Annotated in this window: 133 protein-coding genes, 3 tRNA genes and 1 pseudogene; 92 read left to right on the forward strand and 45 right to left on the reverse strand. The window is 46.5% G+C overall.

All coding sequences use genetic code 11. The features are described 5' to 3' along the window. Positions 1-344: 344 nt before the first annotated feature. The 6 genes from AAC855_RS15375 to AAC855_RS15400 form a co-directional block, all read right to left on the reverse strand. Positions 345-1,094: a glycosyltransferase family 25 protein gene (locus AAC855_RS15375; protein WP_340610758.1), complete on the reverse strand. Its 750-nt coding sequence runs from the start codon at positions 1,092-1,094 to the stop codon at positions 345-347. Positions 1,095-1,552: 458 nt separating this feature from the next. Next, positions 1,553-2,155 (reverse strand): phage baseplate protein, encoded by a 603-nt coding sequence (locus AAC855_RS15380; RefSeq protein WP_340610759.1) that lies wholly within the window; start codon positions 2,153-2,155, stop codon positions 1,553-1,555. A gap of 684 nt (positions 2,156-2,839) precedes the next feature. Then, positions 2,840-3,841, reverse strand: coding sequence for a phage integrase (locus AAC855_RS15385; protein ID WP_340610760.1), 1,002 nt, complete (start codon positions 3,839-3,841; stop codon positions 2,840-2,842). 2 nt (positions 3,842-3,843) lie between these two features. Continuing rightward, positions 3,844-4,209: a DUF2511 domain-containing protein gene (locus AAC855_RS15390; protein WP_340610761.1), complete on the reverse strand. Its 366-nt coding sequence runs from the start codon at positions 4,207-4,209 to the stop codon at positions 3,844-3,846. Between the two features lie 92 nt (positions 4,210-4,301). Continuing rightward, positions 4,302-4,655: a helix-turn-helix domain-containing protein gene (locus AAC855_RS15395; protein WP_340610762.1), complete on the reverse strand. Its 354-nt coding sequence runs from the start codon at positions 4,653-4,655 to the stop codon at positions 4,302-4,304. A gap of 230 nt (positions 4,656-4,885) precedes the next feature. Beyond that, positions 4,886-5,233, reverse strand: coding sequence for a helix-turn-helix domain-containing protein (locus AAC855_RS15400; RefSeq protein ID WP_340610763.1), 348 nt, complete (start codon positions 5,231-5,233; stop codon positions 4,886-4,888). A 276-nt stretch (positions 5,234-5,509) separates the two neighbouring features. Between AAC855_RS15400 and AAC855_RS15405 the strand changes: the two genes are divergently transcribed. From AAC855_RS15405 to AAC855_RS15455, 11 genes are all read left to right on the forward strand, one after another. After that, positions 5,510-5,731: a DNA-binding protein gene (locus tag AAC855_RS15405; protein WP_258087364.1), complete on the forward strand. Its 222-nt coding sequence runs from the start codon at positions 5,510-5,512 to the stop codon at positions 5,729-5,731. Between the two features lie 26 nt (positions 5,732-5,757). Further along, positions 5,758-5,994, forward strand: a complete 237-nt coding sequence (locus tag AAC855_RS15410) for a hypothetical protein (RefSeq protein WP_340610764.1) — start codon at positions 5,758-5,760, stop codon at positions 5,992-5,994. 143 nt (positions 5,995-6,137) lie between these two features. Then, positions 6,138-6,482, forward strand: a complete 345-nt coding sequence (locus tag AAC855_RS15415; protein WP_099124854.1) for a DUF5347 family protein — start codon at positions 6,138-6,140, stop codon at positions 6,480-6,482. 75 nt (positions 6,483-6,557) lie between these two features. Further along, positions 6,558-6,800 carry a DUF2732 family protein gene (locus AAC855_RS15420; RefSeq protein WP_340610765.1) on the forward strand — a complete coding sequence of 81 codons (243 nt, stop codon included), beginning with the start codon at positions 6,558-6,560 and terminating at the stop codon, positions 6,798-6,800. Beyond that, positions 6,793-7,014, forward strand: coding sequence for a TraR/DksA family transcriptional regulator (locus tag AAC855_RS15425; protein WP_099124852.1), 222 nt, complete (start codon positions 6,793-6,795; stop codon positions 7,012-7,014). The genes AAC855_RS15420 and AAC855_RS15425 overlap by 8 nt, the downstream gene beginning before the upstream one ends. A gap of 1 nt (position 7,015) precedes the next feature. Further along, positions 7,016-7,849 (forward strand): DNA adenine methylase, encoded by an 834-nt coding sequence (locus AAC855_RS15430; RefSeq protein ID WP_340610766.1) that lies wholly within the window; start codon positions 7,016-7,018, stop codon positions 7,847-7,849. Beyond that, positions 7,849-8,181 carry a DUF5405 family protein gene (locus AAC855_RS15435; RefSeq protein WP_340610767.1) on the forward strand — a complete coding sequence of 111 codons (333 nt, stop codon included), beginning with the start codon at positions 7,849-7,851 and terminating at the stop codon, positions 8,179-8,181. Before AAC855_RS15430 ends, AAC855_RS15435 begins: the two co-directional genes overlap by 1 nt. Then, positions 8,175-10,562 (forward strand): replication endonuclease, encoded by a 2,388-nt coding sequence (locus AAC855_RS15440; protein WP_340610768.1) that lies wholly within the window; start codon positions 8,175-8,177, stop codon positions 10,560-10,562. Before AAC855_RS15435 ends, AAC855_RS15440 begins: the two co-directional genes overlap by 7 nt. Further along, positions 10,559-10,816, forward strand: a complete 258-nt coding sequence (locus AAC855_RS15445; protein WP_340610770.1) for a DUF5405 family protein — start codon at positions 10,559-10,561, stop codon at positions 10,814-10,816. Before AAC855_RS15440 ends, AAC855_RS15445 begins: the two co-directional genes overlap by 4 nt. Positions 10,817-11,037: 221 nt before the next feature. Then, positions 11,038-11,502: a hypothetical protein gene (locus tag AAC855_RS15450; protein WP_340610771.1), complete on the forward strand. Its 465-nt coding sequence runs from the start codon at positions 11,038-11,040 to the stop codon at positions 11,500-11,502. A gap of 18 nt (positions 11,503-11,520) precedes the next feature. Continuing rightward, positions 11,521-11,853: a hypothetical protein gene (locus AAC855_RS15455; protein WP_340610773.1), complete on the forward strand. Its 333-nt coding sequence runs from the start codon at positions 11,521-11,523 to the stop codon at positions 11,851-11,853. A gap of 90 nt (positions 11,854-11,943) precedes the next feature. Here the strand turns inward: AAC855_RS15455 and AAC855_RS15460 are convergent, their stop codons facing one another. Beyond that, complete coding sequence (locus tag AAC855_RS15460) at positions 11,944-12,297, reverse strand: hypothetical protein (RefSeq protein ID WP_340610774.1); 354 nt, start codon at positions 12,295-12,297, stop codon at positions 11,944-11,946. A gap of 507 nt (positions 12,298-12,804) precedes the next feature. Between AAC855_RS15460 and AAC855_RS15465 the strand changes: the two genes are divergently transcribed. Next, positions 12,805-13,242, forward strand: coding sequence for a DUF1240 domain-containing protein (locus AAC855_RS15465; protein ID WP_340610775.1), 438 nt, complete (start codon positions 12,805-12,807; stop codon positions 13,240-13,242). A 56-nt stretch (positions 13,243-13,298) separates the two neighbouring features. On the opposite strand, the gene AAC855_RS15470 is transcribed toward AAC855_RS15465, so the two are convergent. Genes AAC855_RS15470 through AAC855_RS15480 form a run of 3 tightly spaced genes read right to left on the reverse strand, consistent with a single transcriptional unit; the run spans position 13,299 to position 16,217 of the window. Next, positions 13,299-14,324 (reverse strand): phage portal protein, encoded by a 1,026-nt coding sequence (locus tag AAC855_RS15470; protein WP_340610776.1) that lies wholly within the window; start codon positions 14,322-14,324, stop codon positions 13,299-13,301. Then, a complete protein-coding gene (locus AAC855_RS15475) occupies positions 14,324-16,093 on the reverse strand; it encodes a terminase ATPase subunit family protein (RefSeq protein WP_340610777.1) in 1,770 nt (589 codons plus the stop codon). Before AAC855_RS15475 ends, AAC855_RS15470 begins: the two co-directional genes overlap by 1 nt. Then, positions 16,065-16,217, reverse strand: coding sequence for a hypothetical protein (locus AAC855_RS15480; protein WP_340610778.1), 153 nt, complete (start codon positions 16,215-16,217; stop codon positions 16,065-16,067). The genes AAC855_RS15475 and AAC855_RS15480 overlap by 29 nt, the downstream gene beginning before the upstream one ends. Before the next feature lie 17 nt (positions 16,218-16,234). Here AAC855_RS15480 and AAC855_RS15485 point away from each other — a divergent pair, with 17 nt between their 5' ends. The 17 genes from AAC855_RS15485 (at position 16,235) to AAC855_RS15565 (ending at position 26,823) form a co-directional block, all read left to right on the forward strand. Further along, complete coding sequence (locus tag AAC855_RS15485) at positions 16,235-17,059, forward strand: GPO family capsid scaffolding protein (RefSeq protein ID WP_340610779.1); 825 nt, start codon at positions 16,235-16,237, stop codon at positions 17,057-17,059. Between the two features lie 10 nt (positions 17,060-17,069). Then, the gene (locus tag AAC855_RS15490; protein WP_340610781.1) at positions 17,070-18,146 is read left to right on the forward strand and encodes a phage major capsid protein, P2 family; all 1,077 of its coding nucleotides are present in this window, start codon (positions 17,070-17,072) and stop codon (positions 18,144-18,146) included. After that, entirely contained in the window at positions 18,146-18,808 is a 663-nt protein-coding gene (gene gpM, locus AAC855_RS15495; protein WP_340610782.1) for a phage terminase small subunit, read from the forward strand. Before AAC855_RS15490 ends, gpM begins: the two co-directional genes overlap by 1 nt. A gap of 84 nt (positions 18,809-18,892) precedes the next feature. Then, on the forward strand, positions 18,893-19,357 hold the full coding sequence (locus tag AAC855_RS15500; protein WP_340610784.1) for a head completion/stabilization protein: 465 nt from the start codon (positions 18,893-18,895) through the stop codon (positions 19,355-19,357). Next, a complete protein-coding gene (locus tag AAC855_RS15505) occupies positions 19,357-19,560 on the forward strand; it encodes a tail protein X (RefSeq protein WP_340610786.1) in 204 nt (67 codons plus the stop codon). Before AAC855_RS15500 ends, AAC855_RS15505 begins: the two co-directional genes overlap by 1 nt. 19 nt (positions 19,561-19,579) lie before the next feature. After that, positions 19,580-19,903: a phage holin, lambda family gene (locus AAC855_RS15510; protein WP_340610788.1), complete on the forward strand. Its 324-nt coding sequence runs from the start codon at positions 19,580-19,582 to the stop codon at positions 19,901-19,903. Beyond that, positions 19,896-20,291, forward strand: coding sequence for a structural protein (locus tag AAC855_RS15515; RefSeq protein WP_340610789.1), 396 nt, complete (start codon positions 19,896-19,898; stop codon positions 20,289-20,291). Before AAC855_RS15510 ends, AAC855_RS15515 begins: the two co-directional genes overlap by 8 nt. Then, the gene (locus tag AAC855_RS15520) at positions 20,288-20,749 is read left to right on the forward strand and encodes a lysis protein (RefSeq protein ID WP_340610790.1); all 462 of its coding nucleotides are present in this window, start codon (positions 20,288-20,290) and stop codon (positions 20,747-20,749) included. The genes AAC855_RS15515 and AAC855_RS15520 overlap by 4 nt, the downstream gene beginning before the upstream one ends. A 55-nt stretch (positions 20,750-20,804) precedes the next feature. Continuing rightward, entirely contained in the window at positions 20,805-21,116 is a 312-nt protein-coding gene (locus tag AAC855_RS15525) for a cupin domain-containing protein (protein WP_340610791.1), read from the forward strand. Between the two features lie 24 nt (positions 21,117-21,140). Further along, the gene (locus AAC855_RS15530) at positions 21,141-21,557 is read left to right on the forward strand and encodes a phage tail protein (RefSeq protein ID WP_340610792.1); all 417 of its coding nucleotides are present in this window, start codon (positions 21,141-21,143) and stop codon (positions 21,555-21,557) included. 5 nt (positions 21,558-21,562) lie between these two features. Continuing rightward, on the forward strand, positions 21,563-22,195 hold the full coding sequence (locus AAC855_RS15535; protein ID WP_340610794.1) for a phage virion morphogenesis protein: 633 nt from the start codon (positions 21,563-21,565) through the stop codon (positions 22,193-22,195). Between the two features lie 189 nt (positions 22,196-22,384). Then, complete coding sequence (locus tag AAC855_RS15540; protein WP_340610796.1) at positions 22,385-23,035, forward strand: phage baseplate assembly protein V; 651 nt, start codon at positions 22,385-22,387, stop codon at positions 23,033-23,035. Next, complete coding sequence (locus AAC855_RS15545) at positions 23,035-23,376, forward strand: GPW/gp25 family protein (RefSeq protein ID WP_340610797.1); 342 nt, start codon at positions 23,035-23,037, stop codon at positions 23,374-23,376. Before AAC855_RS15540 ends, AAC855_RS15545 begins: the two co-directional genes overlap by 1 nt. A gap of 4 nt (positions 23,377-23,380) precedes the next feature. Continuing rightward, a complete protein-coding gene (locus AAC855_RS15550; protein ID WP_340610798.1) occupies positions 23,381-24,289 on the forward strand; it encodes a baseplate assembly protein in 909 nt (302 codons plus the stop codon). Next, a complete protein-coding gene (locus tag AAC855_RS15555) occupies positions 24,282-24,890 on the forward strand; it encodes a phage tail protein I (RefSeq protein WP_340610800.1) in 609 nt (202 codons plus the stop codon). The genes AAC855_RS15550 and AAC855_RS15555 overlap by 8 nt, the downstream gene beginning before the upstream one ends. Beyond that, positions 24,887-26,392 (forward strand): phage tail protein, encoded by a 1,506-nt coding sequence (locus tag AAC855_RS15560; RefSeq protein ID WP_340610802.1) that lies wholly within the window; start codon positions 24,887-24,889, stop codon positions 26,390-26,392. Before AAC855_RS15555 ends, AAC855_RS15560 begins: the two co-directional genes overlap by 4 nt. 8 nt (positions 26,393-26,400) lie before the next feature. Further along, a complete protein-coding gene (locus tag AAC855_RS15565) occupies positions 26,401-26,823 on the forward strand; it encodes a tail fiber assembly protein (protein WP_340610804.1) in 423 nt (140 codons plus the stop codon). 25 nt (positions 26,824-26,848) lie between these two features. On the opposite strand, the gene AAC855_RS15570 is transcribed toward AAC855_RS15565, so the two are convergent. Continuing rightward, positions 26,849-27,316 (reverse strand): acyltransferase, encoded by a 468-nt coding sequence (locus tag AAC855_RS15570; RefSeq protein ID WP_340610913.1) that lies wholly within the window; start codon positions 27,314-27,316, stop codon positions 26,849-26,851. Positions 27,317-27,651: 335 nt separating this feature from the next. Here AAC855_RS15570 and AAC855_RS15575 point away from each other — a divergent pair, with 335 nt between their 5' ends. The 8 genes from AAC855_RS15575 (at position 27,652) to AAC855_RS15610 (ending at position 34,568) form a co-directional block, all read left to right on the forward strand. Further along, a complete protein-coding gene (locus AAC855_RS15575; RefSeq protein ID WP_340610806.1) occupies positions 27,652-28,824 on the forward strand; it encodes a phage tail sheath protein in 1,173 nt (390 codons plus the stop codon). A 10-nt stretch (positions 28,825-28,834) separates the two neighbouring features. Further along, positions 28,835-29,350, forward strand: coding sequence for a phage major tail tube protein (locus AAC855_RS15580; protein WP_099124822.1), 516 nt, complete (start codon positions 28,835-28,837; stop codon positions 29,348-29,350). Between the two features lie 26 nt (positions 29,351-29,376). Continuing rightward, on the forward strand, positions 29,377-29,694 hold the full coding sequence (locus tag AAC855_RS15585; RefSeq protein WP_340610808.1) for a phage tail assembly protein: 318 nt from the start codon (positions 29,377-29,379) through the stop codon (positions 29,692-29,694). 14 nt (positions 29,695-29,708) lie between these two features. Continuing rightward, positions 29,709-29,825 (forward strand): GpE family phage tail protein, encoded by a 117-nt coding sequence (locus AAC855_RS15590; RefSeq protein ID WP_083600290.1) that lies wholly within the window; start codon positions 29,709-29,711, stop codon positions 29,823-29,825. Further along, the gene (locus tag AAC855_RS15595) at positions 29,818-32,709 is read left to right on the forward strand and encodes a phage tail tape measure protein (RefSeq protein WP_340610810.1); all 2,892 of its coding nucleotides are present in this window, start codon (positions 29,818-29,820) and stop codon (positions 32,707-32,709) included. The genes AAC855_RS15590 and AAC855_RS15595 overlap by 8 nt, the downstream gene beginning before the upstream one ends. Before the next feature lie 2 nt (positions 32,710-32,711). Continuing rightward, positions 32,712-33,176 carry a phage tail protein gene (locus AAC855_RS15600; protein WP_340610812.1) on the forward strand — a complete coding sequence of 155 codons (465 nt, stop codon included), beginning with the start codon at positions 32,712-32,714 and terminating at the stop codon, positions 33,174-33,176. Next, complete coding sequence (locus AAC855_RS15605; RefSeq protein WP_340610814.1) at positions 33,176-34,276, forward strand: phage late control D family protein; 1,101 nt, start codon at positions 33,176-33,178, stop codon at positions 34,274-34,276. The genes AAC855_RS15600 and AAC855_RS15605 overlap by 1 nt, the downstream gene beginning before the upstream one ends. A 64-nt stretch (positions 34,277-34,340) precedes the next feature. Then, on the forward strand, positions 34,341-34,568 hold the full coding sequence (locus AAC855_RS15610; RefSeq protein WP_099124817.1) for an ogr/Delta-like zinc finger family protein: 228 nt from the start codon (positions 34,341-34,343) through the stop codon (positions 34,566-34,568). 589 nt (positions 34,569-35,157) lie between these two features. On the opposite strand, the gene AAC855_RS15615 is transcribed toward AAC855_RS15610, so the two are convergent. From AAC855_RS15615 to AAC855_RS15655, 9 genes are all read right to left on the reverse strand, one after another. After that, entirely contained in the window at positions 35,158-36,180 is a 1,023-nt protein-coding gene (locus AAC855_RS15615) for a tyrosine-type recombinase/integrase (RefSeq protein WP_340610815.1), read from the reverse strand. Positions 36,181-36,182: 2 nt separating this feature from the next. Next, positions 36,183-36,440: a DUF4224 domain-containing protein gene (locus AAC855_RS15620; protein ID WP_340610816.1), complete on the reverse strand. Its 258-nt coding sequence runs from the start codon at positions 36,438-36,440 to the stop codon at positions 36,183-36,185. A 232-nt stretch (positions 36,441-36,672) separates the two neighbouring features. Continuing rightward, a complete protein-coding gene (locus tag AAC855_RS15625) occupies positions 36,673-36,864 on the reverse strand; it encodes a hypothetical protein (RefSeq protein WP_099109798.1) in 192 nt (63 codons plus the stop codon). A 54-nt stretch (positions 36,865-36,918) separates the two neighbouring features. Continuing rightward, positions 36,919-37,098: a hypothetical protein gene (locus AAC855_RS15630; protein WP_099123607.1), complete on the reverse strand. Its 180-nt coding sequence runs from the start codon at positions 37,096-37,098 to the stop codon at positions 36,919-36,921. Between the two features lie 43 nt (positions 37,099-37,141). Next, complete coding sequence (locus AAC855_RS15635) at positions 37,142-37,636, reverse strand: siphovirus Gp157 family protein (protein ID WP_340610817.1); 495 nt, start codon at positions 37,634-37,636, stop codon at positions 37,142-37,144. Beyond that, on the reverse strand, positions 37,633-39,732 hold the full coding sequence (locus AAC855_RS15640; protein ID WP_340610818.1) for a hypothetical protein: 2,100 nt from the start codon (positions 39,730-39,732) through the stop codon (positions 37,633-37,635). Before AAC855_RS15640 ends, AAC855_RS15635 begins: the two co-directional genes overlap by 4 nt. A gap of 15 nt (positions 39,733-39,747) precedes the next feature. Then, a complete protein-coding gene (locus AAC855_RS15645) occupies positions 39,748-39,999 on the reverse strand; it encodes a hypothetical protein (RefSeq protein ID WP_241537927.1) in 252 nt (83 codons plus the stop codon). Positions 40,000-40,009: 10 nt separating this feature from the next. Further along, complete coding sequence (locus tag AAC855_RS15650) at positions 40,010-40,342, reverse strand: hypothetical protein (protein ID WP_340610819.1); 333 nt, start codon at positions 40,340-40,342, stop codon at positions 40,010-40,012. An 856-nt stretch (positions 40,343-41,198) separates the two neighbouring features. After that, positions 41,199-41,570 carry a hypothetical protein gene (locus AAC855_RS15655; RefSeq protein ID WP_099123636.1) on the reverse strand — a complete coding sequence of 124 codons (372 nt, stop codon included), beginning with the start codon at positions 41,568-41,570 and terminating at the stop codon, positions 41,199-41,201. A 142-nt stretch (positions 41,571-41,712) separates the two neighbouring features. Here AAC855_RS15655 and AAC855_RS15660 point away from each other — a divergent pair, with 142 nt between their 5' ends. The 25 genes from AAC855_RS15660 to AAC855_RS15780 all read left to right on the forward strand — a co-directional run bounded on the left by AAC855_RS15660 (position 41,713) and on the right by AAC855_RS15780 (position 54,738). Continuing rightward, on the forward strand, positions 41,713-41,958 hold the full coding sequence (locus AAC855_RS15660; RefSeq protein WP_099133682.1) for a transcriptional regulator: 246 nt from the start codon (positions 41,713-41,715) through the stop codon (positions 41,956-41,958). Positions 41,959-42,000: 42 nt separating this feature from the next. Then, complete coding sequence (locus AAC855_RS15665; RefSeq protein WP_241538342.1) at positions 42,001-42,462, forward strand: toxin YdaT family protein; 462 nt, start codon at positions 42,001-42,003, stop codon at positions 42,460-42,462. Positions 42,463-42,477: 15 nt separating this feature from the next. Further along, positions 42,478-42,648 (forward strand): hypothetical protein, encoded by a 171-nt coding sequence (locus AAC855_RS15670; protein WP_340610821.1) that lies wholly within the window; start codon positions 42,478-42,480, stop codon positions 42,646-42,648. 9 nt (positions 42,649-42,657) lie between these two features. Beyond that, positions 42,658-43,701: a conserved phage C-terminal domain-containing protein gene (locus tag AAC855_RS15675; RefSeq protein WP_340610822.1), complete on the forward strand. Its 1,044-nt coding sequence runs from the start codon at positions 42,658-42,660 to the stop codon at positions 43,699-43,701. A gap of 66 nt (positions 43,702-43,767) precedes the next feature. Next, the gene (locus tag AAC855_RS15680) at positions 43,768-44,205 is read left to right on the forward strand and encodes a hypothetical protein (RefSeq protein ID WP_340610824.1); all 438 of its coding nucleotides are present in this window, start codon (positions 43,768-43,770) and stop codon (positions 44,203-44,205) included. Continuing rightward, positions 44,202-44,459, forward strand: coding sequence for a hypothetical protein (locus tag AAC855_RS15685; RefSeq protein WP_340610826.1), 258 nt, complete (start codon positions 44,202-44,204; stop codon positions 44,457-44,459). Before AAC855_RS15680 ends, AAC855_RS15685 begins: the two co-directional genes overlap by 4 nt. After that, positions 44,453-45,220, forward strand: coding sequence for a phage antirepressor KilAC domain-containing protein (locus AAC855_RS15690; RefSeq protein WP_340610828.1), 768 nt, complete (start codon positions 44,453-44,455; stop codon positions 45,218-45,220). Before AAC855_RS15685 ends, AAC855_RS15690 begins: the two co-directional genes overlap by 7 nt. A gap of 14 nt (positions 45,221-45,234) precedes the next feature. After that, the gene (locus AAC855_RS15695) at positions 45,235-45,414 is read left to right on the forward strand and encodes a hypothetical protein (protein WP_099109810.1); all 180 of its coding nucleotides are present in this window, start codon (positions 45,235-45,237) and stop codon (positions 45,412-45,414) included. 2 nt (positions 45,415-45,416) lie between these two features. Further along, the gene (locus tag AAC855_RS15700) at positions 45,417-45,653 is read left to right on the forward strand and encodes a hypothetical protein (protein WP_340610830.1); all 237 of its coding nucleotides are present in this window, start codon (positions 45,417-45,419) and stop codon (positions 45,651-45,653) included. After that, positions 45,646-45,984: a hypothetical protein gene (locus tag AAC855_RS15705; protein ID WP_340610832.1), complete on the forward strand. Its 339-nt coding sequence runs from the start codon at positions 45,646-45,648 to the stop codon at positions 45,982-45,984. Before AAC855_RS15700 ends, AAC855_RS15705 begins: the two co-directional genes overlap by 8 nt. Positions 45,985-46,070: 86 nt before the next feature. Continuing rightward, a complete protein-coding gene (locus tag AAC855_RS15710) occupies positions 46,071-46,679 on the forward strand; it encodes a hypothetical protein (protein WP_340610833.1) in 609 nt (202 codons plus the stop codon). Between the two features lie 100 nt (positions 46,680-46,779). Further along, on the forward strand, positions 46,780-47,373 hold the full coding sequence (locus AAC855_RS15715) for a DUF1367 family protein (protein WP_340610834.1): 594 nt from the start codon (positions 46,780-46,782) through the stop codon (positions 47,371-47,373). A gap of 16 nt (positions 47,374-47,389) precedes the next feature. After that, complete coding sequence (locus tag AAC855_RS15720) at positions 47,390-47,689, forward strand: Ref family recombination enhancement nuclease (protein ID WP_340610836.1); 300 nt, start codon at positions 47,390-47,392, stop codon at positions 47,687-47,689. Continuing rightward, positions 47,677-48,192 carry an antiterminator Q family protein gene (locus AAC855_RS15725; RefSeq protein WP_340610838.1) on the forward strand — a complete coding sequence of 172 codons (516 nt, stop codon included), beginning with the start codon at positions 47,677-47,679 and terminating at the stop codon, positions 48,190-48,192. The genes AAC855_RS15720 and AAC855_RS15725 overlap by 13 nt, the downstream gene beginning before the upstream one ends. A 181-nt stretch (positions 48,193-48,373) precedes the next feature. Further along, the gene (locus AAC855_RS15730) at positions 48,374-48,574 is read left to right on the forward strand and encodes a hypothetical protein (protein WP_099109817.1); all 201 of its coding nucleotides are present in this window, start codon (positions 48,374-48,376) and stop codon (positions 48,572-48,574) included. A gap of 93 nt (positions 48,575-48,667) precedes the next feature. Next, entirely contained in the window at positions 48,668-49,729 is a 1,062-nt protein-coding gene (locus tag AAC855_RS15735; protein WP_193756916.1) for a DNA-methyltransferase, read from the forward strand. A 188-nt stretch (positions 49,730-49,917) separates the two neighbouring features. After that, complete coding sequence (locus tag AAC855_RS15740) at positions 49,918-50,688, forward strand: Thoeris anti-defense Tad2 family protein (RefSeq protein WP_099109819.1); 771 nt, start codon at positions 49,918-49,920, stop codon at positions 50,686-50,688. Between the two features lie 218 nt (positions 50,689-50,906). Beyond that, positions 50,907-51,239 carry a phage holin, lambda family gene (locus tag AAC855_RS15745; RefSeq protein ID WP_193756922.1) on the forward strand — a complete coding sequence of 111 codons (333 nt, stop codon included), beginning with the start codon at positions 50,907-50,909 and terminating at the stop codon, positions 51,237-51,239. Continuing rightward, a complete protein-coding gene (locus AAC855_RS15750; protein WP_340610839.1) occupies positions 51,223-51,657 on the forward strand; it encodes a lysozyme in 435 nt (144 codons plus the stop codon). The genes AAC855_RS15745 and AAC855_RS15750 overlap by 17 nt, the downstream gene beginning before the upstream one ends. Beyond that, positions 51,654-52,103, forward strand: coding sequence for a lysis protein (locus AAC855_RS15755; RefSeq protein ID WP_340610840.1), 450 nt, complete (start codon positions 51,654-51,656; stop codon positions 52,101-52,103). The genes AAC855_RS15750 and AAC855_RS15755 overlap by 4 nt, the downstream gene beginning before the upstream one ends. Positions 52,104-52,144: 41 nt before the next feature. After that, the gene (locus AAC855_RS15760; protein WP_340610841.1) at positions 52,145-52,432 is read left to right on the forward strand and encodes a hypothetical protein; all 288 of its coding nucleotides are present in this window, start codon (positions 52,145-52,147) and stop codon (positions 52,430-52,432) included. A 152-nt stretch (positions 52,433-52,584) separates the two neighbouring features. Further along, on the forward strand, positions 52,585-53,217 hold the full coding sequence (locus tag AAC855_RS15765; RefSeq protein WP_340610842.1) for a terminase small subunit: 633 nt from the start codon (positions 52,585-52,587) through the stop codon (positions 53,215-53,217). A gap of 274 nt (positions 53,218-53,491) precedes the next feature. Next, a complete protein-coding gene (locus tag AAC855_RS15770; RefSeq protein ID WP_340610843.1) occupies positions 53,492-53,689 on the forward strand; it encodes a hypothetical protein in 198 nt (65 codons plus the stop codon). Positions 53,690-53,908: 219 nt separating this feature from the next. After that, positions 53,909-54,193, forward strand: coding sequence for a DUF2158 domain-containing protein (locus AAC855_RS15775; RefSeq protein WP_340610844.1), 285 nt, complete (start codon positions 53,909-53,911; stop codon positions 54,191-54,193). A gap of 218 nt (positions 54,194-54,411) precedes the next feature. After that, a complete protein-coding gene (locus AAC855_RS15780) occupies positions 54,412-54,738 on the forward strand; it encodes a hypothetical protein (protein ID WP_340610846.1) in 327 nt (108 codons plus the stop codon). 402 nt (positions 54,739-55,140) lie between these two features. Here AAC855_RS15780 and AAC855_RS15785 read toward each other — a convergent pair whose 3' ends face one another. The 11 genes from AAC855_RS15785 to AAC855_RS15835 form a co-directional block, all read right to left on the reverse strand. After that, positions 55,141-55,320, reverse strand: coding sequence for a hypothetical protein (locus tag AAC855_RS15785; protein ID WP_340610847.1), 180 nt, complete (start codon positions 55,318-55,320; stop codon positions 55,141-55,143). Between the two features lie 66 nt (positions 55,321-55,386). Beyond that, entirely contained in the window at positions 55,387-55,599 is a 213-nt protein-coding gene (locus AAC855_RS15790) for a hypothetical protein (RefSeq protein ID WP_340610848.1), read from the reverse strand. Positions 55,600-55,669: 70 nt separating this feature from the next. Then, positions 55,670-55,918 carry a hypothetical protein gene (locus tag AAC855_RS15795; RefSeq protein ID WP_340610850.1) on the reverse strand — a complete coding sequence of 83 codons (249 nt, stop codon included), beginning with the start codon at positions 55,916-55,918 and terminating at the stop codon, positions 55,670-55,672. Positions 55,919-56,123: 205 nt separating this feature from the next. Beyond that, complete coding sequence (locus AAC855_RS15800; protein ID WP_340610853.1) at positions 56,124-57,347, reverse strand: type II secretion system protein GspD; 1,224 nt, start codon at positions 57,345-57,347, stop codon at positions 56,124-56,126. Continuing rightward, the gene (locus tag AAC855_RS15805; protein WP_340610855.1) at positions 57,344-58,414 is read right to left on the reverse strand and encodes a zonular occludens toxin family protein; all 1,071 of its coding nucleotides are present in this window, start codon (positions 58,412-58,414) and stop codon (positions 57,344-57,346) included. The genes AAC855_RS15800 and AAC855_RS15805 overlap by 4 nt, the downstream gene beginning before the upstream one ends. 5 nt (positions 58,415-58,419) lie before the next feature. Continuing rightward, positions 58,420-58,707: a DUF2523 family protein gene (locus tag AAC855_RS15810; RefSeq protein WP_340610857.1), complete on the reverse strand. Its 288-nt coding sequence runs from the start codon at positions 58,705-58,707 to the stop codon at positions 58,420-58,422. An 11-nt stretch (positions 58,708-58,718) separates the two neighbouring features. Next, positions 58,719-60,449: a hypothetical protein gene (locus tag AAC855_RS15815; protein WP_340610859.1), complete on the reverse strand. Its 1,731-nt coding sequence runs from the start codon at positions 60,447-60,449 to the stop codon at positions 58,719-58,721. A 157-nt stretch (positions 60,450-60,606) separates the two neighbouring features. Beyond that, on the reverse strand, positions 60,607-60,846 hold the full coding sequence (locus AAC855_RS15820; RefSeq protein WP_340610861.1) for a hypothetical protein: 240 nt from the start codon (positions 60,844-60,846) through the stop codon (positions 60,607-60,609). A gap of 237 nt (positions 60,847-61,083) precedes the next feature. Then, entirely contained in the window at positions 61,084-61,284 is a 201-nt protein-coding gene (locus tag AAC855_RS15825; protein ID WP_340610863.1) for a hypothetical protein, read from the reverse strand. A 220-nt stretch (positions 61,285-61,504) separates the two neighbouring features. Continuing rightward, complete coding sequence (locus AAC855_RS15830; RefSeq protein ID WP_340610864.1) at positions 61,505-61,930, reverse strand: hypothetical protein; 426 nt, start codon at positions 61,928-61,930, stop codon at positions 61,505-61,507. 241 nt (positions 61,931-62,171) lie between these two features. Continuing rightward, positions 62,172-64,262, reverse strand: a complete 2,091-nt coding sequence (locus AAC855_RS15835) for a replication endonuclease (protein ID WP_340610866.1) — start codon at positions 64,260-64,262, stop codon at positions 62,172-62,174. A gap of 333 nt (positions 64,263-64,595) precedes the next feature. Here AAC855_RS15835 and terL point away from each other — a divergent pair, with 333 nt between their 5' ends. From terL to AAC855_RS15960, 25 genes are all read left to right on the forward strand, one after another. Next, positions 64,596-65,996 (forward strand): phage terminase large subunit, encoded by a 1,401-nt coding sequence (gene terL, locus AAC855_RS15840; protein WP_340610868.1) that lies wholly within the window; start codon positions 64,596-64,598, stop codon positions 65,994-65,996. A gap of 5 nt (positions 65,997-66,001) precedes the next feature. Continuing rightward, positions 66,002-67,489 (forward strand): phage portal protein, encoded by a 1,488-nt coding sequence (locus AAC855_RS15845; RefSeq protein ID WP_340610870.1) that lies wholly within the window; start codon positions 66,002-66,004, stop codon positions 67,487-67,489. Positions 67,490-67,526: 37 nt separating this feature from the next. Next, entirely contained in the window at positions 67,527-68,240 is a 714-nt protein-coding gene (locus AAC855_RS15850) for a phage head morphogenesis protein (protein WP_340610915.1), read from the forward strand. Between the two features lies 1 nt (position 68,241). Continuing rightward, positions 68,242-69,513 (forward strand): DUF2213 domain-containing protein, encoded by a 1,272-nt coding sequence (locus AAC855_RS15855; protein WP_340610872.1) that lies wholly within the window; start codon positions 68,242-68,244, stop codon positions 69,511-69,513. Continuing rightward, positions 69,513-70,007: a structural cement protein Gp24 gene (locus AAC855_RS15860; protein WP_099123428.1), complete on the forward strand. Its 495-nt coding sequence runs from the start codon at positions 69,513-69,515 to the stop codon at positions 70,005-70,007. Before AAC855_RS15855 ends, AAC855_RS15860 begins: the two co-directional genes overlap by 1 nt. Continuing rightward, positions 70,007-71,074, forward strand: coding sequence for a major capsid family protein (locus AAC855_RS15865; RefSeq protein WP_340610873.1), 1,068 nt, complete (start codon positions 70,007-70,009; stop codon positions 71,072-71,074). The genes AAC855_RS15860 and AAC855_RS15865 overlap by 1 nt, the downstream gene beginning before the upstream one ends. 54 nt (positions 71,075-71,128) lie before the next feature. After that, the gene (locus AAC855_RS15870; RefSeq protein WP_228864984.1) at positions 71,129-71,479 is read left to right on the forward strand and encodes a hypothetical protein; all 351 of its coding nucleotides are present in this window, start codon (positions 71,129-71,131) and stop codon (positions 71,477-71,479) included. Beyond that, the gene (locus AAC855_RS15875) at positions 71,479-71,916 is read left to right on the forward strand and encodes a DUF4054 domain-containing protein (protein ID WP_340610874.1); all 438 of its coding nucleotides are present in this window, start codon (positions 71,479-71,481) and stop codon (positions 71,914-71,916) included. The genes AAC855_RS15870 and AAC855_RS15875 overlap by 1 nt, the downstream gene beginning before the upstream one ends. Then, entirely contained in the window at positions 71,907-72,374 is a 468-nt protein-coding gene (locus AAC855_RS15880; protein WP_340610876.1) for a hypothetical protein, read from the forward strand. Before AAC855_RS15875 ends, AAC855_RS15880 begins: the two co-directional genes overlap by 10 nt. Before the next feature lie 2 nt (positions 72,375-72,376). Beyond that, entirely contained in the window at positions 72,377-72,745 is a 369-nt protein-coding gene (locus AAC855_RS15885) for a phage collar protein (protein WP_340610877.1), read from the forward strand. Then, positions 72,735-73,247 (forward strand): phage gateway protein, encoded by a 513-nt coding sequence (locus AAC855_RS15890; protein WP_340610878.1) that lies wholly within the window; start codon positions 72,735-72,737, stop codon positions 73,245-73,247. The genes AAC855_RS15885 and AAC855_RS15890 overlap by 11 nt, the downstream gene beginning before the upstream one ends. A gap of 9 nt (positions 73,248-73,256) precedes the next feature. Further along, positions 73,257-74,744, forward strand: coding sequence for a DUF3383 domain-containing protein (locus AAC855_RS15895; protein ID WP_340610879.1), 1,488 nt, complete (start codon positions 73,257-73,259; stop codon positions 74,742-74,744). A gap of 24 nt (positions 74,745-74,768) precedes the next feature. Next, a complete protein-coding gene (locus AAC855_RS15900; protein ID WP_099109835.1) occupies positions 74,769-75,221 on the forward strand; it encodes a phage tail fiber protein in 453 nt (150 codons plus the stop codon). A gap of 54 nt (positions 75,222-75,275) precedes the next feature. After that, complete coding sequence (locus tag AAC855_RS15905) at positions 75,276-75,734, forward strand: hypothetical protein (RefSeq protein ID WP_340610880.1); 459 nt, start codon at positions 75,276-75,278, stop codon at positions 75,732-75,734. A gap of 86 nt (positions 75,735-75,820) precedes the next feature. Further along, positions 75,821-77,953 (forward strand): hypothetical protein, encoded by a 2,133-nt coding sequence (locus AAC855_RS15910; protein ID WP_340610881.1) that lies wholly within the window; start codon positions 75,821-75,823, stop codon positions 77,951-77,953. Then, a complete protein-coding gene (locus AAC855_RS15915) occupies positions 77,950-78,480 on the forward strand; it encodes a phage baseplate protein (protein ID WP_340610882.1) in 531 nt (176 codons plus the stop codon). Before AAC855_RS15910 ends, AAC855_RS15915 begins: the two co-directional genes overlap by 4 nt. A gap of 11 nt (positions 78,481-78,491) precedes the next feature. Next, a complete protein-coding gene (locus tag AAC855_RS15920; protein ID WP_340610883.1) occupies positions 78,492-78,812 on the forward strand; it encodes a phage baseplate plug family protein in 321 nt (106 codons plus the stop codon). Next, positions 78,778-79,593, forward strand: coding sequence for a baseplate hub protein (locus tag AAC855_RS15925; RefSeq protein ID WP_340610916.1), 816 nt, complete (start codon positions 78,778-78,780; stop codon positions 79,591-79,593). Before AAC855_RS15920 ends, AAC855_RS15925 begins: the two co-directional genes overlap by 35 nt. A 2-nt stretch (positions 79,594-79,595) precedes the next feature. Beyond that, positions 79,596-80,288: a Gp138 family membrane-puncturing spike protein gene (locus AAC855_RS15930; RefSeq protein WP_340610884.1), complete on the forward strand. Its 693-nt coding sequence runs from the start codon at positions 79,596-79,598 to the stop codon at positions 80,286-80,288. Then, positions 80,285-80,629, forward strand: coding sequence for a contractile injection system sheath initiator (locus tag AAC855_RS15935; RefSeq protein ID WP_340610885.1), 345 nt, complete (start codon positions 80,285-80,287; stop codon positions 80,627-80,629). Before AAC855_RS15930 ends, AAC855_RS15935 begins: the two co-directional genes overlap by 4 nt. Then, positions 80,622-81,809 (forward strand): baseplate J/gp47 family protein, encoded by a 1,188-nt coding sequence (locus AAC855_RS15940; protein WP_340610886.1) that lies wholly within the window; start codon positions 80,622-80,624, stop codon positions 81,807-81,809. Before AAC855_RS15935 ends, AAC855_RS15940 begins: the two co-directional genes overlap by 8 nt. Continuing rightward, a complete protein-coding gene (locus tag AAC855_RS15945; protein ID WP_340610887.1) occupies positions 81,806-82,459 on the forward strand; it encodes a DUF2612 domain-containing protein in 654 nt (217 codons plus the stop codon). The genes AAC855_RS15940 and AAC855_RS15945 overlap by 4 nt, the downstream gene beginning before the upstream one ends. Positions 82,460-82,463: 4 nt before the next feature. After that, positions 82,464-83,642: a hypothetical protein gene (locus AAC855_RS15950; protein ID WP_340610889.1), complete on the forward strand. Its 1,179-nt coding sequence runs from the start codon at positions 82,464-82,466 to the stop codon at positions 83,640-83,642. Between the two features lie 464 nt (positions 83,643-84,106). Beyond that, positions 84,107-84,283, forward strand: a complete 177-nt coding sequence (locus AAC855_RS15955) for a hypothetical protein (RefSeq protein ID WP_340610891.1) — start codon at positions 84,107-84,109, stop codon at positions 84,281-84,283. A gap of 4 nt (positions 84,284-84,287) precedes the next feature. Then, entirely contained in the window at positions 84,288-85,334 is a 1,047-nt protein-coding gene (locus tag AAC855_RS15960; protein WP_340610892.1) for a hypothetical protein, read from the forward strand. 45 nt (positions 85,335-85,379) lie between these two features. On the opposite strand, the gene AAC855_RS15965 is transcribed toward AAC855_RS15960, so the two are convergent. From AAC855_RS15965 to AAC855_RS16025, 13 genes are all read right to left on the reverse strand, one after another. Then, positions 85,380-86,129, reverse strand: a complete 750-nt coding sequence (locus tag AAC855_RS15965; protein ID WP_340610893.1) for a glycosyltransferase family 25 protein — start codon at positions 86,127-86,129, stop codon at positions 85,380-85,382. Positions 86,130-86,140: 11 nt separating this feature from the next. Next, positions 86,141-86,932 carry a glycosyltransferase family 32 protein gene (locus AAC855_RS15970; RefSeq protein ID WP_099109847.1) on the reverse strand — a complete coding sequence of 264 codons (792 nt, stop codon included), beginning with the start codon at positions 86,930-86,932 and terminating at the stop codon, positions 86,141-86,143. A gap of 77 nt (positions 86,933-87,009) precedes the next feature. Further along, the gene (locus AAC855_RS15975) at positions 87,010-87,255 is read right to left on the reverse strand and encodes a hypothetical protein (RefSeq protein WP_340610895.1); all 246 of its coding nucleotides are present in this window, start codon (positions 87,253-87,255) and stop codon (positions 87,010-87,012) included. A gap of 280 nt (positions 87,256-87,535) precedes the next feature. Next, positions 87,536-87,622, reverse strand: a tRNA-Leu gene (locus tag AAC855_RS15980). 6 nt (positions 87,623-87,628) lie between these two features. Next, positions 87,629-87,702, reverse strand: a tRNA-Cys gene (locus AAC855_RS15985). A 3-nt stretch (positions 87,703-87,705) separates the two neighbouring features. Then, positions 87,706-87,781: transfer RNA gene (locus tag AAC855_RS15990), tRNA-Gly, on the reverse strand. Positions 87,782-87,923: 142 nt separating this feature from the next. After that, complete coding sequence (pgsA, locus tag AAC855_RS15995) at positions 87,924-88,472, reverse strand: CDP-diacylglycerol--glycerol-3-phosphate 3-phosphatidyltransferase (RefSeq protein WP_340610897.1); 549 nt, start codon at positions 88,470-88,472, stop codon at positions 87,924-87,926. Between the two features lie 56 nt (positions 88,473-88,528). Beyond that, positions 88,529-90,361, reverse strand: coding sequence for an excinuclease ABC subunit UvrC (gene uvrC / locus AAC855_RS16000; RefSeq protein ID WP_340610899.1), 1,833 nt, complete (start codon positions 90,359-90,361; stop codon positions 88,529-88,531). Between the two features lie 45 nt (positions 90,362-90,406). Continuing rightward, a complete protein-coding gene (gene uvrY / locus AAC855_RS16005; RefSeq protein WP_340610901.1) occupies positions 90,407-91,048 on the reverse strand; it encodes a UvrY/SirA/GacA family response regulator transcription factor in 642 nt (213 codons plus the stop codon). A gap of 325 nt (positions 91,049-91,373) precedes the next feature. Continuing rightward, the gene (locus tag AAC855_RS16010) at positions 91,374-91,775 is read right to left on the reverse strand and encodes a GFA family protein (RefSeq protein WP_340610902.1); all 402 of its coding nucleotides are present in this window, start codon (positions 91,773-91,775) and stop codon (positions 91,374-91,376) included. A gap of 236 nt (positions 91,776-92,011) precedes the next feature. Next, positions 92,012-92,386, reverse strand: coding sequence for a hypothetical protein (locus AAC855_RS16015; RefSeq protein WP_340610904.1), 375 nt, complete (start codon positions 92,384-92,386; stop codon positions 92,012-92,014). Positions 92,387-92,496: 110 nt separating this feature from the next. Next, entirely contained in the window at positions 92,497-93,282 is a 786-nt protein-coding gene (locus tag AAC855_RS16020) for a thioesterase II family protein (RefSeq protein ID WP_340610907.1), read from the reverse strand. Positions 93,283-93,467: 185 nt separating this feature from the next. Continuing rightward, on the reverse strand, positions 93,468-94,085 hold the full coding sequence (locus AAC855_RS16025) for a histidine phosphatase family protein (protein WP_340610908.1): 618 nt from the start codon (positions 94,083-94,085) through the stop codon (positions 93,468-93,470). 442 nt (positions 94,086-94,527) lie between these two features. Between AAC855_RS16025 and adiA the strand changes: the two genes are divergently transcribed. From adiA to AAC855_RS16050, 5 genes are all read left to right on the forward strand, one after another. Beyond that, complete coding sequence (gene adiA, locus AAC855_RS16030; protein WP_340610909.1) at positions 94,528-96,810, forward strand: arginine decarboxylase; 2,283 nt, start codon at positions 94,528-94,530, stop codon at positions 96,808-96,810. 3 nt (positions 96,811-96,813) lie between these two features. Next, complete coding sequence (adiC, locus tag AAC855_RS16035; RefSeq protein ID WP_340610910.1) at positions 96,814-98,142, forward strand: arginine/agmatine antiporter; 1,329 nt, start codon at positions 96,814-96,816, stop codon at positions 98,140-98,142. Positions 98,143-98,414: 272 nt separating this feature from the next. Further along, entirely contained in the window at positions 98,415-98,843 is a 429-nt protein-coding gene (locus tag AAC855_RS16040; protein WP_099111438.1) for a universal stress protein, read from the forward strand. A 172-nt stretch (positions 98,844-99,015) separates the two neighbouring features. Further along, positions 99,016-99,453 carry a universal stress protein gene (locus AAC855_RS16045; protein WP_099111437.1) on the forward strand — a complete coding sequence of 146 codons (438 nt, stop codon included), beginning with the start codon at positions 99,016-99,018 and terminating at the stop codon, positions 99,451-99,453. Positions 99,454-99,567: 114 nt separating this feature from the next. Further along, on the forward strand, positions 99,568-99,957 hold the full coding sequence (locus AAC855_RS16050; RefSeq protein WP_340610912.1) for a nuclear transport factor 2 family protein: 390 nt from the start codon (positions 99,568-99,570) through the stop codon (positions 99,955-99,957). An 18-nt stretch (positions 99,958-99,975) separates the two neighbouring features. Here AAC855_RS16050 and AAC855_RS16055 read toward each other — a convergent pair. Then, positions 99,976-100,421: pseudogene (locus AAC855_RS16055) on the reverse strand (IS630 family transposase); the annotation flags it as partial.

Consider the following 100,421-nt stretch of genomic DNA (forward strand, 5'->3'; position numbering starts at 1 on the left):
GCATGAGAGTTACCTCTTAGTTTCTTTGATTTAAGATTCAGCACCTTTAATCAAAGCGGGTAACTCTCTTCTTTTCAAATCGAAGTGTCAGATCTCATCTGAACTAATACAATTTATTTAGAGGTAATGGTTCTGGCTGGTTTGCTCCAGCTGTCATTCTTCCAGTTGGTGGATGGCAATATGAAGTTTCTTGGTATGCTGGTGGCTACCCACAATTTCATATCTTTACATTAGCTGGAGATGGACGAAGTGCGACTTGTCAAGATTCATCATGGAAGATGGGGGAAATTTGGGTAGTAGATTAATATACAGGATAGAAAGCCCATTGGGCTTTCTATATAGTGTCAAGATAACTCTTTTATCTTATAGATAATCTTCTTAAGAAATAGATCTTTCAATCTATAAAATTGATATTTTGGCTCTTGTTTTTTTAACTTATGCCGATATGACTGTCTTTCTTCTCTTAAGGAAAGCATTTCTTTTTCAATTAATGAGTAAAATTTATTTTGATCAGATGTATCTATAATGTGTGGGACAATACAATATACATTTATGAAATTTCTAAATATAAATATTCCCCACATATCAGCTTCATATTTTATAGGCTTCAGTTTGTCCAATAACTCTTTTGCTGCAGTTTTATTTATCAAGTATCCATGTGTTCCACTGGCTTCATAGACTTTATATACATTAAATAAACGTGTTTTTATTTTTTTATTTTCAATGTATTTTTCTACTTTACTAAGTAAATATACATTGGGCTTTTTAATGTTATCTATTTTTTCTATATCTGAGGTTATACGGTGTATGTTGTTAGATAATACAGCGTCATCTTCCAAAATTAGTGCATGAGAGATATTTTCTGAGATAATTTTTTCATATATAAATAAATGACTTAGAGCGCAACCAATTTCGCCTTTAGTTAATTTACATTCAGGATAGTCATATACTAATTGGACTATTTCATTATCTGATAGTTGAGCACCGTATACAGCATCAACGAATTCAATATTTAAGTTGAAGGCATCTGCTTGTTGTTGTATGGCTAATCTGTGCTCTGAGTTACTCTTAAGATTAATGACGAATATTTTCATAGGGGCACCAATTATATTTTTCACTATCAACACATGTTTTTGTTTTTTGTGTTTTAAGTATTTTTATCTTCACGTAGTTTAGGATTCATTAGTGCTTTCTTAATCTGAATAGGAGAGATAGAACATTAATATTAAGAAATATTAATTCATTATTTTGAAAATGAAAGGGAGAACAGGGGTAATTAGGCAGATATAAGGTGAAATTTTCTAATTTGTGAACTGTTACGCATAAATAATATTTGTTTTTTTTTTGATTTTTTGTCATCTAGCATTGCGGAGCTAATCTAAGTTTAGCTATATCAAAAGCGTCTGATATTAACTGTTCTAAATAGCTGCAGTAAGACATGTGTTAACTCAGAGTTTGAAAAAGTTGTTGATATCGAATGTGATGAAGGGCATTAAAGAAATGCCCCCATGAAGCTCCTTGGATAAAGTACTTAGCTAACACAAGTGTACTTTTACTCTATCCTGTACCATCCCATCAACATAATATAGTTATTGGTAATGTCGATAGCTCCACCTTTGCCTGTGCTTGATGTTGTACCTGATACCGTGTGACTATGACTGCCAATGTACATTGTATGCTGGTGTTCGCCTTCAGTACTGGTGCAAAATTTATAATTGTCCCAGTCTGAATTACCAGAGCCGTAATTATTATTCGTACTATCATAAGCACCATAACGAGCGTTTGCTGATTCTCCCCAGCCGCTATCATGAAAATGCTCACCATCACTACTTGTTGTTTTTGTTCCATGATCAAATGAATCAGTTGTAGCAGACAGAGAGTGATCATGGGGAGGAAGCTGTGTATCGGTTAGTATGATGGTATCTTTTCCTCCAGTTGATAAAATATTTTTACCCAGCCTGATAGTTTTATTTTCACCTATATATTTCCAGACAGTGCCAGGGAATAGGAGGTTCGGATCCTTACTTTGAGCAAACAGCATAACAATTCCAACTGGATATAATATATCAATGGTTACAGCATGCTTTGCTCGTTCTAGAGCCAACTCATCGTTAGTTAACGTTTTTATTTTGTGTTTTTTATCTTGAATGCTCATATTGGTTCCTCATGTATTAACAGCATCGATTGTTAATGCAACCAAAGAAATATATTTAAATTAGCGTTGTCAATATGAGGCGGTAAGAGATTTCTCCGCCGGTGAACATTAATAAAATTGGTTCATCAAAACTGGAGAGTATTTTTTATAGATTTGGTTACTTGTATGTTTGTGCGTCTAAGGATGTCATAGAATGACTGGAGGAACATTAATAAAATCTATATCTCTATCATTGATGCAATATGCAACATTTCATATAACTCAGTATTTAACAAGAAATAACTAAAGCATCAGTATGGATGTTATATGTCTGGATTTTACTGTTTGTCTAACAGCTAGTTTTTCCAATTTTTTGTTGTTCAACAAGAGAGAGGTAGAAAAGTGCTGCTGCCAATTTTGCTGCCATTATATTAGGAATGGATATTAGGATAATATTAGGAATGTGATTTGTATCAAATAAAAAAGCCACCTTGCGGTGGCCTTTTTTATTCCCGAACTCACTGTTTTATCAGTGGTTTTTAATTTGGTGCCAGGGCGGGACTTGAACCCGCACAGCCTTACAGCCGAGGGATTTTAAAGACTAGTCCACCTTTTTTAAAAACAATAAGTTAAGTAAAATCAAAATGTTAACCTTAACAAATGTCACTATTTATTACTATATATTTGGCACTGCTGCCATTGATTTTACTCTTCAAGTTGATCGTAAGGATTGAGTGTTAAAGCGAGGTCTAAATGGTCTGGTGCGAAGTGTGCATAACGCATAGTCATGTTAATTGTGCTATGCCCTAATATGCGCTGTAGAACCAAAATATTGCCACCATTCATCATAAAATGACTGGCAAATGTATGTCGCAGAACGTGAGTTGACTGCCCATCAGGTAAATCAATACCGGCTCTTTTAACCGCAGTCTCGAATGTGTCGTAACAGTTACTAAATAATCGCCCGCGCTTTTTCGGAAGACGGTCATATAAACGCTGGGATATCGGGATAGTTCTGTTTTTATTCCCTTTGGTTTTAGTATAGGTAACTTTATACTTCATCACGTGGGATTGAGTCAGATTTTGTGCTTCACTCCAGCGTGCTCCTGTAGCAAGACATAAACGGACAACATGGCCGAGATCTTTGTTGGATGAATTATCACACTCAACTAATAACCGCTTGATATCATCTTCATAAAGAAATGCGAGTTCCTGTTCGGTTTCTCTGAATTGCCGAATACCAACCAGAGGATTCTCTCCTTTCCATTCATCTAAACGGATTAATTCTGCAAAGACAGCATGAAGATATGACTGTTCTCTATTCACAGTAGACTGGCTGGGCGACTTTCGTCCTTTGGCATTCCATTTACAGTTTAATCGTTCTTCACGATAAATAGCAAACATATTTTTATCGAAATCGGTAACGAGAGGGTTATTCAAACGTTCGCACACAGCCTCTAATTTTGCTTTTCGGCCCTCACCATCTTTCAGGGTCTTTCCGTGTAGTTCATACCAACGGTTAACCAAATCACCTAATTTCTGTATTCCATAAGTATCAATATTAAGAGTTTGCTTTTGCATTAGCTGCCGTTCGAATGCCATCGCCTCACCTTTTGTTGTGAATTGGCGTCTGACACGACGGCCATTACGGCCGTCAGGGAAACATTGGCATTGCCACTTACCGTTAGGAAGTTTACTAACTGCCATAATTAACCTTTATCACATAGCGTTAGAGCTTCATTTGTAAATGGGCTGAGGCTTACTTTTGCACCGGTGTATGGATTATCTTTCCAGAAAGAAGAACCGTTAATATTTTGTGCTTCTTTTTTGCCATTGGTTTTTAATGTATTAGCTAATCCCGTTAATCCATATACGGTATTATCCGAGAGATCTTCGACAAAAGCGCCGCCTTTATAACACTGCAATTCAGCTTTATCTGCATTAAAAGCCCACTTATCGCCATATGATTCTTGACTGATTTCAAGGCTATTATAAGGTTTTGTTGGTTCAGATTGCTCTGAATCACAGGCTGTAAGAAATAGTGCGCTAGATAAAATCAGTAAAAAATTTTTCATTTCAATTACTCTCTAATTATTTTCAGCTACAAAATAAATATAATTAAAAGGTTAAATTCTCACGGCTCTAAATATAAATAATAGAAATTATATTAATTAGAACCGTGACTATTTACTACGCTTCTATTAATGATTGAGTATGTAAACGTATCGCTAACCGTCGATATCTTTAAGCGGTGCGCCTCATTCATGGCGCGATAGTTTTCTATTATTTCTTGTTCCTCTGTTGATATATTTATAGGATGAAGCCTGTTCCCTGTAATGATGTAAAGTGTATCAACGCCGTGTTTTGTTAATGCCTGTAAATACAACCCACCGATAGGAATTTCATCGCGTTCATAGCAGATTTGCTGAATAAGCGAATATCCGACTAAACTTGCAAACTCATCTTGGCTTAACCCTAAACGTGCACGTTCCTCTGCGATTCTGCTTCCTGTAGTACTCATCAAAAAGTATCTCCTGTGTTGATTTGATTAAATTACGTTCAATAATATTTAAAAAAAACAAATAGTTATGAATTGGCAATTTAGCATTACGACACAGGTGAAACATATTCATAGGTCACAATTTCAATGTGTTATTATTTTTGTTTGATATTTTAATTACAGTGAGTTGTGTCATAAGTTAGGATTTATAAAGCAATGAACAAAATGCACTCCATCTGTACTAATATTCGTCAGCCATTTTTTATGCGTTTATCTGATGCTGATTGCGCAAAAACAGATCCCACAGCTTGCATGTTTAAGCGTGATTCCTCGCTCATGGCGCGATAGTGTTCAATTAGTGCTTGTTCTTCAGTGGATATTGTTACTTGAGGTTTAGGTGTTCTATTTCCTGTCAGAATATAAAGAATGTCACATCCATGTTCTGCTAATTTTTGTAAGTATGCTCCACCCGGAATTTTTTCATCTCTTTCATAGCTTGCTTGTGCACCGCGTGAGTGGCCTGCCAAGTTAGCAAAATCAGTTTGATTTAATCCTAAGCGGCTGCGTTCCTCTTTTAACCTGAAACCTATTGTTGACATTATTTCTATTCTCTTTGTTGACTTGAAAACTATAGTGATCAATAATGAATTAAACGTTACTTAGTGGATCACAATATATCACCATGACACTCAATAAGCATATTAGACGGTCACGATTACCGCGAGGAATCGCCTCAAAAAATCCTATCGTTATGCGGTTATCAGTCGATGAGCGTGAAGAGTTGGAGGCTATTGCAAAAAAAGACAGCCGTTCTGTATCCAGTATGGCTCGTATCATTTATCTCAGTGCTGTACAGAACTTCCGGTGAGGTGTGTATGAGTACAATCAACAATGTAAACAACATTTCTATCACCGTTAACGTTGAGTCGGCATACGTTTCATTAAAAAAGTACTCAGAAATTACAGAGATCCCTTTCAGCACCTGCCGTGCAATGGTTGCAGATGGCCGCATTATCATCAGGCCAAAGAAAAGGGGCAAAGAGATGGTCGAAGTCAATATGATCGCTATGTTGAAAGATGCAATTAATAATAGCTAATAAATTATCCAATAGAGGTAATAAGCATGCGAAATATTATGCCAACACTAGAGGAATTAAATAAAGGCAGAGTCAAATTTGGTGCATTCTTAGTGCGTCCATTACCGAAGAACGCGGTTCGTGAATATATGCGTTATCAGGTTGAAGACGGCGAACATTGTCACGGCCAATTTGATTCACGTAATGAAGCATTACGGTATTGTTATCAACGGTACAGGATAAAAATCCATGAACGAATTAAAGAGGGTGCAGCACAAATATAAAGTCAGCGGTAAAGACTTTTCTAATAGTAAAGTCACAAACGTGAGTTATAAAAAAGAAAACCCATTGATGATGACATTAGTTTCAATCGGGTTAGCGACAACCCTATTAACCCCGTTATTATCCATATTGTAAAGGTGATGCTATGGCTAATACAGAATCTCATCGCGCAGTGGTATTAACACTGGATGAGCGTATTGACGGTATGTGTCAGGTTGCCAAAACAAGGGCCTCTGTGTTTAGTGGTTCCGTATCGGCAAGTGATAAAGCGATTGCCGAATTTATTAAAAATATGCGTGACCGTACTAATAATAGAAAGCGCAATAATAAAAAATTATTGCATGTGCTTTTTCATTTGGCCGGATTACCTAAATCCCGTTATGACGCACAATATGAGGATTTCACTCTTGATGAAAGACATTCATTAATTGAAGCCTTTATGCAATATAAAGCGGTGGCAGCCATTATGCCGGAGTCATTCGCGATTTAATTAAAACAACCAACATATTTTTTATTGGCGTTAATCGTCAGGGCTTTTTATTGCCTGAAATAAGGAAAAATAAAAATGGAAAATAATCCTATCGCTATATATGCCACAAAGCATTCTGGCCCCGAATTTATCGAGCAATTAATTAAAGACGTGCGCAAGGCAGAAAGACAGCATTGTGCTGATTTATATGCCGTCCGTTTAGTGAAGCTGTCTGCCCGTGTGTTGGATGAAAGGATGGGGCCTTCTGACAGTGCCGCGCTGCTGCAAAGCGAATCGGAAAATATCGAGCGTCAGGCGCAGGATTGGAACCATGTCTAGGCAACTCGACCGTGCCTGTGAGCACGCCGCTGACATGTTGGAACGCCGCATTGCTGCTCACGTTAACCGCCCAGTCGGGGTTTCAGCTTTTCATTGTGAAGAATGCGAACAGCCTATTCCAGAACAGCGCCGCAAGGTAATTCTCGGTGTAACCCGCTGTGCGCCTTGTCAGGAAGTGTTCGAACTGAACCAGAAACATTATCGGAGTGTGTGAGATGGCCAATAAAACTATTCTGAAATGGGCAGGCTCTAAAGTCCGCATTATGGATAAGTTGCTGCCTCATCTGCCTGCCGGCCAGCGATTGGTTGAACCGTTCGCCGGTTCCTGTGCCGTGATGATGAACACGGATTACCCCGCGTATTTGGTGGCAGATGCGAATGCCGATTTGATTAACTTATACAAAGAAATTAATGCTGTTCCTGTCGGCGCATTTCTTTGTGAGGCGGAAAGTTATTTCGAAAATTGGTTTGAGTGTAATAACAATGAAGATGAGTATTACCAAAGCAGAGAAGTCTTCAATGCGCGTGATCTTGAAATCAGTTACGTTGCTAAAGCGTGTTTGTTTCTCTACTTAAACCGCCACGGCTATAACGGATTATGCCGCTATAACACCAAAGGTGAATTTAATGTTCCTTATGGGAAATATAAAAAGGTTTATTTCCCCGAAGCTGAAATCAAAGCGTTTCATCATAAATCATTGGGGCGAGCGAGTTTTGATTGTCAGGATTGGCAGCAAACACTCTTACACGTCAAAGATGGTGATGTCGTTTATTGCGATCCACCGTATCTGACCAAAGGTAAGGCCTTTACCCAATACCATAAGGTGAATTTCACGCCTGCTGATCATGAGCTGCTGGCCGTGATTTTACACACACTGCATAACGATGAGGGTGTGCCTGTCACCGTTTCTAATTCAATTGAAGCCAAAGAACTGTATGCCGATCTCGGCTTCACCATCCATGAAATCGACGCCCCGCGCACGATTGCCGCTAATGGCAACCGTCAGCCGGCGAAAGAGATTATTGCTGTGTTAGCAGGGAGGCAATAATGACAACAGACAATGCACCGATTGTTCTTGATCCTAAAAACGGCGTTTATATCACCGGCACCCGTTTTGCCGTTGTTGCTCATGAGAAACATCCGGGCAAACTGGCGTTGTTGCAATTCAATACGTATGACGGCATTTACTCGCTGGTCGACTGGCATGACAGTGACGTGTCACTGGTCGCTGCATTGGTGAGCCTGCATGTGTCCTATATCCGCCACAAAATGCGCTCGGTGACAGAATATCTGGCCGCGGTTGAAACCATCGCCAAACGTTGTCAGACGGCACTGAATTTGCTGAACCCGGAAACTTACGGCGGTGTGACGGCATGTTAAGGCGTCCGATTGATTTCAGTGTCCAACCCGAAGCTGAACCCGCCAATGGGCAGTATGCCTATTGGTGGAACGCGCCTCGCCATCAGGCGGTGGCCGGTATTGAAAGATCGCTTACCCGTGAAAGACGCCTTCAGGGGCAAGCGATTTTGGCGGATATCGAATCCCTGCCGCGCATTCTGCGTTATCCCTATCAGAAACGTTATGAAAAGATACTGAAAGAACAGGGCCTGCTGAAAGCTCAGGATTTTCTGTATTTCGATTTTCATAAAAAACTCTGGCCGCGCCTTGTGGCCGTGACTCGTCGTTTTGAGCGGGATACCCCAGCCACATTAGTGACAACGGCTCACCTTTATACCGAGAGCAGTCAGTTTCATTGTCTGCCCGATATCAGCCAGTTTAATCACTTGCCCGATCTCCATAACAAACCGCTAAAAAAACTGGCGACTCAAATTGCGGCCGGGTTCTTTACGCTGTTTGAGCAGTATTGCGATCAGTGCATTGCTGAGGCGAACGGCGATAAAGAAGCTATTTATCAGATGCGCAACCTATCTCCGATTTATGGTGAGCTGGCGAGATTATCGCGCGGGCTGCATGTCACACCGGCGCATTATGGCCGCTACCTGAAAGGTACCTTGCAACAGCGTGATGTGATTGCGGCGGTATCCCGTCTGGTGAATGACGATTTCTGGTATCGCCGGCTCAAGGCGCACCGTACCCGCTGGCGGGAGGCGTTGCTGATTGCCGCAATGGCAGTCAATAAAAACCGTTCCCCGTATGCCAGCCGTCAGGCCATTCAGGAAGTGAAGTCTCAGCGTCTGGCCAATATGCAGTACCTTGAGTCAATGGACATTGAAGATGTGGCCACCGGCGAGCGCTTTGATCTGGTTGAGAAGGTAATGCAAAGCATTTCTAACCCGGAAATTCGCCGTATGGAACTGATGGCGCAGATTGCCGGGATTGAACGGGTTGCCTCGGCGCGCGGGGATATTGGGATGTTTATCACCATCACGACGCCGTCAAAGTATCACCCGACCCGCCAGATGGGGGCAGACAAGGTGGCGGTGCTGAACAGCAGCTGGGCGAATGAAGCCTATACCCCGAAAGATGGCCAGCGTTATCTGGTGAAGGTCTGGGCGAAAATCCGCACGGCGTTTAAGGATGCAGGGCTGAATGTTTATGGTGTCCGGGTGGTCGAACCGCATCATGATGGCACGCCGCACTGGCATTTGTTGCTGTTTACTGATAAGGCCAGCCGGGCGTCAGCGGTGGAGATCATGCGTAAAAAAGCCTTGCAGGAAGATGGTGACGAACGGGGTGCGCAGAAGTACCGCTTCGAATGCCGGCATATGAATAAAGGTGGCGCAGTCGGTTATATCGCTAAATACATTGCTAAAAATATCGACGGTTACGCGCTGGATGGTCTGACCGATGATGAAACCGGCAAGCCGTTAAAAGATGCGGCCGCCGCTGTGACAGCGTGGGCCTCTACATGGCGTATTCCGCAGTTTCAGTTCTATAACCTGCCCTCCAAAGGGGCGTACCGTGAATGCCGTCGCCTGCGCAGTCTCTGCATTACTGACCAGTTGGGTGACGTGGCCGAAAAGGTCCGGGCGGCGGCCGATCAGGGTGACTTTGAAAACTACATTTTGTCACAGGGTGGCCCTTGTACCCCGCGTGATCAGCAGACTATCCGCGTTGCCCGTGAAGTCAGCGACAAACTTAATCCCTATGACGAGGCGGTTTCTAACGTAGTCGGGATTTATGCGCAGCTCAACCCTGCCGCCGGCGTGTTGAAAACACGCGAGCGGGAATACCGGATTGTCAAAAAGCACGACAGCCAAGCCCCGGCATCCGTTGTGGCCGGTGAGGGTCTTAATCTTTTAAAAAGCGCCATCGGCGCGCCTCGGAGTCCTGTCAATAACTGTGGATCAGGGGATTGGCAGGCATGGGAGGACAGCCCAGCGTTACCCGCAGACTTAAGCGGTAAGGCGTTATCCGATGTTCTCCAATGGGGACGGGCGATGGAAACTAACTCCGCTGAGAATGGCGCACAGCGCGAGGAAATCGGCGTTTCGGGGCCTCGGGTTATTTCCCGCATCACGTTAACGCCAAAAGAAGAGGCGATGTTGCCGGAGGTCAGGCGGTTGACTGGGTTAATGGGGTTCGAAATCAGTAATCAGTCAATGGAAACGATGTTTATCAAGGGTATGAGTATCAGCTTTGAGGGTCAGCGTCTGCGAGTGCGTGACGGCACTGTGCAGTTGATGGATTTACCGGAGGAGCAGGAACGGAAACAACGCGAGTTTGAGGCGCGTAAACAGGTGCGCCGCGAGGCATTACAGGCGCGGATTATGCATATTGGGGAAATGAGGAAACTATGAGAATTGATTTAGGTAAATATGTCGTTACATCGAATAGTAGAGCATACACGCTGAATAAAAAGCGGGTAGCAAAGACTGGGAAAAATGCCGGTAAAGAGTCTTTAACCCCATTCGGGTATTACGCAAAACTGAATGAATTAATCCGAGATCTGATAAGAATGGAAGTTGATAGCAATGATATAAAAACATTGCAGCAACTTAGCCAGCGAATTGAGGAAATTGCAACTGATTTTGCTGCGAGGGTAACTGAATGATCACCTTAAAGTTAACCCTCGAAATAGTTAACAACATTAACCGTAAATTTGTTTCAGATTTATTCGTCTGGCAGAAACGCTGGAAAGCCAATCAACATCACCGTAATCGCTTTTTGCATAAATACAGATAGATAGGCGCTGATCATTATTTCGTACTGGAAGCGTTAAGCGATGCCTGTCGGACCGGGCGGAATAAGTTTTTTCTGTCTAATAAGGAATTCTTGCCGTTTTTTGTTTGTTATCTTGCGCAGTATTTCCCAAAGCAACAAGCCTATTTAACCGAAAATGCCGAAGATATTCATGGGATAAGGCTGAGTAATGGCGCTGAAATCCGCTTTGTGCATGAAAACAGCTATGTTGCTACCCTAAGTGGCGATGTCTATGTGGCAGAGTGGGCTTTCTCGGATAATCCCATTCGATTGGTGCAATTAGCGTTGAGTCTATCCATGCATGATAAGTGGCATAGAACGTTTTATTTCTCCCGATGTTCAGGGGATAACGGCGAGAAGGCTTATAAAAAGTTCTTTACTGGAAATCGTATCGGGAGTGGATTGGCTTTTTTCGATACGGTGACGTTATTTGATGATGTTGAATGTCGCTTAGATGAGGAACGGATTCGTAACATGTGGTCACCGCAGGCATTTGAAGAGCTGTATTTGTGCCGCTTGCCTCATCCACGCTGGTAATTAGGGAGAATAAACACCATGGCGAAATCCCCCGCAGAACGTAAGGCCGCCCAACGTCAACGCCAGCAGGAAGCTGACGTCACTAAAATAGAATTGCTGGTTGATAATCAAGAGCTGGACATGCTGAAACGCAATTGTGCGCTGAGACGGCCAGGACGCGATCCCTATGACGTAGTTGAATATCTCACGCTGCTTATCCGCAAGGATGATGCGGAATTACGTCAAACAATGGAAACACTGGCAGCACAGCAATGTGAAAAATGTGGTGATGCACTTCCGGTGACAGAATGCTGCTTGTCAGGTGATTCTGCCTGTTGGGCTACGTTGGGCTGGCATGAAGTAAAATTGTGAGAGTGTGACATGTCACGACACTGCTATTTTCTCCGTTTTTGATGGACGGAAAGCAAGTTAGCATGAGTAATACTATTCACATTGAAAAAATTATGTCCAAAAGCGCCGAACACTTTCAACGGCGGCGCTTATGTTATCGTAATGCGGATTTGTGCTGCTCATTACCTGAAACAGAGGGTTCCATACACCGGGGTGACCGGGGCGACCTGCATAATTAGAATATAGTATTCTTTCATTATTGGTGCCGGGGGCGGTACAGTAGTGTAAATCAAATAGTTGACTGTCTATAAAGTGAAGTCTTAATCGTGGGTATCTATTGCCAGTCGTGTTCGGAATGTAAGTGATTTCCTGAGAGTTAACAGGATTCCAATATCTATTATGTTCACTCATTTCGAGTTCCATAAATGCATTGGAAAATTCATTTCCACTTCCTGCTCTAAGCATAATATCACCTTAAGCATTACGGATAATTATGAATAAATGTAGTTCAAGCTAACCCAAAAAACGTAATAGATTTTACTTTCAGATGTAATAGATTTTACTTGCATAAAACGGCCTATTCTCTGCACCAATCCGCAAAACCAAACAAGGATCATATGCCCCGCCAAGCACCAGCACTGGCGCGCTTCAAACGATCCCGTGCAGGTGCATAAAAAGCACTGAATTTAGTGAGCAGGCGCGGCGGGGTCACGACTGCGCGCGGCGGTGTTTATTGGCTATGCCAACCGTCAAAAATCAACATGACGAAACGCGAGAACGTAGAAACGTATTCAGCCTGACTCAAAATGACAGACGTGTGTTTTTGTGGCGATAGCCGGTTTAAATCTCAAACGAGCATGTTGTGATGATATTTAGCCCATTGTCAGTATTGATAATAAAGCCATGTTTTGAAATCCTGATAACTATCAGAATAACCAGTACTACACATTGCGTGCAGAGGGAATGAGAGTCATGACAATAAAAAAAAGGGTTGGAACTATTCTAGGATTATTAGCCGTTTTAGTGATGCTGGTTTTTGGGGTTTTTGTTGTGGGCAGTGACCTGATCGCGCTGTTTAAGATGGAAGACCGGGTGCAATCCTCTTGGGGCATGTTCTTTGTTGTTTTTTCCTCGCCGTTCTTTCTGTATGTTATTCTTTTCGTAATCTATTTATGGATGAATTACAAGCCAGAAGAGTTAGTAAAATCCAGAAAAAAGAAAAAATCGATAACACTCAATGAGCAAATTATGGGCTTTTTTCTCGCCATTGCGGTATTCGGATTTGTCGGGAGTATTCCGCTGTCGTGGTATATCCATTTCAGGTTGCTGGATATCGGGTATGTGGTCTGCGAGAGTAAGTCAGCGAAAGGGCCAACCCGGTATGCGAAAGAGAAGAGACTCTGTCACTGAGTCTATCAAGCTGAGACTGAGTGACAGTTTTATCATGAGGCCATGCGATGAAGGAATTAGTTGTCGCCGCCCAGCGAGTAAGGCGCAAAGCGGATCACTTCTTCCCCGAGCCAGTCATTGAGCTGCTTCATTTTACTTTGCAATGGCAGCAGTTCATTGCGCACAAACACTTTGGCGGCTTTCTCCACATCGCCAAAACCACCGGTATTCTGTGGGATAATGCCCATCATCGGGGGCGGAACGCGGTGCGCCGCCAGAATATCATCGCGGCTGGCGTTCTTGATATTCAGAAACTCATCTTTGGCCGCGGCTTCGGATAACGGAATGGTCTGAATGCCGTCTTTCTTGCCCCCTGGCGCATACAGAAACAGGTTGCGGAAGTTGCCCGGCCCTTTGCTGTTTTTCAGCGCATCACGGATATTGTTCACATCCGAAATATTTTGGGACGCATCGCTGATATACAGGATATAACCGGCATGGCTGCCGTTCTGGTAATACTTGCGCCGAAACAGGGTGGCCGATTCATTCAGTAACGCCGAGGGCAGCGCCGCCAGATATTCCGGCAAGCCGTACAGTTCCTGATTAATGTCCGGTTCGATCAGGTGAAACACCTGTCCGGTCGGAAACGGGTACGGCTGGCTGTGGTAACCGTATTTCACAAACCAGTAAGTGTCCAAATCTTCCCCGCGTCGGGTGAATTTGGCCGGGCAGTGTTTCAGGCTCAGTGGCTGGCCAAGAAGGTTTTTTCTGAGCTCCAGATAGGCATTACCGAACAGCAGAAAATCCAGCGCCCACGAATCGAAAGTCTGGCGGTCCAGCAAACGATGGGGCATAAAAGTGTTGTACAGAATATTGCGTTTGACATACACCGCGCTGCTGTGATGCGGGGCCGAGCGGAACGAGACGGCCAGCCCGTGGAAACTGATCGGCGGCTCATACCAGCTGTCGACCAGCACACATTCGAGATAGTCGTATATCTCGCGCCTGTCCAGCACCGGCACCGGGTCACCAAAGGTGAAGGCTTCCATCGGGGCAGCAGGCGCGGCCGGTCTGGCCGGGCGGTTTCTGTTTTTACGGGACATCAGTAGACCTCAACGATATTTTTATGGTGGGGCACGTCACCGGTGATCGGTTCGTTAAACAGCGCGTGCATGGTGGCCCACGCCAAATCAGCGTGGCTGGCTTCTTCACTGCGGCTGGCCTCGTAAGTCGGGCGGTTGCCGCTGGCGGTGGTGGCCCGGCGAATGGCCATAAAACTCTGGGCAATGTCGGTGTGCCCGGCGTCAAACTCCAGCCGACGGTGGTTGATAATGTCCCACGCTTTCAGCACTAAGGCATTTTTCACCGAGGGGTTATAGACAAACTCGCGGGCTGACGGGAAGAACGCTTTGACGTTCTGGTAGACCCCGTGGCCGATGCCGGTCGAGTCAATACCGATATATTCCACGTTGTAGCGTTCAGTCAGGGCGCGAATGGCGTCTGCTTGAGCACGGAAGTCCATCCCACGCCACTGGTGCCGCTCCAGAATACGGAACTTACCGCCAACCACCTGCGGCGGGGCAATGACGACACAACCGGCACTGTCGCCGTTCTCGCCCCCTTTGGCCGGGTCGTAACCGATCCAGACCGGATAGTAACCATAGGGGCGCAGCATCAGGGGTTGTACATCGTCCCAGACTTCCCAGCTGTCCACCATGCAGCCCTGCATCAGTTGCAGTGAGAAGATGGATTCAATATCGTCCATAAACTCACACATCAGCAGGTTCTGGTATTCATCCGGGCTGTATTCCAGCCGCAGCTGCTCGATATCAAACAGGGTACAACCGCCGGCGACCGCATCTTCCACGGTGACAATCTGCCGCCACTGGCCATCGGCGCACAGCAGGCCATTGACGAGCGCATCATGGCTGATATCCACTTCAATGCGGTCCGCTTTGGCCCGTCCGCGGTTATACAGTTTGCCCGACCAGTACGGGTAAGCGCTGTGGGTCAGGCTGGACGGGGTGGAAAAGTAGGTCTGGCGCCACTGTTTGTGCATGGCCATGCCGGAGGCGACCTTGCGCAGCTCCTGAAAGCGTGGGATCCAGAAATATTCATCCAGATAGAGATTACCGTGATAACTCTGGGCCGTGCGGGCATTGGTGCCGAGAAAATAGAGCATCGCCCCGTTGCTTAAAGTAATGGGGTCACCTTTCAGTTCGACGTCCACTTCCCGCGCCATCTCCAGAATGTAGCTTTTAAACACATGGGCCTGGGCTTTACTGGCCGAGAGGAAAATCTGGTTACGCCCGGTGGTCAGCGCATCCATCAGCGCCTCACGGGCAAAAAAGTACGTGGCCCCAATCTGGCGGGATTTCAGCAAATTGCGGATACGGTGTTGTTGACCGGCCTGATACCAGACTTGCTGATAACCAAACATCGTGTCAGAGAACAGTTGTGCCAGTTTTTCGATCTGCTCGTCACTGAAAACGTTCTTTTCCGGTGGCCGGCGCTCGCCCTTATTGCGATTGGCAATGTTCGGGTTCAGGTCGGCTTCATTGCCGCCATGGCTGTACTTGTTGATGCGGGCCTGCCGCTCCAGCTGGCGGTATAACAGGTCGATTTCCTTAAAATCCTTGCCCTCTTTCTGTTGTTTGGCAATCAGCTGGCACAACCGCGCTTCCAGCGCCAGTTCAACCCGCTCAAAGGGCGTCACCTCATCCCATTTGTCGCGGCGTTTCCAGCTGTGGATCGTGGTCGCGTTCTCATTGAGCATGTCCGCAATGCGCGCGATGCGATACCCGCTAAAATACAGGTGCATGGCCTGCTTGCGCGGGTCAACGTTATTCACTATCGGTGTCGGTGTTTTCATGCCGCCAGACTACCGCCCCGACGGCCATTTCTCCGCGCGGGCCGGTTGTGCCAGTCCCAACACAAGCCCCATTGATTGTTTCCCCGGCGTAACGACACAAACTAATAGCCCATGACCCACCCATTAACCCCGGGGCGAAGAATGTCCAAGAAATCCAAACCGTTTCGTATCTGTGTGGAAGGTGCGACCACCGACGGGCGCAAAATCCAGCGTGAGTGGCTGAACCAGATTGCAGCCAATTATCATCCGTCCACTTACGGTGCCCGTATCAATATGGAGCACTACAACTACTCTTGGAGTCCGCGCTATGGCGATGTGGAATCCGTCTACACCGAAGAAATCAAAGAGGGCGCGTTAGCCGGTAAGCTGGGGCTGTACGGTATTCTGACGCCGACAGACGAACTGATTGAAATGAACCGCAAGCGCCAGAAAGTCTACACCTCAGCCGAAATCAATCTGGATTTTGCTGATTCCGGCGGTGCGTATCTGGTGGGCCTCGCGGTGACCGACAGTCCGGCCAGTCTCGGCACGGAAATGTTGCAGTTCAGTGCCAGTGCGGCCGCGAACCCGCTGAATGCCCGCAAACAACACCCTGACAATCTGTTCACCGCCGCGGAAGAGACGGTGCTGGAGTTTGTGGAAGCCACGCCCGAGAGTGATAAACCGACCTTGCTTTCCCGCATTCAGGACTTCTTCCAGAAAAAATCGCAATCCGATGAGGCCCGTTTCACCGATATTTGTCAGTCGGTTGAGTTGTGTGCCAAAGAGCTACAGGCCACGGCGGAAACTGTCCGGACGCTGTCAAAACAGGCCGATGAGTTTGATGCGTTCAGACAAAAACAGGCCACGCTGGAAAACCAGCTGAATGACCTAACCACCCGATTGAGCCAGCAGGATAACCAGCCGCAGCAGCGCCCGGTGTCGCTGGGCAACACCGGCACCGCCGAACACCAGACTAACTGCTAACGGAGCACCCATGAAGAACCAGACCCGCCATCAATTTAATGCCTACCTGACCCGACTGGGGGAAATTTACGGCGTGGAAGCCAGTGCCTTCAGCGGCAAGGTGGAAGTGCAGCCCTCGGTGGCGCAGACACTGGAAGACGAGATCCAGCAAAGTGCCGACTTTCTGCAAAAAGTGAACGTCGTGCCGGTCAGCGAGCAATCCGGGCAGGCGATTGGCTTAGGCATCGGCTCTACCATTGCCGGCACGACCGATACGGACGACAAAGACCGCGAAACCACTGATCCGACCCGCCTGACGACCGTTGAGTACCGATGTGAACAGACCAACTTCGACACCAGCCTGACTTACGTTAAGCTCGATTTGTGGGCGAAATTCAAGGATTTTCAGCTGCGTATCCGTAACGCCATTATCCGCCGTCAGGCCCTTGATCGCATTATGATTGGCTGGAACGGCATCAAACGCGCGAAAACCTCCAACCGTACCCAGTACAAAATGCTGGAAGATGTGAACGTCGGCTGGCTGCAAAAAATCCGTCAGGATGCACCGACCCATGTGTTGAGCAGCATTGCCGACAGCGAAGGCAAACCGGTGTCTGACGTTATTCGTGTCGGGGCCGGCGGTGATTTCCTTAACCTTGACGCGCTGGTGATGGATACGGTCAACAACGCCATTGATGCCGAATATCAGGACGACACCGAACTGGTGGTGATTTGTGGCCGCGAACTGCTGGCAGACAAATATTTCCCGCTGGTCAATCAGTCCCAGCCGAACAGCGAGAAAATGGCCGCCGATGTGATTATCAGCCAGAAACGGATCGGTAACCTGCCGGCGGTACGTGTGCCGTACTTCCCGCCGAAAGCCCTGTTGATTTCCCGTCTGGATAACCTGTCCATCTATTATCAGGAAGGCACCCGCCGCCGCTCGGTACTGGATAACCCGAAACGGGATCGCATCGAAAACTACGAATCGGTCAATGAGGCCTACGTGGTGGAGGATTATCGCGGGGTGGCCCTGATTGAAAATATCGAGATGCTGCCGGCGAAAAATCTGACGCAACCCGCCATGCCGGCCACTGAGGAACAATAATGGCCAGCCCGTGGCAGTGTCACCGGATACGTTTACAGGCCGAATCTACCGCCGGTTTACACGGTGAGGCCCTGCAAAATAACAGCGGCTATAACCAGATGCTGCTGATGCTGGGCCAGCACCGCAAACAGCTGAAAGGCATTCAGTCGATGGAAGGCAAAGCCCGTTTAAAGCAGAAGCTGTTGCCCCATTATGCGCCGTGGGTGACCGGTGTCCTTGCCACCGGGCAGGGCGCGCAGGACGATGTGCTGATGTACGCGATGCTCTGGCGCATTGATGCCGGTGAGTATGACGGCGCACTGGATATTGCCGAGTATGCCCTGCGCCACCGGCTGGCGATGCCACAAGGCCACAGCCGCACCGCAGGCTGTGCCATCGCGGAAGAAATCGCCGACGCGGCCCAGCGCAGCTACAACGCCAAATCGCCGTTGCCACTGGGCACACTGGAACGGGCGGTCAGTCTGACCGATGAACAGGATATGCCCGATGAAGTGAAAGCCGAGCTGTACAAATGGCTAGGCTACAACCAGCGGGATAATGACTTGCCGCAGCCGGCTTACTGTTCACTGAGCCGGGCACTGGAACTGAATAACCGGGTGGGCGTGAAAAAGGATCTGGAACAACTCGCCAGAGTGATCCGCCAACGCCACGCCCGCCCTTAACGAACGTGCCAACACGCCGGGGCGGCACGGGGTGGCGACAGTCTCAATACCCCGTCCACCGCCCGCCTATTACAAGGTAACCGTATGGATTTTATTGCACCGCAACCCGCGCAGGATGCGGATATCACCCTCAGCAGCGATCCGTTTTATCCCGCCGTCAGTCTGGGCCGTTACCGTGATGAGATGCGCAATGACGGCACCGTCACCACCCCCCGCTTAAAACAGGCGATGGCTAACGCTATTGTGGAAGCCAACCGCGAGCTGCACCGCTGGCACCTGATCAATATCCAGCAGGGCTATGCCACCTTATCCGAGGTGCCGGCATCAAGGGTGAATGGCGAAAGCGAGCTGATTTATCTCTATCACCGGGCCGTATTCTGTCTGACCAAAGCCAACCTGACCGAACGTTACCGGGATATCGACACCACCGCGAGCGGGACGAAAAAAGCGGACACACTGGACAGTACCATTGATGATTTATGGCGGGATGCCCAGTGGGCACTGCGCCGGATACAAGGGCAGGATCATGCCATCGTGGAGCTGATTTAATGCGGGTCTGGGCACAACAATATGACACGGTGGATGCGCTGTGCTGGCGTCATTACGGCCGGACACAGGGCGTCACCGAACAGGTACTGGAAGCCAATCCCGGTCTGGCGGATTTGGGCGCTATCCTGCCGCACGGCACCGAGGTGACATTGCCGGATATCGCGCCGGCACCGGTTACACCTACCCTGCAATTATGGGATTAAATCATGATGAGAAGACAGCATGGACAAACAACCTGATCTCTGGGCCGAGGTCTTAAACGGCTTACAGCAGGCGTGGCCGCAAATCTCCGGCTCGCTGTTAGCGGTGCTGATTTGCTATGGCCGGCTGATTTATGACGGCGTGGAGCGTAAAAATCGCTGGGTCGAACCGTTACTGTGCGGGGCGTTCTCATGGGGCATTGCCAGCGGGCTGGAAGTGTTCGGCATTCCCGGCTCTGTCTCACCGGCACTGGGGGGCGCTATCGGCTTTATCGGCGTTGAAAAACTGCGCGAGTTTGCGATCCGCGCCATTAACAAACGACTGGGAGACAAACCGCATGAGTAGAGGTATTCGCAACCATAATCCGGGCAATATCCGCCACGGGGATAACTGGCAGGGCCTGAGTGATCTCCAGACCGACAGCGCCTTTTGCCAGTTTACTGCGCCGGAATGGGGCATTCGGGCGATGCTGAAAATTCTGCGTAACTATGAGCGTAAATACGGCCTGAACAGTCTCCGCCAAATCATTACCCGCTGGGCACCGCCCCATGAGAACCACACGGAAAGCTATATTGCCTACGTGTGTAATGCGGTCGGGGTCGCCAGCCATGCGGTGATTGATGTCGATAACGCCGTGACCATGCGCCGGCTGGTGAAAGCCATCATTCAGATGGAGAACGGCCAGCAGCCTTACCCTGACTCACTGATTGACCGGGCGTTTAATCTGCTATGACATGGCGACTGAAAGCCGGTCTGATGCTGTTCGCACTGGCGTTAATGGGTTCGATGGCCTTTTCCGTCTGGTCGGTGTCGGCCGAAAACGGCCGGCTCACCCGTGAAAATACCGCCTTAACCACCTCCCTGTCAGAACAGGTGGCCATCAATACCCGACAGCAAACGCGCCTTAAGCAACTGGCTGAACAGGATGCCCGACACCTACAGGAACTGACCGATGCAAAGACTGAAATTGACCGGCTGCACACTGCTTCTCTGGCTCATCCTGAGCGGGTGTACATCAAGGCCCAGTGTCCTGCCCCTGAAACCGTTGCCACCGCCGGCATGGCTGATGCAACCCGCGCCCGACCTACAGACACCGCTGTCCGAAATTATTGGCTACTCCGGGAACGCATCGCCACCACTGAGCAAATGATCGCCGGGTTACAGGATTATATTCAGACCCAGTGTCAATAAATCCGGCGCTGTAGTATGTTAACGGCCTGTAAATAACTGTAGAGATATTAATCAGATGGAACATATCAAAAGCAAAACATTTAAAGCCGACCGGGCGTGGGGTTCACGACTTATCACTAATCTGGATGGCGTCACCGTCAAACTGCACTGGACGGATCAGCCGTACAAATGGCATATCAATGACGGGGAAGAAGTCTTCGCGGTCATGGATGGCACGGTGGAGATGCACTACAAAGAGCACGGGCAGATTAAAATAGCCCGACTGGAAACCGGCGATCTGTTTTATGCCACCGTCGGCACAGAGCATGTCGCCCATCCGGTGGGCGAGGCCCGAATTCTGGTCATCGAACGGGAAGGCAGTGTTTAGCCCGACATAACTGACAGGTGAACCATGAATAAACCGCATTTATTACGCACCGAACTGACCGGTAAAATCCCTTACCTGCGTGATAACCCCGAATATCTTCACCTGTTTGTGGAAGACGGTGCGGTGCTGGCCACCTTAGCACCGTCGCTGTCGTATGAATACGAATACACCCTGAATCTGATTATCGAAGCCTATCCGGGCGACCAGAATATTTTAATGGCGGTGGTCGGCCATTGGCTGCGTGAACATCAGCCGGATATCTTTGCCAACCCCGACAACCGCCGCAGCGGCTTTACCTTTGATGTCAATATCCTCAATGACCAGACCGCCGATATCAGTATTGATCTGAAACTCACCGAGCGGGTACAGGTCAGCACCGAGGACGGCATCAGCACCGTGACTGCTATCCCGGAGCCGGCCAACCCCTTTGCGCAGTGGTGATAAAGATGGATGATGACTTACAGCCATTGGACAGTGTCCTGACCGCTTTGCTCACCCAGCTTTCCCCGCCCAGCCGCAAACAACTGGCCCGCGACATTGCCCGTGACCTGCGTAAAAGCCAGATGCAACGCATCCGTGCCCAGCGTAACCCCGATGGCAGCCGCTATAGCCAGCGCAAGGCGCAGATCCTGACGGTGCAGAAAGGCATGAAGTTTGTCTGGCGCGGGGAAACCCGCAGCCTAAAAAACTGGCAGTACCGCAAGGGCAAAAACGGGAAAGTGATCACCGGCTATGATACTGAGCGCAAAGGACTGCGCACCTTCTACCGCAACGATATTCAGCAGATGCTGGAAAAGAAAACCGACCGCCTCCAGACGCGCAAGGGCAGCAAAAAGACCCGCATGTTTAAGAAACTGGCGACCGCCCGTTATCTGCGTCTGTCAGCCAGTGATAAAGAAACGGTGATTTTCTTTGCCCCGAAAGTGGCCAACGTTGCCCGGGTGCATCAGTTTGGCCTGAAAGAGCGTCAACGCGGCAAGCAGATTGAGGTGAAATACCCGGAGCGCCGTTTGTTAGGCCTGACTCCACAGGATATTGCCCATATCGAAGCACAAATCCTCAAACATCTTACCTTTTGATATCCCCTATGCATTTCAAGTGACATCGCGGCGGCAAGGGAATTCATCCCCGGGAGCATAGCGAACTATGTGACCGGGGTGAGTGAGCGCAGCCAACAAAGAGGTCGCTTGAAAGGCGACGGGGATGTGTCAGGGCTGGTACAAGCCCCTTGCCGTGCAGGTGCATGGATTTAGTGCCATGTTGTCGGCATGAACACACAATATTCTCATTCCCAAACCACGGAACTGTTGCGCCGGCTGCGCAACCTGATCCGCACCGGCACTGTGACACAGGTCGATACGGCCCGCGGTCTGTGCCGGGTCGAAACCGGCCACCTTGAAACTGATTGGCTGAACTGGCTCACCACCCGCGCCGGGCGTGCCCGTACATGGTGGGCACCCAGTGTCGGGGAGCAGGTGATTTTGCTGGCCATCGGTGGTGACCTCACCACGGCGTTTGTCTTACCCGCTATCTTTTCCGATACGTGTCCGGCCCCGTCGGCGTCTGCTGATGCGGTACACATCGCTTTTCCTGACGGGGCGGTGATGGAGTATGAACCGAACAGCAGCGCCTTAACCGTCAGCGGGATCAAAACTGCGACGGTCACCGCCTCGGTCTCCGTGCAGGTGACCGCCCCGCAAATTACCTGTACCGCTAGCGAACAGATCACATTAGCCACGCCGGTCGTCATGTGTACAAACCATCTCACCACCGGCAGTCTGGCGATCCGTCAGGGCGGGACAATGCACGGGAATATCATCCATACCGACGGCCAGTTCAGTTCTAACGGAGTGGTTGTCGATACGCATCACCATGTTGGCGTGCGTTCCGGTGATGGCACCTCCGGTGGGCCGGTCTGATGTTGTATTTAGGCATGAACCGCCAGACCGGGGCAGCCATGACCGAGATTGATCACTTGCGCCAGTCGGTCAGCGATATTCTGTTAACCCCCATCGGCAGCCGATTGACCCGCCGTCCGTATGGTTCGCTGCTGTCGGCGTTAATCGACGCCCCGCAGAATCCCGCGTTACGCCTGCAACTGATGGCGGCCTGTTATACCGCTATCCAGCAATGGGAGCCGCGCATTGTCCTGACCGCCATCAGTGTGACCTCCGGCCATGCCGGGCAGGCCACAGTAGAAATTAACGGTTATTTTCAGCCGACCCACGACCCCGTCACATTTTCCGTGCCCGTGAGGTGACCTGATGCCCACCATTGATTTAAGCCTGCTCCCCCCGCCCGATGTGGTGGAACCGCTCGATTTTGAAACCCTGCTGGCTGAACGCAAAGCCGCGTTAATTGCCTTATATCCTCCCGACCAGCGCGAGGCCCTGACCCGCACACTGGCGCTGGAATCCGAACCACTCACCAAGCTGTTACAGGAAAATGCCTATCGGGAGCTGTTGCTGCGCCAGCGCATCAATGAAGCGGCTCGCGCGGCGATGGTGGCGTTTGCCAGAGGGGCGGATTTAGACCAACTGGGGGCCAATAACAATGTCAGCCGACTGGTCTTACAGCCTGCCGATAACGCCGCCGTGCCGCCCATACCAGCCGTACTGGAAGCGGACGCCGATTTTCGCGTACGTATCCCGCAGGCCTTTGAGGGCTTAAGCGTCGCCGGGCCGGTGGCATCGTATGAATACCATGCCCGCAGTGCCGATGGTCGTGTTGCCGATGCGTCGGTGATTAGCCCATCACCAGCCTGTGTGACGGTCAGTATTCTTTCGCGTGACGGGAACGGCGCAGCCAATAGCGAACTGATTGATATCGTCACCCATGCATTGAATGATGAGGACGTCCGTCCGGTGGCCGACCGTCTGACAGTGCAGTCGGCCAAAATTGTCAACTATGCCATTGACGCCGTGCTGTACCTCTATCCAACGCCGGAATATGAGCCGATATTGCAGGATGCGCGGGTACGGCTGGCGCGCTATACCGCTGAACAGCACCGCATTGGCCGGGACATTGTCCGCAGTGCCATCTTTGCCGCCCTCCATGTGCCCGGTGTGCAGCGGGTGGAGTTGAAAGCACCGGCCAAAGATATGATTTTAGACAAGACGCAGGCCAGTTATTGCACCTCCGCTCATATCACGCTCGGGGGTTCGGATGAATAACCGTCTGTTACCGGTCGGTTCGTCTCCGCTGGAAGTGGCGGCCGCCGAAGCGCTCAGCAGTCTGGCCGCTGTTCCCGTGCCGATACGGGATGTATGGCAGCCGGATCGCTGTCCGGTCAGGTTATTACCTTATTTAGCATGGGCATGGTCGGTGGACCGCTGGGATATGGACTGGCCGGAGCACGTCAAACGGGAGTCGATTAAAGCGGCAATGTTTGTGCATAAACATAAAGGTACGATTGGGGCGATCCGTCGGGTAGTGGAACCTTTCGGCTATCTCATTCGCGTCATTGAATGGTGGCAGAACCATGATGCGCCCGGCACCTTTCGCCTCGATATCGGGGTGATGGATACCGGTATCACCGAAGCCACCTATCACGAGCTGGAACGCCTTATTTTTGATGCCAAACCCGCCTCGCGTCACCTGATTGGGATGTCCATTCAACTGGAAACCGGCGGTACCGCTTATTGTGCTGCTGCCTGCTATGACGGCGATGTGCTGACGGTTTACCCCTATCTGGCAGAGAGTCTCACGGTCACCGGGGCGGATGTTGTCGGAGCCGGGATACATATTATTGATACCATGAGGATTGGAGTATGAGTAAATATTTTGCCCTGTTAACCCGATTAGGGGCAGACCGGCTGGCGAACGCCGCCGCACTGGGCACCAAAATTGAAATCACCCACATGGCGGTGGGAGATGGAGGCGGCAGTTTGCCAACACCAGACACTAATCAGCAAAAGCTGATTAACGAAAAACGCCGGGCAGCCATCAATGTGCTGAGCGTTGACCCGAAGAATACGAACCAGATTATTGCCGAGCAGGTGATACCCGAACACGAGGGCGGTTGGTGGATACGGGAAATCGGCTTGTTTGATAAAGACGGCGTGCTGATGGCGGTCGGCAACTGTGCCGAGACCTACAAACCGCAGTTACAGGAAGGTTCCGGCAGAACGCAGACCATCCGCATGGTGCTGATTGTCAGCCACACGAATGCCGTGACGCTGAAAATTGACCCGTCGGTGGTGCTGGCGACGCGGGAGTATGCGGATGCGTCTATTGTTCAGGCGATTCGTGAACATGCGCAGAGCCGCCGGCATCCTGATGCGACACTGACAGAGAAAGGGTTTGTTATCCTGAGCAATGCTGTTGATAGCCAGAGTGAGACACAGGCCGCCACCCCCAGAGCCGTTAAAGTAGTGTATGACTTAGCCAGTTCGGCGAATAATAATGCCAATGGCCGTGTCCCGGCTAACCGTCAAATTAATGGCAGGCCATTATCCGCCGATATCACACTCAGTGCGGCCGATGTTAACGCTTATACCAAAACGGAAACGGATTCCCGTGTAAACGATACTTATTCACTGGCCAAGGTGGCGAATCAAAATGCGGCCAACGCCAATCGCAACGCCAATAATCGTCTTGAAAAAGCGAAGAATGGGGCAGATATTCAGGACAAGCAAGCGTTTGTGGAAAACCTCGGTTTAGCGAATGTGAAGTGGTTGGCAGAGAATGCCTATCCCATAAAAGGGGGCGCTATCTATGGGAATATTGACGCAGCGGGGTATATCTCGGGAGAGGGCATTTTTGAATCAGGCAGTATCCGGGTTTACAGCCCGAATAATAAACCCAAACCGGATGAGATTGGCGCGTATCCCCAAACGGGAGGTGTGCTCCACGGGAATGTGGACGCGACGGGATTTTTGCGGTCGGGTGAGGGCCAGAACATTGTGTCATCACAGGATGTGTGGGCGCATCGATACGTGCTGGAGAAAGGGCAACGGGTTTATAGTCCGAATAACCCCCCGACCGAGGCATTATTAGAGGAAAATGGCTGGTTTCGGGATAACACCCACGGGATGGTTATTCAATGGGGCCGGGGGAAATATTCCGATGGTCAACGGGTTGATTTTCCCCGGCCATTTACCCGGTTTGTGTGCGCGGTGACGATAAGCTCTGACCCTGCAGAAACCGCGAATGCGGAGATAGCACAGGCCTATCCCCAAGATAAAACCGCGTTTGTCGTCGCGTGTGGGGTATACCGTAATGATGGTTTTCATCGGTCGGAACTGAACTGTACTTGGATAGCAATCGGATATTGAGGGGAAACATGTACGTTTACAGTGCAAAAAACAATGCCTTTTACCCGCTGGACTGGCAGCTCTGGTATCTTGAGGCGGGGACGTGGCCGGCGGATGGGATAGAAGTCAACGAGGCGGTTTATGCCGAATTTGCGGCCAATGGCCCGCCGGAGGGGAAATGCCGCATCGCAGGAAAGCAGGGATTGCCGGTATGGGCGGATATCCCGCCCCTGACCACGGAAGAATTACAATCCCGGGCTGAACAGGAAAAACGTTATCGTCTGTCACAGGCTGCCAACGCGATTGCCCCACTGCAATACGCCGTTGACCTTCAGATGGCAACAAAGGTGGAGCAGGCATCCCTGTTGGCATGGAAAAAATATTGTGTGTTGCTCAACCGGGTAGATTGTTTCGCTGCATCCGATATCCACTGGCCTGAACAGCCCACGTAAAAACAGGGGCGATGGCCCCTGTGGGTTAATCTTCTTTCTTGGCCCATCCAACAATTTGAGCAGGATTCCCTGTCACAATGGCATAATCAGGAATATCTTTTGTCACTACCGCCCCCGCCCCCACGATACAATATTGACCCAGTGTCAGGCCGGGGAGAATAGTGGCGTTGGCTCCAAGGGAGGCCCCTTTTTTAATGTGTGTTTTTAGGAACCGGTCAGGGTATTTTTTAGAACGAGGATATTTATCATTAGTGAAAGCGACACAGGGACCAATAAATACGTCATTTTCGATCGTGATACCATCCCAGAGGAAGCTCCCTGATTTTATGGTCACCCTGTCGCCAACGATGACATCGTTCTCAATCAGGGTATGCGCACAGATATTGCAGTCTTTACCGATTCGGGCATGGGGGAAAATCACACTGAACTGCCAAATTCGAGACCCTTGACCTATATTCAAGGATTGCACATCACTCAGCGGGTGAATATTCAATGTATTCATCTTATCCTCGGACTGTTGTTATTAAGGGGGAATTTTTTAACCGAATGAATGTTATCTTGTTTATAAATTAATACAGGATGATAGGGATTAATTATTTTTATTTCAGTTCAATAGAATTGTATGGTGGTGTACAGAGTGTGGATGACAGGCAAGTATTAATAAGGGAAATAGTCACTTTCATCCTCGGCCCTCAATATCTTTGCCAAAGCCATCGCGTTTTTTCATTCGAAACGGATTTGTACCAGCCCCCACACAGCCCTCATTACGGGCATTTTATTGTCACACCGACCACCATAGCGCTATCCCTTTTACCGGAGCAGATGGCTATGGCCCAGGACTATCACCACGGCGTGCGGGTGCAGGAAATCAACGAAGGCACCCGCACCATTACTACCGTCAGTACCGCGATTATCGGCTTGGTCGCCACCGCCGACGATGCTGACCCTAATACTTTTCCCTTAAATACCCCGGTCTTGCTGACCGATGTGTTGACCGCCAGTGGCAAGGCGGGGGAAACCGGCACACTGGCCCATGCGCTGAGAGCGATTGCCGAACAGGCCAAACCCGTGACCGTCGTTGTGCGCGTGGCGCAGGGCAAAACCGAAGCCGAGACCACCACGAATATCATTGGCGGTGTGACGGCTGAGGGCAAAAAAACCGGCATGCAGGCCCTGTTGGCCGCACAAAGTCAGCTCGGGGTGAAGCCGCGCATTCTGGCCGTACCCGGCCACGATACCCTGCCGGTGGCGCAGAAACTGGCCGGCATTGCCCAGCAACTGCGCGCGATGGCGTATGTCAGCGCATATGGCTGTAAAACGATTTCACAGGTGATGGACTACCGCAAAAACTTTGGCCAGCGTGAACTGATGCTGATATGGCCGGATTTCTTAAGCTGGGATACGGTTGCTAAGCGTACCGCCACGGCGTATGCCACCGCCCGTGCGGTGGGTCTGCGCGCCAAGATTGACGAAGAGAGCGGCTGGCATAAAACCCTGTCCAACGTTGGTGTGAATGGCGTCACCGGCCTGTCCGCTGACGTGTTCTGGGATTTGCAGGATGTGGCCACCGATGCCAATCTGCTGAACCAGAACGACGTTACCACGCTTATTCGCAAAGACGGCTTTCGCTTCTGGGGGTCGCGTACCTGTTCGGACGATAAACTGTTCCAGTTTGAAAGTTACACCCGCACCGCACAAATACTGGCCGATACGATGGCCGAGGCGCATATGTGGGCGATTGATAAACCGCTCACCCCCTCACTGGTGCGTGACATTATCGAAGGCATCAATGCCAAGCTGCGCGAGCTGAAAGCCAACGGTTACCTGATTGACGGCCAATGCTGGTATGACGCCACCGTCAACGACAAGGACACCCTGAAAGCGGGCAAGCTCTATCTCGATTATGACTATACGCCGGTGCCGCCGCTGGAAAACCTGCTGCTGCGCCAGCGCATCACCGACCAGTATCTGATGAATTTCGCCAACAGCGTCAACAGCTAAGGGACAACACATGGCATTCCCACGCAAACTGAAATATTTAAACCTGTTTAACGACGGGAACAACTATCAGGGCATGGTGGAAGAACTGACCCTGCCGAAACTGAGCCGCAAGCTCGAAGCCTATCGCGGCGGCGGCATGAACGGGGCGGCCCATGTCGACCTCGGCTTGGATGATGGCGCACTGGATGCGGAATTTACGCTCGGCGGGGTGGAAGCCCAGCTCTACAAACAATGGGGCATTGCCAAAGCCGACGGCGTCATGCTGCGCTTTAACGGCTCCTTTCAGCGTGACGACACCGGGGAGGTAATCGCCGTCGAAGTGGTCATGCGCGGGCGCTTCTCGGAGTTTGACCCCGGCAACTACAAACAGGGCGACAACACCCAGACCAAAGTCAGCGCCAAAAATACCTATTTTAAACTGACGATGGACGGCGACGTCCTGATTGAAATCGACACCATTAATATGGTGGAAATCGTCGGCGGCGTCGACCGTCTGGAAGCCCACCGCCGGGCGATTGGCCTGTAACCCCTCACCCCTAAGGAACCTGAATCATGACTGAACAAACGACTTTACCGCAGACTGAACAAGCCACCGTCACGCTGGAAGAGCCGATTGCCCGTGGTGCGACCACCATCACTGATATTATTATCCGCAAACCGACCAGCGGTGCCCTGCGCGGCGTGCGTTTGCAGGCCCTGATGGAAATGGACGTCGATTCCATGATGCTGGTGTTGCCCCGCGTGACTACGCCGGCCCTGACCAAAAATGATCTGCTGCTGATGGCGCCGGGCGACCTGATTAACCTCAGTGTCGAGGTGGTCAATTTTTTGTTGCCGAAGTCGGTGAAGTCCGATTTCCAGACAGCTTAACCCCGGACGAACTGGTGGCGGATATCGCCACCGTCTTTCACTGGTCGCCCGCCGTGACCGCCGACATGTCCCTGCCGGAATTATTGGAGTGGCGTTACCGGGCCATCAAACGGAGTGGTGCCGATGAGTGATCGCAACCTGCGCCTGCAAGTGGTGTTAAATGCCGTGGACAAACTGACCCGGCCTTTTAAAAGTGCGCAGGAAACCAACAAGCGGCTGGCGGAGACCATCAAACAATCACGCCAGCAACTGCGCGAGTTAAACCAGCAGGCCGGCAAGATTGACGGTTTTCGCAAGACTAAACGTCAGCTGGCCGACGCTGAACAGGCTTATCAGCGTGCCACTGACCGGGTAACGGCGTTAAGTCGCGCCTTCAATGCCACGGCCAACCCGACCCAAACCCAGATCCGGCAACTCCAGCAGGCTAAAAATGCTGCCCGTCAGTTCAAAGACAAAACCCAGTCCTTAAGTCAGTCCCTGCAACGCCAGCGTGATGCCCTGCGCGAGAGTGGTATCTCGACTCACCGGCTCGGGGAGGCCCAGCGGCGTATTAACGGGGATATCAGCCGTACCACCGGCGCACTCGAACGACAGCAGCAGCAACTGGAACGGCTGCGCCAGCAGGAACAACGCATGGCGGCGGCCAAATCCCGCTACCAGAAAATGAAGGACGTGCGTAATCAGGTGGCGACGACAGGTGCAGCCGCCACCGCCGCTGGCGTGGGGACACTCTATAGCGCCAAGCGTGTGATGATGCCGGGCTATGATTTTGAAGTCGGTATGTCGAAAGTACAGGCACTCACCCGCCTTGATAATAATTCACCGGAACTCAAGAAACTGCGCGAGCAGGCACGGGAATTAGGAAAATCGACCCAGTTCACCGCCAATCAGGTGGCACAGGGGCAAAGTTTTTATGCGATGGCCGGTTTTAATCCCGATCAAATCCGTAAAGCCATGCCCGGTACGTTGTCCATGTCACTGGCAGGCGATACTGATCTAGCTACTACAGCGGATATTGGCTCGAATATTTTGACCGGTTTTAAACTGAAATCCGATGATATGGGCCGCGTCAGTGATGTGCTGGTCGGGGCGTTTACCCGGTCGAATACCAACCTGACGATGCTGGGTGAAACCATGAAGTATGTGGCACCCGTTGCCGCTGGTCTGGGTGTGGATATTGAAACGGCCGCTGCGGCAACAGGGAAACTCGGGGATGCCGGGATTCAGGGCAGTATGGCGGGCACAGCCTTAAGATCTATTCTAGGGCGATTGGCCGAACCGCCAACCGCTGCCGCCAAAGCACTGAAAAAATTAAGCATTCAAACCAAAGATGCGAAGGGTAACCTGCGCGCTTTACCGGATATTCTGACTGAGCTGAATGCTAAAACCGCCAAAATGGGGAATGCCGAACGGGCGGGTATCTTTAAGGCCATTGCCGGAGAAGAAGCTTTTTCGGCTTTATCCGTTCTGGCCGATCAGGCGGGTTCAGGGGAGTTGCAAAAACTCACCAAAGAACTGAAGAACGCACAAGGTGAAGCGAAGAAAGTCGCCGATACTATGACAAACAATCTGGACGGCGACCTGAAAGCATTGTCGTCTGCATGGGAAGATCTCGGCATCCAAATCTTTGGCGGCGTGGATAGCCCATTGCGTGGAATTACCAAACGCATTACCCGTATTATCAGCAAAACAGGGGAATGGATGAAAGCCAACCCTGAGCTGACCAAAACCTTAACGATGGTGGGGATTGGGTTAGGCGTGATATTAACCTTATTTGGCGCGATCACTCTGGCTTTGGCAGCCTTGTTGGGGCCACTGGTGATGGTGAGATTTGGCCTGAGCGTGTTGGGTATCAAAGGTGCCGGCTCTATGGGACGGCTGCGCAAGGGCGCTTCCCAGCTGGGTAAGGGATTGATCTGGATGAGTCAGAAGGGAATGACCGGTATTAAATTGCTGGGTAAAGGGATGCAGTGGATGGGTAAGCGGGGGCTGGCTGGGGCTAAATTGCTGGGCAAAGGCATGTTGTGGATGGGTAAGATGAGTCTGGCCGGATTAAAATTATTGGGTCGTGGTCTTCTCTTTCTGGGCAAGGGGATCATGTGGCTGGGCCGTCTGATGCTGATGAATCCCATCTTACTGGTTATCAGTCTGATTGCGCTGGGCGCTTATCTTATCTGGAAAAACTGGGACAAGCTGGGGCCGTGGTTTAAACAACTCTGGGATAATATCTCTGAGTATGTTTCCACCGCATGGCAGAACATCAAGCAAAAGATCAGCGGCAAGTGGGAAGAAATCAAGCAGGACACCCGGAATAAATGGGAAGGCATCAAAAAGACGATTTCCGACAAATGGAATGAAATTGTTGAAGACACCAAGAAACTGCCGGAAAAATTTAAGCAGTTCGGTACGGAAATTATCGAAAAACTCATCAACGGCATCAAAGAGAAATGGAAGGCCCTGAAACAGAGCATTGCCAATCTGGGAACCGAGCTTAAAGACGCCATCACCCCGGATTTTATGAAAACGCAGACGACCAAACCGGACGTGAAACAAGCGCTGGATGCCTATCACAACACCAACAATGCCAACCCGATGGCCGGGTTCTTCGGAGCCTTTGATCGGGGCGGTGCTATCCCAGCCGGCAAATTCGGGCTGGTCGGTGAGCATGGCCCGGAACTGATTAACGGCCCGGTGCGCGTCACCAGCCGTCGACAGACGGCGGCACTGGCCAGTATGGCTGCGGCGGCCCTGTCAATGGGCGTTTCTACCGTCAGTGCCCAACCCGCACCGCTGCATCCTTACAGCCTGCCCGTGGCGCAATACCAAAATGCCGGGGTGACGGTTAACCATTCAACCCAGCACAGTGATCGCCCGGCCTATGAAATTCATATTCACCCCACACCGGCACAATCGGCGCAGGATATCGCACAGGCGGTCGCCCGTGAACTGGATCGCCGCGAACAACAGCGACGTGCCCGCGCCCGCAGTGCCTTTGCTGACAGAGAGGAATTTTAATCATGATGGCCGCCCTCGGTTTATTTGTCTTTATGCTGAAAACCACCCCTTACCAGAGCCTGCAACACCAGCAATCATGGCGTTACGGCTTTAACAGCCGGGTCGGTGCCCGTCCGGCCTTTCAGTTTATGGGACCCAACAATGACACCATCACCTTATCCGGCAGCCTGTATCCAGAAATCAGCGGAGGCCGCCTGTCGTTACTGGCCCTGCAACTGATGGCTGACAGCGGTAAAGCATGGTCGTTTCTGGACGGACACGGCATGATTTACGGCATGTTTATTATTGAAAGTATTGACCAGACCAAAAGCGAATTCTTTGTTGATGGCGCGGCCAGAAAGATTGACTTTACGGTCACCCTGCGCCGCGTGGATGAGAACTTAGGTGAGATGTTCGGGGATCTGCGCAGCCAATTGTCTGACCTGAAAACCAGTGCCACCAATCAACTGAGTGGAATGATCCCCTGATGGCTTTACCAAAAATTGACTGGATAACGGGCGATACTCACACACCGGTCTATATCCTCAGCGCCGGCGATGACAATATCAACGCCCGCATTCAAAAGCGCTTAATGTCCCTGACCCTGACCGATAATCGCGGCTTTGAGGCTGACCAGCTCGATATTGAACTGGACGACAGCGACGGCCAGCTGGTATTACCCCGTCGGGGAACCACGCTGTCATTGCATCTGGGCTGGCAGGGAGAAGTCCCTGTCCATAAGGGCCAGTTTATTGTTGATGAAATCGAATACAGCGGTGCGCCGGATAAAATCACCGTGCGTGCCCGCAGTGCCGATTTTCGGGCGAGCCTCAATCTCAGCCGGGAATTCTCTTACCATCAGAAAACCCTCAGTGACATTGTGCGCACCATCGCCATGCGTAATCACCTGAAAGCGGAAATTGATAACCAACTGGCCGGCATTACGTTAAACCACATTGACCAGACTAACGAATCTGACGGCAGCTTCTTAACCCGGCTGGCCACACAGGAAGGGGCGATTGCCACGGTCAAGAACGGCTACCTGTTGTTTATGCAACAAGGGAACAACACCACCGTCAGTGGCCGCCCATTGCCGACGGTGATCATCACCCGTCAGTCCGGTGATGGGTATCGGTTTTCACTGGCTGACCGCAGCGCCTATACCGGCGTCTCGGCCAGCTGGCTGAATACCCGTGAACCGAAGCAAAAAACCCCGGTAACGGTCAAGCGCCGGAAACGCAAAGCCACGCCGCAGAAAAAGGAAGAAAAACAGGGAGATTATCTGGTCGGCAGTGAAGGTAATGTGTTCATCATGAAACACACCTACGCCAACAAGGCCAATGCTGAGCGGGCCGCCAAAGCCGAGTGGGAAAAAATTCAGCGCGGTGTCGCCTCGTTCTCTATCCAGCTGGCCAAGGGTAGGCCGGAACTGTTACCGGAAATGAAAGTCCGGGTCAGCGGCTTTAAACCGCAAATCGACGGCACCGACTGGACGCTGGTCACCGTCACGCATACTTTAAATGACAGAGGGTTAACTTCGGCCTTAGAGTTGGAAGTGAAAATATCGGATGCTGACATGGGCGTCTGATTTGTTATAATCGCGCCATCGCCTAACACAGCTGGCGCTTTCCTGATTTTGAGGTACTCACATTATGATGAGATGCCCCCTTTGCGGCCATGTGGCCCACACACGCAGCAGTTTTGAACACACCACCGAAACCAAAGAACGTTATAACCAGTGCCAGAATATCAATTGCGGTGCCACGTTCGTCAGTCATGAAACGTTTGTCCGTTGGGTAGCTAAGCCCACTTTAGTTGAGTTTGCTCCACCACACCCTGAAAAGGGGCAGCAGACGGTCATGTGCTTTGATAGCCCTTAAAATCATTAGCCTCTGTTAGCAAGGGGCTATATTTTTATCTTCCTGCCACTGACAAAGAAAATTTTTTTTGCGTCGCCACTTCATCGCCATTTTGTCGCCACTTTTCATTTTTACGGTTTAATCTTTGTGCTGAACAATAATTATTCATAAAAGATGTTTTTTTATTCACTGAAAATATTTTAAAAAAATAGAAAAGTCAGGCTGTAGAAGGGGATAAGAAGCGGGGTAAATGATATTGGATAAATAACCAGTGGTGCCGAGGTGCTGCCAATCTGCTGCCAATTCTGAATTTTCGTGCACTAAAAACCAGAGAAAAAAGCCACCTTGCGGTGGCCTTTTTTATTCCCGAACTCACTGTTTTATCAGTGGTTTTTAATTTGGTGCCCAGGGCGGGACTTGAACCCGCACAGCCTTACAGCCGAGGGATTTTAAAATCGTTGTTTTTTTATTTAAAATCAATTGATTACAAGTTTTTCACCTAATATGGGCTATTATTTTCACCCTTTTAAATCAGCTTGTTAGGCGATCATTTTGTTGAATATTAGGAATAAAAAAGCCCTGATTTGGCACAAGATACTTTAAGTAACTTCTACATATTCTTCTGCCCTCCCACAACCGGAACAACTTCAATTTTTCGATCATACCGTGCAGTTTGGGTTATGTTTTTGTGGCCCGATATTACTTGTTTCTCTGCCAGCGTACCTTCCAAATCAGAAATACCTTTCGCCTTTAAATCATGAAAAGTGAAGTTAAAATCTAAATTAGGGAATTCATCTTTTGCCATTTGTCTAGCCTTTCTCCAGCGACTGTTAAAACCGTCACGGGTATATTTATGACCATTGGTCTGACAAATCACATAAATACTGACAACACCGGGTTCGGTAATTAATGTGTCACTCATTTTGATGATATTTTCTAAGCGTTTTGTCCAGGCTTTAATTTGTTGTTTTCCGGTTTTCCCCTGACGAATAAATATACCTTTTTCCATTAGTTGAGAACGGGTTAATGTCAGAACGTCCGCTTGCCGGGCACAGCATAAATAGGCTAACTCCATTGCGACTTTAACCACCGTCGGTGATACCGAATAAAGTGCTGCATATTCTGCATCGGTAATATACCGTTCTCGCGCTTTTTCTTTGTATTGCTTCACACCTTTACAGGGATTACTTTTCACGATCCCACGCTCATAACCCCATTTATAGACACGGGAAAAGAACGTTTTTTCTCGGTTTGCCTGCGTTCTGCTGCTTAAGCCACGTTTATCCATGTATTTCCTGATATGCTCAGGTTTGACATTATCTGGTGACATTTTTCCAAAGACTGGAGTCAGCTTGTTGGCATATTTCCGGTAGTCTTTTTTGGTATCAAGGGCCAGATCCTTAAAATCAGCAGAGGCCAGAAATTGTTTGATTAAGTTAGACACTGAATTTTCCTCTCGTGACATGTCACAAAGAATTTTTTCGTACTCAGCCCAGATAATTGAAAGGGGAGCATCCAGTGGGCAGAGAGAGATAGAGCCCCCTCTTGCCGGATGAAATTCATATTTGGTTTTTCCCCGATAAACACGCTTGGGTAAACGTTTATCGGCGGCATTTTTTCTTGTTCTGGCCACAATCACATGTTCTCGAAATCAGGTTCTTCGACAGCATGGGAACGGCGTACAACAGCTATCGGGTTATTAAAATGCGTCCAGGTTGTTCTGGGTTTACCATCTTGGCGCGTAATAAAGAAAATGCCATGTTTAGCGAGGGATTGGCATTGCTTGGAGGGGTGTTCATATCCCGTCAATTCTTCCATTTCTTTATCGGTGATAATGTCACTATTTATGGAACCCTCTTTTTTCTCGATGGTAATGTCGCGATTTATTTTCATGGTCTTGGTCTTGTCTCATCATCGATATAATAATCCGATCAGCGGTGTCGCAGGCGCGTATAATATCCGCCTGATCACAGGGCGTATTTTTGACACTGGCGGCTAATCGTCCCAGTTTGATATCGAAGTCAGTTAATAGTTGTTGTCCCGGTTGCCAGAGTTGCATGATGGTGCTCCATTTGGTGGATGTACCATCATGCTAGTGATTACGTGGCTGAATTTCTGATTATGCTTAATCAGGTTTACGGGTGAGGAATGAACTATCGACCTCCGCCTTTTGACTGTTGTTAGCCTGCTCGATTTTTACTTCGGGCGGGAAGTCGTAGAAGATGGCACAGCGGCGGTCAGCAATGATCTGGCCGCTTGTACCATCGGGCAGAGTGATCGTGACTGGCTGGTAACGTTTATGTTGATGTTTAAGCATGGGTCTGGCCTCTTTTACTTTATTGGTCTGGGTATTTTTATGATGTACACACTCTCAATGCACTTGACCGTGACGAGAGCCAGAGTTGAGTTGGCTCATTAAAGCGTTTTTCAATTGCTCCAATGTGGCTTTTTCCTTTGGCTCAAGATAGTCAGTTCTGATTGACGACCAAGTCACTTCGCACTGGTTAATTTCTTCGTTATAAAAAATGCTGATTTCAATTTTTGCTGCCATGATGTATTCCTCCATGCCCGGATCACCGGGCATAAACTGATTGTTAACGAACCTGCAAACTTCTTTCCCCAATTTCGATATGCGCACCCGGTATAGTGTCGCCGCGTTCAATTGCCTCTTTGATGGCTTTTTTATCCGGGGCAGTAATGGTCTGAACATCCACTAATTCATCAGGCAATAACATTTCGTTATCGATAATGACTCTGGCAACGCCCTGACGCGCACTAAAGGTGTTTTTCGTGGTTTTCAGGCTGTTCAGGTCTGCTTTTAGTAAGCAATCCAGCACATATTTTTTCAGGTGTTTGATTTGACCTTCAAAGGACTTTTTGCGCTCAACCAGTCGCTTGGCTTCATCGTCCAGTGTTCTGGCCTGTCCTTCAAGGTTACGAACATGGATCATGACCGCATCCAGTTTGTCACTCAAAGCACCTTCTAACCCTTCGAGCGTATCGGCGATAGCTTCCGGTGAAAATTCACCGGTGGTGATCAGTTTTTGCAGTTGGTCATAATCGGCGGCTAATGCAATTGCGGTGGTCATGGGTTTGCCTCTTCAAGTTTGGTTACGCACTCTTTTTCGATTTCAGTTAAACGACGTAATCGACCTGACAGATAACGTTCATACTCTTTGTCGCCTGTCGATTTTGCGTTATTCAGATGTACTGTAATTTCGCGGGTCAGCGTGGATGCAATCCCTCGCAGCTCATTCTTGGTCACTGCCGATTTCATGGTTTCGGTATTACGTGCAAATTTCTCGTCCAGCTCTTTACGTAAGCGGGTGAGATCTTCGGCTTTGTCACTGGCCGCTTTGATGCCAAATTCAATTTTGTTTTCCGCCAGATATTCAGGGTTATCGTACATTCCCATAAAGACATCGGCACTGAATCCCAGCATAGATAAGGCTTTTTTAATGGCATCTGTCAGGGATTTTTTAAGTACTTCGCCATCCGTTTTGATGCCGTTTTTAGATTTATAGCGGTAAGGTGTTGCACCGTAACTTTCGATCTCACCACGGGTGCCGTCCCCAAGCGGATACCACAATAAGATCTTGAGAGAGTGGTTTTGTTCAAATATTAAAGTGCCATCACCATCACGTAGTAAACGAAAACCCGTTTGCTTGTTATTGGCGTCATAAACAGGTTCAGTCATTGGAGCACCGTCCAGCATTTTGTCTTCCAGAACCTGATATCCCCAACTACCACCTGCTGGGCCAAATTGTTCAGTGGCACGCATAAACATATAATTGCTGTTGATGCTGGTGCCGCTATATCCCATACCATCCAGTGGCTTAGTAAAACGCGGATCGGTACGCTGAACGGCTTTCCAGATGCGAAGATTGGCCTGCTGTTCATTACCCTGCTTCTTGATAGCTTCTTCCAACAAATCGGCCCGGTGTTGGAAATTATCATTACTGGTGTTCTGGTCATTGACTGGAGGCAATAGAGTGCCTTCATCATTTGCTGCCGTTTTTGGTACGGCTTTGTTAGTTGTCGGTACGGTTTCCGCTATTACTGGTATGCTTGTATCCATTTCTGGCCCGATTTCTTCGGGTTCTGGTACTATTTCCTCTTTGGCTGGTTTGGCTTTTCTCGTTCTGCGGGGTTTGGCTTCTTTAACTTCAGGGACGGCCTGCTGAGTCTCAGGTTCACCGGCAGAGTCATTTGTGACGGTAGTTTCTGGTGTTGGCACAGGTTTGTCTGTGGTATCGGGTAATTCATCGGAAGAAGCAGTATCACCCAACGCATGGCTGATAAATGCCTTCATTGCGATTGTATCGGTCAGGAACTCAGGACGTTGCTTACCTGCACGTACTACCCGAAAGATATCTTCACGCGGGATAGACAGGGCATCGGTTCTGATGCGAAATTGCGTAGACCAACGACGCCATGTCTCATCACTATCAGTCATCAGTTTTTTCGCTGCAACCATTTCCTGTGACATAATCTCCCAGCAGTCAAAATCACCATCCAGTAAGGCCATGGCAATTTCTAAGTCCAGTGTGGCGTAGCTATGATTAAATTCGCGTTTTTGATATGACTCTGACAGCCACTGTTCCCCGAACTGGGTCACTTGTTCTGGCTCAACATATTCTGCGGATGAAAAGTGTTCCTGGGTGACCAGGGCAATTTTTTGTGTCTGTGCGGCATTCATCAATGATGTTTTTATGATGCCACCTAACCCGTAGGCGATATTGCGCAGTTTGGGTTGATCTGTTCCTTGATGAATAAACTTAGTTGCATCAGTCATCTGTCCATTTGTCAGCTCAGTGGTATTGAATAACAAAATGGCTGCAACACGAACAATAGTGGCAACTTTGCCAAAATTGGCGAGATCATGTCGGGTATCGTGTTCAATGGTTTTGGTTTTCCACGTTGTGCCATCAAATTCATATTCAGCAGCAAACCGCTCATCAAATTTACCCACAGGTGGACGAGGCGAACCGACTTGGTCTTCACAAATAATGGGTGCATCGGTATTAAATTTATCCATATCATCAGGATGCACTTCACCTAATTTTACGATGGCCATGGCTTTAGCCATTTTGACTGAATTAGCCTCAAGCGCGATAGCTAAAGAGATAGCGCCATCCTTTTGAGCCTCCGGGGTAGGCTCAAATACACAAATATAAACTTTCATTGGTCTTGCCTCTTGTTAGTTGCCTGTTTTGGCCAGTTTGATTGCTCTTCGGATGCCAGCTTTGGGCAGCCTGACGGTGGAATAAAGCGCCTTCACCGGGTTCGAATAAACCATGCCCGTAGTTGGGTAGTATTCCACCCGCCGTTTCCCGCCAAGAAGGGAGATATGGGTTACTCCTCCCACGAAATCGCTGTTGTTTTCATGTTCAACAGCGGTTAAGCCAGCGTCCAGAATCATTTCAATAACATCATTGATGTTTTGCATCATTCCTCCGGGGCTAATAAGGCAGTTCCATATCGGCAGCGGGGACAGGTTTACCTTCGATGCATAAGAGTGACTGGATATGGTCTTCAATCCGGTTTACTTCCAATTGCGCACTGGCCAGCACCTTTTCTTTTTCAGCCTTGAGTGCGTTGATCTGCGCATGGATGAGATCAGATTTATTGATAGAGGGAAGGGTAATTTCCACATCCTGCTGGTGGATTAACGCCCCCCAATAAGTTGTGTTAGCAGGCGCGCAAGTGAGGGTGTTGAATTCAACCTGTTTATCAAAACCTTCTTTGGCATAGATGTAGAGGGTGACATTCAGTGTGTTAGGTTGTGCTTTCATAGCAACTCCTATATATTATTGTGGATCGATGAGTAATCATTGGTCTTGCCTCTTTTGGCGGATTGGTCTCCGCCTCAAGAACTCCCGGTAGCTTTGGTCGGCGATCCGGGGTAAAAGAGCCCACTTCGGTGGGTTTTTTTACGTCTGTAATAAGTTGCCCGTCTTTCCGGGCTGTCAGCCTTTCGGCGCTTCCTTCACTCCCACAGTCAAGGAGCTATGCTGGTTACGCTGTCCAGCGTCGCTTTACCCTGGTCAAGGCTGACGACCGGTTTAGTTGCCTCTTCAAGCATCACTCTACGGTGATTGGTCTCTTGCTAACGGCATCCCCTGGTGTTGGGATAAAAGCCAGTTGTTATCAAGTGGTAATCGTGGCAGGTCGTAATGAGCGCTGCGGTTCTCCTCCTTCATAACAACTGAAACTGTAAATTCGATTTTGAACATTTAACCTAAACGGCTGCTGTGCCGTGTTGTCTGAGCAAATCATCTACCTCTTCTTACGCCGGTAGCGGCTACTTCGTGGGCGTCCTGCCTGTTTGCTGATGGAATGAAGTTTAGTAATTAATAAACTAAAAGTAAAGTAAAAATTAAACAATGCAGGATTGCTGACCAGTATTTAAATATTAACTATTTGATTTTTAAAATTTATATTTTTATTGTTGGAATGTAGGGAGAGGGCTGGGTTTAGTTTTGTAAAGTAAAATTTTAGGTAGGTTTATTTGTAGATAGCTGGACACATACTTGATATGGCTATCTATTTGGCTAATTAATTATGAGTAGAGATATTTAGAAATAACATTATCTGAGTTAATAATTATTAAATTGATAAATAAGGAAAAAATCATAAAATGACTCTTTCCTATACTTTCTTTTGCTTTTTTTTATGTAATAATTCTTCTAGTAAATTATCGTAGTGCTGTTTTTTCTCCTCAAGATTTTTTATCAGAGCAGTAGCTTCACTTTCTGGTAGTTCTTCAAACAATTCCAATAGAATTTTTTGTCTAGGTGTTAATGTAACTTGTAGAGGATCTATTAAATCTGCATCGTTCGCACCAGCGTCCAGATAGCCTTCTGGCATGTGATAGTCCTTTTCTAGTCGTCTCGCCGCCTTTTCACCAAAAGATGCCTTACCATTCATGAGCTGTGATAAATAACTCTTCTCTTTTTCAGGAAGAGTTTTGTCGGAAAACCAATTTCTTAGACGTTGTTGCCTGATATTTTTAATACTCATTTTCTTTCTAAAGCTCCATATATATGGGGATTGAACTGCTTTTGTAGCATCTAGATTGTGATTAGTAATCACTAAACAAGCAAATACTTGACAAATGTTTAGTGTTTATTAAACTCTTGTCATTTCCAACGAAGAGGTATCTATGAAACTCAATGATTACATTTCTACTTTGAAACGTGGTGAAGCTAAACGCCTTGCCGAGAAACTTGGCGTATCCAGTTCTTATTTGTCTCAAATGGCGCATGGGCATGCTCCAGTTCCTCCTGCTAGATGTTTTGATATTGAAAAGGCCACTGATGGAAAAGTAACAAGGCAAGATCTTCGTCCCCATGATTGGCAAAAAATATGGCCTGAAATGAATATAACTGAGGTATCAGCCGAAATCTGATTTTTAATAATCAACATTAAATTGCGACAGGAGACGAAAATCGTGGAGCAAAGCATCAGTACGCTCAAAGCTGAAGTTGAGGCTTGGGCCATGGAGAGAGGTCAGGAGCATGTAGCCATTGAAGTCAGTCGTATGTATTTCCTGCTGTATCGCGGTGGTTCTCAATCCCGGTTACACCGGATTGAAGACGCATTAGGAAATGCGGACTGGAAAGCAATCAATAATAACCGCCAACAGATCTTCCGGTGGTTACGCAGCGATTCGACTGCGGCACAACGCAAGATCACGGAACTGTTGCCAGCGATAGAAGCAGCATTACCCGCAGAACGACGGGCAAGGATAACGAGTGATGACCGGTTAAATTATCTCGCCTCAATTGCAATTAGAGAATTTGCCGCTGCCATTAGTGAAACCCTGTTAGGAGGACGTGACATGTCACACCGAATAGCGATAGCCATATCCGCGTTAAATGCCATTGAACCGCGTCTGACCAACGTGCATTAACGAGAGGCAAGACCAATGATGAAACCCATCGATAAGATCACTTATCGCAATGGCTTTCGCCGGAACGATAAGCCTGCCACTTTTGACGAAGTGTCAGAAATTTATGAAAGCCGTAAGGAAGCGGCGCTGACTGACTGGGAGCAGCACCAAAAGCAGAAGGTCAAATCGCAGAGCCAAGATGAGTAAGGGCGTGATATGAGTTTGTTATTGTTAAAAAGTCGCCCACTGGTGGTTATTCCTGAGTTGGCTACGCGCCTGGGACTGAACGAGGCCATTATCTTGCAGCAGATCCAATACTGGCTGACGGAGACGTCATCCGGTGTTGAGGTCTATGGTTGCCGCTGGATTTATAACTCAGTTGAGAAATGGCAGGAGCAGTTTCCGTTTTTATCGGTATCCACCATCAAACGGGCGCTGGGGAATTTGAAGAAACTGGGCGTGTTGAGGATTGAGCAGATTAATAAATCCAGCCACGATCGGACCAATTATTACGCCATCAATTATGACCATCCATTGTTGGCCGATAAGGTCAAAATGACATCCTCGAACGGCGCAAATGAAGACATTCGAGCGGGTCAGAATGACCTTATCGACAAGGGCAATTTGAAACACTCCAACGGGTCAGAATGCGCCATTCTGAATGGGTCAAATTGGTCTGATCTTACAGAGACTACAACAGAGATTACTACAGAGAGTACAACAGAATCTTGTCAGGTTCTCGCCGAACCCGACGACCCCGCCCGGCAAGTTCTGGTTTATTTCAATCAGATCACGGATTCGAACTACCGCAATGGTAAAACCACGATGGGGTATATCCGTGCGCGGTTGGGAGAGGGTTATTCGGTGGAGGACCTGATGTTGATCACTGACTACCTGACCACCAAATGGCGGGATGATGGCAAGATGCGGGATTATTTACGTCCGAAAACCCTGTTTGGCCCGGAGAACTGTACGGAATATTTCGACAAGGCGTGTAAGTGGGACAAAGCAGGACGACCTGCCTGTGTTAACGGGCGCTGGCTAAAAGCCGGCGAAACGGCCATCACTATTGATACCGTTGAGCGTGATGCCACGTTCCGATTGTTGTTTTCAACCGGCTGGACACCCACAAACCGTATTCAGGAATTGGCACAACAACTGGCTCGTAAAGCCGGAATAGGGCGGATGAGTGAAGTCCCGGCATTAGCCGCTTGGCGCGGGATCTGGAAACAGGCCGCCGAACAAGCGGCGAAAGAGTAACACACTGACCAATAGTAAAACGCTTTCTGACCAAAAGCGGAAAAATCCAAAACGAGGCAAGACCCCATGAGCAACGAAAATGATGTCAACAAATTGATCCTTGATCGGCGTGATATTACTGATGATGGCTGCGACCACTCAGCCAGCTTTATCGATAATCTGAATCAGGCTGCACGGGCACGCAGTCGTCAGCCCTTCCAACCCAAACCGGAGTTACCTCAGGTTTCCCAGCCTGTAATGATATCTGAACCCCGTATCAGTATCGGTAAGCGTATCCACTATGGGCAGGCTATTGTCAGGGGAATTTATGAGTTATCCAGTCTTGGCAGAACGCCGGAAAGTATTGCTGTTTTGCTGAGAATGCCCCTCGATGCGGTTCAGCGTACTTTGGTATGCGATACGCCGAAGAAAAAGCGGATCTACAAACAGGTCATGGCTGCACCGAGACCGACTGAAAAAGCGATCATTAAACGTCTTTCGGCAGAGTCCAAGGAACAGCCATGAGCAGGCCGTCTGATTATTTGCCTGCGGGGTTGCCTCACAACCGGGGATTATGGCCACAAGAATACCGTGAGCTGGAACATCTGGATTTAAGGGCCAGTCGGTTAATCAAACAGCTCAAACTGAGGAAGATAAATCGAGCCACCATTTTTAGAGAAATTGAACAGACCTCCGACAAATACCAAGCATTTTTTAAAACACGCCTGAATTACTGGCGTGGCGCAATGAGACTCCAAACAAAGGAACAACGATGTTAAATGTCATAAACCAAAAGTGCTTGCCAGTGATCGCAGGTGTTGAAATTACCACTGATGCAGAAGGACGCTTCAATTTGAATGCGTTGCATAAGGCGAGTGGCGCTGGCGCCAATAAAGCACCTGCACAGTGGCTGAGAACTCAGTCAGCTAAAGAATTAGTGCAGGAACTAATTGATATGCAGAAATGCACATCGCCTGTAAATGCGGTTAAAAGCGGAGAAAACCGAGGTACTTTCGCTCATGAACTGCTGGCTGTTTCCTATGCGGGATGGATAAGTCCGACATTTCAGCTGCAGGTTAACCAGACCTTTATCGACTACCGTTCTGGCAGGTTGGTAACACTGCAATCCACTTTACCCAATGCCAAACAACTGGCGTTGATGGTCATTCAGGCCGAAGAAGAAAAAGAGCGCCTTTCACTGGCTGTGAATCAGTTAGAGCACCAGATTTTTGAGGATGCTCCGAAGGTCGGGTTTCATGACCAAGTATCAGCTTCACACGGTGCGCTCAGTATGGCGCAGGCTGCTAAGATTTTGGGGACGGGCAGAACCCGGCTGTTCGCGTTTCTACGACAAATCGGCTGGATCACCCGCCGCAATGAACCGTATCAGGAGAAAATACAGTCGGGACTGATGGATGTGAAATTAGGCAGCTGGGAACATCCAGAACGCGGCATTCAGGAATGCGTGACGTCACTGATTACGGGCAAGGGATTAACCCAATTACAACGACTGTGGGCACTGAGAAATCAGGCTAACTGAGAGAGGCAAGACCAATGAAACAATCAAACAGCTTTTTGCATTATCTGAAAGAAGAAGTGATCGGCTACTGGCAAATCCTCATTGATGAAGATTTCCGGCTCTATATGCTTGCTTTGTTCTTGCTCCTGACCTTTCCGGTTTCATTGCCAGTGATGGCGTTGATCCGATTTGTGTACAACTGTCTGGGGGAATAACAATGGAAAATAAGCAATTAATGGCATTCACGGCTGAAATCGAATTGACCGGATTTATTCTCTATGGCAACTGTGATTTTCGGGCTAGCGGGCGCATTTATTGTGATGTTCATCAGCGCTGGTTTGATGGCGCTGAAATCATTACGTCACCTGTTCAGAATATTCGTTCCTTTAATTCTGATGGATTTATCCGCACCCACAATTCGGTTTACAAGCTCAGGACACCCAACCATGGCTAAATCCCCCGGAGAACGTAAAGCCGCCCAACGTAAACGCCAGCAGGAAGCTGGCGTGACCAAAATAGAGTTGCTGGTGGATACCCAAGAATTGGAGATGTTAAAACGCAATTGTGTATTGCGTAGGCCGGGCAGGGAGCCTTATGAGATCAATGAATATCTCACCATGCTCATTCGAATGGATGATCGTTTATTAAAAAAACAGCTCGCCAAACTACAGCAGCAATGCTGTGAAAAATGCGGCGAATCTTTACCGGTGACGGAATGCTGTTTTTTAGGTGAGGCCGCGTGTTGGAATACATTGGGTTGGCATAAACTGAAACTAGCGTTATAACGAGTTATTTATGGCGCATGATCGTGTTTAAATTGTGATTAATGTGCATATGTATTGGAAGTATAGTGTTCAGTATAGGAGGAGTTATGGGACAGTATCGGCAGACAATTACCAATATTAGGCGAATGCCTTATGATGTATTGATGCAAAAAACCGTTGCATTGTGCTTTCATCAGGAGAAGCGATTTCATTATTTTTTAGATTTACCAAACAACCGTGCATTTGGAGTCAGGCTCAATATTGTAGGGCACACAGCCTCCTCAATGTCGGGGGAAGTATTATTTTCGGGAGCGTGTTCGAATAATTATAATCCTGGAATGAATTGGCGTGATTTTTGCGAAACGATCACAGCATTATTAACCGATTTTAAGAAAAAAGGAGAAAATATTCAAAGTGTTAGGATAGTTGGCTGTAACTCTGGATCAAGTAAACTTGCTCAAAGATTAGCTAATCATCTTGATATGCCAGTAAAAGGTTCGTTAGGAGGAACGAGAATGCTTTCAACGATGGAGTACCGTCGAGAGTATAATGTAAACCGTTATTTTATTGATAAAATTGGTGATCGTAGTGGTTATTCCCAACAAGAGAAGGACAGGCAGCGGTGGCATGATCCTTATTATGGGTTTTATAAGTGGTATTACCCAGATATAGATGCCATATTTAATGAGTTCGCTGATGAACGAAACAAAAAATAGTCGGTAGCATAATGGATTGTAACCCGCTAAAATCACACCATCGGCCTGAACATCCGAACCTAAACTTACGCTGCTGTGCCATTACCTTAAGGGAACCAGAATGGCGCAGCATAGTTTTATCAAAATTTCCGACGACACCTTACGGCCTGCTACTCCAGCCGCCAGAGAATATTTGCATTCGAAAATCAAATGCGGCGATGTGCTGTATGCTGATTTTAAGAAAGCCCGTAATCCCCGTTTCCACCGCAAATACTTTGCCCTGCTGAATCTCGGTTTTGAATACTGGGAACCCATCGGCGGCACGATTTCCCCCGAAGAAAAAAACATTGTGCGTGGCTACGTACAATTTCTGGCTCACTTCGCGGGCAGTGAAGATGCTTTACAATCTGCCGCTGATGAATACCTTACGGGGTTATCCAAAAATCGCGCTTACAATATTACGGCCACTAAATCCTTTGATGCGTTCCGTCGCTGGGTGACGGTAGAGTCCGGTCACTATGACACCTATGAAATGCCGGATGGCAGTCTGTACCGTGAACCCCGTTCCGTCAGCTTCGCCAAAATGGATGAGCTGGAATTTCAGGCGCTCTATCAATCCACCCTAAACGTACTGTGGAACTTCATCTTGTATCGCAACTTCCCGACCAGAGACGCTGCTGAAAATGCGGCGGCTCAGTTGTTTGATTTTGCGTAAAGGAGAGGCAAGACCAATGACCAACAGTGAAAAACAGTGGCTGTCAGATGTCGCCTCGCTCGGCTGTATTGCCTGCCGGAATTTGGGGCTGGGTCCATCTCCGGCTGAAATTCACCATGTAAGAGCTGGGCAGGGAATGGCACAACGCGCCGATCACTTCAGCGCTCTTCCGTTATGCCCTCGCCATCATCGGGCGTGTTATCCCACGGGTTTTCATGCTGCACCAAAGAGTTGGCAGGTGGCTCATGGAACAGAAATTGAATTATTAGCGCAGGTTAAAAGGGAAGTGAAAGAGGTACGGTTATGTCGGGTTTGAGATTTTCAACGGATGGGTTGGAATTAACGCTATCACAGGCGATCTGGTTACAGGAATGGTTAGCAAAATTTGGTGCGTGGATTTACTCCGGCAGGTTGGATAAACGTCAAAGTAGCGTGATTGCGGAATTTATGGCACGAGTAGAGCCTCGAGATTATCCAGAACGCCCGATATGCAATGACGACGAAGGTATGCTAATCGCCAGAGTGGTTGATCATATCTACCATCTGGACCGGGTAGCCTTTGCCATATTGTTAAGCCGATATGTCTTTAATCGTTCAGATAGAGCCATTTCTCGTTATTACCATGCCATCATTAAACCAAGAAAAATGGTACGCCGTAGCGGTCAACTGGTTTTTCGAAAACCTTCACTATCAACCTGCCGCCGTGAGGTTGAAGAGATATTAAAGTCCACCGAATATTTACTTTATCAACCGTTGCAAGATGCCTTTTCGTGTCGGGAACAGGAAAGAAAAACAAAAATCTTGTCACGAACGTGTTGACATCCTTGAGCCAATGAGCCACTATTTCAGTATATGTTGCGCTATTTGTAACCGTGACAAACAAGCCTCGCCAAGCGCGAGGTTTTTTTATACCTGAAATAAACATAAGGCTTGCTGTTGTGCTTGGTCAGAGTTACATGTGTGTTCACGCCGACTAACTGACCAAAAGGTTAACATTATCATGCTAAAACATGAAGATATGACAACAACAGCCGCCTGTGTATTAGAAACCCTTCCCCATGATAGTTGGGTAAATGTTTCGGATGTTTACAAATTAACGGGACTCACTGAACCCCGTTGCCAATTATTATTAACGCAATTTCGTCTGGCTGGATTAATGGAAAGCCGGAACGATGATACGTTTTTCAGGCGTTGCCCTTGATGGGGCAATGTTTTACGCGGTGAAGGAAAGGTGGGTAGCATTGTACCTGCCTTTTATGCCGTGGCTTTCCAGAGAGCCAGTCAGCGTCGATAGATGGAATATATTGTGAATTTAAGTGGTATCACATTAATTAACGACGACTCTCTGAAATTTATCAAAACCCTGCCGGATAACTGCATAGACCTGATCGCCACTGACCCGCCGTACTTTCGCGTAAAAGATTGTAGCTGGGATAATCAGTGGGCCGATGCGACGGCTTACCTTGCGTGGCTGGATGAACTGCTGGCTGAATTCTGGCGGGTACTGAAACCCAACGGTAGCCTGTATATGTTCTGTGGTTCGCGTCTGGCCTCTGATACCGAGCTGCTGGTACGTGAACGATTTAACGTGTTGAACCATATCATTTGGGCGAAGCCTTCTGGCCCATGGCGCAGGCAGAACAAAGAAAGCCTGAGAATGTATTTCCCGGCTACAGAACGCATCATTTTTGCCGAGCATTATCAAGGGCCTTATCATCCCAAAGGCGATGGCTATTTCAAGCAATGCCGCGAACTGAAACAGTCGGTATTTAAACCACTCATCGATTATTTTCGTGATGCCCGGAAAACGTTAGGTATCACGGCAAAAGACATTCACAAGGCCACTGGAAAGCAGATGGCCAGTCACTGGTTCAGCGATAGCCAATGGCAGTTACCCAATGAAGTCGATTATCAAAAACTGCAGGTGTTATTTGATCGTATCGCTAACGAAAAGCACCAGTGTGGCGAATTGAACAAGCCCTATGATGAACTAGTGGGATCTCACCTGACGTTATCGCGACAATATGAAGAGCTGCGTCAGGAATACGGTTTAATGCGCCGTTCGTTCACCGTCACCGCCGCCGTGCCTTATACCGATGTCTGGCAATTTGCGCCCGTCCAATATTATCCGGGCAAACATCCCTGCGAAAAACCCGCTGACCTGATGGCACATATTATCCAGTCCAGCAGCCGGGAAGGGGATCTGGTGGCCGATTTCTTTATGGGTTCCGGTGCGACATTGAAAGCAGCGTTGAAACTCAATCGTCGGGTTTTGGGCGTTGAGCTTGAAGAAGAACGGTTTAAGCAGACAGAACAAGAGATCAGCGAGTTATGTTCTACCAGTAGTAAATTATGAGTTTACAACTCACTGAATGATGTACTCGATAAATAGACAAGTTTTGTAACAGGTAGCCGCATTTTAGTGTGTATTGGTTCTGTTACAGGGTATTCAATTGAGATAAAAATCTGCCCTAAGTAGTATTAGCTGTCTATTTGGCACGGGATGAAATTACCTTTATTAATTAACAATTAAGTGAGGTGTTTATGTCTAAAGTTAATAAGCCAGAAAATCTGAACGCTGAAAAGCAATGCAAAATTATTCCCGCACAATATAAGATTGATACAGTCACTGCGCCTGTTGGCTCTTGTCCATGGGCGATGATTCAAGTGTATTTGGGGAATAAATTACACCGCAGTGATTGGGATGCACCGGGTGAACACATGCGCCTGACATCTCATGAGCCTGTTTATATCGAAAAGAGCAATAAACACGGCGAGTGGTTCCCGTGGCAACCGACACCTGATGATCTGATGGCGTGTGACTGGCATCTGATGAAATCCAGCTCAAAACCACAACCGACAGATTGTATGCTGAGCTTTAATCTTGTCGTCGGTACGGGATCTTTTTCTAACCAAGATCAGATGTGGGGATATCTTGCTGATGCAGAGTTTGAACCTGCCGGTGAACATCTTGGCCCATTTGGTACGCTGAGTGGCCTTCAGAATAAAACCGCTATCACAACATTTGCTTTTCTCGTCTGGGATGGGTTACACCAGAAAATCTTTATCCGGGTCTCTTCCGATAACAATCAAACTGGTTATCAGAAGTTGGTGGATTTATTTAAGCAAAACCTCACGATAACAGTGGATGGTACACCTTATCAATTGGGTAGCAGTACCGACAGCCACTTATATGGTAAGCACGAATACGAATTTATCGGTGAGTACGGTAATGACGATGCCAAAAAATTAGGTAGCCTGTTGCAACAACAAAATGATGGCGATTCACTGCCTTATTGTTTCATATGGAAATAATCTAATCAAAACTACATTCTGATTGTTAGGCTGCGCTTCGGTGTAGCCTTTTTTATCACCTATTTCCGTTTTTTCTCCCTTATTTGAGGGACGAAAACAAGAAGTGGCTATCTGTTTATTAACCCAATCTGCCACTGCAATTATTCACTACAACTCTCAGGGGCGAACCTATTTCACCCCCATGGATGCCCATTGTTCTAATGGGGTGGAATATGAAGATGAAAGAAAATCCTGATATCTGGGTACACCTCGGAGACTGGCTCATCTCGATAAGAGAGCAAGGCATCGGAGCAACCCTCGCTGGAACGATGGCATTTCTTCGCGGTCGCTATCACGGTGGCGGCTGGTTAAAGGTGTCAATCGATGCCTTTATGTGTGCCATGTTCGCCTGGTTCATTCGTGACGTATTAAATCTATTTGGTCTGAATCCTGACTTGGCCTACATCGGTAGTGTGGTGATTGGCTACTTGGGTACGGACTTTATTGGTCAATTACTGCGTAAAGCGGCAGAGAAGAGAACGGGAGCATCCTCTGATGGAAATCAGCACTAAAGGTCTGGAGTGCATCAAGCAGTTTGAAGGTCTGAAACTGAAAGCCTATCCCGACCCCGCAACGGGTGGTATCCCGTGGACCATTGGCTATGGTCATACAAAAGGGGTTAAAAAGGGCGATGTGATCACAGAACAGCAGGCTGAAGTATTTCTGCATGATGATCTCCAACCTATATATGTCACCTTAAGGCAATTGGTTAGAGTGCCGTTGAATCAAGGTCAGTTCGATGCACTGTGCTCGTTTATCTTCAATTGTGGTAACGGTAATTTTTCAGGGTCCACTTTATTGCGGAAACTTAACCAAGGCGATTACATTGGTGCTGCGGCAGAATTCCCTCAATGGAATAAAGCGGCAGGTAAGGTCATGCGAGGGTTAGATAGTCGCAGGGCATCTGAACATCAGATGTTTTTATCATGAAACTCAATTTCACCAGCGGCACTGTTATCGCGTTGATTATTGCTTCATCAGCAGCCTTCTTATACCGCTCTGGATACAAGAAACAGCTCGGTATCAATAACGCCCAGATAACTGAAATTCAGCAACTGACCGATACCCTCAACTATCAAAACACGCACATTAACATGCTGCATGAGTTAGATACTAAACACACTCAGGAACTCGCTAATGCCAAGACTGAAATTGATACTCTTCGGGCTGATGTTGCCGCTGGTCGTCGTAAGTTGCGCATCCAAGCTACCTGTCCCGTGTCTGAAACCACTTCCTCCGGCAGCATGGGCGATGCAGGACCCCCACAACTTACCGAACCAGCTAAACAAGATTATTACGATTTCCTCCGAATGATGGCGGAGAACGAGCAGCAGACTAAGTACTTACAGAAATATATTGAATCACAAAAGGGATGATTATAAGTTAAAGGAACGTTCAGTAATATTAGAGGTCTACTATGTCCAGTGATGAACTACATAAAACCATAGAAAATTTAATGTATAACGCGTTTGTGAATAGAAAATGTGTTAATCCAGACTTCACAATGGAATCCGTAAATAGTCTCTTGAAAAAATCTGGTAATAGGGAGTTATCTGATGCTGAGATGCAGAACGAATTAAAGAAGAATAAGAATCTGACTATGTCCATAAGCAACGTTACTGGAAAAATTTCACTGGTAACATTGAAAGAAGCGGAAGAACATGTTTATCCAAATAACTCCATTTCCTCTGAAGATTTCCTTTGAGTAGTTACAGTAATAACTTTTCTATATAAGCCATCAGCCAAAAGCTGGTGGTTTTTTTAAGGGGTATGATAGGTTGTGGGGTAAATATGCTTGAGCACCAAATACCACCATAATATGTAGCATCGCTTCACCGACATCAAGCAGGACAGGCAATGGCACAAAAGAAATCCATGTTCACCGATGAACAAAAAGTTCTCTTTGATGCCTTAACGAAACTTCAGCAGAAATTCGTATTAGGCATCTTAAAAGGGCTGAATCAGGTAGATGCTTATAAACAGGCTGGTTATAAGGCAAAGACTGACGAATCAGCCAGAGCATCGTCCTCTGAAATCTTAACAAATCTTAACGTTAAAACCTTTCTCGATGCCATGAACCAAGAAGCAGTTTCTGAGGCGGTCATGAGCCGTCAGGAAGCATTAGAGCGGTTATCGGCAATGGGGCGTGTCTCTATTCACGATATCGCCGACTTCCGTAACAGTCAGATAGGTGAAGACGACGAGGGTAAGCCCGTCTTTCAGGCAACATGGCAATTCAAAGATTCAGCCTTACAGAACCCGGCAGCACTTAGCGCCGTTTCTGAACTGACCACCGGTAAAGATGGTATCAAATTAAAACTCCATGACCCGAAGTCTGCCATCAAGCAACTGGCGGAACTGCTCGGCTGGGAATCAGCGAAGAAAGTCGATTTAAGTTCTAGCGATGGCTCGATGACACCGAACTCAATCGACCTCAGTCACCTGACTTTTGAGCAGTTGCTGAAACTGAGAAAAAATCGTGAAAAATAGCCTTATTTAACATAATGGACATTATGCGAACCCTTAATACTTTTAAAAAAGTACTGAGGTTTGACCCTGAGTACCCGATCTCTATTCCACTAGCAACCCGACTAAAAACTCACACTCCAATAGCCCCAGTTAGCGAAATATGCATACATACAATCATACATTGAAAAAAATCTATCACATGGTAAACACTTATACAAGCACAAAGGTACAATTACATGAATGTTTACCTATAATGAGTCAATATAGGTTGACTAATAGAAAGGCGAACTCAATTATGACAACACCTAAACGCACAACTATGGCTATTGTTGCCGACAGAAAATTGAAGCTTGAACGACTAGCGATAGATGCCAGTCATGTGGCAGGAAAATCTATATCGTGGACAGACCTTGTTAACCACTTGATTGATAATTACGCAAAAGACGCAGCTAAGGACTTGATTCATGCTGTTAAACAACAGACTCAAAACTAACTGCAAAAATAGACCTAAGCGGCTGAAAGCCCGAAGATAACCTTAGGGAACCTCTCAAGACGTTCTTTTAAACTGAAAACTTGAATATTTTTGTGAGTTACATCAGGAATTAAAGGTATTTTTACATGCCGTACAACGTTTTTATATCAAATCAGATAGGTATTTAGAGGTTCCCCTTAGACTATCCTCGTAGGATTTTAACATGGAGTACGTAAACTTATGTATGATAACCCCCAAAAAAACGACGTTACAATGCCTCCTAACTTTCATATAGGTGATGTAGTAACTTTAAAATCCGACCCTAAAAAAATGACTGTTGTCAGTTGCGACGAAAATACAACAGACCGTAATGGATACAATTTACTTATTTGTCAATGGCTGGACCGCGATAACCGATTGCAAACCGCCGCCTTTACCTCTTGGGCATTAAAACATGCTCTCGACCTAGTTGAAACAGGGGAACTCAAAAACGGGCTAAAAGATCTGGGATTCGATGGATTTTAATAACTAATAAATAAAAGGATCGCATAATCGTGTTATGTGTAAATTTCTGGGCTACGGTGTTCATAATCCACAATTCAATATAACGGCATACCACATTATGCGAACCCATATATCTTTAACGCTTTACGTTAAAAGTTTCACGTAAGGATGTATATCGATACGTTCCTGACGGCACTAAAACAAAAAAATACCATTTTTATTTTCACACGGAAGATATTTTGAAACTAAAAGAAAAAGATTTGCAATTTGAAGATTTTGAAAATTTTTATCCAGCTAACGCAGCACATGATGATGCATATCTGGAAACCATACGCAGCAAAGCATCTCACTACGCATTTCCACATATTCATAATATTTTTACGCTCATAAGACGAGCCGCAAAAAATGGAGAATTCCAGATAGAATACAGTTCCACTTGCTGGAGTGGCCCAGGGTCGGATAACTATACTGAATATTTCCTTAAATGTGCTGGATATGAAACAGAACGTATTGGCGCATTTAACCATACAATAAAAATTTCATGGAAAGATAGGAAAAATATGTAGATGGAACGTTCGGGATAACTTGTCCACCACTTTTCTCAACTGCTTTTGCATTCCCCAAAATACTCAGCAATACCACTCAAAAGGCTTATTGTGTAAAGAACAGGCGTGAAAGATGCTCAGATTTAACGTAGAAAACACTTTCATTTATTAGAATAAAATAATGAAAAGCTTCTTCCGTGCAAACTGAATATTTCTTTTGTCTGCGACCCTCAAACTTTCGAATCGCAGAAAATCCGCTAAAAGACGGCTTTGCAGAGATGAGGGGGATCGCGCTCCCTGATGAAATCCCCCCCTTGTATCGGCGGATTAACAACGGTTATCCCAGTTACATTAGATGAACCGCCTTCTATGCCCTAAAGGGCATTCAATCCATTAAACGAACAACATTACGATAAAATAAACTCAAACTTCCCGAAGTTTATCAAGCCTTGAATCAAAAACGATTTTCTCTCGTCCATCTTCAACATGCTGGATTATCTGAAATTCCACTTCCTCATCGGAGAATTCTTCATACGCTGATTTATATTCAGGGTTTTTCATCCACTCAGCATGTAATTCTGCATGTGTTTTGAGTTTTTTCATATCCCCTCTTTTTTCTAAACACCAAAACAGCAATTTTAATCATTAAAAATGGAGATTTATCATTCCCTAAGCTTTACTTTCAAGTTCATCAACTGTCAATGATGCAAATACATCATCAATGCTATGTAATTGGCCGCAATCAGCTAGTGCAATAGATTCAGCCAAAATGGCCTTTAGACTCTGTAATTTGAGTGGTGCAGACTGATCATACTCTTCAGAAGAGATAAACTGAACTTTCATAAGTAAACCACCAAACGGTTCTTCGCGAGTGCCATACATCACCTATCATCTAAAATGGCTCAACTAGTTGATGCCACAAAAATAGCATCGGATTACCAGTAATCAAAATTCAATAAAACCATGCAAAAGGTTTATTGTGTACCGGAAATGCCATGCCATCAGGATCGTTACCGTTTAGTACCTTAGACAGAAGCTGTTTCACTTCCCGCCGTTCTGGTCTGGCCATCATCAGATTGCGATACCAAGACGGCGATTTATCAAACCATTTTTTACAACTGGCAAAATGCCTCCCTACCCGACGATAAGGTTTTAATCTTCCATTAGGAAGACGGTCACGACTCTGATTCTTCACAGACATAAAAATACCCTCTAAGTAATTAATTACCTAGAAAATATCGAGTTGCTCATATCCAATCATTTGTCTCATATTTATCCCCTATTCCTCACCAAATTATAACCGATATTTAGCCGGAAAAATCAATCACCCGATTTCTATTCGTGTATTCAGTGAAAAAGATGATCCGTTAAGATTCCACCTCCTCGCACCGCTGCGGGGGTGAATCTTAACGTTTCACCTTTTTCGCTTGCAAAATGATAACAATATCGGTTTTTGTCTGCTCTTTACTGCTACTGGCGAACCACGACGGCATAAAGGACAAGCCCGTATTTGCATCCGTATCTTTATTGTCCGCCAGTCCGCCAATTAAAATAATGTCGCCATCACTCACCGACACCGACGTCTGAATATTCCGTTTAATCAACGTCGGTGAGTTATCAACCCCCGTATGCGTTTTGGCAAAATTCGACAGCTCCTGACTGATCGTTAAATCAATCACATTCTGCCGCACTTCCGGCATGACGTTAAAAATGACCCCCGACGAACGGTATTCCACCGACTGAATAGGCCGGTCACCGGAAAAGCTGACATTGCCCAGCACCGGCACATCTTCCCCCACCGAAAATGACGCGGACGTGCCCGAACGTGCCCGAAGCGAAGGTGAACTGACCACGGTAAACCGCGAATCGGTATTAAACAGCTCCACTAACGCGTTAATGTTCCCCGCCGAAAACTTAATAAAGTTGTCCATACCGATACCGGCACCACTCCCGCCAATCTGGATAGAGAATCGTTGGCTTAACAATTTAGCCGCTAACGCCAGCCCCGACCCGTTACGCTCTGTCGTCTGCACCTGATAGACATAGCCGCCGACATAAACCTCTTCGGAAACAGTATCAATCGCCGGTAATACCTGCTCGATACGAGCAATATCGGCCTTCGTCCCGTAGAAAACCAATATATCCCCCGCTGAATTCAGGGCATGACGGCCCGACACGGGATCCGGCGCGGTCGTCCCGCCCACATAAGCCGATTTAGTCCCGCCCTGCCCGAAACGCCCCTGCACCACACTGGACAACACGGACGTTAAATACCCGACAGAACGATACTTCGGTTGGTAAACAAAGGTGTATTGCGGGGTCACCGGCTCAACGACTTTCAGCCGGTAAATGTAATCGACCCCCGATTTTGTCGCCACCCCAATCCCCATGTTATGCAGATAGCGGACAAAGAACGCCTTGGCATCAAGATCCGGCGTAATATGAAAGGACACCAGTCGGCTATCGGTGATCACCTCCGGTGAAATCATAAACGGCTTTTTAAACACCTGACTGTAAATAAAATTCACCGATTTGGGGATCGTGACCCCATCCAGTGAGAACGTCACGCCCTTGGCAAAAGCCCCATAAGGCAGGAAAAACAAGGCCAGCATCAAAACGTATCGGTTCATTTTGCCACCCCGCTGAAATAGGTCACCTTTTCCCCGTCAACAAAGCCGAACATCATCAGTCCCTTACCATGAAAATCATTTTTATTCACTAGTCGGATATCCCCCGCCGCATTCACCAACGCCACATACGCGTAATTATCGATAGTCAGGATCCCCGATATACGCCATTGCGCCGAAACGGGTTTGACCGTCTCCTTTTGCGCTTCATTTTTCGGGCTACTCAGCCTCGCTGAATGCCCCTCCGAGGAAGGCACCGCCTCGCGCTGGTTATCAGAGGCAACCGGCTTGTCGTTATCATATTGCGTCCAGAACGCATAGAGTAAATAGCCACTGACCCCCGCCAATATCAGAAACCCAACGATAAAGACCCATAAGCGGGCCTGACTGAAAATATTCTGACGGTCATCTACCACAGACTCATTACCCTTGCCGCCATTGTAGGAATGGTAGAGCTTAAAAATGGGCTTATCGTATTTATTCTGGTAATACGTTGTCCGGTTCGATTTCGTGAGTCTGACACCGCTATACACATCGACCCGATACCGATTTCTGGCCCCCACCATGACCAGCTTTGTCATTTTGTACGAGGTTTCAATCCGGCCTTTAATTAACCGCGCTATCGTGTCAGGACTCTGATTCATCAGAACCAAATCACAACACAACCCCGTGACCGGATCAGTAAAATGACGATGTTCAGAAATGAAAGATTCATGTTCATACGTCAGGTCTTTATCTGATTTCCAGAACTTCCACGCTTCATCAATACAAATCAAATCACCGGGTTTACAGAAAGCCTCTTCACACGCATACCCTTCGACCTCCTTACGTTTATAAGGAAAAAAGCCCGCCTGTGTAACCTGCTCATCCGTCACCTTCACAATTTCGCCCAAAGTCGACGCCTTTCCCTTAGACAACTTAAGCGCATACTCGCGGATCGCCTCAGGGTTAATGCCGTCAATATTGGTCACAATCCGCCGCCCTTGCCGGTAAGCCGGCAGAATGACACTTTTCACACACTCATGACTCTTACCGGAGCCAGGAACGCCAAAGTACGCCGTGATAGACATCGCAATTACCCTATAAACGGAAGCCGACGAATGATAAAACGGGTAAACCACGCATCTATCAACAGATTAATGCCAAGCACTCCCTGAAACAGATTGATAAAGTACCAAGCCGAATCCGGCAGCAAATCAAATAACGCCTGTAGATTCGTATTCTTCGGCAATAACGCCACAATAACCGTCATAAATTCCTGCACAATGAAATACAGGGAAAAAAAGATAATGAACTTCAGTACCGCCGCCCGAAAAAGATAAGTGAGCACCGCATTTAACGCAGAAAGCAGAAACCCGTACATCAATATTCCCTCTAAGCATCCAAAACGACCCGTAAGGCCAGAAAAGCCCAGACTAACGACGTGATTAATTCGATAAACGGCCGGTTACGTTCAATCAGATCGCAATGGCTGTCCATAAAAAGTCGGAAATCAAACCCCATCAATGAAAAATCGGTATCGACCACCGGACAGGACCCCGCTTTACCGGTGATCTTAAAGTCTTCAATAAAAGACAGGCCATCTATAATCGGCTGAGCGATTTCTTTTCCCGTTGGCGGTTTTTCTAAATCGGGCGCTTTAATATTCGGATCCGTGCCGAGATCCACATTAACCGAAATATTGCCGCCGCCATTATTTCCGCCCCCCTGATTATTCACCGTAATATCATTAGCCGATAACCCAGACTCAATATTCTGAACCGGGGAAAATAAATCCGAGGCGGTTAAATGCGTGTGACCTAATTCTTTTAATGCCGCGTCCACCTCAGCAGCGGTAATATAATCACTGTCGCTGAATTTAATCCCTTCATACCCTTGCTGGGCCGCCGCATCCTGTAATAACTCATTCATTAAACTGGCGACAATCGCATTATCAAGCGGTTTATCTTTTAACAGATCACTTAATTCATTGGCCGATAAAACTTTTACCGCCGACGATTTGATCTTCTCATTAAAATAAGACCCGACATAATCATGATTTAATGACACAGACAACGCGATATTTCCCCGCTCCGAACTGAAGTTGTAATCAGACGCCTGAGGGGGCGTACACACCGTTTTAACCTCAACAGACCCGTCCTGATTAACAACGCGAGGATAATCACACGCGGTATAATGACTTTTGATGGTTTTTTTATGCAGAATATAAGGCACCTTAACCTTAAACACCGTGGCGGCATTCGCCAGAAACGGGTGATCCTCCCCCCATTTGTCATAATCGGGATCGGGCACCGGCGTAAAATCCAAGACCTCCAACGCATTGGACGTACTGACATAATCAAAACTCTGATTATCCCCGTTCGCCGTCACAATATACGGCTCCATCCACGAATTCCGTTCAAACTGCTTGACGACCGACGTTAAAAATAACGCCTTTAACGCTTCCGGACTGTCATTTTCAATATAAAAATAATCCCCGCTGGCACTGGGAATATCTAAGGTATACGTGGCCCGATCATCATTTAAAACATTCGACTGCACCACTCCCGCCGGAACGGGATAAGACTCAATCCCTTTCAGCGGTAAATGACTGACCAGCGAGCCGCCCAAGGGTAATCCGCCGCCATTCGTGTCCGGCGTTCTGGCATCGTGACCATAAAGGATCACCGGCGCACTCGGCGAGGGTTTAAAATCCACAACCCGCGTCTGTCCGCCCACACGCACCTCATACCGGCCGTTCCCCAGCTCAACCCCCTCAACCGCAACCTGTAAATTATCCGACCGGAAAGCTTCAATCAGCTCAGAAGCCGTCATCACGCCCCCCGCCACCGTCACCCCTGCCCAGGTCACATGACCCGCATTACGTAATGCCGACTGAGCCGGCACCGTCGCCGCCCGTGTTGCCGCAACACGAGACATGCCCGACACCGTCGCCAGCGTCTCTTTTCTTACCGTGGCCTGCATGGCGGCTTCGGTTAACGGGTATTTTGTTGCCGCCTGCGTCGCCGCTCTTTTAGCCGTGGTTTGGGCCATCACCCGCACGAGTAACGTGGCGGCTAAAGCCGGATTAGCCACAGCAGGTCTAGGCCAGCTGATGAACAGCACCGCCAAACACCCAGCATAAACGATTAGCCTCTGAATCCCTGAATAACCGCCCAAGCGCATAACAGCCCCCAAATAAACACAACCAGCGTTAATAAGTCAGCATTCATTAATAAAAAAAGGGGCTTTCACCCCTTTACCGTCGTTTTAATCAATTTAATTAAGCGCCTTTCACGGTTCTTAATACCCACCGAATGCCCGCAACCCCCGCATATAAGGTAATAAGCGATCCCGCCACGGCCATCATGGCAACCAGTACGCCCGCAAAACCAATACTATTGGTCAGCGCCGTTAAATCGACGTCCCCGACTTTATTCAATACATCATCGGCAAAAGAAAATACCGAAACAGAAGCCAGCGTCGCGCCTAACGCCACTTTATTAAAATACGATTTAAACATCTTTAAATTTCCTGTATTAAGCATGTTTAACCATGCGGAGTATCTGCCCTAATCCAAGGGAAGAAAGATATAACATCATGACTGAACTAAATGCCAAGCCCCAGACTTTCCCCAAATAAGGATAATCGTAAGAAATTGGAATCTGATTAGATATGTCCAATAATATTTTTTGACAATTATTAGACATATCACAAATAGAGCCACTCAAAAAAGTATTATCCATAGAATAAATATCTTTTATGATAATTTATGAGCTTTATAAATGTTATAAATAAGACCAAAAAATAGAACCAATACAATTACAAGGGAAAAACCAGAAATAACATAATCAGTAGTGGTATTAGGTTCATATACATCAGAAATATTTATAGTAGCAGAATAGCAATCGTCTTTATTTTTTAAGTTACAAAAAGTACCTGTAATAGATTTATCAGCCATACCACCGCCATAATTCAATATAAAAAAAGAAACTAGACGCCTAACTGCCAAATATAATAGGCGTCAAATAAATAAAACCATCAAAGGCCAGTGCTAATATTAACAGCACTTAGTTTCGTATAACGTCCATTCAATTTAACATCACACGAAACAGTAACCAACTTACCTATAAGATCTTTTGACTTATTTCTACGCCTTATTTAAAACCAATAGTTATTAATCATTTCTTATTAAGAATTAATGATTTTCCATCAAAACGCTGAATTGAATCAGTGATATATTGATACCAGACACCATTATTATCTCGTGATGTTGCCCACGCACTCGGTAAAAATGAGATATACACTGGTTGCTCTGAAATATCAGCTTCAACAGATTTTAGGAAAATATAGTCCTCTTTGGAACAAACATACTTACGAAATTCAGTTGTTCGTACCTTTAACTTATGGTCATCAAATGGCACAGCCAAAACAAAACCGAACTTTTCCTTTTGCTTAAATTCTTTCGTTCCATCGGAAGTCAAAATTTCTTTCTCTTCAATATCTGAAAGAACATGAGAAAAGTGCCCACCTTGAACCGCCATTGCTTTAAATCCCTCAGGCATAGCATGTTTATACTGATAACGATTTACGTAATTATTAATCATATTTTTATCTCTTTATTTAGCGACAGTTATTGTCACGAGTCCAAGGAAAACAAAACAGTCTCAAGGTTCGTTACCTCACCTTGTGGCCGCTTTGTTTTCAAAAGACAGGTTAAAAACTCCAAAGAACTATCTTTTGAGAATGAAAAATAAACAATTTTGGAAGGTAAGAATGATGCAACATCTCTGCTACATAATAAGACATCCATTTGAATATATGGTGCATACAGAGAAAAACTCATTATTAACGTGCTCCTTCCAATAAACTCTGTAAGCGTCTCCCATTCTCTGGCTCGTAATCATCTTCAAAATCATCAGAACCCTGTTCAAGACAATCAAGAAAGTCCTGATTTAAAGTACTTTCATCTGCGCGTAAAAATGCCAGCGCAAGGCTATCTGCTTCATTCATTCGTCTAATCTCACAATTTGTAAAACGAGTTATAAAAACATGCTGATGGAAAGTAAAACCGTAAACAGTTTTACTGGCTGTTTCTTCATAACAGTTCCTTTTTTCTTCACCATCAATGATCTGTGTTAAGTAATATGGCTTTGCTATAAAGTCAGAGAAAAAACCACCGCTTAATTCGATATAACGTAAAAAATCACCGCTATCAGCAGCAAGGCGCAATTCTTCTAATTCACTCTTCTCATTATCAGTGAAATGTTCCAATGAAATATCCCCTTTTTTCAAAGGGTGACGCAAAAGCCGTAACTGGCGATAAACAGTCACGCTAGGGCAACCAAAAAACTGAAATAGCCGAATTCCTGAGACACGAGACCAAACAGATACACGCTGTACAGCATTTTGAAATGATGCCCCCGAATATTTGTCATTCAGTCCCGAAATACCTTTAGAATCCTCAAATCCTGCCATCTTAGTAATATATTTGATGATATAAGAGAAACCATCGCCCTTCTCAGGATCAACCGCTGTCATTTTTATACGATGCTGTTTCGCTCCTTTCTCATCTGGTGAATCCCTAAATGCTTCTTCCTTGAAAACTGACAAAACCGTATCCAGATGCTCAGACTGGGAATAAAACAATATATTCCAGTGAACACAACCATCAGCATGAGGCTCAACGGTTCTCAATCCTGGGATCGTGATATCAAGTTTATCCAAGCGTTTACGGACACGAGTAAACGTATCCAATAACCATTGATGAGAATCACGAACAGTCGGCATTCCATTCTCAACCCATTGTGGGTTTTCAAGATGAAAAATCTTACCCGTTTTACTGTTTTTCACTGTTCTGACTGAATGAAAGCGAGAAGGACAGGTCAACACGATAAAATAACCCTGCAAGCCCATATTTTCGGCTAATGAACAAACACCTTTCGCGCGAACTATCAGTTCGACAACCCTATTTTTACGATTAGAAACAGAGGAATCAAACGCCTCTTTCAAGCTACAAACTAATTTCTCATCTGCATCAAAAATTCCCATTGCCTCAAGAAAACGCAATGTTTTTGCATCTTTATTTTTATAGTGTGAAACTAACCAATCAGAAGAATACGGCTTTAACGGCGAAAGCATCATCAAGATACGGGAGATCTCAAGCACTCTGGAAAGGCGTTGTTTGTCTAAGTAACGACGAACAAAGTAAGGATTCATAAAGCGTAAAATAACGCCGAACTTCCTATGTAAAAGTGAACTACCAGACCGAGTTCGAATCAGATTCAACACAGTATCAGCAGAAAAATTAAAATCCTGCTCAACACGGTTCTTAATGGTTTCAATAAAAGCATCACAAAAAGCATCTCGATCATCAGATGAATCAAACCAAGACCACAAAGACGAATCAGATAGCGATTGAACAAAATCACCTGCAATTAATTGTAGGTCTTCATCTGAACAGAAGAGATTAATGCCTTTTCCTTTACCGTCTGGAGTTGCAAACGCCAAAGAATAAGCCATTTCCAATCTTGTTACCGCTTTATCGACACCTAACCCCTTAACTAAACTACAAACAGCTTGTGCTACAGGTATAGAAAAAGAACCAAATCCAGACGCTAAATAAGCAACATACATACGCCAATCAAGGGAAAATTCAGGTAATGAATCGACTTCAAATAAAAAAATAATTTGATGAACACGAGAATCAAGAGACGGTAAAAAAGCCCCTTCTTGCTCCCCAAATATCTGGATATAACGCTGCCGAGAGAATAAATAATACCGTTTTGACTGAGCAAAACGAGCAATGTTCTTGTGATATTCAGGTTGGGATTGTAAGGGCTGGTGCTGACGGTGAAATGAATCAAAATAACCGTTATAGGCATTCAAAAATTGAATGCCTAATGCACTGCGATCAGAATTTGAATGAATAACGCCCATATCCCCTCATGTACTAGTTTAGGGGGGCAAGGGGTGTGGGCTTTTGTGCAGATGGACAGGAAAGATCGACGCAGTATTCGCATAATCCACGTTATGTCTAAATTACTGGGCTGCTCTGCGATTTTAGCAGCCCGCAATTCAACATAACGCTATTCATTTCAGGAATCGCCGCTTTCCAACTCAATCAAAATGTCACCTTAAACGGGTAAAAGTTTTACTCTTCTGCCTGATTTTCGGGCTTTTATTTGTTACTAATTTGTTATCAAAAACGTGAAAATCATTTCACCGTGATTTTGGCGCGAACCGCGTATTTTTCTCACTTTGGGCACTGACATGGATATCGATAATGCAATGTTGGATGAGGCTATCGAAAGAGAGATTGCCCGGCGCAGTCTGCATGAGTTCATTCAGTATATAAATCCGGAATATATCACCAGTGATTTTTCACGTCAGGTTTGTGCGGCCTTAGATGAATTCCTGCTGGATATGATGGATGGAAAGCGTCCGATACTGATTCTGGGTGCGCCGCCACAGCATGGTAAATCAGATATTGTTTCGCGTTACCTCCCGGCTTACTTCTTTGGTAAATACCCGGATAAACGGGTTGCCGGATTGTCCTACGGCAAAGATTTAGCCTCGGACATGAACCGTGATGTACAACGCATCATGATGAGTGAGGAATACCAGCACTTATTCCCTGCGTCTTCACTGAACCCCAAACGGGTAGTAACGATTGAAACGATGGCGAAGCGAAACAGCGACACCTTCGAAATCATGGGTAACAAAGGTTCTTACATTGCTGCCGGAGTCGGTGGACCACTCACGGGGAAGAAAGTGGATTTGGGTATTATCGACGACCCGATTAAGAACTCGAAAGAGGCTCTGAGCGCAACCACCAAGAACGCCATCTGGAACTGGTACGTTTCTACCTTCAAAACCCGCCTGTCAAAAAACAGCGGCGAGATCATTATGGCCACACGCTGGGCGACCGATGATTTGTCCGGTAAGGTGATTGAAATCAGCCAGAAAGCCAAAGTGCTGGCGTTCCCCGCTATCAATGAACAGGGTGAAGCCTTAGTGCCTGAGTTGCATCCTATTGAAAAATTACTCGATACCAAAGCCATTCTGGGGGATTACTTCTGGTCAGCTATGTATCAGCAGTCGCCGAAGCCGTCTGGCGGCACAATCTTTAAAGAAGACTGGGTGAACTACTACCTACCGAAAGACTTGCCGGAGAAATTCGACAAGGTGATCCACAGCTGGGATATGACTTTCAAAGATGGTGAGGGGACGGACTATGTGGTTGGACAGGTCTGGGGAAAAAAGGGCGCAAATGCCTATCTGTTGTATCAAACCCGCGCCCGAATGACCTTTACCGAAACCCTGAAAGCCGTACAAAAATTGGCGGAGAAATTCCCACAAGGCCGCCGTAAGCTGGTGGAAGATAAAGCCAATGGCCCAGCGGTCATGGATTCACTTCGAAGTATTGTTTCAGGATTGATACCGATTGAACCGGATGGCAGTAAAGTTGCTCGTGCTCATGCAGTAACGGCGGAATGGGAAGCCGGTAATATTTTTTTGCCGCATAAAGATATTGCACCGTGGGTGGTCGATGCTGTTAACGAAATTACCACGTTCCCAGTGGGGGCGCATGATGATGTGGTGGACTGCATGACGCAGGCTCTACGCGATTTGTACCAGAAAAAAGGCAGTTTCTTTACAACCAAGAGGTAATGTTTATGTGGCCGTTTTCAAAACGAAGGCCTACAGCACCGCCGGTTCAACGTTCAGCATTTTCCACCGATTTATACCCCTCGCTTGCTAATGATAACAACTTTAAAGGACTGGAATTGCCACAGCCTACAATGACTGGCGTGGCGATGGATTCGGTGGATGGCTCGATCCCCTCATTTAAAGCAGGCAGTTTGTATGGTGTACCGGAAGCCCAAGCCGCGTGGTATGCCAACCAGTTGTTTATTGGCAATAACCTGTGTGCGGTGATTGCCAAGCATTGGCTGGTGGATAAAGCCTGCAATATGCCCGCCCGTGATGCAATCCGGCAAGGGTATGAAATTGACTGTGAAAACAGTGAAGTTATCGATCGGCTCAAGAAACTGGACAAAAAATATCGCATTCATCAGGCGATGAAAGAGCTGGTGCATTTCGGGCGCGTATACGGGGGGCGCATTGCCCTGTTTGTGGTGGAAACACCCACCCCGAAAGAATTCTATGAAAATCCCTTTAATCCCGATGGTATTACTCCGGGTTCGTATAAAGGAATTAAGCAGATTGATCCACAATGGGTAACACCCGAACTGACCGTCGATAACGTGCAAGATCCGGCTTCACTCCATTTCTACGAACCGACTTATTACCGCATCGGCGGACGGCGTTATCATAAATCCCATCTGGTGAAGTTTGTGCCGTTCCCCGTACCGAACGTACTCAAGCCAATGTACAACTATTTTGGTGTCTCTGTACCCGAACGTGTTTACGAACGAGTATATGCCTCTGAGCGTACCGCTAACGAAGCCCCACAGCTTGCCATGACTAAGCGATTATTAACACTCGGTATGGCAGATGCAGAAAATGCGGATAAGGGCGTGATTGCGGAGAATATCGAATATTTCGCGCTGATGCGGGATAACTACGGCGTGCAGATCACCAGCAATTCAGACACCGTTCAGCAGTTTGATACGTCATTGGCTGACTTAGATGCCACTATTATGACGCAATATCAGCTTGTCGCCGCGGCTGCCAATGTACCTGCCACGAAATTATTGGGTACCACGCCCAAAGGCTTTAATTCTAGTGGCGAGTATGAAGAAGCCGCCTACCGCGAAGAGCTGGAGAGTATTCAGGCCAATGATTTGGAAGATTTACTCCAGCGTCATTATGAAATCCTGTTACGCAGTGAAGGGTTGCCAATTGTCGATATCAGTATCTCATGGCGACCACTGGACAGCCCGACAGCGGCTGAATATGCCGATATCGAGCTGAAAAACTCCCAGACAGCGGTTAACTACGCCAACGTGGGGGCGGTAGATGGTCATGATATCCGCCAGAAACTGGCAGCAGATAAAGAATCCAGTTACTTCGGCTTAGAGATTAACGAGGATGCATATGGTGAAGAAACTCCGCCTGAAGAAGAGCCGGGAACAGTGGGCAACGGCGCGACAGGCAGTCATGAAGGGCAAGCCCCTGCATTATTCGGCGGCAGCACCTGACCGTTATCAGCGTGACCTGTCACGACTAATCAAACGGATGCTCAAAGATTACGAACAGGTATTAACCCAATTACAGGATGATGCTGAATCGGTAGCGATGGATGCCAGCATTGCCAGCCAGACGCGTATTTGGCTCAACAAATTAAAACGCCGCTGGGAAAGTATCTTTAACCGCAAAGCCGCAGAGATGGCAGATCAGTTTGTCAGTCAGACCGATCTCAACGCCAAGCGCAATCTGGATGATTCACTGAAACAACTCTCCGGCGGCTTAACCATTAAAACCCCTGATATGCCTACTGCTATGCAAGACCGCTTGACCGCCGCTACTGCTGAAAATGTCGCCCTGATTAAATCCATACCGCAACAGTTTCACTTTCGCATTGAAAGTGCGGCATTACGTTCTATCAGCCAAGCGGGTGAGGGTACAAAGACCTTACTGGAGGAAATCAGAGCGATTGGCAGCGTGACCGAAAAACGGGCGCAGTTTATCGCCATGGACCAGACCCGCAAAATTACCACTGCCGCCAACTATGAACGCATGAAGTCGGCAGGCATTCGCAAAGCGGTCTGGCATCACTCCGGCGGCAGTGCTGAACCGCGCAAACTGCATCAAAAGTTAGATGGTCAGGTGTTCGAGCTGGATAACCCGCCGATTATCGATGAACGGACAGGCAGCCGGGGATTACCGGGCGAGCTGCCGAACTGCAAATGCTTCTGGACGCCGGTGATTGATTTTGGAGACAACACATGACATGAGTAAACGCACTTATGACCTGAACGGCTGGCTGGAAGTCAAAGATAACCCCATCTCAAAAGTTGGGGTTTTTGATTATCTGGGGTCGGAAATTGGCGCTCCCGTTGCCGATCAGATTTACAAGGTACTGCGCCCACAGGAAGAATTGGAAAATATCACCACAATCAACTCATTCAAACTAATGCCGTTTGTGGATGAGCACGAGATGTTAGGCCGGGAAGCCACACCTGCCGAGCAGAAAGGGATTGAGGGCGTGATTGGCGAGAACGTCTATTTCGATTACCCGTATCTCAAAGGCAATATCAAGATCTTATCCAATTCGGCACTCAGTCAGATTGCCAGCGGCAAGATTGAACTTTCACCGGGTTATCGCTGCCGCTACGATTTCACCCCCGGCACGTTTGATGGCGAACACTATGATGCCATTCAACGCGATATCCGCGCCAATCACTTAGCGCTGGTGGCAGAAGGGCGAACCGGCCCCGATGTTGCGGTGCAAGATCACGTTATCACTATTGATACCAAGGAGTTAATCAGTATGGCTACTGAAGAACAAGACAAGAAAGAGAACACGACCGATAACGGTTTCACACCGGAACAGGTCGAGCAGTTGCAGGCGATGATTGGAGCTGCGCTGTCCGGGCAATCAACACCAACAGGAGATGATGACCCGGATAAAAAAGACACGAGAGATGACGATCCCGGTAAACCTTCGCAGGACGAAGCGGAAGAGAAAGTGGAGGATGCCGTCGAAGAAGCAGAAACTGCCGCAGAAGCTGCCGAATCCGGCGATCCCGAAGCTGTGGAAACTGCCGAAGTTGCTATTGAAGCGGCAGAGCAGGCGATTGAAGAAGCCAAAGAGCATCTGGATCAGGCCACGACCGATAGTCTGAATCGCCGCATCAAACGAGTTCGCCGGGGCATACAGGCAATGGATGATATTTCTCGCCTGAAACGCAAGGTCAATAAGCTGGAGAAAGCGAAACCCACCTATGACACGGGCGATCTGATTAAACAACTGGCAGGCCGTGACACGCTGGTGCACAAACTCACACCGTTTGTCGGCGTATTTGACCACAGCAGCATGACCAAGCAGGGCGTAGCGGAATACGGTATCAAACATCTCGGTATTCCGTGTCAGAAAGGGCAGGAAGTGATCGCACTGGATGCGTGGATGCACGGGCGTGTGCCTGACTCGCAAAAAAACACCTCAACAATGGATGCGGCAACCAGCCAGCAATCCATCAAAGACAAATGGAGCAAAGCATAATGGCCATACCAAAAAGTGTCGCCAACGGCCTGATATCGGGCGTTGTTGGTGAAATTTCACACGAAGGACCGGTGCGGGTGACGGCGGCTGTTCTGTCCTCGGCGGATGAAACCAAGAATGGGTTCGGGCTGGCCTACACCTATAAAGATAACCATGCCGAAACGGTGCGGGTGGGTGGTGACGGCGCTTTTGCCGGGATTATGATCAACCCGAAAGCCTATCGTATCGGAGCGGAATATGCTTTGAACGGCACCACGGGCGAATTTCTGACGATGGGCGAGGTGTACACTCAGCTTGAAACGGGTGTTGCGCGTATCAATGCACCAGTGGTGTTTGACATTGACGGCAAACTGTCTGCCAAAGAACCAATAACCGCTAATGACCGGGTGATTGGCTTTGTCTCCCGTCATGTGGAGTCAGCAGAAACACCCGATCTGTGTGTGGTTCGCCTGACTGAAATTCCTTATCCCGTTGCAGCACAGGGAGGTCACTAATGGCTGTCAGTAAAGAAAAGTTTCATTTGTCCGGGCGCGAAATCAGTCAGCGAGGGCCGTTACATATCACAGCAGACCAGAAGTGGACCTATAGCGAACTGGCACAAATTGGTTTTGGCGGGCTATCGGCAATGGACTCGGCGCTAACTGGTCCGGCGATGAGCGGCGGTTTTATTCAGCGTCATATGTTACAGCATGTACTGCCAGGATTGATCCGTACTGCCACCCGTATCCGTATTCTGGATGAGATCACCGGTGTCATGACCGCCGGTGAGTGGCACGATGAAGAAATTATTCTGAATGTTGCCACGCCGACGGGTAAGGCCGAGCTGTATGGTGATCATACTAATATCCCGCTGGCCTCCTATGTACAGGATTTGGAACACCGTGGCATTGTCCGTTTTGAACAGGGTTTTCAGGTCGGTAAGCTGGAAGAGGCTCGCCAGTCAGCCGCCGGTTTTGAAGCGGCAGCAGAAAAACGTCATGCTGCTACTGAATCACTGGAGCAATCCCGTGAACGCGTAGGCTACTACGGCTTTAACAGTCCGCAGACCCGCGTTTTTGGTTTGCTGAATGATCCTAACCTGCCCGCGTATGAGACGGCGAAGCAACCGTGGTTGCAGGCTACGTTTGCCGAAGTGACCGGGGATATGAACACCCTGTTCGACCGGCTCGAAAAATCGTCCGGAGGCCGGATTAAAGACAGCGATTCGATGACAATGGTTTTACCACTGGGCTTCCGTTCAGTGCTGAGTAAAGCGAATCCGGTGGCGCAAGGGGAAACGGTCAGACAATGGGCGAAGGAAAACTACCCAAACTTGCGTTTTATCTTTTCGCCAGAATTTGTCGGAGCTAACGGCGGGGTAGATATCACTTATCTGTTCGCTGACAGTGTGGATGACGGTTCAACCGCCACTAATGCCACCCTCCTGCAAGTTGTGCCGGTGAAATACCAATTGTTGGGTTCTGAAAATGGCATCAAGGGCTATCTGGAAGATGCAACCAACGCCACCGCCGGTATTTTTGTGACCCGTCCGTGGGCGATCACCCGCTTAACTGGCATTTAATCTCAGTCCTCTGCTGAGGGCACTTTGTTTATTTTTCAAGGCAGGAGTTTCTTCATGTCTCAATCTCTCTATATCTATTGCACCCTGTCCAACGATCAGAACTATACCGTGCGTGATGGTGCAGTGTTTATTCACGGGCAGGCCAATATCATGACCCGGGCGATGCACACCCCACGCGGGCGTGTGACCGAAGTCAGTGCCGAACAGTATGCCCAGCTTAAAGACAACCCTGTTTTCAGGCTGCATAAGGAAAATGGCTTTATCACTGTCGAAAGCCGCGAGGCCGATCCCGAAAAAGTGGCCACTAATATGGAGGCCAGCGATCAGTCGGCCCCCGATACGCCGGAATCATTGGAGGCTGAGGGCAAAGATACCCCGAAGATTAATAAAGGTAAGGGCAAATAATGAACACGGATACATTCCCCCTGAAAGCGTTTCGGGTGTTGTATCCGCAGTTTGATGCTCAACCCGATGAGGAACTCGAAATCATCGCCCAATCCGCCCGGCATTATTTTTCACCGTGCCGGGGTGTTTGTACTGACGAACTGTGGATTCTGGTGGTGGCGCATATGCTGCAACTGCGCCAGTTAATGGCTCAGGGCGAATCGCCAACCAGCGTTGTCACTGCGGCTACTATCGGTAGTGTTAATGTCAGCTTTACTGCACCGCCTGTCGGTTCGAATACCTCGCACTGGTTTAACTTAACGCCTTTTGGTCAGCAATATCTGGCGTTACTCAATCGTTGTGGGCGTGCTCCGATGTATGTGGGTGGTCGGGGCGAACGGTCGGCTTTTCGCGGTGTCGGCGGTCGGTTCCCTCATGGGGGGCGGGTATGGCGATGAGTCCGAAACTAACCCGGTTCAAGCGGGTGTATGACGAGCTGGGCAAGAAGCAGCTTAAAGTCGGTTTCTTTGAACACACAAAATACCCTGACGGCACACCGATTGCGTATGTGGCTGTGATTCAGGAACTGGGCAGTCCTGCTGGTAATATTCCGCCTCGTCCCTTTATGCGCCCGGCGATGAAGGATAATCAGGCCAGATATGCTGATTTGATGCTTCGTGCTGCTAAAGCCGCTATTGATGACACTCTCTCAGTCTCCGATGGTCTGAGCCAGATGGGTAGTGTTGCCGTCGGTGATATTCAGCTTGCTATCCAAGCTGTGACTACGCCGCCACTGAAAGACAGCACCGTGAAAGCACGGGCAAGCCGTCACAGTAAAGGCAAAGCAACCCATAAGCCATTGGTGGACAGCGGTCTGATGTTGCAATCGGTAACGTTCAGTGTGGAGGACAAATAATCATGTTCGGCAATTTACAGCGCATTGCCTCGCGCTATATCCCGCAACAAACCGTACAGTGGTATCGCTTCCGATCGCGTGAGCTGGATGCATTAGGTCAGTGGCAAAACACCTATCATGATCCGATATCCATTCGCGGAAGCTGGCAGGCCATCGATACGCAGGATGGGCAGGACATGGGGCTGGATACAGCGAAAGTCTACCGTAAATTCTACACCACGCACGATATCCGCCATATCCAGCGGGACCAGTCGCCGGATTTTCTGGTTTTTGCCGGGCGTCGCTACGATGTGATGGGTGATGCCGACTGGTATACACAGGACGGCTGGCTGTCGATTGTCTGCATTGAGGCCGGTGAGTATGACGGATAATGACGTTTATATTGCCCTGCGCGCACAACTGTTGAAGCAGTTAAATGAGGCGGGTATTGCTGTGCCTGTCGTCGCAGGTTTTCAATCGACCAAACAAGGACGAGAGAACCGCTTTGTGATGTTTTTTCCTATCAGTGAGAGCGCTCACGGCTGGCAAGGGAGAAATTATCATTGCGCCGATCGCAACGCCAACCATCGTGAAATCCAGATTGTGGAGAAAACGCTACAGGTGCAGGGCGTAGGGAGTTTTGAACAGTACACTGCGGGTGATATGACTGCCACCGTGCGCATGATCATGAACTCGCTACCCTTTGTGGAGACACTGCGCAAGCAAGGGATTGGCATCCAACGTGCAGGCAATCTACGCATGCCGTTTCTGATTAACGATCAGGGCAACTACGAGTTGTCACCCTCGTTTGATATCACTATCACCCATTCACGCTACATCAAACCCAACACAGCCACGGTCAATGTGCTGTTTCCTGATCTTTATCGAATCTAAGGTGACTTTATGCCGATAAAACAAACCCGATACGTCGATATCGCCAGTGCGGTGATCGGTGCATCCAGCGTACCCATGCGCAAACTGACGGGACGCTTGTTTTCAACCAACCCGAAAATTCCGGCAGGCAAAGTGTTAGAGTTTGCTTCCGGTCAAATCGACGCCCTGCTGGGAAGCGACTCGCCAGAGGCCAGGTTTGCCCGACAGTATTTTAGTTACGTGAGCCCTGCGCCTGTCAGTAAGCCGAAAGAGTTACAGATTGCCGCTTATGAGCCGATAGGCCGGACACCGGCGATTTATGGTAGCAAAGCCGCTGTCCTTGATGAACTGAAAGCACTGGTCGATGGCACTTTTACTGTGACGATTGGCAGTGTCATGAAAACCTTCACTGATATTGACTTATCGAAGGCGACTTCCTATGCCGATATTGCTTCTGCGGTACAAGCCAAACTGAACGCAGAGAAAGCCCCGCAATTTGCCAATGCTTACTTGACCTTTAACGCAATGGACAGTGCTTTTGTCTTAAATGGCGGGGTGCAGGAGAAAGCTGAGATCAACGTGACCTATTCGGTGCTTGCTGATGCGATGGGGCTTTCATCCGGCAACCGTTCGGCAGGCAATGCTGCACAATCGCCACTGGCGGCTTTCATTGCCGCCGAGAAAATCTCTGATTCGTTCGGTAGCGCGACCTTTTTAACGGAGATGGCTCTGCCGCAAGCGGTTGAACTGGCAGAGTATGTGGCAGGGGAAAATGTCAAATACCAGTTGCATCTGGCGGTCACAGCAGAAAAAGCGGAAGACTGGAGCGCTGCACTGGTCGGTACGGCATCGACCGGATTGAACCTGAAAACGGACGAGCTTGTTTTTGTACAGGCATTACCGATGGCGATCATGGCCGCCACTGATTACGACCGAAATAACGCGACCACCAACTACATGTACCGCCAGTTTGGGGTGACTTTCCCTTCTCAAATCAGTGCCGATCTGGATGCGGACCGGTTCGATAAATTACGGGTTAACTACTACGGTGAAACCGCCGTGGCGGGGTCACAAATTCGTTTCTATCAACGCGGTTTTCTGTGTGGCTCATCGTCCAATCCGCTGGATATGAGCGTTCATGCTAACGAGCAATGGTTGAAAGCCCATATTACCCAGCAATGGTTCAGTCTGCTGATGGCCACACGCGGTATTCCTGCGAACAAAGACGGCGAAGCCCGTGCTATGACTATCATTGCAGGCGCTGTCACCAAGGCACTCAATAATGGCACTATCTTACCGGGCAAAACCTTAACCGACGTGCAGAAACTCGCCATTGCTGATGCTTCCGGGGATGATTTGGCCTGGCATGACGTACAGGACAAAGGTTATTGGTATAACGCTCAGATTGTGGAGCAAACAGGGGCTTCCGGCCTGCCCGAATACGCCATGAAATATGTGTTGATTTACGGTAAGGGCGATTGGGTACGTAAAGTCGAAGGTTCCCACAATCTGGTTTAAGGTTGGTTTTAAGGAGTAAGAAAAATGTACGATATTTCCGCTACCGGCTTAAGTCTGGTGATACAGGCCAGCACCACATTCCCGGCAGGCATTCAAATTACCCAGTTTGCGGATGATGCCGACCCACTGGACTTACCCGCTGTCGATATTGCCCAGACTGGGATGGATATCAACGGTAATTTGACTTACTGGTCAACGCCGACGCCACAAACGGTGACCATCAACGTACTGGCAGGCAGTGAGGAAGATGAAAACCTTGCCATCTTGTTAGAAGCCAATACTGCCAAGAAAGGTCGCCGCCATGCCGGTGACATTATCACGTTGGTTGCCTCCTATGGTGATGGTTCGACCACCACCGCCCGTAATGGCAAGATCACCAACGGCAGTCGGGGTAACTCTGCTGCCAGTGCCGGGCGATTGAAATCGAAGCAATACACGTTTGTCTTTCAGGATTTTGACCGCACTCGCGCACGCTAAGTGCTTTTTCATCACATCGGGCGGATTTTCCGCCTTTTCTGATTTGAGACCGTTATGTTAATTAAACCCAAAACCATCGTTATCACGGATGCCGACCGTGAGGAACATACCTTTATTATCAGCCGACTGCCAGCCACCACCGGGCGCGAGATTCTAGCAAAATACCCGCTGTCCAATGCGCCGAAAATTGGCGATTACGCCATCAGCCATGAGGCGATGCTGAAGATGATGCGCTACGTGGCGGTCGAGGTGGATGGGCAGGAGATCTTGCTGAAAACCCAGACCCTGATTGATAACCATGTGCCGGATGGCGAAGCATTGATCCGCCTCGAACTGGAAATGCTGAGGTACAACACCAGTTTTTTCGGGACCGACGGGAGCCGAGGTTTCCTCCCCTTCCTGCTGGACAAAATCAGCGGTTCACTCCCGTCGATTATCAAAACGCTGATGGCTTCATTGCCGTTATCGTCAGCGCAGGCTACGCCACCCTCACCGAACTCAAAACGTCCATAGATTTGGAAGAGGCGTTTGACCTGTGGGAAATCGCCATCACCAACCGTTATAACGAAGCGTTAGCCGCGTCAACAACGAGGTAATGTATGTCATTGTTAGATACCTTTGTGCAGGTATTTGAATTTGATACCCGCCAGGCTGATGCTGCCTTTGAATCATTCCGTCGTTCGACCGATGACCTGCTGGCTGATATGCGGCAGGCACAACAGGCAGCAGAAGCCGGTGCGGGCGGGTTTGGTCAGTTTGTGCAGGCATTGGCAACGTCATTGCAAGCCGTTGCGGGCGGAGAATCGCTGGATATTGATGTCAATATTCATGATACGCAGGAAAAACTGGTTGCAGTACGTACCCGGATCTGTGAACTGGAAACGGCGCTTGCCACACTGGACAGTCAGCGTGAGCAAGCCAGTCTTGGCTTGCAGGACAGCGGTACAACCGTGACTGAACTGACGGCACAGTATGATCAGTTACAGGGAGAATTGAGCACGCTCAATGGTGAACTGGATAGCCTGACGGATGCCGAGAAAAAGAACGTCAAAGCGAAAGAAGCGGTGAATGCCATTGTAGACGTGTTGCAAGCTGATTATGCCAGGTTTGTCGAAACGATGCGGACTAAAGGCATTCAGGCGGCGATTGATGAAGCCAAAGCCCAGCATCATCTTCAACGTGCGTTGACTGAGACTGACAGCAAATACAAAGCTGCCGGTGAATCCGTGGCAGGGTTTGCGACCAAAGCCCTGGGTGCGGTCGGTATCGTGATGAGTATCGGCGGAGTTTTTGCTGATGCGGTGTCACGCTCACAGGAAATTGAGGCGCTGGATAAACTCGGCAAGAAAATCGGTATAGCAACGGAGGATGTTGATGCGTTTGGTGGTGCAATGGCAGAACTGGGCGGCTCGCGTGAAGCTGCGCAGGCTGACCTTGAGGCGATGTCACAGGCCTTCGGCAACACGACCCAAAAGATGGAGAAGATTTTGGCCACCGCCGATAAAGTCAAGGGCATGAAGTTTGACAAAGCCAAGGCAACACTGGCCGGATTGGGTGTCTCCGATGATAAAACGGTCGAATTGATGATGAAAGGCCGTAAAGAGCTGGAACGGGTGATGGGGATCCAGAAAGAGTACGCAGGCATTACCAAAGAGAGTATCGAAAAATCAGTCAAATTCAATGCGGCGATGAATAAGTTTCAGCAATCATCGGGCCTGCTCAAAAATAGCTTTCTGGAAATGGTGATCCCTATTCTCGCTAAAGGCATGGACTGGCTTTCCCGATTTATCGGCTTTTGCAAAGAAAACAAGCACCTCATTATTGGCTTTTTTCTGGCTATCGGCGTTGCTGTTGCGGCCTATTACGTGCCGCCGATGCTGTCAGCGGCTGCGGCGACACTGGCAGCCACCTGGCCCATATTGGCGATTATTGCCGCTATTGCGTTGCTGGCAGCGGCCTTTGCCCTTGTCTATGACGATATCATGAACTTTATTGAGGGCAATGATTCGATGATCGGGCGCATACTGGATAAGTACCCGATAGTGAAGAAAGTGATCATGCTGCTGTGGGAAGCGTGGAAAATGCTGTTTGGCTACCTGAAGGCGATAGTGAAATTTATCGCCGATTTGGTCATTGATGCGTTCAATACGATGGATCAGAAAATCACTCAATTTATTAACTGGCTGTTAAGTTCCATGACGGATTTACTGGCATGGGGTAAACAGTTCAGCGGTGTCTTTGATTCGGTGTCCGATGCCGTTGTGGGGGCATTTGAATGGATGTGGGAACAGGTGAAAAAAGTCATTGGCTGGATAAGCAAAGGGTTGGATGCCGTATCTAAAGGTCTCAGTACCGTCAAGGGTTGGTTTGGCTTTGGTGAGGATAAGCCAGTGGAGCTGGTTGAGCGTTCCATCAATGACGCGGGTGAGATCACGACCAAACCACCGAAACCCGATAATATCAACGCCGATGATAAACAAGCCCTGAAAGCCGATATCGATAAACTGAACCAGAGCCTGACCGCCGCATCTAATAACCCGCTTAATCCGGTCACCAGTCAGGCTATCAGCAACCAGTCGCACCAGACTCATGAAACCAATACCCAAATCGGCGAAATCACTATCACCACACAAGCCACGGATGCCCAAGGCGTCGTTAAGGATATGAAAGGTGAGCTGAATAACCAACTGAAAGACTTAGGCCAACAAACAGCGACAGGAGTGGAGAAATGATCACTGAGGTGAAAGTTTTTAATGTGGACACCTTTGCCACGCTGTTTGAATCAGCCCATCCCCTGCAGGTGAGTGTGCGAGATGAGCATAAGGTGACGAAATTTCAGGTGGAGAATGGCGAAACCCGCAGTGACCATATTGTGATTGAAGCGGTGGAGATTGGCATAGAAGTGCTGCTCACCGGCGAACTCAAGAACCACTTTGCCACCATGCAGCAGGCTTACGATACGCACCAACTGGTGGGTATCCAGACACGGGTGAAAACTTACCAGCCGATGATCCTGACTCACTTCTACCATGACGAAGTGCCGGAGATGGCGGATGCGATTAAGTTATCGCTGCGCTTTGCTGAGTGGCGCACTATCGAACCAGAATACGGCGAGCTGCCGCCGCGCCGGGTGGCTAAAAAAGCCCAGTCCGGCACGGTCAATCGGGGCAATGTCCAGACTAAAGATGTTGAGGGCAAGAAAAAATCCATCGCCACTAAAATCATGGATGGTGAGGGCTTATTCGGGACAAAACAATAGCGGAGGTTAATATGCGTGAAATCCCGTTACGGGCCATTCCCAATCAACGGCTGGCCGTGACGCTCGGCAACACCAATTGGGTGATCACCCTCAAAGCCGCCAGAAACATGATGCTGTGCGATATTCAGCGTGATGAGGTGATGATCACTCAGGGCAGCCGGTTAATGCCCAATGCCCCATTAATTCCTTATGCCTACCTCGGTTCGACAGGTAATTTTACCTTGTTGACCGAGCAGGATGAACTGCCCTGGTGGGAACAGTTCGAATCGACTCAAACGTTAATTTATTGGAGTGATGATGATAGACCTGCGGCGAATCCGGCTGGGGATTGAAGTCAGCGGTCGGCTCAACTGGTACGAAGGCATGCGCATTTCAGCTTCCGGCACCAAATATGCCAATCCGCTACAAAATGAATGTTCGGTCAATATTGATGGTCTGAGCAGCGATACCCGCGATTACCTTCTCACTCAGACCAGTCCCTACACTAAAAACAAACAACCGCGCCGTTTGATACTCGAAGCCGGTCGGGTGAATACCGGACTGTTTCGGGTATTTGTCGGTGATATTGTCAGTGCTGAAATTGTCTCACCACCCGATGTCACGTTGACGCTGAAAGCCAAAACAGGCAACAGCCGTAGCGGTGATATCGTCTCATCCAGTGGCGGAGCCATCAAAAAGCTGTCTGAGATTGCACAGGGGATCGCCAATGACTGCAAGGTCAAACTGGATTTTCAGGCCAGGGAGAAAAACATTGCTAACTGGTACTACTGTGGCGCGGCACTGTCACAAATTGCCCGCTTGCAGGAATCCAGCGGTGTCAAAGCCTTTCTTGATGATGACGTGTTATACGTCAAAGACAGCGATAAAGCGCTGAAGAATCGCCTGCGTATTCTGAATATGAAGTCGGGCATGGTGGGTATTCCCAAGGCCACTGAAAAGGGCTTAGACGTCAGTTTTCTGATTGATGGTGAATCTTTTTTGGGCGGTATGTTGCGCCTTGATAGCAAACTGAATAAATCGCTGAACGGCGATTACCTTATTGAGCAACTGAAATTTGATATTGCCTCCCACGATGATGCCTTTTTCTACACTGCCACCTGTAAGCGAGCGTAAACATGAACCAACCCAATAGCGATATCGCCAGCGAAGGCAGTCTGGCGGGGCAGTTTATGGCGGCTTTCCGCAATCTGCTGCTCAATGTTGAAGATATGCTGCCTGCCACGGTGGTCAGTTATGATGAACACACCAACCGTGCGGTCATTAAACCGCTGGTGATGATGGCCACCACCGAAGGACAGACAATATCCCGCGCACCGGTGCATAACATTCCGGTATTTCGTTTTGGTGGCGGGGGCTTTTTTCTGCGCGTTCCCATCAAGCCCGGTGATTTTGGCTGGTTAAAAGCCAACGACCGGGATATCAGCTTGATCTGCCAGCGCGGCGGGCAGGAAGACCAGCCGAACACGGCGCGGCTGCACTCGTTCAGTGATGCGATGTTCTTCCCCGATACCCTGAAAGGCTGGGTGATTGAGGGCAAAAATATCGATGCCTTGGTTATCCAGTCAATGGATGGCAGCGTTTGCTTGTCACTGCACAAGGATAAGGCGGTACTGGATACGCCTAAATTTGAAGTTAACGCGCCTGAAACGGTATTCACCGGCAATGTCATGATTAATGGCAACCATGCGGTCAACGGTAACAGCGATTCATATGGTGGCACGATGCGCCATAACGGACGCAATATCGGTGATACCCATCAACACAGTGGTGTTTACACCGGTGATGGCCACACGGGGGAACCAATATGATTACTTTTGCGGTGGATGCCAATAACGATTTGGTATTGGGCGATGATGGTAACCTGTCACTGTGTAAAAACGCCCAGGCGGTCAGGAATCTCTGCGTCCATTATGCTCGTGCTCTGCGCGGGGAAATGCTGCATAAAGTGGATAAAGGTTTACCGTACTGGAAAACCGTGTTTGGCCGGCAGGCTGATATCCCGATGTTTGAAGCGGCATTCCGTGAACGCATGCACGAAGTGGCGGGTGTGGAAGAGGTGGTTTCGTTTGAAGCCACGATTGCAGATAACTCATTGCGTTATCTCGCCACTATCCGCTCTATTTACGGGAGTTTTACCTTCAATGGCTGATTATCACTACATTACCCGGCAGGGCGTGATTGTGCCGGATACGGCAGAGTTACGCAGCGGGGTGGAAAATGATTTTTACGCCGCATTTGGTCAGGATATCGACTTGTCACCGGAAACCCCACAGGGTGCTCTGGTGACGATGGAGATTGAAAACCGTGATGCGATGGTCAGGAACAATGCCGAACTCGCCAACCAGATAAACCCAGATATTGCAGGTGGACTCTTTTTAGATGCGATCTGGGCACTGATGGGGGGCGGACGTTTTTCCGCCACACGGTCATACCTCAGTAACGTAGAATTTAGCGGCGTGCCTGATACGGTGATCCCGAAAGGCTCACAGGCGGAATCGGTGACCGGAGCTCGATTTGAAACGAACAGTACCCTGATTATCGGCAAGAACGGCAAAACCACCGGTGATATGCGGGCGGTTGAACCGGGTAGTATCGAATGCAAAGCCGGACACCTTGAGCGTGTGGCCAGTTCGATTCTGGGCTGGGAAACCGTCAAAAATCCCACTCATGCCGTTGTCGGGCGTGAAGCTGAATCGGATATCAGTGCAAGACGCCGCCGTAAACAGACACTGGCCAAAAATACCGTCAGCGTGGGCGAAGCGATCACGTCTTCCCTGTACGAATTGGAAGGGGTGAACTCGCTTTCTTACCGGGAAAACGCGACCGCACAGATACTCACCATCGAGGGTATCAAACTGTTACCCCACAGCGTCTATGTCTGCGTAGAGGGCGGCGACCGAGAAGCGATTGCTCGTGCGTTATTGCGTACCAAAACCATCGGCGCAGCCTATAACGGTCAGGAAGTCGTCACGGTCATTGAACGGGTGAGCGGGCAGGAATATGAAATTCGCTTTGACCGTCCGACGGAGAAAATCGTTTTTTGCCAGGTGACCGTGAAGAAATCCACGGTGGATGCCCAAAGCCTTATTCCCGCTGCTATTGAGCAATGGGTTCGGGGAGAACTGGACGGTGATAGTGGTCTGGTCGTCGGGCGGGAAGTGTCACCGTTTGAAATTTCCGCCGCCATTAACAGCATTGAACCACGACTGTTTATCACCAAAGTGGAGTTGTCCACTGATGGCCAGAACTGGCTGATGGGGACAATCCCGATCAAACTTAACGAAGTAGCCCGATTGCATCGCGGCTCAGTGCAGGTGGTGGTCACATGAAAATACAGTCTTTTGATTTTCATTCTGATCTGCTATGTGCCATCCTCTGGCAGTACGAAAACGCCCCTAAACTCAACATACTGGCGCACCACAAAGCCGCCTATTTTGAGCAAAGCAATGTGGCGTTCTGGCGCAACTGGTATCGGGATGTGTTCAATATCGATACCGCCAATGATTTCGGGCTGGCGGTCTGGGCGCGAATTCTGGATGTGTCGCTGGGAATTGATGTGGCCCCCAGTGATAAAACTAAAATCGGTGTGGGCTTTGGTAAGAAACGTAATTTTAAGGGCAACTTCCGGCGTAACAGTGATTACACCCTACAATTAACCTCCGGGCAAAAGCGACTGATTATCCGTATGCGCTACTTCAATCTGACGCAAAGCCCGACAGTAGTTAACATCAATACCTTTTTAGAACGCTTTTTCTGGCGTGATGACAGCAAGGTCTTTGTGCTCGATCCGCTGGATATGACGTATATGTATTACGTTTTTAACTTCAATCCTGATGAGCAGTTACGGGTCTTACTGGAAAACTTTGACCTGATGCCCCGCCCTTCCGGTGTTGGCGTCAAATTCCGTGTCGTCACGAAAAAAGCCTTTGGCTTTGGTAAAAAACACACCAACTACTTAAGCAGTAACTACGGAGCTTAATTCCATGACTAAAATCTTTAAAACCCCCTTTGCTGCACAAGGGGACAGGGTCGCTATACCTAATGAAGTCCAAGCAGACGGTGCAGTCTCCTACACGCAAGGTTACGGCTATGATTACGAGCGTGACCAGAACACCGATCCGGCAGCGAAAGATATTGAACGTGAGAAGATGAACGGGATTTTCCACGATATTACGGAAGCCGTGGGAGAAATACAGACGTTCGGTACGGCGCAATGGACAGTAGAAGCACAGCCTTATCCGTTACGGGCACTGGTGTATCACAAGCAAAAATTGTGGCAATCCCGTATTGAGAATAACAAAGAAGCGCCCGCAGCAGGTAATGCTTGGCTTGAGCTCAAAGCCGACCTAACTGCTGGAGAGGTTGGTGCATACAACAAAGAGGAGGTCAACCAACGCTTTCAGCCATTGGGCAATTATACGCCTGCGGGGTACAGTTATGGCAAAGAGGAATCGGATATCCGTTTTCAACCGAAAGGCAACTATCAACTTGCCGGGAATTATACGCTGAAAGGGGACAGTTATACCAAGCCAGAATCGGACGGAAAATATCAGCCAGCGGGTAATTATCTGACTGCCGGGTATAGCTACTCCAAAGAGGAAAGTGATGGTCGCTATCAACCGAAAGGCAATTATGCTCCAGCTGGTAGTTATGCATCCAAAGGCGAAAGTTACACTAAAGCTGAGTCGGATCATCACTATCAACCCAAAGGTAGTTACCAGCCTACAGGTAATTACGCTGTCCGTGGGGAAAGTTATACAAAAGGGGAATCTGATGGTAAATATCAGCCCCGTGGGAATTACCAAACTGTGGGGAATTATGCAGTAAGAGGAGAATGTTACACAAAAGGCGAATCTGATGAGCGATACCAACCTAAAGGTGCGGGTGTGAATGTCCGCAAAATTTTCTCTGGTAACTGGGGCAAATGGGGTAGTGCAAGCTTTACTGAGGATGTCAGAGGTAAGTTTTTGTTGTTTAAAGGTCATGCTTCAGGTTGGTTTGCCCCTGCTGTAATTTTGCCTGTTGGTGGGTGGCAATACGAAGTTTCTTGGTATGCTGGTGGTAATTCACAATTCCACATTTTTACATTATCAGGTGATGGGCGAAGTGCAAGTTGCCAGGATTCTTCATGGAGCATAGGGGAGATTTGGCTGATTAATTAATTATGGCATTTTATTTTTTCGTAATATTATAGTTTTCTTTTGTAAGAATCAAAATCATTAGGCATACCCTGATTTACAAAGCAATAAGAAATTTGATATGAGCTAAGTGAGATATATTGATATTATTTCACTTGGCATTTTTTTAATGCAGAAATACTAACAGTGGATAAGCCAGCTGGTGTCTCACTAATAATAACAGTTTTTATATTAACTCCAATCACAATATGGTTACCCACAAATATCACGAGGTGTTTCATTGGACATTATTGTCGAAATAAATTTTATTAATGTTTTATATGACATCCTTCTGCTATAAAAAGATAAATTCTTACATCACTAACAAAAATTTATTAAAACAGAAAGTTCCGTGTTGATAAACCCAATTTGATGTTTACGGGCGGAAATGACCACACCGCCTTCATATTACTTAGCAAAATACTTTGTTGATTAAATGAGGGTTATATATGAATATTCAAGATAGTAAACCTGATAAGGCGACGAAAAAAGATAATGTATTTCCTGATACTCCAATCAGGAAAAAACAAACTGTCACATTAAATCAAGCTGAAAACAGTGTCAGTAATATCTTTGGCTTTGGCTACTCACATGCCAATTTTTTCAACAGCTACTTCGGAGCCTAATCTCATGACAAAAACATTTAAAGTTCCCTTTGCAGCGCAGGGAGATAGGGTTTCTATTCCTGATCAGCCTCGAGAAGATGGTACTGTTTCATATGCTCAAGGTTATGGTAGTGGATATGGACTTGATCCAAACGAAGATCCTACTGCAATGAATATCGAACGTGAAAAGATGAATGGTATTTTCCACGATATTACCGAAGCCGTGGGAGATATCCAGACCTTTGGCGCGGCGCAATGGACAATGGAGGGCCAACCTTATCCTCTGCGTGGATTGGTTTACCATAAGCAGAAACTCTGGCAATCCCGCATTGAGAACAACAAAGAAGAGCCAAAAGCAGGGAATGCATGGGTAGAACTAAAAGCTGATCTGACTGCTGATGAGGTGGGGGCTTATAGCAAAGAAGAATCGGATGCCCGTTTTCAACCTCAAGGCAATTATGCCCCTGCCGGAAACTATGCGTTGAAAGGCGAAAGTTATACGAAGCCAGAGTCGGATGGGAAATATCAACCCAAAGGCCAATATCTGGAGAATGGCTATAGCTATTCTAAGGCGGAAAGTAACAGTCGATATGAATCAAAAGGTAACTATGCCCCTGCAGGGAATTATGCCTTGAAAGGAGAGAGTTACACTAAGCCAGAGTCGGATGGGAAATATCAATCTAAAGGAAACTACCAACCAGCTGGTAATTATCAACCAGCAGGAAATTATGCACTGAGAGGAGAAAGTTATACAAAAGGAGAATCTAACAGCCGATACCAACTTAAAGGGGCTGGGGTGAATGCTCGTAGGGTTTTCTCTGGAAGTTGGGGAAAATGGGAGAATGTTGGGTTTACTGAAGATGTCAGGGGTAAGTATTTATTATTTAGAGGTAATGGTTCTGGCTGGTTTGCTCCAGCTGTCATTCTTCCAGTTGGTGGATGGCAATATGAAGTTTCTTGGTATGCTGGTGGCTACCCACAATTTCATATCTTTACATTAGCTGGAGATGGACGAAGTGCGACTTGTCAAGATTCATCATGGAAGATGGGGGAAATTTGGGTGATAGATTAATATATTGGATATGATAGAAAGCCCATGTGGGCTTTCTATATGATACTAAGATAATTCTTTTATTTCATAGATGAATTTTTTAAGGAGTAAATCTTTCAGTCTATAAAATTGATAATTCGGCTCTTGCTTCTTTAATTTATGACGATATGATTCTCTTTCTTTTTTTAATGAAGATCTCTCTGTCTCTATTGAAGAACTAAGTGTATCTAGATCAAATGTACTGATAACATGTGGAATAATACAGTACACATTTATAAAGTGTCTAAATTTGAATATACCCCACATATCAGCTTCATATTTTATTGGCTTTAATTCTTTTAATAATTTTTTCGCCGCGATTTTATTTATCAAATATCCATACGTGCCGCTGGCTTCATATGCTTGATATATATGCAATTCTTTTGCTTCGACCTTTCTGTTATTAACATATTTTTCGGCTTTGTTGAGTAAGTATACATTAGGCTTTTTTATATTATCTATATTTTCTATCTCTGATATGACATTATGAATATTATCAGATAATATAGCATCATCCTCCAAGATGAGAGCATGAGAAATTTTTTCTTTAATAATTTTTTCGTATATGAATAAGTGACTTAAAGCGCAACCAATTTCACCTTTGGTTAATCTGCAGTTAGGGTAGTCATATACCAACTTTGACACTTCACAATCAGATAACTCAGCACCATTTACAGCATCTATAAACTCAATGTGTAAGCTCAATGTGTCTGCTTGTCGCTGTATAGCTAATCTGCGGTCTAAATTACTTTTAATATTAATGACGAATATTTTCATAATATGAACCATTATCTTTTCATTATTAATACATATTGTTTATTTTTTGATACGGGGATTTTGAAAAGTACTTTTTCCTTTGATGATACTTGAGGTTCTCCTGTATCTCTTAATCTAATGAAACGAGAGAAAATTAGTTTATTTTTATAAAATTTTAATTTATCTTTGCGGGAATGAGAGGGTAACCAAGAACCATTGAAATGATGTATTGCAAAATTTATCATACCTAATTCAGGAGTACAGAAATAATTAGATGGGTAAATAATTGAGTTATCATTTAAATAGGTTTTTTTTGTTCCATCATATGGGGGTAATAAGTTGAATTCACTTTTAAAATAAGATGTTATTTTTATTATGTTGGTTTCCAGATCTAATCCATTAATTGTTTCAAAATATAGATCATTATATTGACTTAATAAATCACCAATAATAGCATTTTTCTTTTTTGCTCCCATGACCGCTGAAGTGATAGGGTAGTATTCGTCGCCTTTTTCATAACAACTAAAAAAATCTAATTGTAAGAACTCATCCATGTTTTTGGTAATCTCTACATCAGTATCTAAATAGATTCCACCTTCATGGTAAAGAGCATAGAGTCTAATGTAGTCAGAAACAAACGCCCATTTTTTATTCTGGTATGCTTGTTCTGAGTATGTATTTTTGATTTCTTCAAATCTTTCGTTGTTCCATTCGATGATTTCATAATCAGGGAGATGTTTCTTCCAGCTATCTATACATTTAAGTACCAACTCGGGTTTTGGTTGATTACCTACCCACACGTAGTGAATTTTTTTGGGGATCATATACTACTGCCTTAATCAATTGATTTTATCCATTATAGATGAGTATACATGAATCGATGTAGGATTTGATGCAGGGATTAATTTTGCACTGACTCTAAATACTCCTGCCACTCTTTCCATACATAATCCGGGTTAATATCCGAGTAGCCTCTTTTTTCATCCATAGCTTGGTTTACCGAAACAGGGCAAACTATACATGTACCATTGTCACGAATATCTTCGACTTCCTCTCTGGTCAAAGGAGCCCCTTTTTTATTCTGAGCATGTACAAGGAGTAAGATCAAGGCAGGAATGTATGCCAGTTCTAATTTTTCTTCGTCCATCAATCAAATCTCTGCGTTATTTCAAATGATACCCGTGGCTCAAAGCATCAATATCGTTGTGATGTTTTCAGCGTTTACTATTCAATCAGAAATAAATTTCTGTGGTTTTTTGTCAATCTGTGAGCGAGAAGAAAAAACCACTGCTGCCAATTTCGCTGCCAAAATATTAGGAATGGATATTAGGATAATATTAGGAATGTGATTTATATCAAAGAAAAAAGCCACCTTGCGGTGGCCTTTTTTATTCCCGAACTCACTGTTTTATCAGTGGTTTTTAATTTGGTGCCCAGGGCGGGACTTGAACCCGCACAGCCTTACAGCCGAGGGATTTTAAATCCCTTGTGTCTACCGATTTCACCACCTGGGCTAAATTTGGAGGCGCGTCCCGGAGTCGAACCGAGGTTGACGGATTTGCAATCCGCTGCATGGCCACTCTGCCAACGCGCCTTTTGGAGCGGGAAACGAGACTCGAACTCGCGACCCCAACCTTGGCAAGGTTGTGCTCTACCAACTGAGCTATTCCCGCCTTTTCAAACCGCTTGATTTACTTAACTTATTTCGTAAACCTCATGTGCCGTTCGATGCGTTGCATTCTACTTATTTCCCGAAATGAGTCAACACAATTATTTATAAAACTCGATCGTTCGGTGCTTTTTGCATCATTTGGATCAACTTTCGCGCAAATCAGTCCATGCGGCGCTCAAATATTGAAACATTGACCAGAATGTCAGGATTGTCGCAGCGTATAATAAGATGAAACCACCGACTTCAAGTTCAGCATTCGGACGCCATAGTAAAGCAACCAATGCTGCCATTTGTGCCGTTGTTTTTACTTTGCCCATCCATGAGACAGCTACACTGCTACGTTTTCCTAATTCCGCCATCCATTCCCGAAGGGACGAGATGATAATTTCTCGTGCAATCATGGTTGCTGTCGGTAATGTTATCCACCAAGTATGATAATGTTCTGCCACGAGAACTAATGCAGTGCCTACCATGACTTTATCTGCAACAGGATCTAGAAATGCGCCAAAGCGTGTTGTCTGTTTCCATAAACGTGCAAGGAAGCCATCAAACCAATCTGTCGCCGCAGCGATCACAAAGATGATGGCACATAACATCGGTGCCCATTGGAAAGGCAGGTAAAAAGCCAAAACAAAGAATGGGATTAAGGCAATACGAAATAGAGTAAGCCATGTTGGAATATTTAATTGCATAATGCTTAGTAACTATCTGGCCAAGTGAAGTTTATCGGTATGGTGCATCAAGAATCTTAGTGTTTCAACGCATTATAAATTTTTTCTGCCAGTGAATAAGAGATAGACGGTACTTTTGCGATCTCTTCAACACTTGCATTACGTAAAGGTTGTAACCCTCCCATATATTTTAACAGCATTTGCCTACGTTTTGGTCCGATTCCTTCGATAGATTCCAGTGAGCTGGTCTTTTTTGCTTTTTCCCTACGCTGGCGGTGACCTGTAATTGCATGATTGTGAGACTCATCACGAATATGTTGAATGACATGTAAGGCTGGTGAATCAGGGGGAAGCGCTATTCCTTCATCTTCTGTGGAGAAAAATAGTGTTTCCAACCCGGCTTTGCGGTCACTGCCTTTGGCTACACCAATAAGTTTTGGATGTTCTTTATCCCATTCAACATCTAACGAGTGAAAGACGTCTATTGCCTGTTTTAATTGCCCTTTACCACCATCAATGAAAATGATGTCAGGGATTTTGGCTGAATCAATAGCTTTGCTGTATCGACGGCGTAATACCTGATTCATTGCAGCATAGTCATCTCCTGCTGTTATTCCGCTTATGTTATAGCGCCGATACTCTGAGCGTAAAGGGCCATTACTGTCGAATACAACACAGGATGCAACTGTCTGGTCTCCCATAGTATGGCTGATATCGAAACATTCCATCCGGCGGATTTTTCCGATATCTGCAAATTCAGCAAGTGCTGCCAAACGTTGATGAATTGTTGATTGCTGGGAAAGTTTAGTTGTTAATGCGGTAGCCGCATTGGTGCGTGCCAGTTTGAGATAACGAGCCCTGTCCCCTCTGGGGCGGGGCTGGATATGTATTTTTCTGCCGGATAATTCAGAAAGAGAGTCTTCCAGTAACTCTTTTTCCGGTAGTGAAAAATCCAGTAAAATTGCAGTTGGTAATGTCCGGTTCTGGCTACCCTGTAGATAAAACTGCCCGAGGAAAGTCTGTACGACTTCATCTAATTTGGTATCTGTAGGAATTTTAGGATAGTAACTCCGACTCCCCAGAATTTTACCTTGCCGGATAAAGAGAACATGAACGCATGCCATGCCTGCTTCAAAGGCAACGCTGATAGCATCCAAATCATCCCCTTCACCGGAGACAGATTGCCGTTCTGTGACTTGTCGCATAGCCTGAATCTGGTCACGGTAGCGTGCTGCATCTTCAAAGTGAAGTTGTTTGCTTGCATTTTCCATTCTTTTAACGAGTTCAGCCAGTACCTGTTGATCTTTACCAGATAGGAATAAACGAACATATTCTACTTGTTGCTGATACTCTTCATCCGTGACAAAACCTTTGACACAGGGAGCAAGACAGCGACCAATCTGGTATTGAAGGCAAGGTCTGGAACGATTGCGATATACGCTGTTTTCACACTGGCGAATGGGAAATAACTTTTGCAGAAGTGCTAATGCGTCACGTACTGCGTGGGAGTTTGGGAATGGCCCAAAGTACTCACCCTTAGCATGTTTGGCTCCGCGATATAAAGTCAGGCGAGGATGGGTATCACCACTTAAGAAAATATAAGGATAAGATTTATCATCCCGGAGCAATACGTTGTAGCGAGGCTGGTAAAGTTTGATGTAGTTATGTTCTAGCAGCAGAGCTTCTGTCTCAGTATGGGTGATAGTGACATCTATCTGAGAAATATTTTTCACCAAAGATTCTGTTTTTCGGCTGCTTACCTGCACCCTAAAATAGCTGGAGAGCCGTTTTTTTAAATCCTTGGCTTTGCCGACATAAATCACAGTCCCGGTTCCATCATACATCCTATAAACACCGGGTTGGCTGGTTACTGTTTTTAAAAATGTTTTTGAATCAAATTGCTCTGCCACGATTTACCACCCATCACCGACCATTTTATCATCCACTATGATTTATCATATTGGGGCATCAAGTAAACCACAGCGTATTGCTATATGGGTTAATTCTACATCACCCTTGATATTTAGTTTGTTGAACATTCTATAGCGATAGCTATTAACTGTTTTCGGACTCAGGTTAAGGAGTGCTGATATTTCATTCACCTTTTTGCCCTGAGTGATCATTGTCATGATTTGCAGCTCCCGTTCAGAGAGATCATCCAATGGGTTCTCTTTTTGTGGAGATAGCTGATCGAGGGCCATTTGTTGGGCGATATCAGGAGAAATATAGCGTTGCCCGGCATAAACACTCCGGATGGCGTTGATCATATCCTGAGGTGTAGCGCCTTTACTTAAATAGCCCCTGACACCAGCCTGCATAACTTTTGTGGGCAGAGAGCTTTCGGTATGAATGGTCAACATAATGATCCGGGTATCAGGTGAGTAGCGAATTATTTTTTTCGCCGCTTCGAGGCCTCCTATGCCCGGCATTCCCATATCCATCATAACAACATCTGTGCTATTGGATCTGCACCATTTAATAGCATCTTCTCCGCTACCGGCCTCACCGATAACTTTAATTCCCCGTACATCATCAAGTATGCCTTTCACGCCAATGCGAACCAGTTCGTGATCATCAACTAACAAAACATTAATCAAACAACTTCTCCACCAACGTAACACCTACTTTCGATTTTCAAGTTACCCACTGTTTTCCAAGTTTCAGCATGATTGCCATCGCTTGAAATCAACTGGGTATAAAACATTTTTACGAATAAGGGCAACATTATACTGATATTAGCAAGAAACAGAAAGAAATTGTTACATATCAATAAAATAAATATAGAAATAATTATTTTTACGAGATTTGTTTGTGATGAAAACTATTTTTATATTGATTTCAGCAGGGAAGGGAAAATATGGATTATGCGTGAGTATTTATGTTTATAAAGAGTATGAGGGGACTTTCCCCTCATATAAATAGTTAACTAAACAAGTTAAGAATATCTTGTTTAGTTAACATGGGTGTTTTTTCAACAAAGTTGTAATAGCTGGGTTTGCTATCGATGAAAACTTGGTTAGATAATTTACCTAAATCACTATTTTCAAATAGGGCTACAGGGACATAATAAGTACTGGGATGATGCAGGTGATAAAAAAGATGAGTTCCGCATTTTTTACAGAAAGCGCGTTCTGCCCATTCTGAAGAGGGGTAAGTTGCAATATTTTCATCCCCGGTTATCTGTAAATCATTTTTGAACTCTACAGAGAGAAATGGTCCCCCGCCCCAGTTTTGACATGTTTTACAGTGGCATGCATTGATTCTATCAATAGGTTCAATGGTTTTTACTTCTACTGCACCACATAAACAGCGACCTTTATTCATTGTATTACCTATGTATTTAAAATAAACGTGAGTAATAAAATTCTATATCAAATACGGTTGTTGTTTAATTATTTATTTTGTCGAATATGCCATATTTATCACAATTGTTGATATATGATCGATAAATTTCAAGTTACAACGGTAATATGAGGCGAGTTCTTATACCTCCCTGCGACGCGGGGAGATATAACATGCATCTTGAAGTTGAATTAGTATGAAATCATAAAGGTAAAATATTAAGGTTTATTTTCCTTTTCTTTATTATCGCTTTCATCACCATCATCAATATGCCAATTATGAAGAATACGGTGAACGAATGGTGTTACTACCAACCCGACAGCAATAAAAAAGATAGCCTGTAGAAATAACCCATAAATAGCCGCGAAATATTTCCCTAGTGTGCTGGTTGGTTGTATATGCAGGCTCTGTGTGCCAATCATTGAAACAGAATTTAACAGTGCATCAGGAATTGCATGGCTTTCTATGAGAAAAAAACCTAATACACCGGGAATAATGCCAATTAAAAAAATAGCTAGCGCATGTAAAAGGAAGCGAAGTATTCGCAGAAGAAAGCGATCCAGACTAATTAATTTATCAGTAAATTTTTCCATGCCAGAGCCTCCACTAATAAATTTTTATAATTGTACGTTGGTTTTTATTTTTATCAATATTAATTTACGGGCCACATAAATAATATGTGACCCATGATTTTTGTATCGTTTTAATTACCTGATAAAGATTTAAATGATCGTCTGGATATTTTGGAATGAATTATCTTTGATAGAGCATCAATAACCAGCTCATGATTATCATCAATAAAGAAATGACGGCCCTGAAACAAAATAACATTTTTATCCTGTTTGAATAAATCAAACCAGGAATAGAGTTCGTGCTCCGCTACCAGCGGGTCATCGGTTCCGCCAAATACTGTCAAGGGGCAAGCGAAAGATTCAGTACCGGTATAGTAATACTCTTCTGAAATTTTAAAGTCTGCTTTTATGGCAGGTAAAATCAGCGAAAGTAATTCATCGTTATCAAGAATTTGCTGATTTACACGACCAAAATCCTTCAATGCAATTGCAAATTCTTTATCGTTTAATGAACTTATTGGTTTGCGAATGGCAGAAACCTGTGGCCCTCTGCTACCGGAAGCAATAAATTCAATGGGCAATGGTAATGAATCTGCCGCGATTTTTCTTAATAGTTCAAAAGCTACCCGGCTTCCTAAGCTATGCCCTAAAAATATATATGGCTTATTCAGCAGTGGTTTGATGTGGGTATAGACATCCTCAACCAGATTTTGCATATTGTCATAAGGTTTTTCCTTGAACCTAGCGCCTTTACCCGGAGGCTGGATGACTAAAAATTCAACATTTTCTGTGATTTTTCTGGCGAAAGGGACGAAAGTTGAGTTACTACCTCCTGCATAAGGGAAGCAAAATATTCTGATTTCTGGGTTAAAAACTTGACTGAGGTTGATAAAGTATGGCGAGTATTCGTTGTGCACAATAGAATCCCATTGTTATTTTTTAGATACCTTAAAATAAAGGACTTCCACTATTTCTGCGTTTTCATTAACAGAAAGCTACTGTCTTTGGAACATACTATCGAATATTAAAATACAATGCTTTTAGGGTTTTTTGTTATAGTCCTGAGATTTTATGAAACAGGGCAGTGGAGATGTTTCTACAATTATGTTTTTATATTCAATAAATGCGTTGCAACCCCCCAGCGAGCCACATGAATTTGCTCATTTTTCACCTCAATAACAGAGTAACTACAGTTTTGGTGGTTATATCGTGTTATTTCTTCTTGCAAATTACCGCCTTTTAGTTGCCATAACATGGATTGCAGAGTACGACCATGTGTAATCAGGCATACCGTAGCATGACTATTATTTGTAGCCATATTTTGGATGTAACTGATAACTCTTTGTGCTACTTCAATTGTAGATTCGCCTTCAGGTATGACTACTGTGGGGTCTCCGGCAAAAAGCCGTGAGGTAATGTCGGGATAGTGGTACTCAGCCTGTTCAAAGGATAACCCCTCTAATATACCGAAATTCTGTTCGCATAAATTGTCATTAGTTTCCATCTGGCAACGGAAATAATCTGCTAAAACCTGACCTGTCGTACAGGCCCGACCGGAAGACGATGAAATCACTTTGCTGATGGGAAAATCTTTTATTGCTGACAATAATGAATTTATCTGTCGGAAACCCTTTTCAGTAACAGGGCTATCAAGACGCCCCTGAAGAATTTTTTCTATATTCCATTGAGTTTCTGCATGCCGTATAGCAATGATACGCATTATTTTTCCTTATATTTAGTATCACTAAATTTGTCTATAAATAAAATAAATTAATGCATCAGTAAATAAGAAAGATAACTAATTTCATGTGAATATTAAAAAACAAATATTAACAGATTTTTGTTTGTATTTTCATTTTTATATTATTAATAGTGATAGTCCGGAAGGGATTTGTTGAATTGCACTATAAAAAATAGCCACTATATTTAATCAAAGTAATTTTAAACTCAAAAGCTTATATGCTCACAAATAGTTATTTGTCGTGATTAAATTATCGGTATTGATGTTACGGCTCATGCAGCGCTGTAAAAAATTGACGCAATGTCATAGATGATAACAGCCGTTTAATTTTCCTGATTGTGTCAACCATTCTATGGGTAACCGCCAGATAATCCTAAGCCTATTTGTTATTTCGTGTAGAGATAGAATAAGGAAAAACGTCATGAAGGTATTGATAGCAAAAAATGAGGTGGGTACAAAGCATCATAGTCATTATATTGAAAATGCAATACATCGCTTGGCAGATAAATTAACTGAACGGGATGTTGAAGTGGTTATTGCCGACTCTTTTGATGATAGCTATACGATAATTGCCGCTAATGAACCCGTTGATTGTTTAATGGTCAGCTGTGCATTGATGGATGATGATTTATATCAGCAGATCCAAAAACTACTGAATAAGTTATTTGAGCGCCAAGAAAATGTCCCGGTGTTCTTATTAAGTGATCGGGAAAAGGCGGTCTTTTTACTGGATCATGCGATGTTGGAACAATTAACTGAATTCGCATGGATACTTGAAGATTCCTCAGATTTTATTGCAGGTAGGGCGATTGCCGCGATGCATCGTTATCGTCAGCAATTATTGCCGCCATTAATGTCAGCCTTGATGAATTACAGACAAATCTATGAATATTCATGGGCAGCACCCGGGCATCAGGGAGGAGTCGGGTTTAATAAAACACCTGTTGGTCGTATTTACCATGATTATTATGGAGAAAATCTTTTTCGCTCTGATATGGGAATTGAACGATCTTCTTTGGGGTCATTGTTGGATCACACCGGAGCGTTCGGTGAGAGTGAAAGAAATACCGCCAGAGTGTTTGGCGCCGATCATTCGTATTCTGTTGTAGTCGGAACATCAGGTTCTAACCGAACCATTATGCAGGCCTGTATGACAGAAGATGATATCGTTATTATTGACCGTAACTGTCATAAATCCATTGAACAGGGGCTTATCCTGACAGGCGCAAAGCCGGTTTATATGCTACCGAGCCGTAATCGATACGGTATTATCGGCCCGATTTATCCGCAGGAAATGGAGACAAAAACACTCCAGAAAAAGCTGAAACAGCACCCGCTGACCAAAGATATGGTGAAGAAAAAACCTGTCTACACGGTGGTGACAAACTGTACTTATGATGGTGTTTGCTATAACGCCAAACATGTACAAAACCTGCTGGATAAAAGCGTTGATAGAATTCATTTTGATGAAGCATGGTACGGTTATGCCCGTTTTAATCCTATCTATCATGATCATTATGCTATGCGGGGGGATCCCAAAACACATAAAGGGCCAACCGTTTTTGCCACGCATTCATCCCATAAGCTCTTAAATGCACTGTCTCAGGCCTCTTTTATCCATGTGCGTGATGGTCGGAATCCGATTGATTTCTCAAGATTTAACCAAGCCTACATGATGCATGCGACAACGTCACCGTTGTATGCGATCTGTGCTTCAAATGATATTGCTACCTCAATGATGGATGGCAATAGTGGGTATTCGCTTACTCAGGAAGTTATTGAAGAAGCAGTCGATTTTCGTCAGGCATTAGCGCGTTTATATCGGGATTTCAGTAAAAAAGGTGACTGGTTCTTTAAACCGTGGAATCAGGAGCAAGTGACAGATCCTGCCACAGGCAAGAAAATGCTTTTTGCGGATGCTCCGCGGGAGTTACTGACTACAAAACAAAGTTGTTGGACGATGAACCCCGGTGACAGTTGGCATGGGTTTGAAGATCTGCCGAATGACTGGAGTATGCTTGATCCCATTAAAGTCAGTATTCTCACCCCGGGTATGGGAGACAACGGTAAGTTATTGAAACAGGGGATACCGGCAGCACTGGTGACAGCATGGTTAAGCCAGCATGGTATAGTGCCGACACGTACGACAGATTTTCAGATCATGTTCCTGTTTTCAATGGGAATCACTAAAGGGAAGTGGGGCACATTACTGAATACCCTGCTTTCATTTAAACATCATTATGATGCTAATACGCCTTTGAGTAAGGTGTTGCCTGATTTAGTCCACGATTATCCGGATGTCTATAGCACGTCAGGAGTCAGGGATTTGGGCGACAAAATGTTCGCTTACTTACACAAAAATAATCCGGGTGAAAAACTGAATCAGGCATATGCAATGTTACCTGAAGTTGACATGATACCCCGGGCAGCCTATCAGGCGATTGTGACCAATGATGTGGAATTGGTCGCGCTCGATAAACTTCCTCATCGTATTGCCGCTAACTCTATTATTCCTTATCCACCCGGTATTCCTATGTTGATGTCAGGGGAAAACTTCGGTGATAAGAACAGTCCGCAGATTAGCTACCTGCATGCATTACAAAAATGGGATCATGAATTTCCCGGCTTTGAGCATGAAACGGAAGGGACGGAAATCATTAATGGTATCTACCACGTTATGTGCGTAAAGCGTAAGGGAAAATAAACTATGTCTACAGTTGCGGAAACAACAAAAGTGGGTTTGGTTCCCGTTACATTAATGGTAGCGGGAAATATCATGGGATCGGGCGTTTTTCTGCTGCCGGCGAGTCTGGCGGCAACAGGAGGGATCGCGATTCTTGGATGGCTGGTTACCATCATTGGTGCCGTCGGATTATCCATCGTCTATGCCAAAATTTCTTCATTGGATGATAGCCCGGGTGGTTCTTATGCTTATGCGAGGAGAGCTTTCGGGCCATTTTTAGGTTATCAGACTAACGTCCTTTACTGGCTGGCCTGCTGGATTGGCAATATCGCGATGGTTGTGATTGGAGTCGGCTATATCAGCTACTTTTTCCCCATTCTGAAAGATCCGGTTATTTCAACATTTACCTGTATAGCAATACTGTGGATATTTGTTTTCCTGAATATTATTGGCCCTCATGTTATTACCCGAGTTCAGGCGGTCGCGACAACTCTGGCTCTGATCCCGATTGTCGCCGTTGCTGTATTTGGCTGGTTCTGGTTCAACGGTTCAACTTATATGGATGCCTGGAACGTCAGCGGCATGAACACGTTTAGTGCTATTCAAAGTACTTTAAACGTAACGTTATGGTCTTTCATCGGTGTGGAAAGTGCCTCAGTTGCTGCTGGTGTTGTTAAAAATCCCAAACGGAATGTTCCGATTGCCACGATTGGTGGCGTCTTAATTGCTGCTGTGTGTTATGTTTTATCCAGTAGTGTGATTATGGGCATGATCCCGAATGCAACTCTGGTTATTTCATCTTCGCCATTTGGTGATGCTGCTCGTTTGGCGCTGGGGGATACAGCCGGGGCAATCGTGGCATTTTGTGCAGCCGCAGGTTGTTTGGGGTCATTGGGGGGATGGACATTGCTTGCCGGTCAGACGGCAAAAGCCGCCGCTGATGATGGCTTATTTCCTAAAATTTTTGCCAAAGTCAACAAAGCCGGAACGCCGGTGGTTGGGCTGTTGATACTGGGTGTATTAATGACTGTTGTCCAATTCAGCAGTATTTCTCCTGATGCGGCAAAAGAGTTCAGTCTGGTTTCATCTGTCTCAGTGATTTTTACCCTGATACCTTATCTGTATACCTGTGCCGCATTATTGTTACTTGGCCACGGTCACTTTGGTCAGGAGAAAGGACGTTATATTGCAATTACATTTATCGCTTTTGTTTACTGTATCTGGGCTGTACTGGGTACAGGCGCAAAAGAAGTTGTCTGGACGCTGGTGGCTATGATGGTCATCACAGCCATGTATACCTTTAACTACAATACGAAACATCCGGCTCCTTTTCCGTTAGAGAAAAAAGATTAACCTAATTTATATTTAAAAGGGTGCTGCATATCAGCCCCTTTTTTGTTTTATTTTTTAGGCTAAACTGATTTCGTTAATACAATATATTGCAGGTTGGGGGGATATAGATCCCTAATACATATTGAAATCCACTGAGTATAACTAGGTGTTGATGAGTCTGGTTTATCTCTAAGATGTTGAGTTGTTAGACAACTCACAGTAAGTAGTACCGGAACTTAATATACTCGTAGAATCAGCTAATTTAGGTAGTTGAGTTAATAGGAGCGTGCATTATGTACAGAACTATTTTATTACCGGTAGATATCTCTGAGGATGAGCTGACAAGCAAAGCTGTTCACTGCGCGCTTAACATAGCCAGAGAAACAGGGGCTAAATTACATATTTTACATGTATTACCCATTTCATCCGCGATTATTAATGCTTACGCATTAGGCTATATGGAAATTAAAGATAAAGCGACTATTACTGCTGAGAAGGATCTGGGTAAGCTGGTTGCTTCCATTGATCTACCTGCTGAGCGTATTAGTTACTCGATTGCTTTTGGTTCACCAAGAGATGAAATCACTGCCACGGCCGATGAGCTGGGCGCTGATCTTATTGTGATTGGTTCAAGGCGGCCGAATATTACCACTCATTTACTGGGTTCCAACTCTGCGGCAGTCGTCAGATATGCGAAGACGTCCGTATTGGTTGTGAGGTAGTTATCTGAATTAACAGTTGCAGCTTAGCGGCTATTAGTGGTTTTTGTTGTGGTTTCACTAATTGTAAAAACGTAATGGTATAGCGGCTATACCCCACGGATTTCAAGGTACAACCAGAAAAAGGCGATGGCTTGGAAAACGATGGGAAATATTCGATTACAGGGGAGTAAATATGTATAAAACGATTTTGGTTCCAATAGATATTGCTGAAGATCACCTGACTGATAATGCACTCAAGCATGCAGAGTTTTTGGCAAAAATTTCTGATGCAAAGGTTCATCTGTTTCACTCGGTGCCTGATATTTCGAGATTTTCTGTAAGCTATAGCTATCATTATGATTTACTGAGCGCCTTTGCGAAAAAAGCCATTGCAAATTCCGAAGAGGAACTCAAAAAAGTGGTAGAAAAAATCAACTTACCGAAGGATAAGGTATCGTTTTCCGTCGCCTTTGGTTCACCAAGAGATAAAGTGCTCTCTACTGCCCGTGAAATCGGAGCTGATCTGATCATTGTCGGTTCACGCAGACCTGATATTTCAACTCATCTACTGGGTTCTAACGCATCGGGGATCGTGGGGTACGCGAATATTTCTGTATTAGTTGTTCGTTAAGCTAAGTTGCATCAATATGTATCTATTTAACCCCGTCAGGTAAAAATATCTGTCGGGGTTCATAATAAATGGCAGTAAATATTATTTTTTCTTATATTTATGGAAGGGTATACTATGTCTTATTCCAATGTTGTGGTAAGTGCTTTAAAATATATGCTTGAAACAGATAATGTCACTACCTCAGATATTGAAAGCTATTTTTCTCATGATTATATTCAGGTAGCTAATGGTAATGAGCTTCGATTCAATGATTTTGTTTCACATATTAACGTATTAAAAGAAGCTTTAATAAGTACGAATATTAATATCTTATCCGTAGCGGAAAATGGAGATAATGTTCATACCCATCACCTGGTCAAGGTCGTTAAAAAAGACGGAACTAATGCGGAATTTGAAGTATTTGCCAGGTTCCAGCTTAGCGAAGGCAAAATTACCCACTGCAATGAATTGACCAGAAAGCTCATCGGTGATGAACAGGATGATGATTTGGGGTTTAGGAAATAATATCTTCTATATACGCAATTAACTTGAAGATGCAGGAATTAAAGTCTGGAAATTATCGGTCAGCCGGGTAGCTAATTCCTGTCCTTTTTCGGGTAAGGTGACATGAAAAAAATGATGAAGGGTTTTACGGAACGTTTTGGTATCCGGGAAATAGACATTGTTTCGTACCTGCTCATTCGCGTACTTCCATAATCGCTCAATCGGGTTGAGGTTAGGGCTGTAAGGTGGCAGATAATGCAACCTGATATTCAGGACTTCAGCAAAAAATTGTACTATTTCAGCACGGTGGTAACCCGCTCCATCCAGAATAATATGAATTCTTTGTGAAAGCGGATACGCCATCCCGGATGGCCCCAAAAAACAGGACGACATTTTTCGCGTTAATCGTCGGATAGTCACGGATCACCGTCGCTTCAATCCGTTGCAAATTGAGGGCGCCCATAATGTTGAGGCGGGTGCGGCTG

Origin of the sequence: Xenorhabdus bharatensis (genome assembly GCF_037996705.1) — a bacterium.
Taxonomy (GTDB): Bacteria; Pseudomonadota; Gammaproteobacteria; order Enterobacterales; family Enterobacteriaceae; genus Xenorhabdus; species Xenorhabdus bharatensis.

Excerpts from the sequence above, each read along its gene's own strand:
- AAC855_RS15960 (WP_340610892.1), top strand. The coding sequence starts at position 84,288 with ATGACAAAAACATTTAAAGTTCCCTTTGCAGCGCAGGGAGATAGGGTT.
- AAC855_RS15405 (WP_258087364.1), top strand. The coding sequence starts at position 5,510 with ATGAGTACAATCAACAATGTAAACAACATTTCTATCACCGTTAACGTT.
- AAC855_RS15530 (WP_340610792.1), top strand. The coding sequence starts at position 21,141 with ATGAATAAACCGCATTTATTACGCACCGAACTGACCGGTAAAATCCCT.
- AAC855_RS15945 (WP_340610887.1), top strand. The coding sequence starts at position 81,806 with ATGAAAATACAGTCTTTTGATTTTCATTCTGATCTGCTATGTGCCATC.
- pgsA (WP_340610897.1), bottom strand. The coding sequence starts at position 88,472 with ATGCAATTAAATATTCCAACATGGCTTACTCTATTTCGTATTGCCTTA.
- AAC855_RS15565 (WP_340610804.1), top strand. The coding sequence starts at position 26,401 with ATGTACGTTTACAGTGCAAAAAACAATGCCTTTTACCCGCTGGACTGG.
- AAC855_RS15810 (WP_340610857.1), bottom strand. The coding sequence starts at position 58,707 with ATGTACGGGTTTCTGCTTTCTGCGTTAAATGCGGTGCTCACTTATCTT.
- AAC855_RS15965 (WP_340610893.1), bottom strand. The coding sequence starts at position 86,129 with ATGAAAATATTCGTCATTAATATTAAAAGTAATTTAGACCGCAGATTA.
- AAC855_RS15465 (WP_340610775.1), top strand. The coding sequence starts at position 12,805 with ATGACAATAAAAAAAAGGGTTGGAACTATTCTAGGATTATTAGCCGTT.
- AAC855_RS15640 (WP_340610818.1), bottom strand. The coding sequence starts at position 39,732 with ATGAAAGTTTATATTTGTGTATTTGAGCCTACCCCGGAGGCTCAAAAG.
- AAC855_RS15660 (WP_099133682.1), top strand. The coding sequence starts at position 41,713 with ATGAAACTCAATGATTACATTTCTACTTTGAAACGTGGTGAAGCTAAA.
- AAC855_RS15630 (WP_099123607.1), bottom strand. The coding sequence starts at position 37,098 with ATGGCAGCAAAAATTGAAATCAGCATTTTTTATAACGAAGAAATTAAC.
- AAC855_RS15445 (WP_340610770.1), top strand. The coding sequence starts at position 10,559 with ATGAGAATTGATTTAGGTAAATATGTCGTTACATCGAATAGTAGAGCA.
- AAC855_RS16010 (WP_340610902.1), bottom strand. The coding sequence starts at position 91,775 with ATGAATAAAGGTCGCTGTTTATGTGGTGCAGTAGAAGTAAAAACCATT.
- AAC855_RS15970 (WP_099109847.1), bottom strand. The coding sequence starts at position 86,932 with ATGATCCCCAAAAAAATTCACTACGTGTGGGTAGGTAATCAACCAAAA.
- AAC855_RS15390 (WP_340610761.1), bottom strand. The coding sequence starts at position 4,209 with ATGAAAAATTTTTTACTGATTTTATCTAGCGCACTATTTCTTACAGCC.
- AAC855_RS15880 (WP_340610876.1), top strand. The coding sequence starts at position 71,907 with ATGGCGATGAGTCCGAAACTAACCCGGTTCAAGCGGGTGTATGACGAG.
- AAC855_RS15850 (WP_340610915.1), top strand. The coding sequence starts at position 67,527 with ATGCTCAAAGATTACGAACAGGTATTAACCCAATTACAGGATGATGCT.
- AAC855_RS15890 (WP_340610878.1), top strand. The coding sequence starts at position 72,735 with ATGACGGATAATGACGTTTATATTGCCCTGCGCGCACAACTGTTGAAG.
- AAC855_RS15865 (WP_340610873.1), top strand. The coding sequence starts at position 70,007 with ATGGCTGTCAGTAAAGAAAAGTTTCATTTGTCCGGGCGCGAAATCAGT.
- AAC855_RS15550 (WP_340610798.1), top strand. The coding sequence starts at position 23,381 with ATGCCCACCATTGATTTAAGCCTGCTCCCCCCGCCCGATGTGGTGGAA.
- AAC855_RS15515 (WP_340610789.1), top strand. The coding sequence starts at position 19,896 with ATGAGTAGAGGTATTCGCAACCATAATCCGGGCAATATCCGCCACGGG.
- AAC855_RS15790 (WP_340610848.1), bottom strand. The coding sequence starts at position 55,599 with ATGTATGGCACTCGCGAAGAACCGTTTGGTGGTTTACTTATGAAAGTT.
- AAC855_RS15900 (WP_099109835.1), top strand. The coding sequence starts at position 74,769 with ATGTACGATATTTCCGCTACCGGCTTAAGTCTGGTGATACAGGCCAGC.
- AAC855_RS15845 (WP_340610870.1), top strand. The coding sequence starts at position 66,002 with ATGTGGCCGTTTTCAAAACGAAGGCCTACAGCACCGCCGGTTCAACGT.
- AAC855_RS15725 (WP_340610838.1), top strand. The coding sequence starts at position 47,677 with ATGTCGGGTTTGAGATTTTCAACGGATGGGTTGGAATTAACGCTATCA.
- AAC855_RS15765 (WP_340610842.1), top strand. The coding sequence starts at position 52,585 with ATGGCACAAAAGAAATCCATGTTCACCGATGAACAAAAAGTTCTCTTT.
- AAC855_RS15555 (WP_340610800.1), top strand. The coding sequence starts at position 24,282 with ATGAATAACCGTCTGTTACCGGTCGGTTCGTCTCCGCTGGAAGTGGCG.
- AAC855_RS15480 (WP_340610778.1), bottom strand. The coding sequence starts at position 16,217 with ATGGGTGGGTCATGGGCTATTAGTTTGTGTCGTTACGCCGGGGAAACA.
- AAC855_RS16045 (WP_099111437.1), top strand. The coding sequence starts at position 99,016 with ATGTATAAAACGATTTTGGTTCCAATAGATATTGCTGAAGATCACCTG.
- AAC855_RS15635 (WP_340610817.1), bottom strand. The coding sequence starts at position 37,636 with ATGACCACCGCAATTGCATTAGCCGCCGATTATGACCAACTGCAAAAA.
- AAC855_RS15800 (WP_340610853.1), bottom strand. The coding sequence starts at position 57,347 with ATGAACCGATACGTTTTGATGCTGGCCTTGTTTTTCCTGCCTTATGGG.
- AAC855_RS15825 (WP_340610863.1), bottom strand. The coding sequence starts at position 61,284 with ATGGCTGATAAATCTATTACAGGTACTTTTTGTAACTTAAAAAATAAA.
- AAC855_RS15720 (WP_340610836.1), top strand. The coding sequence starts at position 47,390 with ATGACCAACAGTGAAAAACAGTGGCTGTCAGATGTCGCCTCGCTCGGC.
- AAC855_RS15805 (WP_340610855.1), bottom strand. The coding sequence starts at position 58,414 with ATGTCTATCACGGCGTACTTTGGCGTTCCTGGCTCCGGTAAGAGTCAT.
- AAC855_RS15830 (WP_340610864.1), bottom strand. The coding sequence starts at position 61,930 with ATGATTAATAATTACGTAAATCGTTATCAGTATAAACATGCTATGCCT.
- AAC855_RS15735 (WP_193756916.1), top strand. The coding sequence starts at position 48,668 with ATGGAATATATTGTGAATTTAAGTGGTATCACATTAATTAACGACGAC.
- AAC855_RS15500 (WP_340610784.1), top strand. The coding sequence starts at position 18,893 with ATGGATTTTATTGCACCGCAACCCGCGCAGGATGCGGATATCACCCTC.
- AAC855_RS15910 (WP_340610881.1), top strand. The coding sequence starts at position 75,821 with ATGTCATTGTTAGATACCTTTGTGCAGGTATTTGAATTTGATACCCGC.
- AAC855_RS15975 (WP_340610895.1), bottom strand. The coding sequence starts at position 87,255 with ATGGACGAAGAAAAATTAGAACTGGCATACATTCCTGCCTTGATCTTA.
- AAC855_RS15535 (WP_340610794.1), top strand. The coding sequence starts at position 21,563 with ATGGATGATGACTTACAGCCATTGGACAGTGTCCTGACCGCTTTGCTC.
- AAC855_RS15430 (WP_340610766.1), top strand. The coding sequence starts at position 7,016 with ATGGCCAATAAAACTATTCTGAAATGGGCAGGCTCTAAAGTCCGCATT.
- AAC855_RS15575 (WP_340610806.1), top strand. The coding sequence starts at position 27,652 with ATGGCCCAGGACTATCACCACGGCGTGCGGGTGCAGGAAATCAACGAA.
- AAC855_RS15655 (WP_099123636.1), bottom strand. The coding sequence starts at position 41,570 with ATGAGTATTAAAAATATCAGGCAACAACGTCTAAGAAATTGGTTTTCC.
- AAC855_RS15740 (WP_099109819.1), top strand. The coding sequence starts at position 49,918 with ATGTCTAAAGTTAATAAGCCAGAAAATCTGAACGCTGAAAAGCAATGC.
- AAC855_RS15745 (WP_193756922.1), top strand. The coding sequence starts at position 50,907 with ATGAAAGAAAATCCTGATATCTGGGTACACCTCGGAGACTGGCTCATC.
- AAC855_RS15380 (WP_340610759.1), bottom strand. The coding sequence starts at position 2,155 with ATGAGCATTCAAGATAAAAAACACAAAATAAAAACGTTAACTAACGAT.
- AAC855_RS15770 (WP_340610843.1), top strand. The coding sequence starts at position 53,492 with ATGACAACACCTAAACGCACAACTATGGCTATTGTTGCCGACAGAAAA.
- AAC855_RS15905 (WP_340610880.1), top strand. The coding sequence starts at position 75,276 with ATGTTAATTAAACCCAAAACCATCGTTATCACGGATGCCGACCGTGAG.
- AAC855_RS15685 (WP_340610826.1), top strand. The coding sequence starts at position 44,202 with ATGAGCAGGCCGTCTGATTATTTGCCTGCGGGGTTGCCTCACAACCGG.
- AAC855_RS15580 (WP_099124822.1), top strand. The coding sequence starts at position 28,835 with ATGGCATTCCCACGCAAACTGAAATATTTAAACCTGTTTAACGACGGG.
- AAC855_RS15915 (WP_340610882.1), top strand. The coding sequence starts at position 77,950 with ATGATCACTGAGGTGAAAGTTTTTAATGTGGACACCTTTGCCACGCTG.
- AAC855_RS15650 (WP_340610819.1), bottom strand. The coding sequence starts at position 40,342 with ATGAAAGCACAACCTAACACACTGAATGTCACCCTCTACATCTATGCC.
- AAC855_RS15560 (WP_340610802.1), top strand. The coding sequence starts at position 24,887 with ATGAGTAAATATTTTGCCCTGTTAACCCGATTAGGGGCAGACCGGCTG.
- AAC855_RS15595 (WP_340610810.1), top strand. The coding sequence starts at position 29,818 with ATGAGTGATCGCAACCTGCGCCTGCAAGTGGTGTTAAATGCCGTGGAC.
- AAC855_RS16025 (WP_340610908.1), bottom strand. The coding sequence starts at position 94,085 with ATGCGTATCATTGCTATACGGCATGCAGAAACTCAATGGAATATAGAA.
- AAC855_RS15755 (WP_340610840.1), top strand. The coding sequence starts at position 51,654 with ATGAAACTCAATTTCACCAGCGGCACTGTTATCGCGTTGATTATTGCT.
- AAC855_RS15750 (WP_340610839.1), top strand. The coding sequence starts at position 51,223 with ATGGAAATCAGCACTAAAGGTCTGGAGTGCATCAAGCAGTTTGAAGGT.
- AAC855_RS15760 (WP_340610841.1), top strand. The coding sequence starts at position 52,145 with ATGTCCAGTGATGAACTACATAAAACCATAGAAAATTTAATGTATAAC.
- AAC855_RS15895 (WP_340610879.1), top strand. The coding sequence starts at position 73,257 with ATGCCGATAAAACAAACCCGATACGTCGATATCGCCAGTGCGGTGATC.
- AAC855_RS15525 (WP_340610791.1), top strand. The coding sequence starts at position 20,805 with ATGGAACATATCAAAAGCAAAACATTTAAAGCCGACCGGGCGTGGGGT.
- AAC855_RS15870 (WP_228864984.1), top strand. The coding sequence starts at position 71,129 with ATGTCTCAATCTCTCTATATCTATTGCACCCTGTCCAACGATCAGAAC.
- AAC855_RS16015 (WP_340610904.1), bottom strand. The coding sequence starts at position 92,386 with ATGGAAAAATTTACTGATAAATTAATTAGTCTGGATCGCTTTCTTCTG.
- AAC855_RS15855 (WP_340610872.1), top strand. The coding sequence starts at position 68,242 with ATGAGTAAACGCACTTATGACCTGAACGGCTGGCTGGAAGTCAAAGAT.
- AAC855_RS15470 (WP_340610776.1), bottom strand. The coding sequence starts at position 14,324 with ATGTCCCGTAAAAACAGAAACCGCCCGGCCAGACCGGCCGCGCCTGCT.
- AAC855_RS15730 (WP_099109817.1), top strand. The coding sequence starts at position 48,374 with ATGCTAAAACATGAAGATATGACAACAACAGCCGCCTGTGTATTAGAA.
- AAC855_RS15425 (WP_099124852.1), top strand. The coding sequence starts at position 6,793 with ATGTCTAGGCAACTCGACCGTGCCTGTGAGCACGCCGCTGACATGTTG.
- AAC855_RS15875 (WP_340610874.1), top strand. The coding sequence starts at position 71,479 with ATGAACACGGATACATTCCCCCTGAAAGCGTTTCGGGTGTTGTATCCG.
- AAC855_RS15955 (WP_340610891.1), top strand. The coding sequence starts at position 84,107 with ATGAATATTCAAGATAGTAAACCTGATAAGGCGACGAAAAAAGATAAT.
- AAC855_RS15505 (WP_340610786.1), top strand. The coding sequence starts at position 19,357 with ATGCGGGTCTGGGCACAACAATATGACACGGTGGATGCGCTGTGCTGG.
- AAC855_RS15820 (WP_340610861.1), bottom strand. The coding sequence starts at position 60,846 with ATGTTTAAATCGTATTTTAATAAAGTGGCGTTAGGCGCGACGCTGGCT.
- AAC855_RS15395 (WP_340610762.1), bottom strand. The coding sequence starts at position 4,655 with ATGAGTACTACAGGAAGCAGAATCGCAGAGGAACGTGCACGTTTAGGG.
- AAC855_RS15950 (WP_340610889.1), top strand. The coding sequence starts at position 82,464 with ATGACTAAAATCTTTAAAACCCCCTTTGCTGCACAAGGGGACAGGGTC.
- AAC855_RS15925 (WP_340610916.1), top strand. The coding sequence starts at position 78,778 with ATGATAGACCTGCGGCGAATCCGGCTGGGGATTGAAGTCAGCGGTCGG.
- AAC855_RS15775 (WP_340610844.1), top strand. The coding sequence starts at position 53,909 with ATGTATGATAACCCCCAAAAAAACGACGTTACAATGCCTCCTAACTTT.
- AAC855_RS15490 (WP_340610781.1), top strand. The coding sequence starts at position 17,070 with ATGAAGAACCAGACCCGCCATCAATTTAATGCCTACCTGACCCGACTG.
- AAC855_RS15885 (WP_340610877.1), top strand. The coding sequence starts at position 72,377 with ATGTTCGGCAATTTACAGCGCATTGCCTCGCGCTATATCCCGCAACAA.
- AAC855_RS15385 (WP_340610760.1), bottom strand. The coding sequence starts at position 3,841 with ATGGCAGTTAGTAAACTTCCTAACGGTAAGTGGCAATGCCAATGTTTC.
- AAC855_RS15860 (WP_099123428.1), top strand. The coding sequence starts at position 69,513 with ATGGCCATACCAAAAAGTGTCGCCAACGGCCTGATATCGGGCGTTGTT.
- AAC855_RS15625 (WP_099109798.1), bottom strand. The coding sequence starts at position 36,864 with ATGCTTAAACATCAACATAAACGTTACCAGCCAGTCACGATCACTCTG.
- AAC855_RS15455 (WP_340610773.1), top strand. The coding sequence starts at position 11,521 with ATGGCGAAATCCCCCGCAGAACGTAAGGCCGCCCAACGTCAACGCCAG.
- AAC855_RS15375 (WP_340610758.1), bottom strand. The coding sequence starts at position 1,094 with ATGAAAATATTCGTCATTAATCTTAAGAGTAACTCAGAGCACAGATTA.
- AAC855_RS15645 (WP_241537927.1), bottom strand. The coding sequence starts at position 39,999 with ATGATGCAAAACATCAATGATGTTATTGAAATGATTCTGGACGCTGGC.
- AAC855_RS15935 (WP_340610885.1), top strand. The coding sequence starts at position 80,285 with ATGATTACTTTTGCGGTGGATGCCAATAACGATTTGGTATTGGGCGAT.
- AAC855_RS15690 (WP_340610828.1), top strand. The coding sequence starts at position 44,453 with ATGTTAAATGTCATAAACCAAAAGTGCTTGCCAGTGATCGCAGGTGTT.
- AAC855_RS15440 (WP_340610768.1), top strand. The coding sequence starts at position 8,175 with ATGTTAAGGCGTCCGATTGATTTCAGTGTCCAACCCGAAGCTGAACCC.
- AAC855_RS15600 (WP_340610812.1), top strand. The coding sequence starts at position 32,712 with ATGATGGCCGCCCTCGGTTTATTTGTCTTTATGCTGAAAACCACCCCT.
- AAC855_RS15610 (WP_099124817.1), top strand. The coding sequence starts at position 34,341 with ATGATGAGATGCCCCCTTTGCGGCCATGTGGCCCACACACGCAGCAGT.
- AAC855_RS15475 (WP_340610777.1), bottom strand. The coding sequence starts at position 16,093 with ATGAAAACACCGACACCGATAGTGAATAACGTTGACCCGCGCAAGCAG.
- AAC855_RS15510 (WP_340610788.1), top strand. The coding sequence starts at position 19,580 with ATGGACAAACAACCTGATCTCTGGGCCGAGGTCTTAAACGGCTTACAG.
- AAC855_RS15680 (WP_340610824.1), top strand. The coding sequence starts at position 43,768 with ATGAGCAACGAAAATGATGTCAACAAATTGATCCTTGATCGGCGTGAT.
- AAC855_RS15785 (WP_340610847.1), bottom strand. The coding sequence starts at position 55,320 with ATGAAAAAACTCAAAACACATGCAGAATTACATGCTGAGTGGATGAAA.
- AAC855_RS15670 (WP_340610821.1), top strand. The coding sequence starts at position 42,478 with ATGATGAAACCCATCGATAAGATCACTTATCGCAATGGCTTTCGCCGG.
- adiA (WP_340610909.1), top strand. The coding sequence starts at position 94,528 with ATGAAGGTATTGATAGCAAAAAATGAGGTGGGTACAAAGCATCATAGT.
- AAC855_RS15415 (WP_099124854.1), top strand. The coding sequence starts at position 6,138 with ATGGCTAATACAGAATCTCATCGCGCAGTGGTATTAACACTGGATGAG.
- AAC855_RS15835 (WP_340610866.1), bottom strand. The coding sequence starts at position 64,262 with ATGGGCGTTATTCATTCAAATTCTGATCGCAGTGCATTAGGCATTCAA.
- AAC855_RS15420 (WP_340610765.1), top strand. The coding sequence starts at position 6,558 with ATGGAAAATAATCCTATCGCTATATATGCCACAAAGCATTCTGGCCCC.
- AAC855_RS15710 (WP_340610833.1), top strand. The coding sequence starts at position 46,071 with ATGGGACAGTATCGGCAGACAATTACCAATATTAGGCGAATGCCTTAT.
- AAC855_RS15435 (WP_340610767.1), top strand. The coding sequence starts at position 7,849 with ATGACAACAGACAATGCACCGATTGTTCTTGATCCTAAAAACGGCGTT.
- AAC855_RS15675 (WP_340610822.1), top strand. The coding sequence starts at position 42,658 with ATGAGTTTGTTATTGTTAAAAAGTCGCCCACTGGTGGTTATTCCTGAG.
- AAC855_RS15940 (WP_340610886.1), top strand. The coding sequence starts at position 80,622 with ATGGCTGATTATCACTACATTACCCGGCAGGGCGTGATTGTGCCGGAT.
- AAC855_RS15400 (WP_340610763.1), bottom strand. The coding sequence starts at position 5,233 with ATGTCAACAATAGGTTTCAGGTTAAAAGAGGAACGCAGCCGCTTAGGA.
- gpM (WP_340610782.1), top strand. The coding sequence starts at position 18,146 with ATGGCCAGCCCGTGGCAGTGTCACCGGATACGTTTACAGGCCGAATCT.
- AAC855_RS15795 (WP_340610850.1), bottom strand. The coding sequence starts at position 55,918 with ATGTCTGTGAAGAATCAGAGTCGTGACCGTCTTCCTAATGGAAGATTA.
- AAC855_RS16040 (WP_099111438.1), top strand. The coding sequence starts at position 98,415 with ATGTACAGAACTATTTTATTACCGGTAGATATCTCTGAGGATGAGCTG.
- AAC855_RS15620 (WP_340610816.1), bottom strand. The coding sequence starts at position 36,440 with ATGAAAATAAATCGCGACATTACCATCGAGAAAAAAGAGGGTTCCATA.
- AAC855_RS15705 (WP_340610832.1), top strand. The coding sequence starts at position 45,646 with ATGGCTAAATCCCCCGGAGAACGTAAAGCCGCCCAACGTAAACGCCAG.
- AAC855_RS15920 (WP_340610883.1), top strand. The coding sequence starts at position 78,492 with ATGCGTGAAATCCCGTTACGGGCCATTCCCAATCAACGGCTGGCCGTG.
- adiC (WP_340610910.1), top strand. The coding sequence starts at position 96,814 with ATGTCTACAGTTGCGGAAACAACAAAAGTGGGTTTGGTTCCCGTTACA.
- AAC855_RS15520 (WP_340610790.1), top strand. The coding sequence starts at position 20,288 with ATGACATGGCGACTGAAAGCCGGTCTGATGCTGTTCGCACTGGCGTTA.
- AAC855_RS15485 (WP_340610779.1), top strand. The coding sequence starts at position 16,235 with ATGTCCAAGAAATCCAAACCGTTTCGTATCTGTGTGGAAGGTGCGACC.
- AAC855_RS15715 (WP_340610834.1), top strand. The coding sequence starts at position 46,780 with ATGGCGCAGCATAGTTTTATCAAAATTTCCGACGACACCTTACGGCCT.
- AAC855_RS15540 (WP_340610796.1), top strand. The coding sequence starts at position 22,385 with ATGAACACACAATATTCTCATTCCCAAACCACGGAACTGTTGCGCCGG.
- AAC855_RS15700 (WP_340610830.1), top strand. The coding sequence starts at position 45,417 with ATGGAAAATAAGCAATTAATGGCATTCACGGCTGAAATCGAATTGACC.
- AAC855_RS15695 (WP_099109810.1), top strand. The coding sequence starts at position 45,235 with ATGAAACAATCAAACAGCTTTTTGCATTATCTGAAAGAAGAAGTGATC.
- terL (WP_340610868.1), top strand. The coding sequence starts at position 64,596 with ATGGATATCGATAATGCAATGTTGGATGAGGCTATCGAAAGAGAGATT.
- AAC855_RS15460 (WP_340610774.1), bottom strand. The coding sequence starts at position 12,297 with ATGCTTAGAGCAGGAAGTGGAAATGAATTTTCCAATGCATTTATGGAA.
- AAC855_RS15605 (WP_340610814.1), top strand. The coding sequence starts at position 33,176 with ATGGCTTTACCAAAAATTGACTGGATAACGGGCGATACTCACACACCG.
- AAC855_RS15585 (WP_340610808.1), top strand. The coding sequence starts at position 29,377 with ATGACTGAACAAACGACTTTACCGCAGACTGAACAAGCCACCGTCACG.
- AAC855_RS15410 (WP_340610764.1), top strand. The coding sequence starts at position 5,758 with ATGCGAAATATTATGCCAACACTAGAGGAATTAAATAAAGGCAGAGTC.
- AAC855_RS15545 (WP_340610797.1), top strand. The coding sequence starts at position 23,035 with ATGTTGTATTTAGGCATGAACCGCCAGACCGGGGCAGCCATGACCGAG.
- AAC855_RS16050 (WP_340610912.1), top strand. The coding sequence starts at position 99,568 with ATGTCTTATTCCAATGTTGTGGTAAGTGCTTTAAAATATATGCTTGAA.
- AAC855_RS15930 (WP_340610884.1), top strand. The coding sequence starts at position 79,596 with ATGAACCAACCCAATAGCGATATCGCCAGCGAAGGCAGTCTGGCGGGG.